Annotated in this window: 104 protein-coding genes, 5 tRNA genes, 1 pseudogene and 1 riboswitch (1 of these 111 running past the window's edge); of the genes and pseudogenes, 52 read left to right on the top strand and 58 right to left on the bottom strand. The window is 63.6% G+C overall.

Translation table 11 applies throughout. The features are described 5' to 3' along the window. The 15 genes in view from C0Z18_RS14925 to C0Z18_RS14855 are tightly spaced (at most 19 nt apart) and all read right to left on the bottom strand, a layout consistent with a single transcriptional unit that may run on beyond the window. A protein-coding gene (locus tag C0Z18_RS14925) for a beta-ketoacyl-ACP synthase (protein WP_102646190.1) crosses the window boundary here: on the bottom strand, positions 1-169 show its beginning. It extends 1058 nt beyond the left edge of the window; only the first 169 of its 1227 coding nucleotides appear in the window; it begins with the start codon at positions 167-169; its stop codon lies off the left edge, out of view. Further along, a complete protein-coding gene (locus tag C0Z18_RS14920; RefSeq protein ID WP_102646189.1) occupies positions 169-900 on the bottom strand; it encodes a 3-ketoacyl-ACP reductase FabG2 in 732 nt (243 codons plus the stop codon). The genes C0Z18_RS14925 and C0Z18_RS14920 overlap by 1 nt, the downstream gene beginning before the upstream one ends. Beyond that, positions 897-1412 carry a hotdog family protein gene (locus C0Z18_RS14915; protein WP_102646188.1) on the bottom strand — a complete coding sequence of 172 codons (516 nt, stop codon included), beginning with the start codon at positions 1410-1412 and terminating at the stop codon, positions 897-899. Before C0Z18_RS14915 ends, C0Z18_RS14920 begins: the two co-directional genes overlap by 4 nt. A gap of 19 nt (positions 1413-1431) precedes the next feature. Beyond that, positions 1432-2610, bottom strand: a complete 1179-nt coding sequence (locus C0Z18_RS14910; protein WP_102646187.1) for a beta-ketoacyl-[acyl-carrier-protein] synthase family protein — start codon at positions 2608-2610, stop codon at positions 1432-1434. Further along, positions 2607-5057 (bottom strand): MMPL family transporter, encoded by a 2451-nt coding sequence (locus C0Z18_RS14905; RefSeq protein ID WP_102646186.1) that lies wholly within the window; start codon positions 5055-5057, stop codon positions 2607-2609. Before C0Z18_RS14905 ends, C0Z18_RS14910 begins: the two co-directional genes overlap by 4 nt. Before the next feature lie 2 nt (positions 5058-5059). Continuing rightward, positions 5060-5770, bottom strand: a complete 711-nt coding sequence (locus C0Z18_RS14900; RefSeq protein ID WP_102646185.1) for an outer membrane lipoprotein carrier protein LolA — start codon at positions 5768-5770, stop codon at positions 5060-5062. Next, the gene (locus C0Z18_RS14895) at positions 5767-6189 is read right to left on the bottom strand and encodes an acyl-CoA thioesterase (protein WP_102646184.1); all 423 of its coding nucleotides are present in this window, start codon (positions 6187-6189) and stop codon (positions 5767-5769) included. Before C0Z18_RS14895 ends, C0Z18_RS14900 begins: the two co-directional genes overlap by 4 nt. Next, positions 6190-7800, bottom strand: coding sequence for an HAL/PAL/TAL family ammonia-lyase (locus tag C0Z18_RS14890; protein WP_102646183.1), 1611 nt, complete (start codon positions 7798-7800; stop codon positions 6190-6192). It lies immediately after the preceding gene. Then, positions 7787-9502, bottom strand: coding sequence for a glycosyltransferase family 2 protein (locus C0Z18_RS14885; RefSeq protein ID WP_102646182.1), 1716 nt, complete (start codon positions 9500-9502; stop codon positions 7787-7789). The genes C0Z18_RS14890 and C0Z18_RS14885 overlap by 14 nt, the downstream gene beginning before the upstream one ends. Beyond that, complete coding sequence (locus C0Z18_RS14880; protein ID WP_408647001.1) at positions 9499-11193, bottom strand: AMP-binding protein; 1695 nt, start codon at positions 11191-11193, stop codon at positions 9499-9501. Before C0Z18_RS14880 ends, C0Z18_RS14885 begins: the two co-directional genes overlap by 4 nt. Further along, positions 11190-11813, bottom strand: a complete 624-nt coding sequence (locus C0Z18_RS14875; RefSeq protein ID WP_102646181.1) for a COG4648 family protein — start codon at positions 11811-11813, stop codon at positions 11190-11192. The genes C0Z18_RS14880 and C0Z18_RS14875 overlap by 4 nt, the downstream gene beginning before the upstream one ends. Positions 11814-11817: 4 nt before the next feature. Further along, positions 11818-12063 carry an acyl carrier protein gene (locus C0Z18_RS14870; RefSeq protein ID WP_102646180.1) on the bottom strand — a complete coding sequence of 82 codons (246 nt, stop codon included), beginning with the start codon at positions 12061-12063 and terminating at the stop codon, positions 11818-11820. Between the two features lie 3 nt (positions 12064-12066). Then, positions 12067-12366 (bottom strand): phosphopantetheine-binding protein, encoded by a 300-nt coding sequence (locus C0Z18_RS14865; protein ID WP_102646263.1) that lies wholly within the window; start codon positions 12364-12366, stop codon positions 12067-12069. Beyond that, positions 12341-13147, bottom strand: coding sequence for a lysophospholipid acyltransferase family protein (locus C0Z18_RS14860; RefSeq protein ID WP_102646179.1), 807 nt, complete (start codon positions 13145-13147; stop codon positions 12341-12343). Before C0Z18_RS14860 ends, C0Z18_RS14865 begins: the two co-directional genes overlap by 26 nt. Further along, positions 13144-13836, bottom strand: coding sequence for a beta-ketoacyl synthase chain length factor (locus C0Z18_RS14855; RefSeq protein ID WP_102646178.1), 693 nt, complete (start codon positions 13834-13836; stop codon positions 13144-13146). Before C0Z18_RS14855 ends, C0Z18_RS14860 begins: the two co-directional genes overlap by 4 nt. 391 nt (positions 13837-14227) lie before the next feature. Then, positions 14228-14444: riboswitch (yybP-ykoY riboswitch) on the top strand. Between the two features lie 55 nt (positions 14445-14499). On the opposite strand from C0Z18_RS14855, the gene C0Z18_RS14850 reads away from it, so the two are divergent. Continuing rightward, entirely contained in the window at positions 14500-15072 is a 573-nt protein-coding gene (locus tag C0Z18_RS14850) for a TMEM165/GDT1 family protein (protein WP_199189455.1), read from the top strand. A gap of 80 nt (positions 15073-15152) precedes the next feature. On the opposite strand, the gene C0Z18_RS14845 is transcribed toward C0Z18_RS14850, so the two are convergent. Continuing rightward, complete coding sequence (locus C0Z18_RS14845; protein WP_102646176.1) at positions 15153-15845, bottom strand: DUF4136 domain-containing protein; 693 nt, start codon at positions 15843-15845, stop codon at positions 15153-15155. A gap of 196 nt (positions 15846-16041) precedes the next feature. Between C0Z18_RS14845 and pepN the strand changes: the two genes are divergently transcribed. From pepN to C0Z18_RS14830, 3 genes are all read left to right on the top strand, one after another. After that, complete coding sequence (gene pepN / locus C0Z18_RS14840) at positions 16042-18735, top strand: aminopeptidase N (RefSeq protein ID WP_102646262.1); 2694 nt, start codon at positions 16042-16044, stop codon at positions 18733-18735. A gap of 209 nt (positions 18736-18944) precedes the next feature. Beyond that, entirely contained in the window at positions 18945-19961 is a 1017-nt protein-coding gene (locus C0Z18_RS14835) for a class 1 fructose-bisphosphatase (protein ID WP_102646175.1), read from the top strand. Positions 19962-20021: 60 nt separating this feature from the next. Then, positions 20022-20097, top strand: a tRNA-Thr gene (locus C0Z18_RS14830). Between the two features lie 112 nt (positions 20098-20209). Here C0Z18_RS14830 and C0Z18_RS14825 read toward each other — a convergent pair. Continuing rightward, entirely contained in the window at positions 20210-21775 is a 1566-nt protein-coding gene (locus tag C0Z18_RS14825; RefSeq protein WP_102646174.1) for an integrase, read from the bottom strand. 372 nt (positions 21776-22147) lie between these two features. Further along, positions 22148-23068, bottom strand: coding sequence for a LysR family transcriptional regulator (locus C0Z18_RS14820; protein ID WP_102646173.1), 921 nt, complete (start codon positions 23066-23068; stop codon positions 22148-22150). A 128-nt stretch (positions 23069-23196) separates the two neighbouring features. Between C0Z18_RS14820 and C0Z18_RS14815 the strand changes: the two genes are divergently transcribed. Further along, positions 23197-24315, top strand: a complete 1119-nt coding sequence (locus tag C0Z18_RS14815; RefSeq protein WP_102646172.1) for an aldo/keto reductase — start codon at positions 23197-23199, stop codon at positions 24313-24315. A 29-nt stretch (positions 24316-24344) separates the two neighbouring features. Here C0Z18_RS14815 and metE read toward each other — a convergent pair whose 3' ends face one another. After that, positions 24345-26621 carry a 5-methyltetrahydropteroyltriglutamate--homocysteine S-methyltransferase gene (metE, locus tag C0Z18_RS14810; RefSeq protein ID WP_102646171.1) on the bottom strand — a complete coding sequence of 759 codons (2277 nt, stop codon included), beginning with the start codon at positions 26619-26621 and terminating at the stop codon, positions 24345-24347. Between the two features lie 117 nt (positions 26622-26738). On the opposite strand from metE, the gene C0Z18_RS14805 reads away from it, so the two are divergent. The 3 genes from C0Z18_RS14805 to C0Z18_RS14800 all read left to right on the top strand — a co-directional run bounded on the left by C0Z18_RS14805 (position 26739) and on the right by C0Z18_RS14800 (position 28711). Continuing rightward, positions 26739-27662 (top strand): LysR family transcriptional regulator, encoded by a 924-nt coding sequence (locus tag C0Z18_RS14805; protein ID WP_102646170.1) that lies wholly within the window; start codon positions 26739-26741, stop codon positions 27660-27662. A 274-nt stretch (positions 27663-27936) separates the two neighbouring features. After that, positions 27937-28086, top strand: a complete 150-nt coding sequence (locus C0Z18_RS33190) for a hypothetical protein (RefSeq protein ID WP_199189454.1) — start codon at positions 27937-27939, stop codon at positions 28084-28086. 28 nt (positions 28087-28114) lie between these two features. Continuing rightward, positions 28115-28711 (top strand): chorismate mutase, encoded by a 597-nt coding sequence (locus C0Z18_RS14800; RefSeq protein ID WP_102646169.1) that lies wholly within the window; start codon positions 28115-28117, stop codon positions 28709-28711. 14 nt (positions 28712-28725) lie between these two features. Here the strand turns inward: C0Z18_RS14800 and C0Z18_RS14795 are convergent, their stop codons facing one another. Both C0Z18_RS14795 and C0Z18_RS14790 read right to left on the bottom strand, forming a co-directional pair. After that, positions 28726-29892 carry an exonuclease domain-containing protein gene (locus C0Z18_RS14795; protein WP_102646168.1) on the bottom strand — a complete coding sequence of 389 codons (1167 nt, stop codon included), beginning with the start codon at positions 29890-29892 and terminating at the stop codon, positions 28726-28728. 124 nt (positions 29893-30016) lie between these two features. After that, positions 30017-30220: a cold-shock protein gene (locus C0Z18_RS14790; protein ID WP_102646167.1), complete on the bottom strand. Its 204-nt coding sequence runs from the start codon at positions 30218-30220 to the stop codon at positions 30017-30019. Between the two features lie 380 nt (positions 30221-30600). On the opposite strand from C0Z18_RS14790, the gene C0Z18_RS14785 reads away from it, so the two are divergent. Then, the gene (locus tag C0Z18_RS14785; protein WP_146014013.1) at positions 30601-30882 is read left to right on the top strand and encodes a hypothetical protein; all 282 of its coding nucleotides are present in this window, start codon (positions 30601-30603) and stop codon (positions 30880-30882) included. Positions 30883-31371: 489 nt separating this feature from the next. Continuing rightward, positions 31372-32517, top strand: coding sequence for a porin (locus tag C0Z18_RS14780; RefSeq protein ID WP_102646165.1), 1146 nt, complete (start codon positions 31372-31374; stop codon positions 32515-32517). A gap of 177 nt (positions 32518-32694) precedes the next feature. On the opposite strand, the gene greB is transcribed toward C0Z18_RS14780, so the two are convergent. Then, the gene (gene greB / locus C0Z18_RS14775) at positions 32695-33255 is read right to left on the bottom strand and encodes a transcription elongation factor GreB (protein WP_102646164.1); all 561 of its coding nucleotides are present in this window, start codon (positions 33253-33255) and stop codon (positions 32695-32697) included. Positions 33256-33380: 125 nt separating this feature from the next. On the opposite strand from greB, the gene C0Z18_RS14770 reads away from it, so the two are divergent. Both C0Z18_RS14770 and C0Z18_RS14765 read left to right on the top strand, forming a co-directional pair. After that, a tRNA-Arg gene (locus tag C0Z18_RS14770) sits at positions 33381-33457 on the top strand. A 69-nt stretch (positions 33458-33526) separates the two neighbouring features. Next, positions 33527-33603 (top strand) — tRNA-Arg (locus C0Z18_RS14765). A gap of 182 nt (positions 33604-33785) precedes the next feature. On the opposite strand, the gene C0Z18_RS14760 is transcribed toward C0Z18_RS14765, so the two are convergent. From C0Z18_RS14760 to C0Z18_RS14745, 4 genes are all read right to left on the bottom strand, one after another. Then, positions 33786-36185: a RelA/SpoT family protein gene (locus C0Z18_RS14760; protein ID WP_102646163.1), complete on the bottom strand. Its 2400-nt coding sequence runs from the start codon at positions 36183-36185 to the stop codon at positions 33786-33788. Positions 36186-36281: 96 nt separating this feature from the next. Next, positions 36282-36485, bottom strand: coding sequence for a DNA-directed RNA polymerase subunit omega (gene rpoZ / locus C0Z18_RS14755; RefSeq protein ID WP_006400783.1), 204 nt, complete (start codon positions 36483-36485; stop codon positions 36282-36284). Positions 36486-36545: 60 nt separating this feature from the next. Continuing rightward, the gene (gmk, locus tag C0Z18_RS14750) at positions 36546-37241 is read right to left on the bottom strand and encodes a guanylate kinase (RefSeq protein ID WP_102646162.1); all 696 of its coding nucleotides are present in this window, start codon (positions 37239-37241) and stop codon (positions 36546-36548) included. An 8-nt stretch (positions 37242-37249) separates the two neighbouring features. Then, on the bottom strand, positions 37250-38173 hold the full coding sequence (locus tag C0Z18_RS14745; RefSeq protein ID WP_102646161.1) for a YicC/YloC family endoribonuclease: 924 nt from the start codon (positions 38171-38173) through the stop codon (positions 37250-37252). A gap of 206 nt (positions 38174-38379) precedes the next feature. Here C0Z18_RS14745 and rph point away from each other — a divergent pair, with 206 nt between their 5' ends. The 4 genes from rph (at position 38380) to C0Z18_RS14725 (ending at position 41123) form a co-directional block, all read left to right on the top strand. After that, positions 38380-39144, top strand: coding sequence for a ribonuclease PH (gene rph, locus C0Z18_RS14740; RefSeq protein ID WP_102646261.1), 765 nt, complete (start codon positions 38380-38382; stop codon positions 39142-39144). Beyond that, positions 39137-39760 carry an RdgB/HAM1 family non-canonical purine NTP pyrophosphatase gene (gene rdgB / locus C0Z18_RS14735; RefSeq protein ID WP_102646160.1) on the top strand — a complete coding sequence of 208 codons (624 nt, stop codon included), beginning with the start codon at positions 39137-39139 and terminating at the stop codon, positions 39758-39760. The genes rph and rdgB overlap by 8 nt, the downstream gene beginning before the upstream one ends. Beyond that, a complete protein-coding gene (gene hemW, locus C0Z18_RS14730; protein WP_102646159.1) occupies positions 39757-40968 on the top strand; it encodes a radical SAM family heme chaperone HemW in 1212 nt (403 codons plus the stop codon). The genes rdgB and hemW overlap by 4 nt, the downstream gene beginning before the upstream one ends. 65 nt (positions 40969-41033) lie before the next feature. After that, positions 41034-41123, top strand: a tRNA-Ser gene (locus tag C0Z18_RS14725). Positions 41124-41293: 170 nt separating this feature from the next. On the opposite strand, the gene C0Z18_RS14720 is transcribed toward C0Z18_RS14725, so the two are convergent. Together C0Z18_RS14720 and C0Z18_RS14715 are read right to left on the bottom strand one after the other, a co-directional pair. Then, entirely contained in the window at positions 41294-41599 is a 306-nt protein-coding gene (locus C0Z18_RS14720; protein WP_102646158.1) for a helix-turn-helix domain-containing protein, read from the bottom strand. After that, a complete protein-coding gene (locus C0Z18_RS14715) occupies positions 41599-41895 on the bottom strand; it encodes a DNA-binding protein (RefSeq protein ID WP_102646157.1) in 297 nt (98 codons plus the stop codon). Before C0Z18_RS14715 ends, C0Z18_RS14720 begins: the two co-directional genes overlap by 1 nt. A 588-nt stretch (positions 41896-42483) precedes the next feature. Here C0Z18_RS14715 and C0Z18_RS14705 point away from each other — a divergent pair. Next, entirely contained in the window at positions 42484-42858 is a 375-nt protein-coding gene (locus tag C0Z18_RS14705) for a hypothetical protein (RefSeq protein ID WP_102646156.1), read from the top strand. Here C0Z18_RS14705 and C0Z18_RS14700 read toward each other — a convergent pair. Next, complete coding sequence (locus C0Z18_RS14700; protein ID WP_158244240.1) at positions 42855-43394, bottom strand: DUF4142 domain-containing protein; 540 nt, start codon at positions 43392-43394, stop codon at positions 42855-42857. The two genes, C0Z18_RS14705 and C0Z18_RS14700, sit on opposite strands and share 4 nt — an antisense overlap. Positions 43395-43566: 172 nt before the next feature. Here C0Z18_RS14700 and C0Z18_RS14695 point away from each other — a divergent pair, with 172 nt between their 5' ends. Beyond that, complete coding sequence (locus C0Z18_RS14695; protein WP_102646260.1) at positions 43567-44226, top strand: UdgX family uracil-DNA binding protein; 660 nt, start codon at positions 43567-43569, stop codon at positions 44224-44226. A 153-nt stretch (positions 44227-44379) separates the two neighbouring features. Next, entirely contained in the window at positions 44380-44766 is a 387-nt protein-coding gene (locus C0Z18_RS14690) for a hypothetical protein (RefSeq protein WP_102646154.1), read from the top strand. A 116-nt stretch (positions 44767-44882) separates the two neighbouring features. Here the strand turns inward: C0Z18_RS14690 and C0Z18_RS14685 are convergent, their stop codons facing one another. After that, a complete protein-coding gene (locus C0Z18_RS14685; protein ID WP_158244239.1) occupies positions 44883-45578 on the bottom strand; it encodes a helix-turn-helix transcriptional regulator in 696 nt (231 codons plus the stop codon). A gap of 247 nt (positions 45579-45825) precedes the next feature. Here C0Z18_RS14685 and C0Z18_RS14680 point away from each other — a divergent pair, with 247 nt between their 5' ends. From C0Z18_RS14680 to C0Z18_RS14665, 4 genes are all read left to right on the top strand, one after another. Next, the gene (locus tag C0Z18_RS14680) at positions 45826-46578 is read left to right on the top strand and encodes a hypothetical protein (protein ID WP_102646152.1); all 753 of its coding nucleotides are present in this window, start codon (positions 45826-45828) and stop codon (positions 46576-46578) included. A gap of 27 nt (positions 46579-46605) precedes the next feature. Beyond that, the gene (locus C0Z18_RS14675) at positions 46606-47193 is read left to right on the top strand and encodes a C39 family peptidase (RefSeq protein WP_158244238.1); all 588 of its coding nucleotides are present in this window, start codon (positions 46606-46608) and stop codon (positions 47191-47193) included. A gap of 212 nt (positions 47194-47405) precedes the next feature. After that, positions 47406-47903: an energy transducer TonB family protein gene (locus tag C0Z18_RS14670; RefSeq protein WP_102646150.1), complete on the top strand. Its 498-nt coding sequence runs from the start codon at positions 47406-47408 to the stop codon at positions 47901-47903. 323 nt (positions 47904-48226) lie between these two features. Next, on the top strand, positions 48227-49543 hold the full coding sequence (locus tag C0Z18_RS14665) for an MFS transporter (protein WP_102646149.1): 1317 nt from the start codon (positions 48227-48229) through the stop codon (positions 49541-49543). 4 nt (positions 49544-49547) lie between these two features. Here C0Z18_RS14665 and C0Z18_RS14660 read toward each other — a convergent pair whose 3' ends face one another. Then, a complete protein-coding gene (locus C0Z18_RS14660) occupies positions 49548-50687 on the bottom strand; it encodes an OpgC domain-containing protein (protein WP_102646148.1) in 1140 nt (379 codons plus the stop codon). Positions 50688-50922: 235 nt separating this feature from the next. On the opposite strand from C0Z18_RS14660, the gene C0Z18_RS14655 reads away from it, so the two are divergent. Then, the gene (locus C0Z18_RS14655; protein WP_102646147.1) at positions 50923-51102 is read left to right on the top strand and encodes a hypothetical protein; all 180 of its coding nucleotides are present in this window, start codon (positions 50923-50925) and stop codon (positions 51100-51102) included. A gap of 31 nt (positions 51103-51133) precedes the next feature. Here C0Z18_RS14655 and C0Z18_RS33775 read toward each other — a convergent pair whose 3' ends face one another. The 12 genes from C0Z18_RS33775 to C0Z18_RS14590 form a co-directional block, all read right to left on the bottom strand. After that, positions 51134-51268, bottom strand: a complete 135-nt coding sequence (locus tag C0Z18_RS33775) for a hypothetical protein (protein ID WP_269845313.1) — start codon at positions 51266-51268, stop codon at positions 51134-51136. 311 nt (positions 51269-51579) lie between these two features. Further along, positions 51580-51834, bottom strand: a complete 255-nt coding sequence (gene minE, locus C0Z18_RS14650; protein ID WP_102608594.1) for a cell division topological specificity factor MinE — start codon at positions 51832-51834, stop codon at positions 51580-51582. A 14-nt stretch (positions 51835-51848) separates the two neighbouring features. Continuing rightward, the gene (minD, locus tag C0Z18_RS14645; protein ID WP_102646146.1) at positions 51849-52664 is read right to left on the bottom strand and encodes a septum site-determining protein MinD; all 816 of its coding nucleotides are present in this window, start codon (positions 52662-52664) and stop codon (positions 51849-51851) included. Between the two features lie 73 nt (positions 52665-52737). After that, positions 52738-53484 (bottom strand): septum site-determining protein MinC, encoded by a 747-nt coding sequence (gene minC / locus C0Z18_RS14640; RefSeq protein WP_102646145.1) that lies wholly within the window; start codon positions 53482-53484, stop codon positions 52738-52740. A gap of 134 nt (positions 53485-53618) precedes the next feature. Next, complete coding sequence (locus C0Z18_RS14635) at positions 53619-54149, bottom strand: GNAT family N-acetyltransferase (protein ID WP_102646144.1); 531 nt, start codon at positions 54147-54149, stop codon at positions 53619-53621. Between the two features lie 185 nt (positions 54150-54334). Next, a complete protein-coding gene (locus C0Z18_RS14630) occupies positions 54335-54766 on the bottom strand; it encodes a GNAT family N-acetyltransferase (RefSeq protein WP_102646143.1) in 432 nt (143 codons plus the stop codon). 220 nt (positions 54767-54986) lie between these two features. After that, positions 54987-55958, bottom strand: coding sequence for a hypothetical protein (locus C0Z18_RS14620; protein WP_146014012.1), 972 nt, complete (start codon positions 55956-55958; stop codon positions 54987-54989). Between the two features lie 822 nt (positions 55959-56780). Then, a tRNA-Ser gene (locus tag C0Z18_RS14610) sits at positions 56781-56871 on the bottom strand. Positions 56872-57000: 129 nt separating this feature from the next. Continuing rightward, complete coding sequence (gene serS, locus C0Z18_RS14605) at positions 57001-58296, bottom strand: serine--tRNA ligase (protein WP_102646259.1); 1296 nt, start codon at positions 58294-58296, stop codon at positions 57001-57003. Positions 58297-58428: 132 nt separating this feature from the next. Further along, on the bottom strand, positions 58429-59730 hold the full coding sequence (locus tag C0Z18_RS14600) for a replication-associated recombination protein A (protein ID WP_102646140.1): 1302 nt from the start codon (positions 59728-59730) through the stop codon (positions 58429-58431). A gap of 54 nt (positions 59731-59784) precedes the next feature. Continuing rightward, positions 59785-60486, bottom strand: coding sequence for an outer membrane lipoprotein chaperone LolA (gene lolA / locus C0Z18_RS14595; RefSeq protein ID WP_233217315.1), 702 nt, complete (start codon positions 60484-60486; stop codon positions 59785-59787). A gap of 69 nt (positions 60487-60555) precedes the next feature. Next, entirely contained in the window at positions 60556-62865 is a 2310-nt protein-coding gene (locus tag C0Z18_RS14590; protein ID WP_102646138.1) for a DNA translocase FtsK, read from the bottom strand. A 319-nt stretch (positions 62866-63184) separates the two neighbouring features. Between C0Z18_RS14590 and trxB the strand changes: the two genes are divergently transcribed. The 3 genes from trxB (at position 63185) to C0Z18_RS14575 (ending at position 65681) form a co-directional block, all read left to right on the top strand. Then, a complete protein-coding gene (gene trxB / locus C0Z18_RS14585) occupies positions 63185-64180 on the top strand; it encodes a thioredoxin-disulfide reductase (RefSeq protein WP_102646137.1) in 996 nt (331 codons plus the stop codon). 165 nt (positions 64181-64345) lie between these two features. After that, complete coding sequence (locus C0Z18_RS14580; protein ID WP_102646136.1) at positions 64346-65071, top strand: Smr/MutS family protein; 726 nt, start codon at positions 64346-64348, stop codon at positions 65069-65071. Further along, positions 65061-65681, top strand: a complete 621-nt coding sequence (locus C0Z18_RS14575) for a trimeric intracellular cation channel family protein (RefSeq protein ID WP_102646135.1) — start codon at positions 65061-65063, stop codon at positions 65679-65681. The genes C0Z18_RS14580 and C0Z18_RS14575 overlap by 11 nt, the downstream gene beginning before the upstream one ends. 7 nt (positions 65682-65688) lie before the next feature. On the opposite strand, the gene C0Z18_RS14570 is transcribed toward C0Z18_RS14575, so the two are convergent. The 10 genes from C0Z18_RS14570 to C0Z18_RS14525 form a co-directional block, all read right to left on the bottom strand. Then, complete coding sequence (locus tag C0Z18_RS14570) at positions 65689-66576, bottom strand: transglutaminase family protein (protein ID WP_102646134.1); 888 nt, start codon at positions 66574-66576, stop codon at positions 65689-65691. Further along, positions 66573-69209, bottom strand: a complete 2637-nt coding sequence (locus C0Z18_RS14565) for a circularly permuted type 2 ATP-grasp protein (protein WP_102646133.1) — start codon at positions 69207-69209, stop codon at positions 66573-66575. The genes C0Z18_RS14570 and C0Z18_RS14565 overlap by 4 nt, the downstream gene beginning before the upstream one ends. A gap of 27 nt (positions 69210-69236) precedes the next feature. Further along, complete coding sequence (locus C0Z18_RS14560) at positions 69237-72692, bottom strand: transglutaminase family protein (protein ID WP_102646132.1); 3456 nt, start codon at positions 72690-72692, stop codon at positions 69237-69239. Between the two features lie 45 nt (positions 72693-72737). After that, positions 72738-73817, bottom strand: coding sequence for an alpha-E domain-containing protein (locus tag C0Z18_RS14555; protein WP_102646131.1), 1080 nt, complete (start codon positions 73815-73817; stop codon positions 72738-72740). A 64-nt stretch (positions 73818-73881) separates the two neighbouring features. After that, positions 73882-75354, bottom strand: coding sequence for a circularly permuted type 2 ATP-grasp protein (locus C0Z18_RS14550; protein ID WP_102646130.1), 1473 nt, complete (start codon positions 75352-75354; stop codon positions 73882-73884). A 340-nt stretch (positions 75355-75694) separates the two neighbouring features. Further along, a complete protein-coding gene (locus C0Z18_RS14545) occupies positions 75695-78325 on the bottom strand; it encodes a glycoside hydrolase family 15 protein (RefSeq protein ID WP_102646129.1) in 2631 nt (876 codons plus the stop codon). A gap of 351 nt (positions 78326-78676) precedes the next feature. Then, positions 78677-79795 (bottom strand): ABC transporter ATP-binding protein, encoded by a 1119-nt coding sequence (locus tag C0Z18_RS14540; protein ID WP_102646128.1) that lies wholly within the window; start codon positions 79793-79795, stop codon positions 78677-78679. Positions 79796-79896: 101 nt separating this feature from the next. Then, positions 79897-80754, bottom strand: coding sequence for a carbohydrate ABC transporter permease (locus tag C0Z18_RS14535; RefSeq protein WP_102646127.1), 858 nt, complete (start codon positions 80752-80754; stop codon positions 79897-79899). Next, positions 80744-81685 (bottom strand): carbohydrate ABC transporter permease, encoded by a 942-nt coding sequence (locus C0Z18_RS14530; RefSeq protein WP_102646126.1) that lies wholly within the window; start codon positions 81683-81685, stop codon positions 80744-80746. The genes C0Z18_RS14535 and C0Z18_RS14530 overlap by 11 nt, the downstream gene beginning before the upstream one ends. Positions 81686-81804: 119 nt before the next feature. Continuing rightward, entirely contained in the window at positions 81805-83058 is a 1254-nt protein-coding gene (locus C0Z18_RS14525) for an ABC transporter substrate-binding protein (RefSeq protein ID WP_102646125.1), read from the bottom strand. Positions 83059-83583: 525 nt separating this feature from the next. Here C0Z18_RS14525 and zwf point away from each other — a divergent pair. The 10 genes from zwf to C0Z18_RS14475 all read left to right on the top strand — a co-directional run bounded on the left by zwf (position 83584) and on the right by C0Z18_RS14475 (position 94102). Further along, a complete protein-coding gene (zwf, locus tag C0Z18_RS14520; RefSeq protein WP_102646124.1) occupies positions 83584-85044 on the top strand; it encodes a glucose-6-phosphate dehydrogenase in 1461 nt (486 codons plus the stop codon). An 82-nt stretch (positions 85045-85126) separates the two neighbouring features. Beyond that, entirely contained in the window at positions 85127-85819 is a 693-nt protein-coding gene (gene pgl / locus C0Z18_RS14515) for a 6-phosphogluconolactonase (RefSeq protein ID WP_102646123.1), read from the top strand. Next, on the top strand, positions 85797-87719 hold the full coding sequence (locus C0Z18_RS14510) for a bifunctional transcriptional regulator/glucokinase (protein WP_102646122.1): 1923 nt from the start codon (positions 85797-85799) through the stop codon (positions 87717-87719). The genes pgl and C0Z18_RS14510 overlap by 23 nt, the downstream gene beginning before the upstream one ends. A 546-nt stretch (positions 87720-88265) precedes the next feature. Then, complete coding sequence (locus C0Z18_RS14505) at positions 88266-89402, top strand: porin (RefSeq protein WP_102646258.1); 1137 nt, start codon at positions 88266-88268, stop codon at positions 89400-89402. Between the two features lie 256 nt (positions 89403-89658). Next, positions 89659-90942 (top strand): glutamate-1-semialdehyde 2,1-aminomutase, encoded by a 1284-nt coding sequence (gene hemL, locus C0Z18_RS14500; RefSeq protein ID WP_102646121.1) that lies wholly within the window; start codon positions 89659-89661, stop codon positions 90940-90942. 13 nt (positions 90943-90955) lie between these two features. Then, complete coding sequence (ribD, locus tag C0Z18_RS14495; RefSeq protein ID WP_102646120.1) at positions 90956-92077, top strand: bifunctional diaminohydroxyphosphoribosylaminopyrimidine deaminase/5-amino-6-(5-phosphoribosylamino)uracil reductase RibD; 1122 nt, start codon at positions 90956-90958, stop codon at positions 92075-92077. Positions 92078-92098: 21 nt separating this feature from the next. Further along, positions 92099-92728 carry a riboflavin synthase gene (locus tag C0Z18_RS14490; RefSeq protein WP_102646119.1) on the top strand — a complete coding sequence of 210 codons (630 nt, stop codon included), beginning with the start codon at positions 92099-92101 and terminating at the stop codon, positions 92726-92728. 187 nt (positions 92729-92915) lie between these two features. After that, on the top strand, positions 92916-93158 hold the full coding sequence (locus C0Z18_RS14485) for a type II toxin-antitoxin system CcdA family antitoxin (protein ID WP_102646118.1): 243 nt from the start codon (positions 92916-92918) through the stop codon (positions 93156-93158). A gap of 74 nt (positions 93159-93232) precedes the next feature. Then, entirely contained in the window at positions 93233-93580 is a 348-nt protein-coding gene (locus C0Z18_RS14480; RefSeq protein WP_102646117.1) for a hypothetical protein, read from the top strand. A 3-nt stretch (positions 93581-93583) separates the two neighbouring features. Beyond that, positions 93584-94102 carry a hypothetical protein gene (locus tag C0Z18_RS14475; protein ID WP_102646116.1) on the top strand — a complete coding sequence of 173 codons (519 nt, stop codon included), beginning with the start codon at positions 93584-93586 and terminating at the stop codon, positions 94100-94102. A gap of 209 nt (positions 94103-94311) precedes the next feature. Here the strand turns inward: C0Z18_RS14475 and C0Z18_RS14470 are convergent, their stop codons facing one another. Then, complete coding sequence (locus C0Z18_RS14470) at positions 94312-95052, bottom strand: GntR family transcriptional regulator (RefSeq protein ID WP_102646115.1); 741 nt, start codon at positions 95050-95052, stop codon at positions 94312-94314. Positions 95053-95420: 368 nt separating this feature from the next. Between C0Z18_RS14470 and C0Z18_RS14465 the strand changes: the two genes are divergently transcribed. The 8 genes from C0Z18_RS14465 to C0Z18_RS14430 all read left to right on the top strand — a co-directional run bounded on the left by C0Z18_RS14465 (position 95421) and on the right by C0Z18_RS14430 (position 103957). After that, positions 95421-96350: an ABC transporter substrate-binding protein gene (locus C0Z18_RS14465; protein WP_102646257.1), complete on the top strand. Its 930-nt coding sequence runs from the start codon at positions 95421-95423 to the stop codon at positions 96348-96350. 47 nt (positions 96351-96397) lie between these two features. Further along, on the top strand, positions 96398-97933 hold the full coding sequence (locus C0Z18_RS14460) for an ATP-binding cassette domain-containing protein (protein WP_102646114.1): 1536 nt from the start codon (positions 96398-96400) through the stop codon (positions 97931-97933). Continuing rightward, a complete protein-coding gene (locus C0Z18_RS14455) occupies positions 97930-98868 on the top strand; it encodes an ABC transporter permease (RefSeq protein ID WP_102646113.1) in 939 nt (312 codons plus the stop codon). Before C0Z18_RS14460 ends, C0Z18_RS14455 begins: the two co-directional genes overlap by 4 nt. A 71-nt stretch (positions 98869-98939) precedes the next feature. Then, on the top strand, positions 98940-99896 hold the full coding sequence (locus C0Z18_RS14450) for an ABC transporter permease (protein WP_102646256.1): 957 nt from the start codon (positions 98940-98942) through the stop codon (positions 99894-99896). A gap of 56 nt (positions 99897-99952) precedes the next feature. Next, a complete protein-coding gene (locus tag C0Z18_RS14445; RefSeq protein ID WP_102646112.1) occupies positions 99953-100873 on the top strand; it encodes an SMP-30/gluconolactonase/LRE family protein in 921 nt (306 codons plus the stop codon). Next, on the top strand, positions 100870-102426 hold the full coding sequence (locus C0Z18_RS14440; protein WP_102646111.1) for a UxaA family hydrolase: 1557 nt from the start codon (positions 100870-100872) through the stop codon (positions 102424-102426). Before C0Z18_RS14445 ends, C0Z18_RS14440 begins: the two co-directional genes overlap by 4 nt. Positions 102427-102580: 154 nt before the next feature. Then, entirely contained in the window at positions 102581-103747 is a 1167-nt protein-coding gene (locus C0Z18_RS14435) for a DUF4382 domain-containing protein (RefSeq protein WP_102646110.1), read from the top strand. Positions 103748-103801: 54 nt separating this feature from the next. Then, positions 103802-103957 carry a hypothetical protein gene (locus tag C0Z18_RS14430; RefSeq protein WP_102646109.1) on the top strand — a complete coding sequence of 52 codons (156 nt, stop codon included), beginning with the start codon at positions 103802-103804 and terminating at the stop codon, positions 103955-103957. 86 nt (positions 103958-104043) lie between these two features. Here the strand turns inward: C0Z18_RS14430 and C0Z18_RS14425 are convergent. From C0Z18_RS14425 to C0Z18_RS14415, 3 genes and pseudogenes are all read right to left on the bottom strand, one after another. Next, positions 104044-104238 (bottom strand): annotated as a pseudogene (locus C0Z18_RS14425) (VOC family protein); the annotation flags it as partial. A gap of 55 nt (positions 104239-104293) precedes the next feature. After that, positions 104294-105982 (bottom strand): purple acid phosphatase family protein, encoded by a 1689-nt coding sequence (locus C0Z18_RS14420; RefSeq protein ID WP_102646108.1) that lies wholly within the window; start codon positions 105980-105982, stop codon positions 104294-104296. Between the two features lie 575 nt (positions 105983-106557). Then, the gene (locus C0Z18_RS14415) at positions 106558-107460 is read right to left on the bottom strand and encodes a LysR family transcriptional regulator (RefSeq protein ID WP_102646107.1); all 903 of its coding nucleotides are present in this window, start codon (positions 107458-107460) and stop codon (positions 106558-106560) included. A gap of 94 nt (positions 107461-107554) precedes the next feature. Between C0Z18_RS14415 and C0Z18_RS14410 the strand changes: the two genes are divergently transcribed. Together C0Z18_RS14410 and C0Z18_RS14405 are read left to right on the top strand one after the other, a co-directional pair. Beyond that, positions 107555-108487 carry a DMT family transporter gene (locus C0Z18_RS14410; RefSeq protein WP_102646106.1) on the top strand — a complete coding sequence of 311 codons (933 nt, stop codon included), beginning with the start codon at positions 107555-107557 and terminating at the stop codon, positions 108485-108487. Between the two features lie 278 nt (positions 108488-108765). After that, entirely contained in the window at positions 108766-109968 is a 1203-nt protein-coding gene (locus C0Z18_RS14405; protein ID WP_102646105.1) for an ammonium transporter, read from the top strand. 101 nt (positions 109969-110069) lie between these two features. Here C0Z18_RS14405 and C0Z18_RS14400 read toward each other — a convergent pair whose 3' ends face one another. Next, positions 110070-110513 carry a winged helix-turn-helix transcriptional regulator gene (locus C0Z18_RS14400; RefSeq protein WP_102646104.1) on the bottom strand — a complete coding sequence of 148 codons (444 nt, stop codon included), beginning with the start codon at positions 110511-110513 and terminating at the stop codon, positions 110070-110072. A gap of 176 nt (positions 110514-110689) precedes the next feature. On the opposite strand from C0Z18_RS14400, the gene C0Z18_RS14395 reads away from it, so the two are divergent. The 5 genes from C0Z18_RS14395 to C0Z18_RS14375 all read left to right on the top strand — a co-directional run bounded on the left by C0Z18_RS14395 (position 110690) and on the right by C0Z18_RS14375 (position 115144). After that, positions 110690-111610, top strand: coding sequence for an alpha/beta fold hydrolase (locus C0Z18_RS14395; protein WP_102646103.1), 921 nt, complete (start codon positions 110690-110692; stop codon positions 111608-111610). Between the two features lie 129 nt (positions 111611-111739). Beyond that, complete coding sequence (ribBA, locus tag C0Z18_RS14390; protein WP_102646255.1) at positions 111740-112870, top strand: bifunctional 3,4-dihydroxy-2-butanone-4-phosphate synthase/GTP cyclohydrolase II; 1131 nt, start codon at positions 111740-111742, stop codon at positions 112868-112870. Between the two features lie 52 nt (positions 112871-112922). Then, a complete protein-coding gene (gene ribH, locus C0Z18_RS14385; protein ID WP_102646102.1) occupies positions 112923-113438 on the top strand; it encodes a 6,7-dimethyl-8-ribityllumazine synthase in 516 nt (171 codons plus the stop codon). Beyond that, on the top strand, positions 113435-113872 hold the full coding sequence (nusB, locus tag C0Z18_RS14380; RefSeq protein WP_102646101.1) for a transcription antitermination factor NusB: 438 nt from the start codon (positions 113435-113437) through the stop codon (positions 113870-113872). The genes ribH and nusB overlap by 4 nt, the downstream gene beginning before the upstream one ends. A gap of 78 nt (positions 113873-113950) precedes the next feature. Beyond that, positions 113951-115144, top strand: a complete 1194-nt coding sequence (locus tag C0Z18_RS14375) for a pyridoxal phosphate-dependent aminotransferase (protein WP_102646100.1) — start codon at positions 113951-113953, stop codon at positions 115142-115144. Positions 115145-115343: the final 199 nt, after the last annotated feature.

The raw sequence follows: 115343 nt of genomic DNA, 5'->3' as shown, positions 1-115343 counted from the left end.
GAAAGTTCGCCAACGGGCACGCAAGGCGCGTATGCAGCGACGAGAAGTAATCCCACTCGGGCATGGCGCGCACGGCATTGCGGCCGGCACGCAACGCCGTCTCGATCTCGTCCCAGCGCGAGCCGAAAGCCGTCACGCCGCCCATTCCGGTGATCACGACACGCTTCATCAGATCATCCCGCCGTTCACGCCGATCACTTGGCGCGTGATGTACGAAGCGCCGTCCGACATTAGGAAAGCCACCGTCGCCGACACTTCCTCGGGGCGGCCCACGCGGCCCATCGGCACCGTCTGCAAGGCATGGTCGATATGCTCGACGCTCGCCAGCATCTCCGTATCGACGAGCCCCGGCGCCACGCAGTTGACCGTGATCCGGCGCGAGGCGAGCTCCACGGCCAGCGCCTTCGTGGCACCGATGAGCCCCGCCTTCGCGGCGCTGTAATTGACCTGGCCGCGATTGCCCATCACGCCCGAGACGGACGCGATCGTCACGATGCGCCCGCCTTGCTTGGCACGGACCATCGGCATCGTCAGCGGATGAACGACGTTGTAGAACCCATCCAAGCCCGTTTCGATGACCGCGTCCCAATCCTCGTCGGTCAATGCCGGGAACGCCGCGTCGCGCGTGAGCCCCGCGCAGAGTACGATGCCGTAATAGGCGCCGTCGCGTGCGAGCTCGGCTTCGAGCGCCGCGCGGCAAGCGGCCCGCTCGCGCACGTCGAAGCGCACGAGGTTGGCCCGGCCGCCTTGCGCGACGATCGAGTCGACGACGGCTTGGGCTTCGTTCACTCCGCTCCTGCAATGCACCGTGACGGCGAAACCGTCCGCGGCGAGGCGATACGCAATGGCGCGGCCGATGCCGCGGCTTGCGCCGGTAACGAGAACGCGCCGGCTGGTCATGACCTGAAACTCCCTTCGATGAATGCTTGAAAATCGTTCGGCTGGAATACCTTGACGACGGCTTGCGCGAGGCATCGATCCGCGTCGGCGATCGTGCAGTCGTAGGCGCCGTGGCCTTGTTCGCTCTTGAGCAGCTCTTTCGCTTCGATACGCAGGCGCGCGCCGGCCGCGAAACTCGGGCTGTGCGCCTCGTAGCGGCTCGCGCCGAGCAGCACGCCCGGGCGCGCGCGGCCGCCCGCGCGCATCGCGTTCAGGCCGACATGCGCCGCGATCGCCTGCGCCATCAATTCGATGCCGAGCCACGCGGGCATCGCTCCGTGCGCGTCCGCGTACCAAGCCTCGGGCGCGACGCTCGCCAGCACCGTCACGGCGTCGTCGCTGCAAGCGACGATCTCGTCGACGAGGCGCATCGTGCCTCGGTGCGGCAACACGTCCTCGATTGGGGGAAATGCGCTATCGCCCGCCCCCACGCGGGCACCGATCGTGCAATCGGATAAGGTCGGCGTCGTCATCGGAAATATCGTCGATCGTTCATGGCGCGAGCACGAGACTCACGTTGCTGCCGCCGAAAGCAAACGAATTGCTCATGACGGCTTGTCCGGGGGTGAGACGGCGCTCGTTCTCGATCAGATCGAGCGCCGGCAGCGCGGGATCGGCCAGGCCGTCCCAAAGATGGCGCGGCAGTTTGGCGCCTTCGCGCACGAGCGAGAGCCAGGCGAAGCCAAGCTCGGTCGCGCCCGCGGCGCCGAGCGTGTGTCCCGTAAACGGCTTCGTGCCGCTGGCCGCGACGCCGTCCGGGAACACGCGCGCCATCAGCCGCGCCTCCATCTCGTCGTTCTTGCGCGTGGCCGTCGCGTGCAAATTCACGTAACCGATCGAGCGCGCCGTCATGCCGGCGTCGGCCAGCGCCGCGCGCAGCGCCTGCTCGCCGCCCGCGCCCGACGGATCGGGCGCCGAGATGTGGTGCGCGTCGCTCGTCTCGCCGATCCCGGCCAAGCGCGCGGGGCCCTCGTCGCGGCTCATGAGGAACACCGCCGCGCCTTCGCCGATATTGATGCCGGCGCGGTTCGCGCTCATCGGATTCGTCAGCGCGAGGCTCGTCGATTCGAGCGCCGCGAAGCCGCGCACCGTCAGCTCGCACAGCGAATCGACGCCACCCACGACGAGCGCATCGCAAAGGCCGAGTTGCAACAAGCGGCGCGCGGCGGCGAACGCTTTGGCACTCGAGGTGCAGGCCGTCGAAATCGTGAACGCCGGTCCTTGCAGACCCAGCGCTGCCGCCGCGAACGGCGCTGCGCTGCCGATCTCCATCTGCGCATAGCGGAAAGGCGCATCGCCGCTACCCGGCTCGCGCGGTACACCGAGCGCCGCCTCGCCCGCGCCGATGCCCGACGTGCTCGTGCCGAGGATGACGCCCACCCGCGCCGCGCCGTAGCGCGCACAGGCGGCTCGCACCTCGGGTTCGATCTGCGCGAGCGCCGCGAGCAGCAGCCGGTTGTTGCGGCAGTCGTAATGCGCGAGTGGCGCCGGCGGCGCGAGTTCGAGCGCAGCTTGCACACGGCCGGCATAGGCACCTCCCTCGCCGCCGAGCGTGACCGGACCCATCCCGGGCGAAACACCGGACGCGAGTGCCGCGACGATCGCATCGGTATCGGCACCGAGCGCGTTCACCATGCCGAGGCTATGCAGATAAACAGCAGGCATCTTCATCGACGCTCTCCTTTTTGCGGCATGCCGATCGGCGCGAGCAACACCGATACGGCGATGCCGAGCGCAAGCGTGGCGCCGAAACTTTTCAACACGGGCATCGCGCTCATCGCGAGCAGTCCGAACGAGAGCAGCGTCGTCGCGGCCGAAAGCGCGACGCCGGTCCACACGGCACCGAGATCGGCCCCCTCGCGCACGCAGCCCTCGCGCAAAAACACGGCGTAGTTGACGCCCACGCCGAGCACGAGCATCAACGCGAGCCAGTTGAAGAGCGTCAGCGGCACACCCGCATAACCGAACGCGGCCAACGCAACGGCGACTGCGAGCACCACGGGCAGAACGACACGGATGCCCCCGCGCACGCGATAACGCGCGATGAGCAGCGCGCCGACGAGCACCAATGCCGCCGCCAGCCACAGCGCGCTGTCGAAACGGTAAGCACCGAACAAGCGCGATACGCTCGCGGCCTTATCGACGAATACGACGCCCGGCACCGTGTGCGCGAGCGCGGCCAGCGCGGGCAATTGGTCCGCGCTCGCGCCGAGCGGCATCACGATGGCCGCGTATTCGGATGCTCCTTGCGCCGCCGCGTGAGAGGCGCTCCCCTCCTGCACGGAGCCCAACCAGAGATGGCGATAGGGCTGAGACCAGGGCACCGCGAGCCAAGCATCGAGCGTCAGCGGCGCCGCGTGGCCGTGCGTCCAGGCATCGACGTATCGGTCCGCCACGTCCTCGCGCAAGCCACCGGCCATCAGCGTCGCGCGCACCGCGTCCGGTGCGTGCAGCACCGTCGAGGCGAGTAATGTACGGTCGGCCTGTTGGCGCCGGGCCGAAGGCACGAATTGCGAGACCGACTGCCAGCCGGAGAGGCGCCGCCCGCCGATCGGTGCATCCAAGCGCTCGCCGAGCGCCTCGCAGCGCTCGAGCACCGCTTCGGGCGTCGCCCCTTTGACGACGAACATGCGCGCGCCGTCATCGACCCCGATCGCTTCGCGCACGGCACGCTCTTGCGCGACGAGCGCGGCATCGCGCTGAACGAGCAGGTGAATATCGTCGTCGCTCGTCGCCCGCATCCACCCCGGCAGCGCTACCGCCAGCACGAGTACGGCGACGAACCACGCGCGGCGGCCGTCGAGCCCCGCGCGCCAAACGGACAGCAAGCGTGCGGCGCCATGGAACAGATGGGTCGGCGCGCGGCGCGCCGAACGCGTGAGCAGCACAGGCAACAGCGAGGTGACCGCGAAAAACGCGGCCGCGATGCCCACCATCGCAAAGCAAGCGATTTGCTTGAGCGCCGGAAACGGGGCCCACGCGAGGATCGCGTAGCCGAGCAAGCTCGTGGCGAGCGCGACGAGCAGCGCGGGACGCACTTCGCGCAAGCCGCGCCGGGCATCCCACTCGCGACCCGCACTGAGATAGACGACGAAATACTGAATCGAATAATCGACCGCTTCGCCGATCAAGCTCGCACCGAACACGAGCGTCAGCAAATGCAGTTGGCCGAACACGGCCATCGTCACGGCCAGTGCACAGCCGATGCCGATCGCTGTCGACACGAACCCCAACCCGATCAGCCTCGGCGAACGGAAGATCCAAAACATCAGCAGCGCAATGCCGCATGTCGACCATAGGCCGATCCGGTGCACGTCGTCTTCGGACGCGCGGCGCGCCGCATCGGCATAAAACACGGCGCCCGTGCGCGCGATGCGCACGTCCGGAAAGGCTTGCCCCGAAGCGTGCAGCGCGCTGGCCGTTGCTTCTCTGACCGCGTGCTGAACCGAAGTCTCATAGGCCGAACCCGGGAGCGTGGCCGTCACGAGTACGCTCGTGGCCGTCCCGCGATGGGCGACGAGCATCCCGTCTTCGATGCTCAGGTTCGTGGCCGAGAGCGGCAGCGCGCCGAGCCACCGGCTCAGCCAACCGAAGGGGTCGTCGGCAAGCGGTGCGGCCAGCCCCGCGCGCAGCGGATCGAAGAGCCGCTCGGCCAGCAAAGCCGGGAGCGTGGCCGAGCCTGACGCGAGTGCGGCGCGGTCGGCCGGCGTGAGCAACGAGAATCGATAAGGCAGATAAAAGCGTGCAACCTGCGTCACGTCGAACGGCGGAATCTCGGCCAACACGTGGCGGAAAGCGCCGCTCGCCGCGAGCGCCTGCCCGAGCTGCCGCGCGGCCGCCTTCGCATGGGCGGCGTCGTCGCTCGTCACGAGGTAGACCGCGCGTTCGCCCATCGTGGCCGCGAGCGCATCCAGCGCGTGCTCGGCAACCGGATCGGCTTCCGTCTTCGGCAACAATGCGAGCAGATTCGTCTGCAACGGCGGCTTGGACGCGAGACTGCCCCAAGCGGGGCCCGCGAAACGCCAGGCGCAATAGCCGATCGCGATGCATGCGATCACGGCCCACAGGAGCAACACGCGAACGCGCTGATGGGTCTGCCCTCGTTGCACGACTTGCATCGTCAATGCGCTCCGAACAACGCCGACTCGGCGGGCGACAACTTATCGATTCCCTCGCTGCCGGAAAAGTCGAGGCGCGTGGTGTCGCCGTTGGCGGACGTGATCTCGAGCATGCTCAGGAACGCACCGCCCTCCATGCGCAGAAATTTGATCGCCTGCGCGAGCTGCGGCTGGTTCGGCGTCAGCGACAGGCGCCACTTCGCGGGCGAGCCGTCGGCGGCCACATCGAATTGCGAATACAGCGCCGACAAATCGCCTCCGAGCATGGCACGCATCATCTGCGACACCCGCGCGATGCCGCCGCGCGCGCGAGCCTGAGTCGTATGCACGCCGCTCGCATCGATCTTCTCGACCCCGGCGTCGCCGATGACGTAGGTCACGCGATACGGTGACTCGGTACGCCAGATCACGCCGCGATCGCGCACGAAAACGAGCGAGCCGGTACTGACGAGCGGAGCCGCCAACGCGGCCAGCGTTTGCGTTTGGCGAAATTGCGCACGCACGCCAGTCTTATGCGCCAACTGCGCGGCAATGCGGGCAACGAGTCCGGCCTGCGCGTTGGCCGCGCTGCTCGGGGCCGCGCGCTCCGCGACCTGAGGCGCATCCGCGGCCGTCGCCGTCGCGCTATGAAGCGCAGGCCACGCGAGCGCGCAAGTGGCGGCGAAGGCAGCGAGCGAGTGACGGCGTACGAAGCGTGTAAAACGACGATTCATCGCTGCCCCAGCTTTTCGAAAACGATCGGTGGCGAGACGAACTGCAATTCCTGCGTCGCGGCGCAAACGGCGACTTGAATCGTGTAACCCTTCGTGAGCCGCTCGCCCGAGGCGGCATCGACGATCGTATAGCCGATCTTCAGCCGGTTTTCGAACTCGAGCAACTCGGTCCGCACTTCGAGCGTCTGTCCATAAATGGCGGGCCGCACGTACTTCAAATGCGCCTCGACGATCGGCCACAAATAGCCCGATGCCTGCATCGCCGGATAGTCGTAGTCGAACACGCGCAACAGCGCGGCGCGGCCGATCTCGAAATACTTCAAATAGTGGCCGTGCCAGCACACGTTCATCGCATCGACGTCGTGAAACGGCACTTCCACGAGGGCGCAGGCCGTCGGCAGTAAGCGATTCCGGTCCATTCAGCGCCCCGCCTCGTCGTACGCGCGCGGCGCGCATGCCGCGACGAGCGCGCCGTCCGCGATGGTTTGGGTCAGTGCGCGCAATTCGCGTTCGAGCGGACGATCTTCTCCAACGAACGGCGACAGCGCGCCCACGCGCTCGACGAACGCCGCCAGCGGCCCGGTGAGCGACGTACCCGGCGTCACCGACAGTCGCAGCCGCGCCGCCTGCGCGGCCGCGAGCGTGTGCGCCGCCGCGACTTGCTCGGTCAACTCGAGCACGCGCAGGCAATCGCGCGCCGCGATCGTGCCCATGCTGACCTTGTCTTGATTGTGCGCTTCGGTCGAGCGCGAGAACACGCTCGCCGGCATCGTCAGCTTCAGCGCTTCCGCCGTCCACGCGGACGAGGATATCTGCACCGCCTTGAAACCATGGCAAATCGGCGCGCGCGCCAAACTGGCACCCGACAGATTGCGCGGCAAGCCGTTGTTGAACTTGTCGTCGACGATCAGCGCGAACTGGCGATCCATCAGATCGGCCAGATTGGCCACCGCGGTCTTGAGCGCATCCATCGCGAACGCGATGTGGCCGCCGTAGAAGTTGCCGCCGTGCAAGACGCGCTCGCCGTCGACGTCGATCAGCGGGTTGTCGTTCGCGCTGTTCAACTCGTTCTCCACATCGCGGCGCACCCAGGAGAGCGCGTCTTGCGCCACGCCGATGACATGCGGCGCGCAGCGTATCGAGTAGCGATCCTGCAAACGCTGCCCCGACGTATCCTCGCGCCCCGCGAGATCCTCGCGAATCCACGCGGCGGCCTGCGCCTGCCCCGCATGGGGCTTGACCTCGAAGATCGTCGCATCGAAGTGCGCGGCGCGGCCGTCGAGCGCTACCGTGCACAACGCCGTCAAACGCGAGGCCAGGCGGGTCAGCTGCGCCGCGCGCGTGAATGCGAGACAGGCGAGCCCCGTCATCACGGCCGTACCGTTCATCAGCGCGAGACCCTCTTTCGGCGCGAGGTGCAACGGCGATCGGCCCAACTCGGCCCACACCTCGCCGGCCTCGCGCACCTGCCCGCGATACGCGACGTCACGCTCGCCGACGAGCGCCGCGGCGACGTACGACAGCGGCGTCAGATCGCCGCTCGCGCCCACCGACCCCTCGGCCGGAATGCGCGGCAACACGTCGAAATTGATCAGATCGGCAAGCCGCTCGAGCAAGGTCACGCGAACGCCCGAGTACCCGTAGGCGAGCGAGTTCAAGCGCGCGGCCACGACGGCGCGCGTCTCGGCGGGCTCGAGCAAACGCCCCATGCCACATCCGTGATAGCGCGTGAGCTGCAACGGCAGCGCCTCGACCAGCTCGGGCGGCACACTCACGACGCAGGCGTCGCCATAGCCGGTATTGACGCCGTACACGGTCGCGCCCGCATCGAGCCGGGCGCGCAAAAATTCCGCCCCGCGCTCGATATGGGCACGCCACGCGGGATCGCCGTTCAATGCGACGCCGGCACGGCCATCGGCGATCGCCGCGACGTCTTCGATCGTCAGCTTGCGCCCGCCGATCCGCACGGCTTCGCGCGCCCCTCGTCCTTCGGTCGCGGTTCGACGCGCGGTCAAATCATCTTCGGCCATTGCCCTCTCCACTCTGGCGCGCCCAGAAATCGAAAAAATTGAACCATTGAAACGGTGCCTTACGGCAGTAGTATTCGAGCCGCTCGGCATAGCGGCGAGCATGCGCCGCGAGATGGGCCGCGCGCTCGCGCCGCGGCAACTCGATACGCTCGGCGAACGATTCGAAATAGAGCCGATAGCGGCCCGCTTCTTTCAAGCAAAAGAACAGATACACGGGACAGCCGAGCGCATGCGCCAGCACGTACGGCCCTTGGGCGAACGCCGCGGCGGCGCCGAGAAACGGCGCTTGCACGACACGGCCTGCTTCATGGGCCGGCACGCGATCGCCGACGATGACGAGCAGTTCGCCCGCGTCGATGCGCTCTTGCATCATCATCGCCGTCTCGGGACCGAAATCCGCCACCTCGACCATGCGCCTTGCGAAATCGCGATGGGCGCCGGCCAGCACGCTATTGAAGCGGCGCGCGTGCTCCGTGTAGACGACGGCCGTGACCTTGGCGTGCGAGCCGCGCACGGCCAGCGCGCGCGTCATTTCGAGATTGCCGAGATGCGCGCCGATGACGAGCGCGCCCTTGCCGCTCGCGACCAGTGCTTCGAACGCCGACGGATCGTCGAATTCGATACCCGCATGTTGCAGGCGCCCGGTCCAAGCGGCGAGCTTGTCGAGCCCCGCTTCGGCGAAGGCGAGCATGTGCCGATACGCCGAGCGCCAACCCGGCCGAGGCGTCTCGCGCCCGGGCGAGCTTTCGCGCAGACGCTCGAAATAACGCCGCGATTCGGCGCGCGCCGCATGACCCGTCAGCACGAAATACGCGACGATAGGATGCAACCAAAGGCGCGTGAAGCGCATGCCGAACAAGCGGCAACTGAGCGCGAGCAAGCGCATGCCGGTGCGGCTGCCGCGCTCGGCGATACGCCACCAGCCGGGCCGGTCGCCGCAGGCGGCGCGCTCGGCCGGGCGCGGCAACGCTTTGCGCGCCAGCAGCATCGGCAAGCGCGCGAGCATGCCGGCGACGAGGCGAACATGGCTACCACTGATGCGCACGTTATCGCGCACCACGTCGAAATGCGAAAGACCGCCGGCCGCGTAGGTGACGCGCGTCGGGATCGTCACGAAGCGCTGCGTGCGCCACGATAGGCGCACGAGGATTTCGATATCGAAGTCCATACGCGTCGGCAACGCCACCGTTTCGATCAGCGCGCAGGCGGCATCGAGCGGATACAAACGGAAGCCGCACATGGAATCGGGAATCGCGAACGAAAGCGTTTCGATCCAGACCCAGACATGCGTCAAGTAACGGCCGTACAAGCGCGCTTTGGGCACGCTCTCGTCGTAGACGGGCCGCCCCAATACGACCGCATCGGGCGCGGCCCGCGCGGCCTCGAGGAAGCGCGGGACGTCGGCGGCGTCGTGTTGGCCGTCGGCATCGATCTGCAGCGCATGGGTGAAGCCCGCCTTGCGAGCCGCGAGAAGCCCCGCCATCACGGCAGCGCCCTTGCCGCCGTTCACGGGCAAGCGCAATAGCGAGACTTGCGGCGCTAGGCGCTCGGCCAACTCGGCCAGCGCTGCTTGCGTGGCTTCATCGCTGCCGTCGTCGACGACGAAGATCGGCAACGCGTAAGGCACGAGCCGCGCCAGCGTAGCGCCGATCTCGTCTTTGTGGTTGTAAATCGGGATGACGATCGCTGCCCGCAGGGTCATGCCGCCCCCTGGTATGCGATCACGCCCGATGCGCTGTCGCGCTCGCCCAGACGGAACGCGAACCGCATTTTGCGGCGCGCCTCGTCGTGCGCGAGCGTCAAATGCAATATCGCGCCCGGCGGCACCGGCGCCATGAACTTGAGTCGCTCGACGGCAAGCACCGAACGCACCTCGGGCCAATGCTCGGCGCCCAATTGGACCGCCCAATCGATCTGCACGACGCCGGGCAAGATCGGCAAGCCCGGGAAATGGCCGGCGAAGTGCACGAGCGTCGGCGGCACGCGCAACTCGTAATGCAACGCCCCTTCGTGCGCGCATTGCGCGAGCACTTCCATACCCTGCGTACGCGCATCGAATGCGGCCGCCACGGCGGCAGCCGGCAACTTGCCGCGCGCATCGAACGGCAGCGCCGAGCAAAAACGCCAGCGCCGCGGCAGCACCACGGCGTCGACGTACTCGCCCAAGTGCGTGCGCAGCGTCTTGGCCAGGACCACGCGTCCGCTTTCGAGCAGCGCGGCCGAACCCTCGGCCGTCAGCGCGACCCATACGCCGAGCCGCTCTCGCGCCGCTCCGGGCAGCACGACCGCCGCGGCTTGCGTCACATAGGGATGGCGTGCGAGATGCGTCTCGATTTCCGGCAGCGATACGCGCTTGCCGTCCAGCTTGACGACGCGATCCAGGCGCCCCTTCAAACGAAAGCGACCGTCTTCGTCGAACGCAACGGCATCGTCCGTGCGATGCCAATCGTCATGGCCGAGATGCGGCGAGCGCACGACGAGCGCGCCATCCGCGTCGCATTTGAGTTCGGCACCGGGCACCGCCTGCCAAGCATCCGAGAGATCGCGCCGGCGCCACGCGATACCGCCCGTTTCCGTACTGCCGTAAATCTCGAGGGGTGCCGCACCGAACCTGCTCGCATACGCGTTCGCCGTTTCCTCGCCGAGCGCGCCGCCCGACGAAAAGTAAGCGCACGGCGCCGGCGCCAGCGTATCGAAGCCCGGCAACGCGAGCCAGCGATCCAGATGCGAAGGACTCGACACCACGGCCGCGCGCCCCACCCGCTCGAGGCGCGCCTGCAGTTGCAGCGGCTCCGCGCAGCTTGCACGGTCGAATGCGCGACCCGCCGCGAGCGGCCAGAACACGCGAAACAGCAAACCGTAGATATGCCGATGCGGAACGCTGGCCAGCATCGGCGCCTGCCCGAGCATGGCGCCCCACTGCGTCTCGAGCGTGCGAACCTCCGCATCGAACTGGGCGAGACGCTTGCGCACGGCCTTCGGCACACCGCTGCTGCCCGAGGTGTAAAGCGTGAGCGGCGCTTGCGGGTCGATATGGCGGCCGTGCATCGACGCCCCCATGCAGGCGTCGACCACCGGCAACTCGGCCGCGGTCAGCAAGACGTCGTAGCAGGAGCCGAGCATCGCCAGATACGCCGGCGTGGACGTCGATGGGATCACCGGCTCCTTGCCGCATGCGAGCGATGCGAACAAAGCGCAGGCGAACTCGAAAGGATCGTCGAGACAGAGCGCGGCACGCTGCCCCGTCTGCAGTTCCAGCCAGCTCACATAAGCGGCCACGCGCGCCTTGAACGCGCGAAAATCGAGCGTCGAGGCTTCATCCAGGCACACTACCGTGCCATCCTCGCGCGCTGCCCAGAGCAGCTCGTGCAGTGCCACGAACGATGCGTTCAACGCGTCTTCTCCCGCAACACGAACGCATGACGCCAAGCGATTTCCCCTGCGATCAACATGCCGATCAATAAATAAGTGACGAGACCGTTATAGAGCGCCCACTGCGCGCGCGATCCCCAGATGGCGCAAGCCGCCGACACCGCGCCGTTGATCACGAAGAACGCGCACCATACCTGCGTGACGCGGCGCGTGTAGCGCACGGCCCGCGCATCGAGTTCGGGCCGGCGCACACGCGCGAACTTCTCGATCATCGAGGGACCGCCGCCGACGAGCGTGGCGCCGAACGCCACGAACATGGAGGCGTTGACGACGATCGGGTAAGCCCGCAGCAACGCCTCGCTGCCGGTCACGGCGATCGCCGCCGACAAGCCGGTCATCGCGAGGGCCGCGGCCCATTCCAAGCGCGTGAACTTTGCCAGCAGCGCACCGAGGCTGCCCGCGCCGAGCACGCGTTGCAGCCATAGCAGCGCGAGCAAGGCGATGCCGATGAAACGCGGCGAGCCGATCCGTAGGCACGCGAGAATCACGACCGGATAAGCGATCCTCAGCGCGATGCTTGCCGCCACGCGTGCGCGCCGGCAAGACGGCGCGGGCGCCGCGCGGGTCGGAGCCGCCCGCATCGGATCAAGCCGCCAACAGCGATTCGACGGCGCCGATCACGTCGCCGACCGTGCGCACCGTTTTGAACTCTTCGGGTTTGATGCGGCGGCCCGTCATTTCCTGAAGCTTGATGGCGAGATCGACGGCATCGATGCTGTCGAGGTCGAGATCTTCGAACAGATGCGCATCGGGTGTGACGCGCTCCGGCTCGATGGCGAAATTTTCGCTGAAGATGGCGCGAATACGCTCGAGAATTTCGATATCGGTCACGGTTTACTCCCCTTGCGTTGCAGTGTCGCTACCGGCATGTGCCGTTACTCGCTGGCTTTGCACGAGCGCTGCGAGCGTACTGATGGAACGAAAATGTTCGCGCGTGCGTTCGTCGTTCGCGGCGATCGTCAATGCGTAGTGCTTACGCAGCACGATGCCGATCTCGAGCGCGTCGATCGAATCGAGGCCGACACCGTCGGCGTCGAACAGCGCCGCATCGTCGTCGATATCCTCGGGACGCAAATCCTCGAGATCCAGCGCCTCGATCAATAACTGCTTAATTTCTAATTTTAAAGAATCCATACTGAAACAAATGCTCGGTGATGTGTACTTGAACTGCTTGGGCGACGACGCGTGCGGCCGCGGCATGCGGCGTGTCGGGCGTGGCGAAACGATCGAGCGCGAGCGGCTCGAGCGCGGCGATGCGCATGTTGAACGGCCGAGAAGGCACGTGATACCAGCGCATGCGCTTCGTGAAAGCGGGCGGATCGCAGTCGATCAACACCGGCCGAATCGATACGCCCGAGCGCAGCGCCATATGCGCAAAGCCACGCGAGAACGGATGCAGACGGTCGCCGCCGGGGCTGCGCGTGCCCTCGGGAAAGATGATCATCGTGTAGCCGGCGGCGAGCTGACGCGCACCGGCCTCGACCAATTCCGTTGGATCGGCATTGCTGACGTATTGAGCCGCGCGCACGATGCCCCAGAAGCACGGGTTGCCCCAGTGCACGTTCTTGACGACGCAGCAGGCACGCGGAATCAGCGCGAGCAGGACCATCACGTCGAGGTAGGTCGGATGGTTCGCGACGATGATCGACGGACCGCGCGCATTGATAGCCGCCACCCCGCTCGCCTCGAGCGTCATGACGCCGAACGCTTGCAGTAACGCGACGAGTGCGCGAAAGAAGTAGTGAATGATCGAGGCGACGACGCGCTGACTCGACGCCCGATGCGGCCACAGCCAAGCGAACGGAAACACGAGTACGGAAAACAAGACGCCGCATATGCCGAACGCGGTAAACGCGGCGCCGGTGGCCATGAGGCGCCACGTCCTGCCGATCCGTGCCATGACCGCGGGACTCATCGCGCACCACTGGAACGAAACGACCACTGCCAGCGGCGGCCCAGCCCTTGCCAGCCTGCCGCGGCGCGCGCGCTCAGGCCTTGCATCAACGCTTCGCCCTGCGTCGCATACGCCGGCGCGCACGGCGCATCGAGCGCGGGACCGGACGCGCATTCGAGTTCATCCGGCGCATCGCGATCGAGCAAGATCGCGAGCGCGCCGGCCGGCATCTCATGATCGATCGCACCATAACGCTCGTCGGCGGGCTCATCGGCATAGACCATGAGCACCGGGGTGGCCGGATCGGCGCTGTATTGCGCATGCGCCTCGAGCAAAGCATAGCCGAGCGTTTCGGCGCCGGCCGAGATCGCGGTAGCGGGCGAGCGATCGTCTCGCGCAATGCCATAGACGCCCGTCATCGCATTGAGCACGGACAGGCTAAAGGCGGTGGGAGAAACGGGCTGATTCGCCACGATGTCGTCGAGCATGCTCGTCGTGCGGCGCAATTCGCCGTGACGCGAAGCAAACACGAGACGCACCGAGGGCGAGTCGGACGCGCAATCGTGCGCGACTTTCAGCGCCATCTTGGACAGCGTACTAAGCCGGCGCCGCACGAGCGGGTCGATGAATTTCACATCGGGAGCGGCTGTTGCTCCGGGTGGCAGGCAGGACCACCGGGCAACTGGAATGGTCCAGCGTAAATCGAGCATTTCGTTATTCGTCTTCGAATCAGAATCGCCGGTTGCCCGGCGCAAAGATGAGAACGACGAAAGCCCCGACAGCACCCCCGCGCACCACACCCCGAGTTGGTCAATGTTCTTTTTATTTGACGTTATCCGGGCATAACGATGCGACACTCCGCACCCTGGCAGAGAGCTTTCAGTTATTTTTCATTTCTATTTCAGACGTCCCGGAAACCGCCGTGCGTGATATTACTGAAAATTGCGTACCAAAAACAGCGCTAAACCTAGACGTCGCATTCTTGCGACGTTCAGCAGGCACTTAGGTCCGGCGCGGACCCGCGACGCGCTCCGCCTCGTCCAAGACCGAGCGCATCCTCGTATCGCCCCCGCTTCCATCTCGGCCGGGTTGTGCTAGAATCCGCCCCTCATTGGGGAGTAGCCGCCCCGCCGCATCGCCTGCCTGCGCGGCCATCGAGCATCGATCGCCGCACACGATCCCACCCTGGGATCCGTTTTGGCAGCGCGCATGATTCGCGGGGGCGTCCGTCAACATACTTGGTTCCATGCGGACCATGGCGGGCGCAGCCTTGGGGCCTGGCGAGACCGATGATCCTCGCGCTGCCGCTTTCAGGGCCCGGCCGCGCGATGGATCGTCGCTCGCTCACATCTCGGCCCGAGGAAGATCATCACGTGGAACAAGCCTTTCTAGTCTCGACGGGAGCCGTCGCGCTTGCCGAAATCGGCGATAAGACTCAACTGTTGTCGCTCGTGCTCGCCGCGCGCTATCGCAAGCCCGTGCCGATCATGCTCGGCGTGCTCGCGGCGACGCTCGTCAATCACGCCTGCGCGGGCGCCATCGGCGCTTGGCTCGGCGCACTCGTCACACCGGGCATCATGCGCTGGGCGCTGGGCGTTTCGTTCGTCGTCATGGGGTTGTGGGTGCTCGTGCCCGATAAGCTCGACCCGAAAGAAACCGAGGTGGGACGCAGTCACCTCGGCGTGTTCGGCACGACCATCGTCACGTTCTTCCTGGCGGAGATGGGCGATAAGACGCAAATCGCCACGGTCGCGCTGGCCGCTCGCTTTCATGACTTTTTCGGGGTCGTGGCCGGGACCACACTCGGCATGATGCTCGCGAACGTGCCGGCCATCTTGCTCGGCGAGCGCTTCGCGCACAAGCTGCCGACCAAAGCCGTCCATGCCGTCGCCGCCGTTTTGTTCGTCGTCCTCGGCGCGTTGGCGTTCCTGCGCGCCGGCGCTTAAGCAGAGCGGATCGGCGAGATTGCGGCATCGCGGCATCGACCTCCGTCGATGCCGCGCAATACCCGCATTAAATACCCGCCTTACTTGGGCGTCGCCAAAGCCCCCGCCGGCGCGCCGGCGGCGGGCTGCGCAACCGGCACTTCGTTCGTGAGCACGGCGGCATGCTTGTCGTAGCGCACGCGCACGGTGCGCACCGTGCCGTTCGCGAGCGGGAAGTCGGCAAGCGCGCTGCGTACGAGATACGGCATCGCGCGCACGAGCGACGATTCTTCGTCGGTATTGCGCGCCGTCACGTTGTACACCTCCTTGCCCGATGCCCGCTCGGTGATGCGAATCGCTAGCGCATGCGTGAATACCGGATAGGTTTGCGTCACGTAATCGGGCGGGAACGGTCCGAACGGACCCCACGGCCCCATAGGCCGCCAGAACGGACCGCCCCACGGATTTCCGTAAAACACCGGCTGAGTCACCGTGAGCGTATCGCCATGGATCGAATAAGTCAGACCGACGAGATAGTGGGCTTGCGCGCTCGGCACTTGCCGAAATGCATACGGCTCCAATTCGTTCGCGACGAGTTGTTCGTAGGTAGCCTGCTCGATACTGTTTTGCTGCTCGCTCGTCCGGGCGAACGCGTAGGTGCGCGTCGCATCGCTGCCGCTCCAATTGGAGAAGGCCGTGACTTGGCTCGACACATAGGTCGTACAGCCCGATAGCAATACGGTCGCCGCCGCGAGCGCCGGCACGGCGGCTCGCCAAATTCGCTGCCACTTCATATTCTTATCCTCGTATCTCGTCAACCCCCGCGCTCGATCGCGCGCATGGCCGATGATACCGCCGACCGAGCCGCGCCTCCAAAGCGCGCCATCGTTTCGGCATAGATCCGCGCGCCTTTGTACAATGGACGACTACCCTCGCGCGACGCCCTACCCGGGCACGCGAGCCGAAACCGGTTTCTCTCATCCATCCGCCATGTCCGATACCGTCAATCCCGCTGTGATCCGCCGGGCCGACTACGCAGCGCCCGCCTTCTTGATCGATTCCGTCTCGCTCGAATTCGACCTCGTGCCCGAACGCACGATCGTCACGAACACGATGCGCCTGCGCCGCAACCCCGACGCCGCGGCGGCGCGCCTCGAACTCATGGGCGAAGCGCTCGAATTCGTCAGCGCGGCGATCGACGGCAAGACATTGCCCGCAAGCGCCGTGCGCGCACACGAACATGGCTTGACGATCGAGGACGTACCCGATGCCTTCACCCTCACGATCGAGAGCGCGTGCAATCCGGGCGCCAACACGACGTTATCCGGTTTATACGTGTCGAGCGGCAACTTCTTCACACAGTGCGAAGCCGAAGGATTCCGCCGCATCACCTACTTCCTCGATCGCCCGGACGTGATGACCACCTTTACGGTGACGCTGCGCGCCGATAAGACGGCGTATCCGGTGTTGCTGTCCAACGGTAATCTCATCGAGCAAGGCGACCTCCCCGATGGACGCCACTTCGCGAAATGGGAAGACCCGTTCAAGAAGCCCAGCTACTTGTTCGCGCTCGTTGCGGGCAAGCTCGTCGCGCTCGAGGAACGCATCCGCACCGGCTCCGGCAAGGAAAAACTGCTGCAAGTGTGGGTCGAGCCGCACGACTTGGACAAGACGCGCCACGCGATGGATTCGCTCATCAACTCCATTCGCTGGGACGAGGAACGCTTTGGGCTCGAACTCGATCTGGACCGCTTCATGATCGTCGCCGTGAGCGACTTCAATATGGGCGCGATGGAAAACAAAGGCCTGAACATCTTCAACACGAAGTATGTCCTCGCCAATCAAGAGACGGCCACCGATACCGACTTCGGCAACATCGAGGCCGTGGTCGGCCACGAGTACTTCCATAACTGGACCGGCAATCGCGTCACCTGCCGCGATTGGTTCCAATTGAGCCTGAAGGAAGGGCTGACGGTATTTCGCGATCAAGAGTTTTCGGCCGATATGCAAGGCGGCGCGACGGACGAAGCGGCGCGCGCGGTCAAGCGCATCGACGACGTGCGCGTGTTGCGCCAGATGCAATTCGCCGAGGACGCCGGCCCGATGGCGCACCCCGTGCGCCCCGAAAGCTATGTCGAAATCAACAACTTCTACACGCTGACCGTCTACGAGAAAGGCGCGGAAGTCGTGCGGATGTATCAAACGCTGTTCGGCCGCGACGGTTTTCGGCGGGGCATGGACCTGTATTTCAAGCGTCACGACGGACAAGCGGTCACGTGCGACGATTTCCGCAACGCGATGGCCGATGCGAACGGACGCGACTTGGCGCAATTCGAGCGCTGGTACAGCCAAGCCGGCACGCCGCGCGTGTCGGTGCGCACCGCGTACGACGCCGCGAGCCAGCGCTATAGCGTGACGCTTTCCCAAGGCTATGGCGAGGCCGCGCCGGCCGCGCGAGAAACGCAAAAGGGGCCGCTCTTGATCCCGTTCGCGATTGGGCTCATCGACCGCGCCGGCCGCGATATCCCGCTGCGCCTCGAAGGCGAGGCGGCCGCGAACGGCACGACGCGCGTGATCGAGTTGACCGAGCAGGAACAGACCTTTACGTTTGTCGACGTCAAAGAGCCGCCGCTGCCCTCGCTGCTGCGCAACTTCTCGGCGCCCGTCATCGTCGAGTACGACTATACGAACGACGAGCTGGCGTTCCTGCTGGCGCACGATAGCGATCCGTTCAACCGCTGGGAAGCGGGACAGCGGCTCGCCACACGCGAGTTGCTCGCGTTGGCCGCGCGGGCGCAAGCCGGCGAGCCGCTTACGTTCGACGACTCGACTGTCGCCGCCTTCAGCCGCGTACTGACCGACGAAACGCTCTCGCCGGCATTCCGCGAACTGGCGTTGGTGCTCCCGTCGGAAGCGTATTTGGCGGAACAAATGGCCGAAGCCGATCCGGCGGCCGTCCACGCCGCCCGCCAGTTCGCGCGCAAACGACTGGCGAGAGCGCTCAAGAACGAATGGCTCGCGATCTATGAGCGCCATGCGACGCCCGGCGCATACGAGCCGACGCCGCAGGCCGCCGGACATCGCGCGCTGAAGAACCTCGCGCTCGCTTACCTGGCCGAACTCGACGATCCGGCCGACGCGGTCCGCCTGGCGAACGCGCAATACGAGCACGCCAACAACATGACCGATCGCGCGGCCGCGCTGGCCGTGCTGTTGGCGGCGTCCGCCGCGGCCGGCGCCGGTGTGGCGCAGGGTGCGCTCGACGATTTCTATCGCCGTTTCGAGCAGGAGCCCCTTGTCATCGACAAGTGGTTCGCGCTGCAAGCCACGCAGCGCGGCAGCGCCGGACGCCCCGTGATCGAGATCGTGCGTACGCTGATGGCGCACCCGGCGTTTTCGCTGCGCAACCCGAACCGGGCGCGTTCGCTGATCTTCAGCTTCTGCGCGGCGAACCCCGCGCAGTTCCACGCGGCCGACGGTTCGGGCTACGCGTTCTGGGCCGAGCAAGTCGTGGCGCTCGATGCGCTGAACCCGCAAGTGGCCGCTCGGCTTACACGCTCGCTCGAGATGTGGCGCCGCTACACGCCCGCGCTGCGCGAACGCATGCGTGAAGCGCTCGAGCGGGTGGCAACGCAGGTCAAATCGCGCGACGTGCGCGAGATCGTCGAAAAAGCGTTGGCCTAGCCGATCTGATCTATCGACGACACACGGCCCCGCGCTCTAGCGAACGCGGGGCCGCGGCGAACCCACACAACGGCGCTCAGGCGCCGTTGTGCGTTTGTGCACGGAGGCGGCTAAGGGGCCCCGATCGTACGGACGCTTACAAAAACGCGAAGCTTCGCCACGGCCGGCGGGTAAAATCGTCGGATTCCCATGGCTTTCGGAGCACCGCAATGTCCTTGCAACGTCGCACTACCCTGACCAAATTCTTGATCGAGCAGCAGCGAGAGACGAACGATCTGCCGGCCGATTTGCGCCTGCTGATCGAAGTCGTCGCGCGCGCGTGCAAGCTCATCAGCTACCACGTGAGCAAGGGCGCGCTCGGCGAGGCGCTCGGCACGGCGGGCACCGAGAACGTCCAGGGCGAAGTGCAAAAGAAGCTCGACGTTCTCTCGAACGAAATCTTGCTCGACGCCAACGAGTGGGGCGGCAATCTCGCGGCGATGGCATCGGAGGAAATGGAGACGCTGTTTCCGATTCCGTCGAACTATCCGCGCGGCGAATACCTGCTCGTGTTCGATCCGCTCGACGGCTCCTCGAACATCGACGTGAACGTATCGATCGGCACGATCTTTTCGGTGCTGCGCTGCCCGGACGGACAGGAAGCCACCGAGGAGTCGTTCCTGCAGCCGGGGCGGCAGCAAGTGGCGGCCGGCTATGCCGTGTACGGTCCGCAGACGGTGCTCGTGTTGACGACGGGTAATGGCGTGAACTGCTTCACGCTCGATCGCGAACTCGGTTCGTGGGTGCTCACGCATAACAACCTTCAGATTCCCGCGGACACGCGCGAATACGCGATCAACGGGTCGAACGCGCGTCACTGGTACGAGCCTGTGCAGCGTTACGTGGGCGAGTTGCTCGCGGGGAAGACAGGCGAGCGCGGGGTCGACTTCAACACGCGCTGGATCGCGTCGATGGTCGCGGACGTGCATCGCATCTTGAATCGTGGCGGCATCTTCATGTATCCGGCCGACAAGCGCACGCCCGACAAGCCGGGCAAGCTGCGTCTGATGTACGAAGCGAACCCTATGGCGTTCATCGTCGAGCAGGCGGGCGGCGCGGCCACGAACGGTGTCGAGCGGATTCTCGATATCCAGCCGAAGAGCTTGCACGAGCGCGTGGCGGTGTTCCTCGGTTCGAAGAACGAGGTCGATCGTGTGACGCGCTATCACCACGAAGAAAAAAAATGAGTCGAGGGGCTTGCGCACCTCGAAAAAGTGCCGCTATAATCGCGTTTCTCTGATGTTGATGCCGGAATAGCTCAGACGGTAGAGCAGCGCATTCGTAATGCGAAGGTCGGGGGTTCGATTCCTCTTTCCGGCACCACAAAGATTCAAGCGAAAAGCCCAGTCCTCGTGACTGGGCTTTTTGTTTTTCTCCCCAATCGGCCGACAGTGCGACGGCGGCAGTCACGCAGTGCCCGAGCGCAAGAAGAGACTCACGCGACCTCGAGCAAATCGACGCACTCAAGGGGCGAGGCTCTATCAATTACCGCAAGAGCCAGGTTCGCCTTTGCCACCAGTTCCAGCGGTCTCAGCCCCTGCTCATAGTGGCCGTGAGTAATCCGGTCCATACCTGCTCCAGCGAGCTTGGCTACCGTGCGCAGGCTTGCGTGCAACGCAACGCTATCCAACCGACCGCCATGAAGGATGAGGTTGCGCTGCCTGTACAGACGGTGAAACGATTCTGCCACCAGGTCTTTGATCGTCTGCAACTCCGGATGTGGGTTCAGCAGCAACTTTCTCATCCGCGCCACAGCTGCTTGATCCGCTACGGAGGGCATTGCAGGCACGCGATTTTCAAGGATCATCCTGGCCAATACTCGCGACCGTTCGCGGTTTGTCTCGACGCCAAGAAGTTCTGCGCACTGCGAGGGGAAGATGCGCTCCGCACGCCGAGACAGTGCGGTGAGTTCGGCGCGCGGGAACGAGCAAGTGACCAGGGTGGCCAAATTATCCGCCGCCGAAGCTCGGTCGCTAGGATCCGCAAGCAAGCCCTCGATCGCCCCCCAACCTCCCGCAATCGCCGCAGGTGGAGAACTGTCTTCTAGGTGCGCCAGTAGCTCTAGAGCGGCATCAACGTTCTGGCTGACGCCGCTGGCGAAGATACGATCGCCCCGGAATAGCTCGCTCACTGCGACGCCGCGCGAATTGGTTTTCGCGGGGAATTCCCTCGAGCTTCCGCGCACCCAGACGCTGGGAAGGAGGTCCAGCGGCTTGCCAGTGGCAAGAAGCGCTCGGGCCGAATATCGATCGGACTCGTTGCGCGCGGCGCTTGCCGCGCCGACATCATCCCTAGCGGTGACAGTGACGATCATCGCCGCCGCCGCGCGGACACCAGCAGTATCGAAACGATTCTGTCTCAACCATTCAGTAACCGCCGCCGCCTTTAACCATGGCGTGCGGGAAGCGCCGTTCAATCGAGGCATGCTTTTGACAGCGATCAGCACGTCGAACGGGCGCGGCGGGTTCGACTGAACCACGCCCTGGAGTTCTTCACAGAGTTCCGCCAACGTGATCGTCTCAGGCGCGTCACGTCGACTCGCGATCCAGTCGTGCAAGAATTGGGGGGAGAATCCAGCGTCCAACAAATGAGCGCCGACGTGACGGGCAAAATGCTCGGGCCGAAAGTTTCCGCCCGCGACGGCGGCCGCCCACCGGCTCAAGTAATCCGAAGACACGCGCTGGCATAGCTCGCGGATAATGAAATGGGCCACCCCTTCGGCTCGTGGAACCTGCCGCACCTGCTCCGCGAGTAAATGCTTTTCGGCAATTGCAAAGGCTGGATGCGAGCCAACCCGTTTAAGCAATGAAGACGCGATGCGTTTGACAGATCCCTCGCTGAGATGCCCTTGCTTCATGACCGTGCATGCTTCGACCAGTTCGTCCATGGCCAGCACCGTACCGATCCCCCAAAGCGACCGGTACCAGTGTTTTTGCTCCGAGAAGAACTCGTACAAGCGCGCAAATGAGAGCTGCTGCGTTGAATTGACAAGATTGAGCATGCGATTTACGATGCCGGTTCGATCAGCAGAAGTGTTGGTCTACAGTCTAGTGGGGCGCGACCCAGCTGGAGGCGACAATCGCAGATTGTTTATTCCAAACGGCTCAAGCCCCCAGTTGTTGAAAGCCCCACCACGGTGGGGCTTTTTTATTCGCCTATCTCGAAGGTCGGCACAGTGGAATTTGAGATAAAGCGCGCAATAGCGCTATTGGCCATTCGCCGTCATCGCGCCAACATACGGCGCCACGGTAACCCATACGACAAATCGACGAACACGTGGCGTGCGGAGCCCGTGGAGCTTGGGGCCGAGGGGGCCTGCTCTGCACCGCCATATTGAGACAAGCCATCGGCCGACCGTCCGCCGCCGACCACTTCACCGCCCCGCTCCACACTTCTCCTTCAGAAAATCGACGAACACGCGCAACTTCAAAGGCATCTGCGTACGGCTCGGCATATAGAGCGAGAACCCATCGAACGTCAGCGCCCAATCGTCGAGCACACGCACGAGCCGCCCATCGGCCAATTGCGGACGAACGAAATCCTCGATGACGTGCAGCAGCCCAACGCCCTGCTCCGCCGCATGAACCATCGTGCGCAAATCGTTCGTCACGAAAGACCCGCTCGTTTGCACGTCGAACGTACGCCGCGACCGCCCGGTGCCGGGCTCGGCGAATTCCCAACGATAAATTCCGCGACTCGTCGAAAAACGATAGCGCAGACAATCGTGCTTGTTGAGATCGTCGGGCGTCACAGGCTTCGGATAGCGCTCGAAGTACGCGGGCGAGCCCGCCACGGCGATACGCAACGGTCCCGATAGCGGCACGGCCACCATATCGCGCGCGAGCCGCTCGCCCAGCCGAATGCCGGCGTCGAAGCCCTCGCCCACCAGATCGGTCAGCCCTTCGTCCAAAGCCAATTCCACCGCCACGCGCGGAAAGCGCCGAGCGAATTCCGCGAGATGCGGCATCACGAGCAAGTCGCTCGCGACACGAGGAAGGTTGATGCGCAACATGCCCGTCGGCTCGCCGCGCGTTTCGTCGAGCGCCTCGTACGCTGCCTCGAGCATCGAGAGCGCGGGCCGAACGCGCTCGAGAAACTGCGCGCCCGCCTCGGTCAACGCAACGCGGCGTGTCGTGCGATTGAAAAGGCGCACATTCAATTGCGCTTCGAGCGCGCGAATCGATTGCGACAACGCCGAAGCCGACACGCCCGCCTCCGCCGCCGCGCGAGAGAAACTCCCATGGCGAGCGACGTTCGCAAAGGCGACGAGCGCCGGAAGTTGCGCCGAGTCCATACACCGTCTCCCGCATGAAATTATTTAGCCGCACTTCACAATGCATGCAGCGAACCGCTATTTTTCCACAAGATAAATAAGCGCACGATACGTCCATCGACACTTCTCACGACGCAAGGAGTACTGACATGACGATGAATCGCTACACGCTGCTGGGCCGTTCGGGATTGCGCGTTTCGCCGATATCCCTAGGTACGATGACGTTCGGCGACGAATGGGGCTGGGGTGCCGACGAAGCAACGGCACAACGCTTGTTCGATTTGTACGTGGACGAAGGCGGCAATTTCATCGATACGGCCGACCTTTACACGGAAGGCACGAGCGAACGCTACGTCGGTAAGTTCGTTGCCGCGCGCGGCTTGCGCGACCGCCTCGTCATCGCGACCAAGTACAGCTACAACGCTCAAGCCGGCAACCCGAATGCAGGCGGCAACCACCGCAAGAATCTGCTGCGCGCGCTCGAGGGCTCGCTCAAGCGGTTGAACACCGACTATATCGACCTGTACTACCTGCACACGTGGGATCGCATGACGCCGGTGGACGAGGTCATGCGCGCGATGGACGACGCCGTGCGCGCCGGCAAGATCCGCTACGTCGGGCTATCCGATACGCCCGCCTGGTTCGCGGCGCGTGCGCAGACGCTGGCGCAGTGGCGTGGCTTCGAGCCGGTCGCCGCGATGCAGCTCGAATATTCGATGATCGAACGCAACGCCGAACTGGAGTTTGCCGACCTGGCGACCGAACTCGGCATGGGGCTGGTGCCCTGGAGTCCGCTCGGGATGGGCGTGCTTTCGGGCAAATACAAACCCTCGCAGGGAGGCTCCGCGGGCGGCGGCCGGCTCGACACCGTGCTCGCTCAAAACCCCGGCGCGAAGCCGCCGCCCGGGTTCGACAAGCTGACGGAGCGCAATTTCCGGATCGTCGCCGAACTCGAAGCCGTCGCGCGCGAGGCGGACCGGCCGATGGCCCAGGTTGCGCTCAATTGGCTGCATCACAAGCGGGGCGTGTCGAGCATCATCGTCGGCGCCACCAAGCCCGAGCAGCTGCGCGACTCGCTGGCCTCACTCACGTTCGAGCTCGACCCGGCGCTGACCGCTCGCCTCGATCGCGTTTCCGAACCGGCGCGTCCGTTCCCATACTACATGTTCGAAGACGGCCATCAAGCGCGCATCCACGGACACGTCGACGTTCGCAGCAAGAACGCCGAATACGACCGCCCGGTCCACGTCCCCGCCCCCAAGGCCTAACGCGCCGTGCACCGTGCGCCGTGCCCGCTTCAAGCAGGCACGGCCACGCGCGAGCGCAATCGCTTCGCCGCGCGCACCATGTTCGACAGCGCGGCCTCGGTTTCCGGCCAATCGCGCGTCTTCAGCCCGCAATCGGGGTTGACCCACAACCGTTCCAGCGGAATCACCTCGCAAGCACGCTCCAAGAGCCGTTCGATCGCGTCCACGCTCGGCACGCGCGGCGAATGGATGTCGTACACGCCCGGCCCGATCTCGTTCGGATACGCGAACGCGCCGAAGCCGTCGAGCAACTCCATCGCCGAACGCGAAGTCTCGATGGTGATGACGTCGGCATCCATCGCGGCGATTGCCGGCAAGATATCGTTGAACTCCGAATAGCACATATGCGTATGGATCTGCGTCTCGTCGGACACCGCGGCCGACGAGATTCGAAACGCGCGAGCCGCCCATTCAAGGTAAGCCGGCCAGTCGCTTTCTCGAAGCGGCAGGCCTTCCCGGAAGGCCGGCTCGTCGATCTGCACGATACGAATACCGGCCTTCTCGAGATCGACGACTTCGTCGCGGACCGCGAGCGCCAACTGCAACGCCGTCGCGGCACGCGGCTGGTCGTCGCGCACGAACGACCACTGCAGCATCGTCACGGGGCCGGTCAACATGCCTTTGACGGGGCGCCGCGTCAGCGATTGCGCGTACTTGGCGGTCTCGACGGTCATCGGTTCGGGACGATAGACGTCGCCATAAATGATCGGGGGCTTCACGCAACGCGACCCGTAGCTTTGCACCCAACCGTTTTCCGTGAATGCGTAACCCCATAGCTGTTCGCCGAAGTACTCGACCATATCGTTGCGCTCCGCTTCTCCATGCACGAGCACGTCGAGGTCGAGCGCCTCCTGCCGGCGTATCGCCAATTCGATCTCCGCGCGCATCCGTTCGAGATAATCGAGCGCTTTCAGTTCGCCCCGTTTATAGGCGGCGCGCGCATGCCGGATGGCCGGGGTTTGGGGGAATGAACCGATCGTCGTGGTCGGCAACACCGGCAACTTCAACGCTTCGCGCTGCAAGCGGCTACGCTGCTCGAAGGGCCGCTTGCGACTGGCCATCGCGTCGGTCACCGCCGCTACGCGCTTTTGCACGAGCGCATTGACGACGGCGCCCGAAGTGCGGCGCGACGCAAGCGCGGCATCGGCTTCGGCCAACGCGGGCTCCGCCGCTCGCGGATCGTCGAGCGCCAATGCGATCGTCCCGATCTCTTCGAGTTTTTCCGTGGCGAAGGCGAGCCACGACTTCAACTCCCCGTCGAGCTTGCGCTCGCCCGAGAGCGACACCGGCACATGTTGCAGCGAGCACGACGGCGCGATCCATAGCCGCTCGCCCAGGGCGGCGCTCACCGGCTGCAACGACCGCACGATCGCGCGCAGATCGGCACGCCACACGTTACGGCCATCGACGACGCCCGCCGAGAGGACCATCGTTTCGGGCAGAGCCTCGCACCATGCGGCGAGTTGCGCCGGCGCCCGAGCGAGATCGATATGGACGCCCCGAATCGGCAACGCCGCCACACGGGCCGCATGCTCGGCAGAGGTCTCGAAGTAGGTGGCGAGCAGCACGTTCACGCCGCATGCGCCGAGCGCTTCGTACGCGGCGGTCAAAGCATCGAGCCATTCCCGCTCCAGCTCTAGACACAGCACGGGTTCGTCCAACTGAACCCATTGAACGCCGCGCGCCTTCAACGCATCGAGAATGCGCGCATACCGCTCCACGAGCTTGGGGAGCAACGCCAGGCGATCAAAACCCGCGGCATATGATTTGGCCAACCGCAAATAGGTGACCGGGCCGATTAGCACGGGTTTGACGTTCAAGCCGAGCGCGAGCGCCTCGTCCACCTCGTCGAAGAACCAATCGACCCCGCCGTCGAAGGTCGTGTCGGGCGCCAGTTCCGGCACCAGGTAGTGGTAGTTCGTATCGAACCACTTCGTCATTTCCATGGCCGGCTGGGCGGCGTTGCCGCGGGCAAGCTCGTAGTACTCGCCTAGCGCGAGCTTCGACGGATCGAAGCCGAAACGCCGCGGCAACGCGCCCAGCAATGCGCTCATGCCGAGCATCTGATCGTAATAGGCGAAATCGCCGACCGCGACGAACGCCACCCCCGCCTGTCGCTGCAGTTGCCAGTGGCACGCGCGCAGCGTCGCCGCGACACCGCGCAGGTACGCTTCGTCGGCTTCGCCGCGCCAGAACGCTTCCTGGGCGAACTTCAACTCGCGCTGCGCGCCGATGCGCGGAAAGCCGAGGATATGTGTGGACGTCATAGCCATCTCCTGGTTCGAATGGCTGCCAGTCTCGGAGACGCGCTATCATTCATCAAGCGACAAGTTTTCATCAACACATGAATTTCATTCATACCTCCTCACCGCGCGCCGGCTTCCATGCTTGAGATTCGCCACTTACGTTCCCTGATCGCCATCGCCGAATCCGGCAAGCTCGTGGCCGCCGCCGAGCGCGTGCATTTGAGCCAATCGGCGCTCTCCCATCAGATTCGCGATATCGAGGCGCACTACGACCTTTCCTTGTTCGAACGCACGAAACAGGGGCTGCGCTTTACGTCGGCGGGCGAGCGTCTGCTCACGCTCGCTCGCGAAACGCTGTCGGCGCTCGCGGCGGCCGAGCGCGATTTACTTCGTCTGAAGGGCGATATGACGGGCGAGCTTCGAATCGTGCTCGAATGTCATACATGCTTCGATTGGCTCATGCCGGTGATGGACGAATTCCGTCGCCGGTGGCCCGAAGTCGAAGTCGATCTCGTCGCCGGCTTCCATGCGGACCCACTCCGCCTGCTCGACGACGGCAAGGCCGATATCGTGATCGGGTCCAAGCCGGCGGCTAGGCGCGCGCTGCGGATCGCTCCGCTCTTTCGCTTCGAGATCCTCATCGTGATGGCCAACGAGCACCGGCTGCGCAACAAACGCCGCGTCGGTGCGGAGGATCTTGCAGGAGAAACCCTGATCACCTATCCGGTTCCGGAGGCCCGCATCGATCTGATCCGCGAGGTGCTGGAGCCCGCCGGCGTCAAGCTCGAACGCCGCACGGCGGAACTGACCATCGCCATCATGCAGCTCGTAGCGAGCCGGCGCGGAGTCGCCGCGCTGCCGAACTGGGGCGTGAAAAGCTATATCGAGCACGATTACGTGTTGGGCAAGCGAGTCGGCGCGCAGGGCTTATGGAGCGAGCTCTATGCGCTCGCGACGCAAGCGTTCGCGACCCGGCCGTATTTCGACGACTTCGTCTCGATCGTGCGCGATACGTGCGCGGCTCGACTCGACGGTATTGAGTTGCTGTCCGATTCCGATTGAACGATTGCGGGGAAACCCGCGGCGCGCGATGCAATAAACACCGTGAATCTCGTGCGCCTGAACACGGACGCTCGGCGAAAAGCGCCACAAGCTTTCACGAGACGCGAGTTGATACGGTATGGCCGCGCCGATTGATCTTTATCAAAGAATCGAGCGCCTCTCTTCAAAGAGCGCGGGGCTGTGCCGTTAATGCAACAAAGCGTTAAAAAAAGATTCGGCGCTGGCACTTCCCAGGAAGCGCGTCGGATAATCGTCACGTGCCAGGAGATCAATCATGCAATCCAAGCCCACCAAAATCCCGCCCCCAGACAAAGTGGCCACTCCGGATCAAGAGCCGGTCGGTGTCGAGTTTCTTGCAGCCGAACTGCCTGAGCACGTGCGAGCCTTCTTCGACGAACAGCGTAAGTCGTGCGAGCAGAAATGACGATGGCGGGCTTCGGAGCCCGCACCGAATGACGGCTCGCTCGCGCCGAAAGGCGCTGTCGGCGGCTGCCCTTTCGCTTGCCCTATCGCTGGCGTGTGCCGGCGCGCGCGCGGACGGCGACGAGACGGCGATGACGAACCTCGTCGCGCTCGTCTCCGAACGTCTCGCGCTCGCGGTGCCGGTCGCACAATGGAAATGGGCGAACCATCGCCCGATCACGGACACCCCGCGCGAAGCGGCTTTGCTCGCTGACGTGGAGCGGCGCGCCCAGGCGGCCAACGTAGCCCCCGCTTTCGCTCGCACATTCTTCCAAGACCAGATCGACGCAAGCAAGCAGGTGCAAACGGCGCTGTTCGCGCGTTGGCGGGCGTCGGCACCGCCCTCCGGCGCCGTTCCCGACCTAGCCGCAAGCACCCGGCCGCAATTGGATCGCCTCACGCAGGCGCTGATCCCTGCCCTGGCGCGCATTCAACCGTGGCGCGAGACTGAGGATTGCCCCGCTCGCCTCGCGCGCAGCGTGCGCAATTGGAAGACGTTGACGCGCTACGGCGCGATCGACGCCGGCGCGTTGAGCACCGCTTTGTCGCACGTGTGCGCGACAGGCGGCGTAGCCGGCGAAGGTTAAGTCCTTTTCGAGCCCTAGGCGCTCGGGCTCACCACTCCCGCTTCGGCATCCACCGTTACCGGCGCCAACGGCAAGACACGCAGTCCGCGCGCAAGGTGCGTCTGCAAGATTCGAAAAGTCGACGACTCGAACACGGGTTCACCGTGGGCGGCCGCGAGTGCGCGAGCGGCATCGAGCGTCGAGGCCGCACCGAGATAGCACCACCGGTCAACGACATGAAAGGCGCGCTCGCCAGCGCAGTCCTGTTCGCACTCCTCGAATACGATCGCCGCTTCGAACGGCCAAGGTGCCCCCAGCGCCTCGCCCCGGCCCACCCGCGGCTGACGATTGTGGACGGGGCGCAGCGTGGCGATCCATTTGGCTTCCGTGAGCAATGCACCCAATTCGCCGCCGGTAGCGCGCCATTGCACCCGACGCACCTGCTCGGCAATCCGCTGCTCGCGCGCCGAACGCCGCTCTCCCGTCAAATGCGAGCGCACGCGCTGGCGCACGCGCACGCTGCGCCCCACATAGAGCGGCGCATCCGCCGCATCGAAGAAGACGTAGACCCCATGGCCGGCGGGCGCCGAGTCGATCACATCCTCGGTGATGTCGCCCGCGATGCGATAACGGCGCACCGTGCGGTCGATCTGCGCACGCAAAACATCGGGGGCCCAGGCGTCACGCAACCGCTGCCAGAATTGCCACAACAGATCCGCGTCGGCTAAGGCACGATGGCGCGCGAGCGGCTCGAGCGCGTGGCGCTCGATCAGCGCATCCAGCCCATGGCGCTTCTCGTGCGGCCACAAGGCGCGCGATAGCTTGACGGTGCAGAGCACATCGGGATTGAACGTCAAACCGACCCGCTGAAACTCCCCGCGCAGAAAGCCGCGGTCGAAGCTGGCGTTGTGCGCGATGAACAAGCTGCCGTCGAGCCGCTCGAAGAGTTCGGCGGAAAGCGAGGCGAACGTTGGCGCATCGCGCACCATATCGTCGGTGATGCCCGTCAATGACTGAATAAACGCGGGAATCGGTTGTCCGGGATTGACCAGCGTGCTCCAGCGGGAAACGCCGGCCGGGCCTACCTGTACGACGCCGATTTCGGTAATGCGATGCTCCGCCACCGAACCGCCCGTGGTTTCGAGATCGACGAAAGCGATGGGGGTGTCGATCAACGGGATCGGCAAGAATGAATCTGACATGAATAAGGGCGCTCGGGTGCTTCGATTGACGAAGTATGCACCACCCGAGCGCCCTTGTAAGAAAGCATGCCGCGCCAGGAGCCGCCGCGGAGGCGGCTGGGCGCGGCTTGCCGGGACAAACGAATTACAGCGGGCGAATGTTCGCCGCTTGCTTGCCCTTCGGGCCGGTCTTCACATCAAACTGAACGCGTTGATTTTCTTTTAGCGACTTGAAGCCTTCAGCTTGAATCTCGGAGAAATGCGCGAACACGTCCTCGTTGCCCTTGTCCGTGGTGATGAAGCCAAAGCCTTTAGCATCGTTGAACCATTTTACGACACCGGTTTCCATAGTACTGATTCCCTCGAAATTTTAATAGACGGGCAGCGCCCTCCGCCTGAAAGCCCCAGCCTCGGAAGAACGACACCTCGGTCTCTCTCCCGTGGCGCCGTTCACTGGGTCATTCCGGCGCTGCTTTTATAAATGTTCCGTCGATCCGCCGTCAAGAAATTTTTCATTAAATGCTGAGGGCGACTCAGTGGTATGCGCAATGTAGTAGAAAATCTCGCCAACCAAGTCACTATTACTTGTAGCGGGCACATAAAGATTCATCCAACAGGAAAAATCTTCGCTAGGTGCAACAAGATATTTCGGCGGTAAGTATTTTTCCGGGTTGCCGGCTTCGCGCCGTCGCCGGATGATGAAAATGACGTTTTTGGTTGGAGACGGCCATGCATGCACATCCCTTCAAGCGCTTCGTCTCCTGGCTGTTCCGAATGCCCCGCTCCGGTGTGGCTTCGACTGGTCGGACGAATGGCGCGGCACCCTCGGTACTCGAGTTCGATCCGTTCTGGCACGGGGACCACTGGCAGAACCTGTTGGCATCGCCCATGGACGCGCGCCACTACGTCATGGAAGATTGGGCGCTACCGCGCGAGGACGATGCGACTGAAGCGAACAGTTACGGAGGCGCCGAAGACAAGCAACGCGGGCGCCGCCGCCTGCGCGGCTGAGGGAAAAAAAGACGCGGCTCGAAAGCCGCGCTGACAAAGGTTTGGAGACGTCTTTTCCTGATGAAAAGTCTGCTTGGGCAAGCAGAACCGGCAGTATAGCCGCGCGGCCCGTGCCGTTCACCCACGCGCCACGCAAACCTCTTTTTCCAAACTGACAATAATCCATTTCGGCGAAGACGCTTTTCCAATTCGCAATGGAAAACAGCGTCTCGTAAACACAACGTCAGCCGCTGTCAATATTCGCTTCGAACCCTTTTTAAATCGCCGCAAGCCTTATCCGACAAGGCTTTGAGCGGCATCCCTTTCGCATTTCTAAATCGTCAAAACTTTATTTCGATTTTCGGAATACGAGCGGAAAGAACGCGGTATTTACACTCAACCCAGTTCGGAAAAACGGACGTGCTGCCCTGGTTCCACGCATCGCCTTGCGCACGGGTTGCCGGCGCCTCGAGCGAGCACCCAGCCACCATCCTGATACTGGAGTGAAAGATGAAAAAGACGCTTCTAGTGGGCGCCCTGACGGGCGCGTTCGCCACGATGGCGCACGCTCAAAGCAGCGTGACGCTGTACGGCCTCATCGACGCCGGCATTACGTATACGAATAATCAGGGCGGCGGGCACGCCTGGCAGCAAAGCACGGGGGCGGTCAACGGCAGCCGCTGGGGCTTGCGCGGCGCCGAAGACCTGGGTGGCGGGCTGAAGGCAATCTTTACCTTGGAAAACGGCTTCGGCATCAACAACGGCACGCTCAAACAAAACGGCCGCGAGTTCGGCCGTCAAGCGTTCGTCGGTTTGAGCAGCCAGCAGTTCGGTACGGTGACCCTCGGCCGCCAGTATGACGACGTGGTTCAATACCTCGGGCCGCTGGCGCTCACCGGTACGCAATATGGCGGGACCTACTTCGCGCACCCGTTCGACAACGACAACCTCGACAATTCGTTCCGCATCAATAATTCCGTACACTTCCAGAGCGCCAATTACGGCGGCTTCAAGATCGGAGCGTTGTACGGCTTCTCGAATACGGCGGGTCAAGCATCGAATAACCGCACGGTCAGTGTCGGTGCGTCTTATTCGTGGATGGGCCTGAACGTCGCAGCGGCCTACTTGCAGATCGACAACGATCTGAACGCGCTGAATCAAGCGGCCACGGCCCCCGGCTCCGTGGCTGGCGACGCCACTTTCGCCGCAAGCCGTCAGCGCACCTGGGGCGCCGGCTTCAACTACACGTTCGGCCCGGCAACGGCGGGCTTCGTCTTTACGCAAACGCATCTGAACGATGCGATCGGCATCAACGCGTCCAACGCCGGCACGGCCGCCGCCCTTGCCCTACCCGGCGGCACGGCTCGCTTCAACAACTTCGAAGTCAACGCGCGCTATGCGCTGACACCGGCGGTCAGCCTGGCCGGCGCGTATACGTACACCGACGGCTCGCTTGGCGGTGTGAGTCCAAAATGGAATCAGTTCAATCTTCAAGCGGATTACGCGTTGTCCAAACGCACGGATGTCTACCTCGAGGGCATCTATCAGCTTGCGATCAACAAGGGCTTGCCGTTCACCGCGGACATCAACGGCCTGAATGCGTCGTCGAGCAACAAGCAAATCGCCGCAACGGTCGGTCTGCGTCATCGCTTCTGAGCCAAGCAACCGGCGCGGCCTGCGGTTCGCCGCGCCGCGCTTGACGAAGGCGCCGCGATCCGGCGCCTTTTTTATTGCCCATTGCCCATTGCCCATTGCCCATTGCCCATTGCCCATTGCCCATTGCCTATTGCCCATTGCCTATTGCCATATGCGACGGGCCGAGCGACCGGCGTCTTAAGCGCCCGCCGGATATTTCACGTCGAGGATGTCGATCTGCTCCGGCCCGGCAGGCGTATGCAGCGTGACCGTGTCGCCGATGCGCGCTTTCAGCAACGCGCGGGCGATCGGCGAGATCCAACTGACGTGGCCACAATCGAGATCGACCTCGTCGACACCAACGATCGTCACCGTATGCGTTTCGCCATCCTCGGTCGCATACTCGACCGTCGCGCCGAAGAATACCTGATCGACGTTCTCCTGCTTGCTGGCATCGACCACCTCGGCCAAGTCGAGCCGCTTCGTCAGAAAGCGAATCCGGCGGTCGATCTCGCGCAACCGGCGCTTCCCGTAAATGTAATCCCCGTTCTCGGAACGATCGCCGTTCGACGCCGCCCATGAAACGAGCTTGACGACGTCCGGCCGCTCTACGTCGATCAGACGAAGCAACTCGTCGCGCATGCGCTTGTGTCCCGCCGGGGTCATGTAGTTCTTGGTGCCGGCCGGGATCTCCGGCTGGGCGATGTCGAGATCGTCGTCGTCGGCGTCGCTCGACTCTTTGACAAAGGCCTTGTTCATATCTGGATCGCTGCTGCTATCAAGCTTCAAGCGTACACGATCGAGCCGGTCGCAAGAAAGTTTGAAGAAACGTCTCCCGATGTCTTCCCTTTTCTCCGAACTTTGCTATAATTTCGCTTCTGCGTGCGGCTGTAGCTCAGTTGGATAGAGTACTTGGCTACGAACCAAGGGGTCGTGGGTTCGAATCCTGCCAGCCGCGCCACTCTTTTCAAGAGCCTTCTTCACCGAAGGCTCTTTTGTTTCACCGAAGTACGGTTTTACGTTTTAGCGTGCGGCTGTAGCTCAGTTGGATAGAGTACTTGGCTACGAACCAAGGGGTCGTGGGTTCGAATCCTGCCAGCCGCGCCATCTATAGAGGGCCTTCCATTCGGAAGGCCCTTTGTTTTTGTGCCCGGCTTCTCGGCCTTATTGGCGAAGAACCGAATAACCGCCCCGCTCCCACCACGCGGCAATCATCGCGCCGCTCATGGGGTTCACCGCGCAGATCGCGCCCGCCACGGTCGGCGGCGGGCTTCTCTGCGATTGCTCAGTCAGTAGTCGCCCCGTTCGCGCTCGATCCGCATACCGCCGTCGTGACGGTGATGGCCGTCCTCGCTCGGCCGCTCGCGCACGATGCGCATGACGTCCGGATTCGTTCTCACGCGCCGCATGACGTTCGCCAAGTGCACGCGATCGCTGACCTGGATCACGAATCGCAATACGGTCGATTCCTGTGACAAGTCCTCGTCCATGGCGATGTGGACGATATTCGCATCGGCCGACGTGATATCGGCTGCGACGCGCGCGAAGACACCCTTCACGTTGCACACGAGCACCTTCACCGCGACGTCGAACAAGCGACCGGGCTGCGGCGCCCAGGCAACGTCGATCCAACGGCCCGGGTCGCGCCGGTGGATGCGTTGTGCAACGCGGCAATCGGTCGTATGAATCGCCATGCCGAGCCCGATGCCGATGTAGCCCATGATGTCGTCGCCCGGGATGGGGCGGCAGCACGCGGACAATTGCACCGACATGCCTTCCGTCCCGGTGATGACGACCGGCGGCGCATGCGGCGCCGGGTGACCACCCGCGCCGGCCTGCTCGCCACGGCCGTGTTCGTCGTCTGCATCGCGGCCGTTGACGAGCACTTCGATACGTTTGGCCATGACGGCCGCGACACGCCGGCCGAGGCCAATGTCGGCAAAGATTTCTTGGCGATTCTTATTGCCGGTCCATTGCACGAGCTTGTCCCACACTTCGGGCTCGATCTCGGCGAGCGAGAGCCCGTAGCCCTTCAAGCTCTGATCGACGAGGCGTTCGCCCAATTGGACGGACTCGTTCAAGCGCATCGTCTTCAAGTAGTGCCGAATCGCAGAGCGCGCCTTGCCCGTGCGGACGAAGCCGAGCCAGGCCGGGTTGGGCTTCGAATACGGCGCGGTGATGACTTCGACGATGTCGCCGCTCTTGAGCTCGGTTCGCAACGGCAACAACTCGTTGTTGATCTTGACGGCGACGCACTGATTGCCGAGGTCGCTGTGGATCGAATAAGCGAAGTCGAGCGCCGTCGAGCCGCGCGGAAGCGCCATGATCTTCGACTTCGGCGTGAAGACGTAGACCGCATCGGGGAACAGGTCGATCTTCACATGCTCGAGGAATTCGCTCGAATCGCCGGCCTCGCTCTGAATGTCGAGCAGCGATTTGAGCCACTGGTGCGCGCGCTTTTGAACGTCGTTCAGATCAGCGCCGCCGTTTTTATAGAGCCAGTGCGCCGCGACGCCCGCCTCGGCGATCTCGTGCATCTTGCGTGTGCGCACCTGAAATTCGATCGGCGCGCCGAACGGGCCGACGAGCGTCGTGTGCAGCGATTGGTAGCCGTTGACCTTCGGAATCGCAATGTAATCCTTGAACTTGCCCGGGACGGGTTTGTACAAGGCATGCAAGACGCCGATGCACGTATAACACTCGAGCGCGCTACCGACGACGACGCGAAAACCGTAGACATCGAGCACCTGAGAGAACGACAACTGCTTGTCGCGCATCTTTTTGTAGATGCTGAAGATCGTTTTCTCGCGGCCCGTCACCTCCGCCTCGATCGCCGCATCGGCGATCGCGCGCTGCACCGATTCCAGAATTTTGCCGACGACTTCACGCCGGTTGCCGCGCGCCGCCTTCACGGCTTTTTCGAGCGTGGCGTACCGGTGCGGGTTGAAATTGGCGAAACTGAGGTCTTGCAGCTCGCGATAGGTATTGTTCAGACCCAGGCGGTGCGCGATCGGGGCGTAAATGTCGAGCGTTTCACGCGCTACGCGCCGGCGCTTCTCCGGCGGCACGGCGCCGAGCGTGCGCATGTTGTGCAGACGGTCGGCGAGCTTGACGAGGATGACGCGAACGTCGCGCGCCATCGCGAGCAGCATCTTGCGGAAATTCTCCGCCTGCGCTTCCTCGCGATTGCGAAACTCCATTTTGTCGAGCTTGGACAGACCATCGACGAGTTCCGCCACCTTCGGGCCGAAACGTTCCGCAAGCTCGGTTTTCGTGACGCCCTGGTCTTCCATGACGTCGTGCAACAGCGCGGCCATGATCGACTGCGCGTCGAGCTTCCAGCCGGCGCACGTTTCCGCGACGGCTACGGGATGGGTGATATAGGGTTCGCCGCTTTGGCGGTATTGCCCGAGGTGCGCTTCGTCGCTGAAGTGAAACGCCGCCTTGACCTCTTTGATCTCTTCGGCGCTGAGGTAGCCGGCCAGCATCGAGGTGAGTTTCGCGATCGAAACGACGTCGTGCTTGCGGGGCTGCTCCGGCGTGGCCGTGGGCCCGAACAGGTGGCGAAACGATTGTTCTAGAACCGCGTCGATGTACTTGCGCGCGGGGCCCGGCGCTTCGACGTCATGCTCGTGCTCGAGATGCACGGCATCGTTGGAAGCGGAGGCGGACGATGGGGTAGCGCTCATTTTCGCCTCCGGTATCGATTGCTATGCGGGCTATGCGGTGACTTGCATGGCTCGAGACAGCGCTGGGCGCGAGGTGCGCCCAGCGCGTCCGACGCTTTAGACGGGGACCTTCTTCAGCATCTCGAGACCGACTTGGCCCGCCGCGATCTCTCGCAGCGCAACCACGGTGGGCTTGTCGCGGCTTTCGATCTTCGGCGTGTGGCCTTGCGCGAGTTGACGCGCGCGATACGTCGCGGCGAGCGCCAGCTCGAAACGATTCGGGATTTGCTTCAGGCAGTCTTCGACGGTAATGCGGGCCATGTTTCGAAATTCCTTCTCAATATGTTGCTCATTCTACCTTATGTGCGCAAGCATCCGCCTTTACTCGGCGTGCGGCAGATGGATGCCGAGCTCGACGAAAAGCTGGGTGTGGCGCGCGTATTGCGAGGCAAAGCGCAAACGCGTCGCATCGACGACGCATTGCAGCTCCGCTAGTGCACGCTCGAAGTGCTCGTTGATGATGACGTACTCGGATTCCGCCGCGTGCGCGATCTCGCTGCCGGCCGCGAGCAACCGGCGCGTGATGACGTTCGGCTCGTCTTGTCCGCGCTTTTTCAAGCGCTCTTCGAGCGCCGCGAGCGAGGGCGGCAAGATGAAAATCTCGACCGCATTGCGAAAGCGCTTCTTCACCTGCTGCGCGCCTTGCCAATCGATTTCGAGCAGCACGTCATGGCCGCTTTTCATCTGCTGCTCGATCCACAAGCGCGAGGTGGCGTAGTAGTTGCCGTGCACTTCCGCGCTTTCGAGAAACTCACCGCGCCCATGGCGCTCGAGGAAATCCTCGACGGTGGTGAAGTGATAGTGCTGTCCGTCTTGTTCGCCCGGACGCGGCTTGCGGGTCGTGTACGAAATCGACAGACGGATCGCCGGATCGCGAGCGAGCAATGCGTTCACGAGCGTGGACTTGCCCGCGCCCGAAGGCGCGACGACCATGAACAGATTGCCGGGGTAAGCGCCGGCGTAAGGATTGTGCGGTGCCGAATGCGCCGCGTTCGATTCGTGTGTGGGCTCTGTCATGGTGACCGTTACTCCAAATTCTGCACTTGCTCGCGCATTTGCTCGATGAGCAGCTTCAGCGTCATCGATGAGTCGGCCAGTTCCTTCGCGGCCGCTTTCGAGCCTAGCGTGTTCGCCTCGCGATTGAGCTCCTGCATCATGAAGTCCAGGCGCTTGCCGACCTTGCCGCCCTTCTCGATCACATGACGCGTTTCGTTCAAGTGAGCGGTGAGCCGCGAGAGCTCTTCGGCGATGTCGATCCGAATGCCGTACATCGTCACTTCCTGGCGGATGCGCTCGGCGATCTCCTCGCGCGAGACGATCGTGGCCGCCGCATCGGGTGCCGCGAGGCCGAGCGCTTCTTGCAGACGCTCGACGATCTTTTGCTGATGTTTCGTGATGAGCTCGGGCACGAGCGGCGTGATGCGCGCAACGATCGCTTCCATCTCCGTCACGTTGCCGAGCAGCATCGCCGCGAGTTGCGCGCCCTCGCGCGCACGCACGTCGACGAGCTCGCCGATCGCTTGCTTGCCGCACGCGAGCACCGCGTCGCGCAGCGTATCGGCCGACACGTTCGATTCGGCGAGCACGCCGGGCCAGCGCAGGATTTCGCCCGTGCGCATGCGCTCGCTGCCGGGGAATGCGTCGAGGACCGCGCGCTCGAGCACGGCCAACTGTGCCAGCGCATCGCGGTTCAGCGAGCCGGCCGTGGCCGTTTGCTCGCTGCGTTGGAAGTTCACGCGGATGTCGACCTTGCCGCGCGAGAGCTTCGTCATCAGCATTTCGCGCAGGGTCGGCTCGCATGTACGCGCCTCTTCGGGCATACGAAAGTTCAGGTCGAGGAAACGCGAATTCACGGTACGCAGTTCGACCGACACGCTCATGGCTCCGGTACCGCCCGCGGCCGCGAGTTCGCGCGTTGCGCTCGCGTAGCCTGTCATGCTGTAAATCATCGTCCGTCTCGCGATTGAGGCCGTCGCCGGCCGGTTATTCGAGCCGCTTCGCGCGTCGACCCGGCGCGAAAGCGTTGAACGCGCATTATCCCATTTTTGCGGAGGATGCCCGGCGCAACGGGGCAGCCGACATGCAACGCGTGCGGGGCGGTAAAATTGCGGTTTCCCTTCCTCTCACGCGGCCGATGCCGCTTCCGATGCCCACCATGCCCGATATCGTTCAACGCCCTAGCGGCCGCGCCGCCGACGCACTGCGCGACGTACGCATCACGCGCCACTACACGAAGCATGCCGAAGGTGCGGTGCTCGTCGAGTTCGGCGACACCAAAGTGATCTGTACCGCGAGCGTGGCCGAGCGCGTTCCCGAATTTTTGCGCGAACGCAACCAAGGCTGGCTGACGGCCGAATACGGCATGCTGCCGCGCGCGACGCACACGCGCAGCGATCGCGAAGCGGCGCGCGGCAAGCAAACCGGCCGCACGCAGGAGATTCAGCGTCTCATCGGGCGGGCGCTACGCGCCGTGTTCGACCTCGAACGGCTCGGGCCGCGCACGCTGCACATCGACTGCGACGTGATCCAAGCCGACGGCGGCACGCGCACGGCCAGCATCACGGGCGCCTTCGTGGCTGCGCACGATGCCGTCTCGAAGCTGCTGGCCTCGGGCCGCATTACGCAATCGCCGATCACCGACTACGTCGCCGCGATCTCCGTCGGCATCTACGAAGGCATGCCCGTGCTCGATCTGGACTACGACGAAGACTCGCGCTGCGACACCGATATGAACGTCGTCATGACCGGTGCCGGCGGTTTCGTCGAAGTGCAAGGCACGGCCGAAGGCGCCCCTTTCTCGCGCGAAGAAATGAACGCCTTGCTCGATCTCGCGCAGCAAGGCATCGGCACGCTCGTTGCCAAACAGAAGGCGGCATTGCACGAAACCGCGGGCACCGCCTTGGGAGTACGCGATGAGTGAAGTCGCCGGCACGCCGCTCGCGCGCGTGGTGCTCGCGTCGAACAACGCGGGCAAGCTGCGCGAGTTCGATGCCCTGCTCGGCGCGGCCGGTATCGCCCTGATTGCGCAGGGCGAGCTCGGCGTGCCGGAAGCCGACGAGCCGCATGCTACGTTCGTCGAGAACGCACTCGCGAAAGCACGCCATGCGGCGCGCCTGACCGGGTTACCCGCATTGGCCGACGATTCGGGCCTATGCGTGCGCGCGCTAGGCGGCGAGCCGGGGGTGTATTCGGCACGTTACGCGCAACGCGCCGGCGGAGAAAAGAGCGATGCCGCCAACAACGCGTATCTCGTCGAACGGTTGCGCGGGCAGCATGATCGGCGCGGTTACTACTTCTGCGTGCTCGTGCTCGTGCGCCATGCCGACGATCCGGAACCGCTGATCGCCGAAGGACGCTGGCACGGCGAGCTCTTGGATGCACCGCGCGGCGAAAACGGCTTCGGCTACGATCCGTACTTCTATCTGCCCGATTTGAACGCGACGGCCGCGCAGCTCGAGCCCGCCGTCAAAAACGCCCGCAGCCACCGCGCGATCGCGCTTGCCGCCTTGTTGGCGCGGCTCAAGGAGGAACGATGATCGGCACGCGTGCCGGTGTCGTGCAGGCGTTCACCGCCCCTGGCGCGATCCGGCTCACCTCGCTCCCGCCGCTAGCGCTCTACGTGCACTTTCCCTGGTGCGTGCGCAAGTGTCCGTATTGCGATTTCAACTCGCACGAATGGAAAGGCGAGCGTTTCCCCGAAGACGACTACCTCGATGCGCTGCGCGCCGATCTCGAACAGGCGCTGCCGCTCGTTTGGGGCCGGCAGGTGCATACGGTCTTCATCGGCGGCGGCACGCCGAGCTTGTTGTCGGCGCGGGGGCTGGACCGTTTGCTGTCGGACGTGCGCGCGCTGCTGCCGCTCGATGCCGATGCCGAGATTACGATGGAGGCCAACCCCGGCACGTTCGAGGCCGAGAAGTTCGCGCAGTTTCGCGCGAGCGGCGTGAATCGTCTCTCGGTCGGCATCCAGAGTTTCAACGAGGCGCATCTGAAGGCACTGGGGCGCATCCACGACATGAACGACGCACGCCGCGCCGTGGAAATCGCCGCACGCCACTTCGAGAACTTCAACCTCGATCTGATGTTCGCGCTGCCTCGGCAAACGTTGGAGGAATGCAGGGCCGATATCGAAACGGCGCTTTCTTTCGCGCCGCCGCATTTGTCGCTCTACCACCTCACGCTCGAGCCCAATACGCTGTTCGCGAAGTTCCCGCCGGCGCTGCCCGACGACGATGCGTCCGCCGACATGCATGAGTGGATTCACGAGCGCACGGCGGCCGCGGGCTACGGGCGCTATGAGGTATCGGCTTACGCGAAGCCGAATCACCAGTGCAAGCACAATCTGAACTATTGGCGCTTCGGCGATTACCTCGGTATCGGCGCCGGCGCGCACACGAAACTTTCGTTCGCGCATCGGATCGTGCGGCAGGCTCGCTACAAGCACCCGGCGACGTTCATCGAGCAAGCACGGGCGGGCACGCCGGTTCAAGAAGAGCACGAGGTGTCGGCGCAAGAGCTTCCGTTCGAATTCATGCTGAACGCCCTGCGACTCGTGGAGGGCTTCCCGGTGCATCGATTCATCGAACGCACGGGACTTCAGATCACGTCGATCGAGCCGGCCTTGCAAGAGGCCGAGCGGCGAGGTTTGATCGAGCGGACGTATGAAAAAATCGCGCCGACGGCGCTCGGGCAGCGCTTTTTGAACGACCTGCAGGCGCTGTTTTTGAACGACGGAGACGACTGATCGACGAAGCGATGCGCGCTCGAATGCGGGCGCCGCATTGTTTTCGGGTTACAATCGCGCCTCTCGGAGGGCTGGCAGAGCGGTTGAATGCACCGGTCTTGAAAACCGGCAAGGCTTTACGGCCTTCGTGGGTTCGAATCCCACGCCCTCCGCCAGAAGCGGCCTGCTTTGGATCGTCCAAAATCATTCGGCTCGCTTTGCGCAAACCTCCCTTTGGCAAAGTTTTCCGCCGGTAATACCCCCGTTTTCCGCGGCAGGCGGAAGGTTCCTTTGCTAGAGGAACGTCGCTGATCGGTCAAACGCGTTGCTTCTTATGAAGTCGCTCTCACGCGGCAAGCTCGACCGTCAGTTCTGGATGTTTGAGGATCAAACGCAGGAGACACAACACCGCGCCCGACGGCGCGAAGCGTCCCTGCTCCCAGTCGCGCAGAGTGGCAACCGGCGTGCTGATCCGCTCGGCAAACGCGGGCTGAGTCATACCGGCAGCTTCACGCGCCTGGCGCACGAGCATCTGTTCGGGAGTCGTTACGCGGCCGACGCGCGCTTTAGCCTCTTCAAGTGCCTGGCGAAGATCCGGCAGCGATTCACCGGCATCGGCCTCAATGGCCTTTGCAATTTTCTCGATGTTCATCACACCACCTTTCGGATGTCTTTAGGAAGCATATTCTCGCGCTCGGCCTTCGCGTAGACCGCAACGAGCAACACGATTTCTTCATCGGTCAGATTGAAGTAAATCACGCGTGCGCCGCCCGACTTGCCCGTGCCGGCACGCTTCCAGCGAACCTTGCGAGCACCATCGGCGCCCGGAATCACGTCCCCGCCGTCAGGATTGGCAGCGATCCAGCTTATGAATTCGAGACGCTCGACCTCGGACCAGATACGCTCGGCTTGTTTCTGGAAGGTTGGGGTTTCGATCACGGTACGCATGCGTGCATTATACGGGATTCCCGTATGACTTCAAGCCTTGTATCTGGCAACGGCCCGCGCGAACCCAGCGCGCGAGTGCGCCACGATGTTTGGTGGGTACAACCGTCTCAATTAGCTGAACCCGGGGCCACGTCGGAGGTCAAGCGTCTGACGCTAGGCTAAGCCAAATCGAGTCACACACCACGGTCACCTCCACACCGCACGAAGGCTCAAGAACGAACAAAGCCTTCCGTCCCGCGGTGAAATCGGCGATGTGCTGATCGACTTGCGTTTGATCGACAGTCGCTTGGAAATCGTCTTTGCTGTCTACCCACCGCAACCATCGCCCGACCTCGGCGGGACGGAAACCGTGTCGCCGTCACGTACCGTTCCTCGAAATTCTCGCCGGCCGCCGCCAGCTCGAAAGCGACGGCAAAGCGCCGGCCCATATCCCGAGCGCTACCCGCGCTCGCAGTCAGCTTCCTCATTTCCACTCCATTTCACGCATTGAGTATCTCCCCCGGCACAATCGTTGCGCCACTTCACCGAATCCGATCACGCGCCTTTCACGATCTCGCGCGCGATCGCATCACCTTCGGAGAAACGAACATGGCGCCCGAGTCCAACGCTGCCCTCCCCCAATTCGACCGGCCATTCCGCTTGTTCGCAGCCGACGATCGCGTACTCGCGCAAAACGCCGCGGGCAAGGTCATCGACATCGGCGAAATCAGTTGTCACCCCGACGGCGCCTGCCGCATCGCGCTCGATGTCGATGCGCTCGATTCCGGTCCGCAACGCGACGCTCGCGCAGCCCTCCAAGCGCTCGTGCCGCTCTTGACCTATGACTACCTCGACGGACTCTTCACGAGCGAAGCCGACGCCAGATTCGAGGGTCTCTTGGAGACGCTTCCCCATCTCGAGTTCACGCTGGCTGAAACGGTGCCGCGCGAACTCGTCGATCGCCGGCCTCCGGAGCTCTTTTAGCGCCCCACGCGCGCCTGCGCGCCGAGCAGCGACTGCGCCAGCCTCAACTGCTCGACGCCCGCCGGACTGTTGTTGGCGGCGAACGCCTTTACGTCCGCGTCTTCGCCCGCCTGCGCTTCGCTTTCGTATAGGCCGTTGCCCATCCGGTGCATGTTCATTTGCGCCAGCAAGTACTCGCGGTCGAATAGCTTGCCGTTCAAATGCGTCAGTTCCTCGTAGAGCGTGCGGTTGGCCGGGTCCATCGCCTTGATGAGTTCGACGTGCTTGCGTGCAGCCAATTGCGTCAACTCGTCGTTGATTCGCGTGTGTTCCTGCGCGAGCCGCCGGCCATAGGCTTTCACGGCCGGATCGCCCGCCTGGTGTTCCGCGAGCTCCGCCATATCGACTTCGGCCGTCCCCACGCTCGCGGCCGTCAACATGAATTGCTGATCCACCGGGGTCACTTCGGCGCTCGATTGAAGCAGGGAGCAACCCGCCGCGATCAACGCGGCCAAGCCGGCCGCAACGACCGCATGGCGGTATTTGGAATTGAGCATCGCCCACCTCCTGGGTTGAGATGGCCGCCCCGCGCGCTTCGTCGGCGGCTGCCTACGTGCCTGCATACGCGATGCCCGGAAGGACCGATGAAGCGAGCCATCCGGACGGCTCGACAGACGGCCGCGGCGACGGCATGGCCATTGCTCGTGGTTCGGAGAACCGCTTCCCGCTATGACCACGGAACATCGCCCCGGGCGCCGATCGAGCCCCTCCATCGAAACAGATCCGGATCAACAGCCAAAGACGCTCGACGCGTGTCGGCGCTGCCTGCTATGGCACGACGCAACTCAAGGCGTCCCAGGCGCCGGCCCAGCGCATGCGCCCATCATGATGGTGGGCGAGCAGCCTGGCGACAGCGAGGACCGCGCCGGTGAACCGTTCGTCGGCCCCGCCGGACGGCTGCTCGACGACGCGTTGCGCGAAGCCGGCGTCACGCGTCGCGCGGTGTTCGTCACGAACGCAGTCAAACACTTCAAGTGGGAGCCGCGCGGTAAGCGACGCATGCACAAGACACCGGCGCAACGCGAAGTCGATGCCTGCCGCTATTGGCTCGAGCGCGAACTCGCGCAGGTCTCGCCCAGCGTCGTCGTCGCACTGGGGGCGACCGCGCTCAAGGCGCTGCTCGAAGACGCCCACGCCCGCCTACAAGCGCACTTCGATAAGACGACGCACCACAACGGACTCACGATCCTGGCGACTTGGCATCCGTCGTACGCCTTACGCGCGCCGGATCCCGAAACGCGCCAACGCGTCTACGGCGATATCGTCAGAACCCTCGCTCACGCCAAGCGCATCGCGCACGTAAGGCAATCCGGAAACGATGGCGACTGAGTCCTAAATCTTCGCGACCGCGCCAGTGCGGCGCGCGATCGGGGCGACCATGCCGTACCGCGTCGTTTCCATCGTTTCCACGGCCGGCGCGCCGACATCCGATAGCAAACGACGTCGCGCGCACGCGGCGGTCGTTCACCCGAGGACAATGTCATGACAGATCCCGTCGTACGCGTAACGAACCACGGCAGCATTCCCGTATGCATCGCCCACGATCCGAACTGGGACGATCAGGTGCTTTTCATCAACGGCCGCGCCGCGCAGCAAACGCGCTGTCTCACGACCGGCACGAACGCCCATCTCGGCATCCGGCTCGATGGCGATCAAGCGCCCGAGGAGAATTTGATGGGCGTCATCTTCGCCGACGCCAAGGACTTCGACGGCGGCAAAGCGGGCTTCTATCAATCGACGATCGGCCATGACCGCGAAACGGGCCTGCTATCCGTCACCGACGAATTCAAGTTCGGCACGCCTTCTTTGAAGTATTCGATTACGGATCAAACGAACGCGTCGCTCGACCTGACGTTCGTGGACGAGTAGCCCACGGTAGCCCAACGAGCCACGCCGCCGAGCATCCCCATCGCGCACTCGCTCCCCTCGGCGGCGATCTCCACGCCGTGCGCTCGATCCGCGGCAACCCGGCGAGCGATAGGCCGCTATTTGAGCAACCCCAATTCGATCGCTTTCACGCCCGCGGCACGGCTCGTATTCACCCCTAATTTCGTTCGAATATTCGCCAAATGAAAATTGATTGCCGATTGCGAGCAATCGAGAATAAGCGATATTTCAGACGCTGTTTTCCCAAAAACCCACCATTTCATGATTTCCGATTCTCTCGGCGTGAATTTCGGCAGAATCGATGCAAAATACCGTTCGACGTGCGGCAGTGCCGTTTCGATCGCCGCATCGCGCACCCAGCCGAGCAGCGCGAGTTGCGCCATCGCCTCGCGCCGCGCGATCTCGGTATCGGCGCCGCTGGAAAAACTCAACATCCCCGATTTGCACCGCGGCCCGTGCACGGGCAACAACACGCCCCAACGCAGCCCCGCATCGCGCACTTGCCGGTATAGGTCGCGCTCGCCGGGCGCGACGTACCACTCCTCGCTCCAGAGCACGGCGCTCGTGTGCGCACAGGCATAGCCAAGCAGCGGACACGTCCTCGCCGTTTTTCCGTTTCGATAGAGGCGCACCATGCCCGGCGCGCAGTTGCTGCGGACGAACGCGTCGTCGCAGTGCAGGCCACCGCCGGGCAGTAGCACGAACGTGGTGTAATCGAAACCCACGCTACGGCCCGCGCTCGCGAGCGCGTCGAACCAGTCGGTCAGCGCAGCGGCATCGCGCAACCGTGCCATCGCTTCATCGATCGAATCGAAAGGCGCATACGCCGCGTGAGGGCGTCGTATGGAATCATGCAGCGCTGGCATCATTTATCGACAGCCCTCGATTAACGAATGAATGACGAATTCAAGAAAAGGTTACCGAATAACTAACGGCTTTACAAAAGAGTTGATAAGTGTTTTTCTCCGTATATGAGACGACCGCATTCGACCTGTTCGGTTCGTTCGAAGTCGCGGCGCACGCCTCATGAGGAGTGTTTTTGTGAAAAATCGTCAATGGGCGGCGGCGTGGTTTAGTTTGCCCGCAGCCGTCGTGTGTGTCGTCTCGTTTTCTCCTACCTGCTCGAATGCGGCGTCCGCATCGGCTGCCGATGCCGGCCTTCTAGCCCTACAAAGCGGATCCCCTCAACGGCGCGCGGCCGTCGCCGGTTTGGCAACGCTCGTTGCGCGCTTGCCGGACTCGGCATCCGGGGCCGGGGGCATTCGCCGTCTTTTTGGAATCGCCGACGATCGCACGCTGCGTCAGGCCAAAATCGGCGAAGGCTTCCAAACCTATCTCGTCGATCCGAAACCGTTGCTCTCCGGCAAACCCGTCGGCGAGAGCGTGTATGGCAGCGGTGTGTGGCGCTTCGTCGTCATGGCAAACGGCCAAGGCATCGGGCTCATTACCGTCGCACCGGTGAATGGTGCTTGGACAATGGTCGAAGCCGGGGCGAGCGAGCTTGCCCGCGATATCGCGTCAGTCGCCGCGCGCTACGAGCAGCAAGCACCCACGGCGCGTCTGCGCTTCGTCAGAAGCCGGCAAGCCGTCGCGGACTTCATCGAAGTACGTCCGGCCGCCAGTCCCGATGCGAAGGGCAAGCTCGGCGAACCCCTCTACGTGCCGCTAATGAGCGCACGCACCCTCGCCGCCGCTGCCGCTGCGCCCGGCGCCGCCCTCACGGACGCTCAGCTCGACGATGCGCTGCGACACAGCGTGCGGCGCGCGATGCACGATCCGCGAGTCGGACATTGACGCGCAAGCCCGATCAGGAGATTTGTCGTGAACACCGTCATCGCCGCCTGCCTTACGGGCGGTCTAGTCATCGGCGCAGCCGAGCCGCTCGTGCCCGCAATCGCTCAGCAAATCGACGTCCCGCACGTCACTCAGCAGCATAGCGAATGGTGTTGGGCCGCCGACGCCAGCGCGGTCCTCTCGTATCGCGGCGCATCGAGCACCCAGTGCGGGATCGCCAATTGGGTGAACTCGATCGGATATGCCTGCACGAGCGCGCCGTTCGATTGGAACGACAGCGCCAACTCGCCGGATACGCTCACCGGCACGACCGGCATCAGCGGAATCCTCTGGTCGCTCGGCCGGCGCGATTCGCGCTACTACGACGGAGCGATCTCGTTTGGCTTGGCTATGCGCAGCATCGACCAGCGCGAGCCTATCGTCGTCCTTTGGACCTGGCCGAACGGCGGCGGCCATTTCATCGTCGTGGACGGTTATGACAAGCGCAACCAAGCGCTCTACTTCATGAATCCGTGGCCCGGCGAAGGTGCGGGGTACGGCGACTACACATGGATGCTCGGCGGCACCGGGAACATGGGCACACACACCTGGGCCGAATCGCTCATCGTGTATTGACGGCCTCGCCTGCCGCAGCCACGCGATTCGCGCGTATTTCTGCAACCGATGCAGACATGGGTACGCGCCCGTGCTCGCAAGGCTGCCTGCTGTGGGCGCGCGCACGATCGTCATGAAAATCGGGATGCGAGGAGGCGGCGCATTGCCTACGCTGAAGAGACACCGCCTCGCGCTCGATCCCATCCAGCGCGCAAGTTATCTCGCGAGCCGCCATGACAATCGATTTCGTGCGCTATCCCCGCGCTCTGACGTGCTTGGCCGCATGCGCCGCATTGCTCGTCGCTTCGGCTTGCACGTTCACCCCACCGACGCGTCCCGCTGCGGCCACGCTGCCGCCGCCCGCGGCTGTCAATAGCGTGACGCTGGACCAATACCGCGACGCGGTTGCCAAGCGGATCGCCGAGCGCAGTCCGTCGTATCTCGAGCGGCGGGCGCCGCAAGCGATGCTGCGTTCGCTCGTCGTCGTGGCCTTTACGGTCGACCGCGACGGCAGGCTCGTGCGCTCCTCGGTCTATCGCACGAACGGCGACGACGAAGCCGAAGCGACCGCGCTCGCCACGTTGCGCCGGGCCTCTCCGCTTCCGGCCCCGCCCGCTAAACTGCTGAACGGTCTCGGCCAAGTCGAGATGATGGAAGACTGGCTCTTCAACGACGACGGCAAATTCCAATTGCGCGAGCTCGCATCGCCGCAAGCGCTGACGTTCGATTGAAGGCAAGTACGTTACGGGCGTGCGTTGGCGCCTATTGCGCACGCTCGTTATAATTTCCCGCACCGCGCAGCCGGACCCTCCGGCCATGTTTGCAGCGCGCCGCCTACCCGGTGGCACGCCGATGAACCCGACGCCGCCTCGCCCGCGCCATTCGCGCGCCCTCGCTTGTCGAATCGCATTTCCGTTTTTTCCCGCCGTTTGCGCCGATCGCTCGTGCTTTGATAGACGATCGCGCATTCGTGCCGCTACACCCGGCCCCACCCTGGGAAGCCGTCTGCGTGATCGCGCGGCGGTGCGCCCACTACAACTATCGGAGACCCGCTATGTCCGCTTCGACGTCATCGCCCGCCGTGACTTCCGAGTCCGGCGCGGCGAACGCATCGAGCCGCACGCGCATTTTGTTCGCCAGCTTCATCGGAACGGCGATCGAGTTTTACGATTTCTACGTCTATGCCACCGCCGCGGCGCTCGTCATTGGCCCTGTATTTTTTCCGCACGGCTCGGCGACGGCGCAGGCACTGTCCGCGTTCGTCACATTCGGCATCGCCTTCATCGCGCGCCCCATCGGCTCGTTTTTGTTCGGGCACTTCGGCGATCGCATCGGCCGCAAATCGACACTCGTCGCCTCGCTGCTCGTCATGGGCTTGTCCACGACGCTGATCGGCTTCTTGCCCGGCTACGACAGCCTCGGCTCGCTGGCGCCCGTGCTGCTGTGCATTCTGCGCTTCGGGCAAGGCATCGGGCTCGGGGGCGAATGGGGGGGCGCCGCGCTGCTCGCCACCGAGAACGCGCCCGCGGGCCGTCGCGGCTGGTTCGGCATGTTTCCGCAACTGGGGCCGTCGGTCGGATTTCTCGCGTCGAACGGCTTGTTCTTCGCGCTCGCGCTCGGGTTATCGGACGCGCAGTTCCGTTCCTGGGGCTGGCGCGTGCCTTTCATTTCGAGCGCGGTTTTGGTGGCGCTCGGACTGTATGTGCGTCTGAAGATCGCCGAAACACCCGCGTTCCGCGCCGCGATCGAGCGCGCCGAGCGTGTGCGCGTGCCGCTGGTTTCGCTGCTCGCGCATCACAGCCGCGCGACGCTCGCGGGCTCGTTCGCCATGGTCGTCTGCTATACGCTGTTCTACATCTCGACGGTGTTTACGCTCTCGTACGGCGTATCGACGCTGCATATCTCGCGGCAAAGCTTTCTCGGCATGCTCTGCTTCGCGGTCTTGTTCATGGCCCTCGCCACCCCGCTTGCCGCGTGGGCCAGCGATCGCTTCGGGCGGCGTCCGGTCCTGATCGCGGGCACGATCGCGGCGATCGCATCGGGCTTTGCGATGGCGCCGCTCGTCGGCAGCGGCTCGCCCGTGCTGATCACGCTGTTCTTGACGCTGGAGCTGTTCTTGATGGGCGTCACGTTCGCGCCGATGGGCGCGCTGCTGCCGGAGTTGTTTCCCACCGCCGTGCGCTATACCGGTGCGGGCGTTTCGTACAACTTGGGCGGCATCCTCGGCGCCTCGGTCGCGCCCTACATCGCGCAAATGCTCGCCGCGCGCGGGGGCTTGGCGTGGGTAGGCGGCTATGTGTCGGTGGCGGCGACGGTCAGCCTCATCGCGGTCCTCGCGATGCGCGAAACGCGCGACACCACGCTGACCTGACGCCTCACGGTTCGCGCCCGCCCCGCACCGCCCGTGCATCGGATTGCACGCGCACGAGCCGGGCCGCCGGCGCGACGCTCGGCACACTATCTCGCCGCATCGTCGCGATCCGAGCCAACATCCATAGCGCCGCGATGGCGGCGAAATCGCCGACCAATCGAGCCAACACGTTCGTGTCGGCCCGCGCGAGATGCAGGGTGCTGTCGACGACGATCGATACGACGGTGCCGCCGACGAAGCAGACGAGCCCCTGTTTTCCGATCGTGACGAGCGCGGGCAGGCGCTCCGCCAAGTTCCGCAGCCACCCCGCTCGAGCCGCTTGCGCGCACAGCCAAGCGAGCGCGAGAAAACTGACGACACGCACGCTCGCCAAATTCTGCTTCATATAGCCGGGCGACGGATGGCTATCGATACACACCTTCACGAACGTGAACGCAAGCGCCAAAGCCAAGGCCGCGCCCGTGAGCGCGCGCCCGACGTTGGAAGTCTGCATTTGCGTGGGAACGGGATGCAGCCGGCACAGCAACCCCAGCATGAACAACAATTGCCACGCGAACGGATTGAACGGCCAATCGGCCACGCCGGGCAGCCTTGCGGCGAGCCATGGGGCACCGAGCCACACGGTGAGACTGACGGCAAAAAGCGCGACCGGCATGCGCCTCGCGAATGGCACGACAACCGAAACGCTCAGCGCATAGAGCGAATACATCGGTAAGACCGCGGACAGAAACGGTTGCCGGCGCAGCAGCGTGATTTCGGCGAGGCCTTGCAACGGCCGATGCGCGAAATCGGGCCAGCCCGTTTCCGCCACGAGTTGTCGAGCGATCGGCAACCGAGCCAAGACGGCGCCGCAGCCCAGCATCAACGCGGCTGTCAGCAGGTACGCGCGGTAGATCTCCCAGGCGCGCTTGACGAAGCGGCGCCGCGCAGCCCCTTCGCCGCGGCGCGCCGAGATATTCGCGTAGCCCGACGCCGAGGCATAGCCGCCGAGAAAGACGAAGACCTCGGCAGCGTCGCAATACGCATAGTTGTGCAGCGTCACGTGCGACAGCATGCTCGCGGAAATATGATCGATGGCGATCGCGATCAACGCCATACCGCGTAGCAAATCGACTTCGATCGACCGTCCAGCGGACGAACTCATTGATAGGCACCCCTTTCTCGCCGGCCGCTCTCTTCGGCCCATCGACCTTGGTGCTACCCGAGCGAGAAAAATTCCTCGACCGAACGGGTTTATTACATATTGGGGTTCACCCTTTTATACGAGCGATGCGAGCATCGGGATTTTTCCGGGCTTGCCCGGGCAAACCGCCTGTCTATACTGGGCTCGACGCACTATTTCGCGTCATGTTTCGCACCGTTCGCACAGGGGAACGACGATGAACATTCGCATCGATAACGCCGATATCGTGGCCATCCTCGCGCTCGCCTTGCTGCTGGCATTACTGCTCGCGATACGTTTCCGGCCGAAGACATGGCTCGCCATCGTCATGGAAGCGTTGCTCGCGAACGCCGCGGCATTCGCCACCGTCATTGCCCTCGAAACGCTGCTGGCCTGACGGCTGCCCCCGCGCGGCGCTGCGCATCCGCTCAGCGCTCGTAATACCAACCGTGGTGGTACCCGCCGTAATAGCCATAGTACCCAGGCGCGGGGGCGATCACGCATCCGCTCAGCAGCAACGCAACGAGCGCGCCAGCGATCCAGAGTCCTTTCGAGCGTTTCATGTCCTTCTCCTTTCGTCGCTATTCGTGGATTCGACGGCTATGTCGAATGAATGCGATTGAACAGCAGGACAGAGCCGCCTCGCGTTGCAATTTGTAAGCACGGCGCGGTCATTATTACAACGAATGCGATGTGCGATGGCGTCGTTATTGCCGGGCGGCGCGGGGATGGTTTCGGCGGCAACACGCCGCCACAGATTTAACAGACCGGTAAACGAGTGAAGCGCGGGCAGGCGGACAAAAACAAAGGCGCGGCGCCTTCCAGCACGCCGCGCCTCGATTCGTGCGCTGGCCGCGTGGCCAGCGATGCCTTGTTAGGCTTGGGGGATTTCGATCTTGACCTCGAGCACCTCGAGATCGTCTTGGCGCTCGAGGCTAACGCGGATATCGTCGTCGGAAATCTTCACATACTTCGAAATCACGGCGACGAGTTCCCGCTGCAACGCGGGCAAGTAATCGGCGGGCGGATGGCCACCGGCGCGCTCGTGCGCGATGATGAGCTGCAGGCGTTCTTTCGCGACCGCCGCGGACTTCTTCTTCTCGCCGAGCAAGAACGACAGAATCGACATAACGGGCGCCCTCCTTAGCGAGTGCCGAAGAGGCGTTGCAGCAAGCCCGGCTTCTGGTAATCGGTAAAGCGCAATTCCTTGTCCTCGCCGAGAAAGCGCGCGACGACGTCCTTGTAGGCCTCGGCCACGTCGGTGCCATCCATGTGGACGGCGGGCAGGCCTTGGTTCGACGCGTGCAGCACCGCTTCCGATTCGGGCACGACGCCGATCAAGTCGATCCGCAGGATTTCTTGAATGTCCGACAGCGACAGCATTTCGCCTTCGCTGACGCGCTTCGGGTTGTAACGCGTAATGAGCAGGTGCTCCTTCACGGGATCCTTGCCCTCGATCGCGCGTTTCGTCTTCGACGACAGGATGCCGAGGATGCGATCGGAATCGCGCACGGACGACACTTCGGGATTCGTCACGACGAGTGCTTCGTCGGCGAAGTGCATCGCGAGCAGCGCGCCCGACTCGATGCCGGCCGGCGAATCGCAGACGATATAGTCGAAGCCCATGCCGGCCAAATCGTTCACGACCTTCTCGACGCCCTCGAGCGTGAGCGCGTCTTTATCGCGCGTTTGCGACGCCGGCAGGATGAACAGGTTTTCGCACTTCTTGTCCTTGATCAGCGCCTGATTCAAGTTCGCTTCGCCTTGAATCACGTTGATGAAATCGTAGACGACACGGCGCTCGCAACCCATGATCAGGTCGAGATTACGCAGGCCGACGTCGAAGTCGATCACGGCCGTTTTATTGCCACGCAACGCGAGGCCCGACGCGAAGCTCGCGCTCGTGGTGGTTTTGCCCACGCCGCCCTTGCCCGAAGTCACTACAACGATTTTCGCCATTTCCCCTTACCCTGTATTCGTCAAATTCGTCCATTGAATCGACACGCTTTGGCGCGTCGTCGCGCGGCTCGGCTCACGTCAGCCGCAGCGGTTCGATCATCAGTTTCTCGTCGGACAGCCGGATCTGCACCGACTTGCCCACGACATCGGCCGGCAACGGATTCTCCGTGGTGCGATAGATGCCGGCGATCGAAATCAGTTCCGGCTCGAGGCACGTGCAAAAGATTCGCGCATCGTGATTGCCGTGCACACCCGCCAACGCGCGGCCGCGCAGCGGGGCATAAATATGGATATTGCCTTCGGCGATGACTTCCGCGCCGTAACTGACGAGCCCCAGCACGACGAGGTCGCCCTTCGCATAGACCTGCTGCCCCGAGCGCAGTGGCTTGTCGACGATGAGCGTCTGCGGCGCGGCGGCCGGTGTCTGTGCCGATGCCACGGGTTGGGCGGCCGCCGCCTCCCCCGTACTCGGCGAGTGCTCTGCTTTTCCCGCCGAGGCTCGCCGGTCGCGCGCCTCCACGAGCGGCAAACCGCCCGCGCTGGCCCATTCACGCTGCGCCTCGGCCGCGACGACGCCGATCGGCCGCATGCGGACGCTGTCGAGCAGCCCGGCGATATCGGCAATCGATGCGCGCTCGCTTTCGCCGAGGCGGCGTACGTCGATCGTGACCACCTCGCCCGAGAAGAACTCGGGGGTCGCCTCGAAACGGCGCGTCAGCTCATTTTTGAGCGCGTCGAGGTCGGTGGTCTTCACGACGAACTGAAGCGCGTCGACGGTGCCGCTGCGAAGTTCGAAGAAAGGCGTTTTGTTCAGCGACATGGGGCGTTACGGCAAAAAATTTTGCGTATTTTACAGGGGTCCACGCCACGGGCCAGAAATTTCGCGTTGGCATGGCTATGCGCGATGCATGCGTCGCATGGACGCATGCATCGTCGATCGAATGCGATGAGGATTTATCGGGGGCCGATTTGCTCGGGCTTGACGCTGCGCACGAGCAACGTCTGCCATTCCTTAGGCGCACGCGCGACGGGTTGATGTTCGCCCGTGGGTCCGTAGCCGAGCGCTTCGTAAAAGCGCATCGCGGTGCGATTGGCATCGGCCACCCAGGCGTAGATTTCGGTCGCGCCGCGCTGTGCCAGCCAGGCGGTGGCGGTGTTCACGAGCAATTCGCCGCCGCGCAGGTGCCGTACCGCCGGCGCGACCCACAGCGCGCAGACGAAGGCCTTGCGTTCGGCGGTCTCGTCGAAGTAAGCGCCGATGAGGCCCGCGGGATGGCCCTCGGTATAGAGGATGAACGTGGCCGAGCTTTCGGAGCTGGCGTAGCGCGCCGCCGCCGCGTCGAATGTCTCGGCCTGCTCCGCGAGCGCTTCTTCGAGCGTTTCGGCAAAGGCATCGGGCGCATCGCGCAAAGAAGCGACACGCAACTCGCGAAACATTGCGCCCTGATCAGCGGCTATACGGCGAACAGTCAGCGATGAACTCATGAGGCTCCGATTGTCGCGGATGGGTGGCTAACGCGTAGCTTCGTCCGAACCGGCGGGCGAGTCAAACCTTGTATTTAAACGGGAGATGAATCGCCCGTCCACCGTCGGATATTGTGCGGAGCACAAAAATCGCCCGCCGCCCGGAGGATACTTTGGGGTCCTCAGCATCCGGGGGCGGCTTCACGTTAAGCGGCGTAGATGCCGGGCCGCGCGATCTCCATGAACTTTTCCGGGCTACCGATCGATTGAAAACCGACCGGGCGATACAGTTCGTGGGCATCGCTCGTGACCAGCAAGATTCGACGCAGGCCTTTGAGTAAGTCGGATTCGAAGATGTGGCTTACCAACGCACGCCCGTATCCATGGCCGCGGTATTCAGGCAGCACGAAGACGTCACACAGGTAGGCGAAGGTGGCCATGTCGGTCACTAGCCTAGCGAAAGCCACTTGCCGATTCTCGACATAGCCGCCGAAGCAAACCGATCCTTCGATCGCGCGCTCGAGCGTTTCTCGGGGGATGCCCTTCGACCAATAGGCTTGATCGCGCAGGAACGCGTGGATCATGTCGATGTCGAGCGCGCGCTTGTCGCTCGAGATGTGCAAGCGGTCGTTGGCCATAGCGTCTCGGGGTGAGGGCCGCTCGAGAACGGAGGCTGGTTTCGGCGGCGCGGAGGCGATTATCGCAAATCGGTGAGAGACCAAAGAAATTTGCAAACCTCCTTCGCAACGCCGGCGACAGGCACGCCCATCGCCTTGATCTCGTCTCACACCGTGATAACTTCGCCGCCATGCGTGGTCTTGTCGTGAAGGCCGATCGCCCCTCGGCCGTTTTCCTCTGTCATGACGATTGCATTTCTTGGGATGTTTCAGCGATCGGCCTGCGCACAGCATCGTAGAACGCGCGGAACGACATCCGGTAAGCCACGACAATTCCGACGAGGACGACAACCGTCAGTATTGCGGACGCCAAACTAGCCCTGCGAAGCAGGATGCCCGCCAGTACCTCCAAGGACACAAAAGTCAGTAGCGAAACAAACACCACTGCCACAAGCGACGCCCCCAGTAAACGCCAGCCGTGCAGTCGACTGACATCACGAGGCAGGCCAAGCACTGTTCCCGCGAAGACTAAGGCGGTCGGAATGGCAACCGCGCCAATGTAGCTCATCATGACGAGCTTGAGATCGTCGTCGAAGAACGCCAGCAAAATGTGCATGGTTTGCGTCATGAGGAACAGTAGTACGCTAGCAAACAGCCAAGCCGCGAGACCCGCAATGCGCCGCCGTGCGTTATGGTGCACCGCCAGAGGTAAGGCGTCTTCGCGCAGCATGCGTGTAATGAACGACCACGCCAGCCAAGCGACAAGCGAATATAGGACTGTATCCAGCGGGGCCATGATCGTCACGATGAGGTTCAGACTCTCCCCACCATCGTTCAACGTTCGCATCAGCGCTTGAAACAGGAATATCCGCGCGATCTGCCAAGCCAGCAAGCATGACGCATAGATCGCCAGTAGCAACCCGGGGCGGCGAAACGCAAGCTGACCTCGCTGCTCTCCATGCCATTGAACAATCAGGAAAACCAGACCGGTTCGAAATACCAGGCCACCGATAAGATTGCCCATATCCACCGCCAGTACCTCCCGGGACAGCGAAGATTCTTTCACCAGGAAATAGAGGCCAGGTAGAAATGATGCAATGGCGACAACCGCTGCGATAACGGCTGCTGTCGCAGGTAAAGAGAGGGGGCGCGCTTGTGTATTCAAGTTGAATCCGGTGATAAATGATGTTTGACTACGTCCGTCGCTTCTCATGACACGTCTCGTCGAACGGCAAAAGCCGCGGCTGGATTAACGAGACACGCGTCAGCCTGCTTACGACGGTCCGGCTCGCAGGGCCAATCCGGACCTGTGCTTGATCGTCATTCGGATAGTCACCGCATGGCTAGGCCAGTGCACGATGCCGGCAGTCGGAAATCGCGCGAAAGGATTCGTCGCCTTCGAGGCGATTCACCAACAGGATCTCGTACGGGGCATTGCCCCCTGGAAATGACCACGTCAACAACCGATTGTGCTGCGTCCCCGTGGCGATCTTTCGAATATCATGGACAGACAAGTTCGTATTCATTGGCAAGCCTGACAAAGCAGCCGGCATACAGAGTCGCGCGATTCTACATAGATTTTCTTCAAATCCAAGTGCCGCAGAGCATTGTTAGGACTGGTCGAAAACTTGGCAAGCAAACATTGCCGACACATTTAAAATGCAAGGCAATTATTTCCAATCAATGGCACCAGTTCCTCAAAATAATGCCGTTGCACCCCTAACCGCCATAAGACGGTGCCGCTATGATTACTGGGACTGATGATCAATCGACTGCGGCGCTCTCGCCAGGAGTGTCATGACCGACCGGTGTTTTAAGCCCGTGATACCGTCGATGTGCTGCGCTGGCGAAGGCGAAAGTGGACTGCATTCATCCCAGAATGCTCGCTACTCGCACCGAGTTCTAGACGAGGTCGGCCGGCTCGAGACGTCGTGATGGTGAGCGCTTAAGTAAGGGACAATCTGATAGACGCAGCCATGGACTGAAATAGGAAAAGCCCCGCCAGTCATTGACTGTGCGGGGCTTTTCAAAATTCTGGCGGAAAGGGTGGGATTCGAACCCACGGTACGGTATAACCGTACACCGGATTTCGAGTCCGGCGCATTCGACCACTCTGCCACCTTTCCGACTTCTCGAACTAGGTTTCCCTGTTCGCTCCACCAAACCGGTCGTTGTTTGGCGAAGCGAAGATTATAGAACAGCTATCGCGACATTCCAAGCCCTTTTTCGCAAAAAGTTGGATGTCGCGCGGGCGATCAGTTCGCCGCCGGTTCGAGCCGCTCCACACCGCCCAGGTACGGACGCAGCGCCGCCGGCACCGTCACCGAACCATCGGCGTTTTGGAAGTTCTCGAGCACGGCCACGAGCGTGCGGCCCACCGCGAGACCGGAACCGTTCAGCGTATGCACGAGTTCGGGCTTGCCCTGCGCGTTGCGATATCGCGCTTGCATGCGGCGCGCCTGGAACGACTCGGTATTCGAGCAGCTCGAAATCTCGCGATACGTGTTCTGCGCCGGTAGCCACACTTCGAGGTCGTATGTCTTCGCGGCAGTGAATCCCATATCGCCCGTGCACAGGGCCACGACTCGGTACGGCAATTCCAGCTTTTGCAGGATCGTCTCGGCATGCCCGACCATCTGCTCGAGCGCTTCGTACGACGTCTCAGGTGCCACGATTTGCACCATCTCGACCTTGTCGAACTGATGCTGGCGGATCATCCCGCGCGTATCGCGGCCGTACGCTCCCGCCTCGGAACGGAAGCACGGCGAATGCGCCGTCAACATGATCGGCAACGCGGCGCCCTCGAGGATGCTGTCGCGCACCGTGTTCGTCAACGTGATCTCGGACGTCGAGATCAGATACTGCGTGACGACGTTCTCGCCGCCGCCCTTCTCCACACGGAACATATCGTCGGCGAACTTGGGCAACTGGCCCGTGCCGTACAAGACTTCCGGATTGACGATGTACGGCGAATACACTTCCGTATAGCCGTGTTGCTGCGTATGCGTGTCGAGCATGAATTGCGCGAGCGCGCGATGCAGCCGCGCCATCCCACCGCGCAGCATCGTGAAGCGCGCCCCCGAGAGTTTCGCGCCCGTTTCGAAGTCGAGCCCGAGGGCCGCACCGACGTCGACGTGATCCTTCACCTCGAAATCGAACTGGCGCGGCGTGCCCCAGCGACGCACTTCGACGTTGTCCTTTTCGTCGGCGCCCGCCGGCACGCTTTCATGCGGCAGGTTCGGCATGTCGAGCATCAGATTCGAGATGCGCGCCTGTACGTCTTCGAGCTGTGCGGCCGACGCCTTCATCTCGTCGCCGATACCGCCCACTTCCGCCATCAACGCCGTGGTGTCCTCGCCCTTGCCCTTCATCGCGCCGATCTGCTTCGACAAGCTGTTGCGCCGCGACTGCAATTCCTCGGTGCGGGTTTGGATGGCGCGGCGTTCGGCTTCGAGCGCCGAAAACGCGGCCACATCGAGCGTGTAGCCGCGAGCGGCGAGGCGCTTGGCAACGCCGTCGGGATCTTTGCGCAGCAACTGGATGTCGAGCATGGAAGCGAACTTTCGTGGAATGAAAACGCCGATTTTAGCGCACGCAAGCGCGTCGCCGCGTTCGGCGTTCAACAAAGAGACAGCACCAATCGATGCGCGCCGTTCACGTAACGCGATGCCGTCTGAAGCCGCCTATTCGTCCGCTTGCTCGTCCAGCTTCCGCAAAAACGCCAGCTTTTCGGCGATTTTGATTTCGAGCCCGCGCGGCACCGGCTGATACCAGTTCGGCTCACGCATGCCGTCGGGCAGGTAAGTTTCTCCCGCGGCGTATGCGTGCGGTTCGTCGTGCGCGTATCGGTATTCATGCCCGTAGCCCAATTCCTTCATGAGCTTGGTCGGCGCGTTTCGCAGATGAACCGGCACCTCGCGCGACTTGTCCTGCCTAACGAATGCCGTTGCCTGATTGTAGGCGTTGTAACCAGCGTTGCTCTTAGGCGCGATCGCCAAATAGATCACCGCCTGCCCCAGCGCCAATTCGCCCTCGGGCGAACCCAAGCGCTCATAGGTGGCGGCTGCGTCGTTCGCCAGTTGCATCGCTCGAGGATCGGCGAGCCCGATGTCTTCCCACGCCATTCGCACGATACGGCGCGCGAGGTAACGCGCATCGGCGCCGCCGTCGAGCATCCGCGTGAGCCAGTAGAGCGCCGCGTCAGGGTGCGACCCGCGCACCGATTTGTGCAGGGCCGAAATCTGATCGTAGAAGTTGTCGCCGCCTTTATCGAACCGGCGCGCGTTCAACGTCAGCGCTTCGCGGATGAACTCCGCGGTGACGTGGTCGGTACCAGACGCGCGAGCGGCCGCGCTCGTCTGCTCGAGCAAGTTGAGCATGCGGCGCGCATCGCCGTCGGCATAACCGACCAACGTGTCGGTGGCGGCCTCATCGATCCGCAAATGCGACAACACCTTCTCGCGGGCCCTCGCGACGAGTAGCTTCAGTTCGTCCTCGGTCAGCGATTTGAGCACGTAGACCTGAGCACGGGATAGCAACGCCGAGTTGACCTCGAACGACGGGTTTTCCGTCGTCGCTCCGATAAAGGTGACGAGGCCCGACTCGGCGTACGGCAGCAACGCGTCTTGCTGCGCCTTGTTGAATCGATGAATTTCATCGACGAACAAGATCGTATGCTTGCCCATCGCCAGGCTCTGCTCGGCCTGCTCCATCGCGGCCCGGATGTCCTTGACGCCCGAAAACACCGCCGACAACGCGATAAATTCGCACTTGAACGCCGTCGCCGTCAGCCGGGCAAGCGTCGTCTTGCCGACGCCGGGCGGCCCCCACAGGATCATCGAATGCGGCTTGCCCGACTCGAAGGCCAAACGCAGCGGCTTGCGCGGGCCCAGCAGGTGCGACTGACCGATGACCTCGTCCAACGTCTTGGGCCGCAGCGCTTCGGCCAGCGGCGCGCTAGGCTCTACCGAAAACAGATCTGACATGTTTCATACCGCGTTGAGCAAAGCCGATATCGAATCCCGCGCCACACGCGACGCTCAACCGTTGATCACATCGGCGCCCTTGGGCACCGTGAACTTGAATGAGCCCGGCTTCAAAGGGGGATTCTTTTGAATGTTCGAGAACGTGAGCAGCGTCACGTTGCCGAACACGTCGTGCAGCTCCATCGCTTCGAGGTTGCCGTCGCGAAAACCGATGCCCACGCTTTGAAACTGCGTGTCGCGTGCCTTCGGCGTCAATTCGAGCCAATCGATGCCACCCTTCACGCCCGCGTCGCGCAGCGTGAAGTTCTTATCGACATCGTTGCTGCCGAACAAAATCGCGGCCGGGCTCGCGCCGAGCGCACCGCCAAGCTTACGAATCGTGACTTGGTTCAGGTCCTTGTCGTAGACGTAAAGGTTATCGCCGTCGGCCTGCAACACTTGCGTGTACGGCTTGTCGTACGTCCAGATGAACTTGCCCGGGCGCGCGAACACGAACGTGCCGCTCGACGTGCCGCTAATGGTCGGCACCACCGAACCGCTCGCCGGCACGTTCTTCGGCGGCGCCTTCACTTCGCGTTGAACGAAATCGCCGCGTGCCGATTTCACCTGGGCGACGAACGCCTTCAACTGCTCGGTGCCGCTCGCGAATGCGGCACTCGCCGGCAGCAGCAATGCCGCGCCGAGCGCCGTCGCGCCCAGAGCGCGAACGAGCGAGGAACGAACGCGAGATTGGATCGTGTACTGCTTCGAATTCAAGATGACTCTCCGTAACTAATCGGAAACTGTGCGCGTCGAAGGCGGTTCCTGCGGCTCGGCCGCGTGCGGTCAATCGCTCTCGCGCGACGGAACGAGAATCTCGCGATTGCCGTTCGACGACATCGCCGAGACGAGCCCCGATTGCTCCATTTGCTCGAGCAGCCGCGCGGCCCGGTTGTAGCCGATGCGCAGATGGCGCTGAACAAGCGAGATCGAAGCGCGCCGGTTCTTGACGACGACTTCGACGGCCTGGTCGTAAAGCGGATCGGCTTCGCCCGCCGCTTGCCCCCCGGCCGCCGCCGAACCTTCGTCGCCCTCGCCCGCGAGGCCGCCTTCCAACAAGCCTTCGACGTAATTCGGCTCGCCCTGCTCCTTGAGCTTTTCGACGACGCGATGCACTTCTTCGTCCGAGACGAACGCACCGTGCACGCGCACGGGAAGCCCCGAGCCCGGCGGCAGATAAAGCATATCGCCCATGCCGAGCAGCGACTCGGCGCCTTGTTGGTCGAGGATCGTGCGCGAATCGATCCGCGAGGACACCTGGAACGCCATACGCGTCGGCACGTTCGCCTTGATGAGCCCCGTGATGACGTCCACCGACGGTCGCTGCGTGGCCAAGATCAAATGAATCCCGGCCGCACGCGCCTTCTGTGCGATCCGCGCGATCAGCTCTTCCACCTTCTTGCCGACGACCATCATCAGGTCGGCCAGTTCGTCGATGACGACGACGACGTGCGGCAACCGCGTCAACGGCTCGGGCGCCTCGGGCGTCAGGCTGAACGGATTGGGCAGTTTCTCCTCGCGCTTGGCCGCATCGTCGATCTTGTTGTTGTAGCCGGCCAGGTTGCGCACGCCGAGCTTGCTCATGAGCTTGTAGCGGCGCTCCATTTCGGCCACGGCCCAATTGAGCGCGTGCCCGGCCTGCCGCATATCGGTCACGACCGGACACAGCAGATGCGGAATCCCCTCGTACACGCTCATTTCGAGCATCTTCGGATCGATCAGGATCATGCGCACGTCTTCGGCGCTTGCCTTGTACAGCAGCGAGAGGATCATCGCGTTGATCCCCACCGACTTGCCCGAACCCGTGGTACCGGCCACGAGCAAGTGAGGCATCTTCGCCAGATCGGCGCAAACGGGATTGCCGCCGATGTCTTTACCGAGACCCATCGTCAGCTTCGAGGAGGCGGCGGCGTACACCTCGGAGCCGAGGATTTCCGATAGACGCACCGTCTGGCGCCGCTGATTCGGCAGCTCGAGCGCCATGTAGTTCTTGCCCGGAATCGTCTCCACGACCCGAATCGACACGAGCGACAGCGACCGCGCGAGGTCTTTGGCCAGATTGACGATTTGACTGCCCTTCACGCCCGTGGCCGGTTCGATCTCGTAGCGCGTGACGACCGGGCCCGGATACGCGGCGACCACGCTGACGTCGACGCCGAAATCCTTGAGCTTCTTCTCGATCAGCCGTGAAGTGAATTCGAGCGTATCGGCCGAGATCGTTTCTTGCGCGGCCGGCGCGGGATCGAGCAACGCGATGGGCGGCAACGTGGAATCGCCGGGCAGGTCGGCGAACAGCGGGACTTGCTTTTCCTTTTCGACGCGCTCGGACTTCGGCGGGGTGGCGAGCGGCGGCACGATCGTAACCGGCTCGTGCTCCTCCAGCCGCACGCGGCTTTGCTCGACCTTGCCCTCGCGCTTGACGGCGGCCGCCTCGCCCAGCTTGCGGTCGCGCCCGGCCTCGCGGCGCAATTTCGCGAACGTTACGGCCGAAATGATCGAATCGCCCACCCGTTCGGCCACCGACAGCCACGAGAAGCGGAAATAGAGCGACAGACCGATTCCAAGCGCGATCAGCAGTGCGAGCGTACCGCCCGTGAACCCGAGCGCATGGGAGACGCCGCGCGCGACGGCATCGCCGACGATACCGCCCGGCGCGCGCGGCAGCGGCAAACGCAGCGACCACATACGCAGCGCTTCGATGCCGTCGCTCGCAAGCAGCACGAGCACGAACGCGAAGGCGTCGGCAATCCAGGCGCCGTCGCGCGGCGCATCGTCCTCGGCCTCGCCGTGACGGCTCAAGCGCCGATAGTTCCCGCTGATACGGCGCACGAGCAGGACGACCCACCAGTAGGTGGACAGCCCGAACAGCAGCAAGAGGATGTCGGATGTCCAGGCGCCGACGCGCCCGGCCCAGTTCGAGATGCGATCGACTTGGGCCGCGTGCGTCCAGCTTGGATCGTGGCGGCTGTAACTGACGAGCGCCATCACGAGGAACACGCAAAGCGCGACCTGCAAGATCCAACGGATTTCGGTGAAAAGGCGCGACATGCGATGCGGTAACGCTTGCGCAGGCGCCGTATAAGGAGCTTTGGCCATGAATCCGTAGCAGCATGGCGGGTGCGCCCGCCAGGAGTTCGATCCGGGCTATTGTAAACGTTGCGTCGGGGCACAGGCTGTAAATGACCGTAACGGCATCCGAACGGTCCGGGCGGCGGCCCTCGAGCGTGGCGCCCCGCCCACGGCAAACGCTATCGCGGCGATTGAGCGCGCGATCAGCGAGGCATCGAGCGCCCCTTTATAATTACGCCCGTATGCCCAACTTAGTGGCAGGACGACGCACTCGCGGGCGGGCCCCGCGCGCGCCGCTTTCGCCGGGCAGCTTCCCCGCGGCATCTTTTTTACGGAACGAACAATCATGTCCACGCGCAAACACGCCAAAGTGCTCATTCTCGGTTCCGGCCCCGCCGGCTACACGGCCGCCGTCTACGCTGCGCGCGCGAATCTCGCCCCCGTGCTCGTCACCGGCTTGGCCCAAGGCGGCCAACTGATGACGACGACCGACGTGGAAAATTGGCCGGCCGACGCGAACGGCGTGCAAGGCCCCGAACTCATGCAGCGCTTTCTCGAACACGCCGAGCGTTTCAACACCGAAATCGTGTTCGACCATATTCATACGGCCAAACTGAACGAGAAACCGATCCGCCTGATCGGCGATTCGGGCGAGTACACCTGCGATTCGCTGATCATCGCGACGGGCGCTTCGGCTCAATATCTGGGGCTACCGTCGGAAGAAGCGTTCTCGGGCCGCGGCGTATCGGCCTGCGCGACCTGCGACGGCTTCTTCTACAAGAAGCAGCACGTGGCCGTCGTAGGCGGCGGCAATACCGCCGTGGAAGAAGCGCTGTATCTGGCCGGCATTGCGAGCAAGGTCACGGTCATCCACCGTCGCGACAAGTTCCGCGCCGAGCCGATCCTCATCGACCGCCTGCTCGAAAAAGAGAAGGAAGGCATCGTCGAGATCAAATGGAATCACGTTCTCGATGAAGTCACGGGCGACGATTCGGGCGTGACGGGCGTGCGCATCAAGCATACGCAAACGGGCGCAGCGACCGATGTCGCGCTGCAAGGCGTCTTCATCGCGATCGGCCACAAGCCGAACACCGACATCTTCGAGGGTCAGCTCGAGATGAAAAACGGCTACATCATCACGAACGGCGGCTTGAACGGCAACGCCACGGGCACGAGCGTGCCGGGCGTGTTCGCGGCCGGCGACGTGCAAGACCACGTTTACCGTCAAGCGATCACCAGCGCGGGCACGGGCTGCATGGCCGCGCTCGATGCGCAGCGTTACCTCGAAAGCGTGCACGAGCTGCATCAAGACCATGTGATGAGCGCCGAAGCCGACCGGTAAAATAACGGTCGCCGGCACCGCGCGGCGTCGATGCCGAGCGGCGCCGCGCTCGGATAGGGCCGCGGCCGCAAGCCAGCGGCCCTTTTTGCGCGGTGCGGTGTCCGGTTCGCGCGCGCCGCCGCGCAGTGTGTTCGGATTCGATTTCAGCAGCCGTCCGTACTCGTCATGTCAAAGAATCGTCCCCGCTCCAGCGAAACCAAGCCCACCAAGGCCGGCACCGGTCTCGCCGATCTTGCCTCGCTACGCGACGCGCTCAAGCAAAGCGCGGCCGAGCGCGAACGCGAGCGTATCGCCGCGGCCAAGGCAGCCCGCGAAGCGGCAGCCGATGCGGAGATCTTTCGCCGAGAGATAGGCCACGTCGCACCGATTGCCGCCGCGGCGCGGGCGGTTCACGGCCGCACGCCGCCGGCGGCGCTGCCGCTGCAAACCCAGCGCGACGAGCAAGCGGTACTGAACGAAGCGATCTCGGACGAATTCGACCCCGAGGTGCTGCTCGACTCCGACGAGTCGCTCTACTATTGCCGCCCCGGCGTGAGCCAGGAGGTCGTGCGCAAACTGCGGCGCGGCGATTGGATCGTGCAGGCGCAGCTCGATTTGCACGGTATGCGGCGTGACGAAGCACGCGAAGCGCTGGCCGAATTCATCCGTGACGCGGTCAAGCGCGGGCTGCGCTGCGTGCGCGTCATTCACGGCAAGGGATTGGGCTCGGTCGGCAAAGAGCCCGTCTTGAAGGGAAAGGTTCGCGCTTGGCTCGTGCAGAAGGCCGAAGTCATCGCGTTTTGCCAGGCACGGCCGCACGACGGCGGCGCGGGCGCGGTGCTAGTGCTGCTGCAACCGGGCTTGACCCGGCCCGGCGCCGCGCGGCAAGACCGGGGCGACAGTGCATCCTAGGCTCACGTTCGCGCTGGCGATCATCGAGGGTCTCGCGATCCTCGCCTATGCGTTCTCAGGCTTCATCGAGGCGCGCAAGCGGCGGCTCGATGCCGTGGGCACCTTCCTCGTCGCGTTGGCGACGGCGTTCGGCGGCGGCACGGTGCGCGACGTCCTGCTCGAGCGTCGCCCGTTTTACTGGGTTCAGCACGAAGCGTACGTCGTCGTCATCTTCGCGCTCTCGCTCGTTGCGCCGTACGTGCTGCGCATGGCCTCGCGCGTATTCAACGAACGCGCGTTGCTCGTCGCCGACGCCATCGGCTTGGGGCTGTTCAGCATCTCGGGCACGTCGATCGCGCTCGATGCGCAGATGCCCGCCTTCATCGCCGTGATGATGGGTGTCGTAACGGGCGTTTTCGGGGGCATCATTCGCGACGTCGTCTGCAACGAGGTGCCGCTTTTGCTGCGCGATTCCCGGCCCTACGCCACTTGCGCTTTCGCCGGTTGCTGGCTCTACCTGCTGCTCGACCATTTGCAATTCGATTCGGTCTACAGCGTCATCTTCGCCACCGGTTTCATCCTCATCGCACGGCTCGTCACATTCAAGCTCGACGTGCGCTTGCCGCATTGACGAAGCGCTATCGAGCCGTCACGTCGACCGCCACCTCGACGACGTGGTCCCCGCCACCGAGGATGATGCCGCGCAGCAGCGAGACGTCGCTGTAGTCGCGCCCGAACGCGAGCGTCACGTGATCGAGATCGGCGAGCACGTCGTTCGTCGGGTCGAGGTCGATCCAACCCGTGCCCGGGCAGAACACCGATAACCAAGCATGCGAGGCATCGGCGCCGACGAGGCGCGGTGCGCCCTCGGGCGGCACGGTCCGCAAATACCCGCTGACGTAACGCGCCGCCAATCCCAGCGAGCGCAGGCAACCGATCATGATCTGCGCGAAGTCCTGGCATACGCCCTGACGCAATCGGAAGGCCCGCAACGCCGGGGTATCGAATGCCGTCGCTTGCGGCTCATAGGCGAAATCGGCATGGATGCGATGCATGAGATCGATCGCGCCCGCGGCGAGCGGCGTGCCGGCCGCGAAACTACGCAGCGCGTAGTCTCGCAACTCGGGCGCGAGCGCGACGTTCGGCGATGCGAAGACGAACTCGCTCTCGGGCATGTAGGCGCCGCCAGCACGATAGCGAAGCGCGTCGGCCACCTGCTCCCAGGCCGGCGTCGCGCTCGCGTCGAGCGCGGCCCACCGGCGTTCGAGCGCCACCGTCGTTTCGCTTTTCACCGTCAGATGCTCGTGCGGCGCATCGAAAGAGAAGTAGCGTACCTCGTTGCCGAATGCATCGACATGCGAGGCTTCGTACGACGGGGCGGGATCGATGTGCAAACGATGCGCTAGGACGCGTTGCCAAGCGCAGTCGAGCGGACGAATCGTCGCCAGATGCTGGGCGCGCTCCACCGGCGTCGAGTAGCGGTACGTCGTGTCGTGCACGACCGATAGCGTCATTGCGGCGCTCATGACGACACCCTCGATCCGCGTGCGCGATCGGCATGGATGAAATAGCGCGCACTGACCTCGTCCGATGCGACGGCAACGTACGCGGCAAGCTCGTCGCACAACGCGACGAGCGTGACGTAGCGGCCTGCGGCGTCGGTCGCGCACAGCCGCTCGAGAGACGGCAGCGACGATACGGCAGGCATCGGCTCGCGCGCCGGTCCACCTGCCGCACGCGCGATTTCGTCGAGCTTGGCCGTCAACCGGTCATAGACGCCGTACAACCCGCGCGGGTTGGTCGGATCGACAACCACGAGATCGATCAGCGCGGGCACTTCGAGCCGCCCCGGATAGAGCGATCGATACGTGAGCGTACTGTCGAACAGTTGCAACAGCAGGTCGAACCCGGCCGGGGTCGCCAACACGCCGGCATCGGCCACGACGCGCAGGAACGTCGTCATGCCGATCACGCGCTCGATGTGGCGCCCCGCGAACAGCAGCCGCCACGCTTCGTCCCGCACCATGCGGTCGCCCTGCGCGCCGCTGACGGCCGACAACTGCATGGCCAGCGTCTCCAGCGCGCGCATCAGCGCGACGCGATCATACGACTCATGGCGCTCGCCGCGCGGCGCGTCGTCGCGGCCAGGCGGCGCCGCCCCCATCGATGGCGCGAGCGATTGCCGCTGCAATGCATCGCGAAAATCGTTGCGCGCCGCGAGGATAGTGCGCCAGTGATCGTTGGACAGGCGCGCTCGAATCTCGCCGCACGCGCGCGCTTGGCTCGCGATGATGCGCCCCACGCTCGCGGTACCGGAATGCTCGTGCAAGGACGCCGCCAAGACTCGCTCGAACACATGGCGCGAGCCGCGCGCGGCGGCAGCGTCGGCCGGAATCAACTCGAAACGCGCGGCCAGTTCGGCAAGCGTCGCCAGCATGATCTCGGAATCGTGATCGTCGAGCGAACCGAGTATCAAGCGAGCGAGCCGCACGCTGTTTTCCGCGCGCTCGCAATAGCGGCCCGCCCAAAAAAGATTCTCCGCGGCTCGGCTCGAAACCGTGCGCCGCCGATGCGCGAAATCGCCGGGTTTCATCGGCGAAGGCAACAGCGAAAACGTCGTGGCGGGCCGGCTCGACAGTATCCAAGTATCGACGCTGCTGCCGCCCGCTTGCATCGACACGCTCGAGTGGTCCTCGCCGGCCGTGCGCGTGAACGCACCCGGCAAAACGTGCCAGCCGCCGGACACGGTGGCAATCGCGTAGACACGCAAGACGCACGGCCGGTGAGTGAGCGCGCCGTCCTCGTAACGCGGCATGCACGAGTGGGGCAATGGGGCTTGGATCGTAAATGCGTCGGGCGCCGCTTGCACGCGCGCGCGCCAGTCGGCAAGCCGCTGCGGGCCGGCCGCGAGTCCGGGCGGCATCTCGTACGACGCCGCATAAGGCAGTCCCGTCCAGGTCGGAACCAGCCAACCTTCTTCGAGCCCGGCGAACGCCTCCTCGCACACGGCCGCTTCGCCGCACCACCAACTGGACACGCTCGGCAATGCGAGTCGTTCGCCGAAGAGCGCCGCCGCAATGCCGGGCAAGAACCCGTGCAGTGCGGGCGATTCGGCAATGCTCGCGCCCGGCGCGTTCGAGACCGCCACGTTACCCGCGCGCAGGACCTGCAGCAGACCCGGCACCCCGATGGTGGAATCCGCGCGCAGCTCGACCGGATCGCAGAAGCTATCGTCGAGGCGGCGCAGCAGCCCATGGACGCGCTCCAGCCCCACCAACGTCTTCAAATAAAGCTTGTCGCCGCGCACCGTGAGATCGGTGCCCTCGACGAGGGTGAGGCCCAGATACCGTGCGAGGAACGCATGCTCGAAATACGTTTCGCTGAAGGGGCCGGGACTGAGCAATGCGATGTGAGGCGATCCCGCCCGCGCGCGGCGCTCCTCCTCGGTCATCGTTTCGCGCGCGGCCTGCGCCAGCGTGGCGATGAGCTGCGAATACGACGGCGCCAAGCGCTGCACGCCGAGCGAGCGGAACGGCTCGGCGAAGAGATTGGCGACGATGAGCCGATTCTCGAGCGCATAGCCGAGCCCCGACGGCGCCTGGGTCCGATGCCCCACGACGGTCCACGCGCCTTGCGGTCCACGCGCGAGATCGACGGCGACGATTTGCAGGTAGCGCCCGCCCGGCGGCACACACCCTTTCATCGCACGCAGATAGCCGGGGTGCCCGAAGACGAGCGCGGGCGGCAGCAGACCTTGCGCGAGCAGGCTCTGCCCGCCGTAGACATCGGCGACCAGCGCTTCGAGGAGCCGCGCGCGTTGGGCGACGCCATGCTCGATCGCACTCCATTCGTTCTCATCGAGGATGAACGGCAGCGGATCGAGCGCCCACGGCCTCGCCTCGCCGTTGTCGGCGTAGACGTTGTACGTGATGTCGTTGTCGCGGATTTGCCGCGCCACCGTGGCCGCGGCATGCTCGAGGCCCGCGACGCCGTCTTCGCCGAGCTGCGCGAAAAAGCGGCGCCACGGCGCGCGCAGCGCACCCGCGGCGTCGCGCAGCTCATTCCAATGGCCCGCGCGGGGCGGAACGTCGTATAGGCGTGCGCCAATATCGGCGACGTCGGCCGCCGCATCGAACGGCAGGGTCGATTGAAAAGGCAAATTACTCTCTGGCTTGGATCAGTCGCCCTACTCCGCCCGCCGCAGATCGAGGGTAAAAGGCATCTCGAGGCTGCGCTCGCACGTCTTCACGGACATCGGCCCGGGCGTATGGCCGATCGTGAAGAAGCGCGCACGCCGCCGGCTCTGCGCTTCGTAGGCGTTGACGGGAAACGTCCGATAATTGCGTCCACCCGGATGGGCGACATGATACTGGCATCCGCCCAATGAGCGCCCGGCCCAGGTATCCACGAGATCGAACGTGAGCGGCGCATGCACACCGATCGTCGGATGCAGGGACGCCGACGGCTGCCACGCGCGAAAGCGCACCCCCGCCACATACTCGCCCGCGCGCCCCGTGGGATGCAGCGGCAACGGCACGCCGCCCACGGTGACCTGGTGACGGCTTTCGTTGAGCCCGAACGCCACCACCTCGATGCGCTCGAGCGACGAATCGACGAAGCGCACCGTGCCGCCGGGCGCCCCCTCCTCGCCCATCACGTGCCAAGGCTCGAGGGCGTGACGCAGCGTCAGCCGGATACCGCTCACGTCCCACTCGCCGACGAGCGGGAAGCGGAATTCGAAGTGCGGCGCGAACCAGGCACGATCGAATGCATAACCGGCCGCGCGCAAATCGGAGAGGACATCGTCGAAGTCCATGCGCACGAACGTGCCGAGCATGAAGCGATCGTGCAACTCGGTGCCCCAGCGAGTGAGCCGCGTCGTGTACGGCGTACGCCAGAAACGTGCCACGAGTGCGCGCAGCAGCAGTTGCTGAGCGAGACTCATCCGCGCATGCGGCGGCATCTCGAAGCCGCGTAGCTCGAGCAGGCCAAGGCGGCCCGTGGGGCCGTCGGGCGAATAGAGTTTGTCGATGCAAAACTCGGCGCGGTGGGTGTTGCCCGTGACGTCGATCAAGATGTTGCGCAGCGTCCGATCGATGAGCCAAGGCGGCATCGCAGCCGCGCCTTCGTCGAGCTTGGCGAGCCGATCCACCTGCCGCTGCAATTCGCGAAAAGCGATCTCGAGCTCGTAGAGCTGATCGTTGCGCGCTTCGTCGAGCCGCGGCGCTTGGCTCGTAGGACCGATGAAAAGCCCCGAAAACAAATACGATAACGACGGATGGTTGTGCCAATAGCCGATCAAGCTCGCGAGCAAGTCCGGGCGGCGCAGGAACGGACTATCGGCGGGCGTGGCGCCGCCGAGGACCATGTGGTTGCCGCCGCCGGTGCCGGTATGGCGCCCGTCGAGCATGAATTTTTCGGGTCCCAGATACGATTCGCGCGCGGCAGCGTAGAGGAACTCCGTGTTCTCGACGAGTTCGCCCCAGCTCGAAGCCGGGTGAATATTGACTTCGACGACGCCGGGATCGGGCGTGACCTGTAGCAGCTTCAATCGCGCATCGCGCGGCGGCGGATAACCTTCGACGACGACTTTGACGCCGAGGTCCGTGGCCGTGGCCTCGACGGCGGCGAGCAGATCCAGATAGTCGTCGAGCGCGGCAAGCGGCGGCATGAACACGTACAGCGCACCACCCGTGCTGCCGCTCGCGGCCGCATCGGCCTCGGCTCGCGGGCCGGCGGCGCGCGCCGGATCGCGAGCCTCCACGCAAAGCGCCGTGCGCCGCACCGACGCGGCCGATTCGCCGCGAGCGGGCGCGGGCGTAGGCGTGGGCGCATCCGATACGGCGGCATGCAGGCTCGTCGATCGATCGTCCTCCTCGGACACGACGCTCGTCTCGTCGTCCGATGCATACTGCGCCCGCAATTGCGCGGCGGCGCGCAACGTCGGCGGCGGCCCGAACGGATCGTGCTCGTGCAACCATGGGTAATCGGCCGCGCTCACCCAGGGCAACGAATCGAGCGGCAAGCGATAGCCCATCGGCGAATCGCCGGGAATCAGATACATGCGCTCGTCGCGCAAGAACCATGGGCCCGTGACCCAACGCGCTCCCGCGAGCGTGGCCGCCGTATCGCGTTCGCGCGCCAACGGCAACGCGTAGCCCGTCACCGCCGACAGCCCCGCATCGAACACACGCCGAAGCCGCAACCGTTCGAGTTCGTCGTCCAATCGCGAATCGAACGGATCGACGTTGACCGGTAAGCGCCGCTCGCGCCACAGGTAATACCAAACGTCTTCGTAACCGGCTTGCAGGTGGCTCGCGTCCACCGCGAGCTTGTCCGCGAGCCTGCGAATGAAGCGCTCGGCATCCGCGGCGGTGTAATTCATCGGCTCGCGTTCATCGGCGAAGCGTGTCGGGTCCTGCCAGCACGGCTCGCCGTCCGCGCGCCAATAGAGCGAAAGCGCCCAGCGCGGCAATTGCTCGCCCGGATACCACTTACCTTGACCCACATGCAAAAAGCCATGCGCGCCATAGCGGGCGCGCAGCTTGTCCATCAACGAGACGGCGTACCCGCGTTTCGTCGGCCCTAACGCATCGGTGTTCCACTCCGCGGCGTCGCGATCGCGCACCGATACGAACGTGGGTTCGCCTCCCATCGTGAGCCGAACGTCCATCTGCTCGAGATTGGCATCCACCTGCGCGCCGGCGCGCTCGATGTCGCGCCACACGTCTTCGTCGTACGGGCGGGTCACGCGAGGCGTCTCGTGCACCCGCGCGATCGACATTTGGTGCGAGAACTCGACTTCGCACTCGTCGAGTGCCCCCGATACGGGCGCGGCGCTCCCCGGCTGCGGCGTGCAGGCGACGGGAATGTGTCCCTCGCCGGCCATCAAACCCGACGTGGGATCGAGCCCGATCCAACCGCCGCCCGGCAGATAGAGCTCGCACCAGGCGTGCAGATCCGTGAAGTCGACCTCGGTTCCGCTCGGCCCATCGAGCGCCTTTTCGTCGGGCGCCAATTGCAGCAGATAGCCCGATACGAAGCGTGCGGCGAAGCCGAGCTGACGCAGCGTTTGAACGAGGAGCCAGCCCGTGTCGCGACAGGAGCCCGAGCCCTTTTCGAGCGTTTCCTCGGGGGACTGCACGCCGGGCTCCATCCGAATCAGATAGGCGATCTCGCTCGCAAGGCGTCGATTGAGCGCGACGAGAAAATCGACGGTCCCACACGGCGTGCGATCGATACTCTCGATGAATGCCGCGAACCGCGGCGTCGGCTCGGCGCTACGCGCAAGATAGGGCGCGAGTTCGACGGCAAGCGCCGGCGCGTACTCGAACGGAAAGGTCTCGGCCTGCGGTTCGAGAAAGAAATCGAACGGGTTATAGACGGACAGCTCCGCGACGAAATCCACCGTGACGCGGAACTCGGTCGTGGCCTCGGGGAACACGAGGCGTGCCTGGTAATTCGCGAACGCGTCTTGCTGCCAGTTGATGAAGTGGTTTGCCGGCTCGATTCGCATCGAATAGCCGACGATCGGCGTGCGGCAATGCGGCGCCGGCCGCAGGCGAACCGTCTGCGGCCCGAGCTCGACGAGACGATCATAGCGGTACTGCGTGACATGGGTTAGCGCGACGCGGATCGACACGGGAGAACCTCGATGCGATGAACGAAATGATTGCCGCCGCGACGCTCAAGCCGCGTGCGGTTGGGTCGATACTTGCACCTGCGATTGCGATAGGGCCGCGCTCTCGGAGGCCACCGGTTCGGGCGCGAGTGGCACCAGGAAGTCTCGGCTGACGCAGCTACCGAGTTCGTTGACGCGCGCGAGAAAATCGTTGAGCCACGCATGCAGCGAACCGCGTAACAGGTCGCCGATCGGCGCGGCGCATACCTCGCTATGCAACTGCACCGCCATCGCTTCGGCGTGCGCCGAGCGCGCGTTGCGCACGCGCGCGATGATCTGCTGGACTTCGTCGAGGCTAGCCGCAAGCGAACGAGGCCAGTCGGCGCATAAGATGAGCAACTCGGCGACGCGCTCGGGCATGATGACGTCGCGATAGACCTTGCGATAGACCTCGAATCCGGAAACCGAGCGCAGCACGGCGGCCCAATGGTAGTAATCGAGCGACTGCATAAGAGGCTGAACACCAGGCTGAGCGACCGGCTGAACGACAGGCTCGACGAGCGGCTGGGCCGGTGCCGCGCCGCGCTGCTCGAGCATCTCGTACTTCACGTCGAGAATGCGCGCCGTATTGTCGGCGCGCTCGAGAAACGTGCCGAGCCGCATGAAATAAAACGCTTCGTCGCGAACCATCGTGCCGAGCTGCACGCCGCGCGACAAATGCGAACGAAATTTGACCCACTCGAAAAACTCGCACGGATCGCGCTCGAGCACACCGTCGGCCAACATGCGCTGCGCGTCGAGCCAGGTCGTATTGAGCGTTTCCCAAAGCTCGGTCGTAATCGAGCCGCGCACGGCGCGAGCGTTCTCGCGCGCAGCCCGCAAACAACTGACGATCGACGAAAGATTGTCGCGGTCGCTCGACATGAACGCGATCACGTCGCGGCTCGTCGTGCTCGGGTGGGCGGCCGCATAAATACCGGCGAGTTCCGAAATCGAGAGCATCGCGCGCCAGCCGAGCGCGACGTACTCGTCCGATTGCGGCACGAGTGCAAGCTGATAATTCGCATCGAGCATGCGCGCCGTATTTTCGGCGCGCTCGGTGTAACGTGCCATCCAGAACAGATGGTCGGCGGTGCGGCTCAGCATGATGTCTCCGAAACGGCGTTTATCGAAGCAATGTCGTTTTGCGTAGCGATGCCACGCACGGGTGCTACTGCTCGAGCACCCACGTATCCTTGGTGCCGCCGCCCTGGGACGAGTTGACGACGAGCGAACCCTCGCGCAACGCCACCCGCGTCAAACCGCCGGGCACCATGCGCACCTCGTTGCCGGAAAGCACGAACGGGCGCAAATCGATGTGCCGCGGTGCGATCCCGCTGTCGACATAGGTCGGGCAGATCGAAAGGGCCAGCGTGGGTTGGGCGATGTACTTCTCGGGATGCGCGATCAGCGCGGCGCGAAATGCCTCGATCTCCGCGCTCGTCGACGCGGGCCCCACGAGCATCCCGTAGCCACCCGCACCGTGCGTCTCCTTGACGACCAATTCCGGCAAGTGCTCGAGCACATAGCGAAGATCGTCCGGCTTGCGGCACATCCACGTCGGCACGTTGCCGAGGATGGGTTCCTCGCCGAGGTAGAAGCGAATCATGTCCGGCACGTAGGGATAGATCGATTTGTCGTCGGCGATACCCGTGCCGACCGCGTTGGCGAGCGTGACGTTGCCCGCGCGATAGGCCGACAGCAAACCTGCCGCGCCCAGTGTCGAATCGGCGCGAAACACGTGCGGATCGAGAAAATCGTCGTCGACGCGCCGGTAGATCACGTCGACGCGCTGCGGACCGCGCGTCGTGCGCATATAGACGAAGCCGCCATCGACGAATAAATCTTTTCCTTCGACGAGTTCCACGCCCATTTGCTGCGCTAAAAACGCGTGCTCGAAATAGGCCGAGTTGTACATGCCCGGCGTGAGCACGACGATCGTCGGATCGTGCGCATCGTGAGGCGCCGCCGCGCGCAAGGTATCGAGCAACAAATCCGGGTAGTGCGCGACGGGAGCGACGCGGTTGCGCGCGAATAGATCCGGAAAGAGCCGCATCATCATCTTGCGGTTCTCCAGCATATAAGACACGCCGGAGGGCACGCGCAGATTGTCCTCGAGCACGTAGAATTCGCCGGCTCCGGCGCGCACGATGTCGATGCCCGCGATATGCGCGTAGATATCGCGCGCCACATCGACGCCTTGCATCTGCGGACGATATTGACCGTTACCGAAAATCTGCTCCGCCGGAACGATGCCGGCGCGCACGATGGCTTGGTCGTGATAGACGTCGTGAATGAACCGGTTCAGCGCCCCGACACGCTGGCGCAAACCGCGTTCGAGCGCGGCCCATTCGTGCACCGGAAAAATGCGAGGGATGACGTCGAACGGGATCGTCCGCTCGGTGCCGACGCCGGTTGCATCCTTCGCGCCATACACGGCAAACGTGATGCCGACGCGGCGAAAGTTCAGATCGGCTTCCGCTCGTTTGTTGCTGATTTGCTGTTCGCTTTGCGCGCACATCCACTCGAAGAACTCATGGTAGTGCACGCGCGCCTGGCCGCATCCATGAAACTCCGCAGCCGGCACACCCGCGATAGCGGGTCCGTTGCGCTCGAACATCTCGCTGAAGAAGGCTTGGTTCATGGCCGATTTCCCGTTCGTTGTGCAGGGCCGCCGTCGTGGCCCCGGTCGAGCCCGGCTACCGCCCTAGCGGGGCGCAGCCGTTCGGTATCAAGCATTCTTCGATGAAGGCGGCCGCACGCGGTCGCCTCCCGCCGTCCGGTCGAATAGCTGGACCGGTCGCCCCCTCAGGGTACGAACCGATTTAGGCAAGTTACATGCCGATGGCCGCGGCACGGGCCTTTGCGGCCACAGCGGGAACGAATGCGAAGAGAGGAGCGCACATTCGTGCGATCTCGGCGCACCGCGTTGGGACGCGGCGCACCAGGGCGGGGCGACGACAGGTAGGCCCTGCCCCGCTTTGTTACCAAGACACCGTATCGTTCAGCGCGACGCTGCCCGACGCCGGGGTACTCACCGAACGATTGCCGCCGCCCGGGTAGTTCTCCCAGGTCACCGTGCCGTCGGCATTCTTGCGGTAGTACTTGTATTGCACCGTCGTGCTCGCCGGCAAATCGACCGAGTTCTTCCACACCGGATAGTTCGACGGATCGACAGGCAGGCCGAGATTCGTATTCCAGTTGCCGAGCGCGGCGGTATTGCCGGTCACATACAGGTATTGGCCCAATTGCGTATTGGCCGTCACATTCACCGAGACGCCGACTTGCCCGCTCGCCGGCGGCACGACGCAGTTGCTATAGCGTGCGCAGACGATCGACGGAATATCGACGATCTTGCCCGCTTGGATCGACGCCAGCAGGCTGATGTACTCGCCCATCGCCCAATTGAGCGGCGCCATCGACTTCGTGGGCGAACCCACTTGATAGCCCGATGGCGTCGTCACCTGCCAACCGCCGGGCAGCGTCGTCGTGTTCGGCCAGATCTGCTCGGGGATGAAGCCCTCGGGCGTCGTGTACGTCTTCAGGGCGTTCAGATACGACGTGCCGTTGCTGCCCACGCCCGTGCTCGCGATCGTGTACATCCCCCGCTCGGCCGTGAAGATCGGCCACAACCGGCCGACACCCGTGCCGTCGAAAGGACTGCCGTCGTTGTGCTCGCCGTAGCCGTCGAAGTTGTAGCGGAACCAGGCGGGGTTCTGACCGCTCACGCTCTGTTTGACGACCGCGTCGTAGGCCGACAACGTGTTCGCGATCGTCGGATCGTTCGCTCGCTTGACGCCCATGCGCACGAGTTCGAGAAAACCGCCGTCCACCACCGCGCGCTCGTCTTGCGTGCCGCCGCCGTTCTTGACGGTGAACGTCTGTCCCGAATCGGGCCCCGAAGACGCGTTGTAGACCTGCGGCCCCGCACCCGTGCCGCTCATGGTCGACGGATTGATGCGGATGTAGTAGTGGCCGTTACCGTAGGGGCCGGTATTCGTATAGGTCCACGCCGCGACGTTTTGCTGCCAATAATCGGCGGCGGCCAGGTAGTTGCCCGCGCGCGTCGTATCGCCGTTCGCCTGGGCGATTTGCGAGGCCGCGACGAGGCCGGCGATCTCAGCGGCAATCGTCGATGGCGAATAGCCCGAGTTCTCTTCCCACCGCTCCTGATAGGTCCAAGGCCCAGTGGCGACGATGTAGTCGGCCGTCGAGCGAATGTTCGCCCACTGCGCGTTGTACACGCTCGGGCCGAGCCGCCATGCGAGCAATATCGGCATCGCTTGTTCGTCCATCTGCGTGCCCTGCCAGTACTGCACGCCGCTCACCCAGGCGTTTTGCGGAAAGCGCCCCACCCGGCTGTAGCCTTGCGGACATCCCGATGCGTTGTACTCGGCGGTGCCGCAATTGCTCTTTTGCTGCAGCGTGTTGAACAGGTAGTTCACCACCGTCGTGGCCGTCGAGGTGTCACCGGCCGTGATCAGCGCGTTCGCGAACTTGAACAGATCGCGCGGCCATACGAGGTGATAACCGCCGCTGTTGCTGTCGGTTTGCGATTCGCCCCATGGGGTGCCGATGCCCGCGATCATCGCGCCGTTGCTCTTGTCCTGCATCGTCTTGAGCGTCATCGCGGCGAGGTAGTACTCGTTGTCGGCCGTGCCGTTCTGGGTCGAAAGACCGCCCGCATAGTTGTGCCACGCCGCGTCGTATTGCGTGCGCAAGCTGTCGAGGTTATCGCCCAGCGTGGCGTTGGCCGTATTCATCGCGTTGGCGGCCGAGGCGCTATCGAACGACAGCACGACATTGAACGAAACGCTCGTCGCACTGCTGCCGCCGAAATCGAGCCAGCCCATCTGCGCGATATTACCGTTCGTCGCCGACGAATACGTCCAGTCCATCGTCTTGTCGGCGGAAGCGCCGCCGAGCAAATCGGTCCAACCGTCGCTTTGGCCCACGAAGCCGTTCGACACCATCGTCGCGCCGTTCTGCACTTTCCACGGCAGCGACGCGGCAAGCGCCGAATAGCGCGAATTGTGATTTCCGACCAGCATCACACGACCGTTCGACGCCGTTTGCGTGAGCGCCGTGTTGTTCGAGCCGGCATTGTCGAGATGGGGTTTGAACAGAAGGTACAAGTTGTAATTACCCACCGTCGTGCCGTTCAACGCTTGGAACGTCACGCGCTCGATAAGCGAATTGCGTGTTGGATCGGCATAGACCACCTTCGTGATCTGCCAGTTGTGCGCACTGTTGCTCGTGGTCACCTGCCAGCTCATCGTGCGCGAATCGGTCTGCGCAGCCGTATAGGGCTGCACTTTTTCTTCGTCGACGAACGTCTTAGCGGTATCGCCGACGAGGAATTGAAGGTCCACCGATTCGGTCGTGTCGAGCACCGGGTAGTACACCTCGGAGACGACCCCTCGATAACCGGTGAAATAAAGCGACGACCCGCTACTGCCCACGGCGGTGCCGAGAAACGACTTTTGCGCGGGCCCGTGGACCGCGGTGGCGCCGGGGCTGCCGAACGCTTCTCCGGACGTGCTGGCATGAGCGATGCCGATCAATAGGGCAGCGCTCGATGCAGCGGCTAGATGCAAAACGGTTCTTGGTTTCACGGCCCTCTTCTCTCTCGTAAGGAGTTGTCGTAAGACGCGCCTAAAAAGCGCTCCGAATACCGAGGGAGAATGGCGTGGCGCGTCGTCGTCCCCGGGCGTCGCGTACGCGCTCGGGTCTTGCCGAACTACTCGAAAGCAGATAAAGCAACTGACGAACAACTACGGTAATTAGTAGTCCTAATTACCTGAAACCCAAGCCGACCGATCTGAATAGATCGGTCAAAAGATAGGACGGTTAAGCGATGAAATGATGAACCCGGGGCACTGCGAGAACCATGCGGCCGTTGCGCGCAACTCCGGTCGCGGGGCGCGTTACGCGCCCCGCTCGACCTCGCAAGTATCGCTAGTGCATCAGGCGATGCGTGCTTCCGTCGAAGGATCGAACAATACGGCTTTGGACACATCGGCGAGCAGCGTCATGTTTTGCTGCGCTTGCGGATTGGATGCCGGGTGCACGCGGCTCACGGTGCGCTTGCCGTTGATCTGCGCGAACACGAGCGTGTCCGGTCCCGTCGGTTCGATGACATCGACCTTCACCGTCAGCGGCTGCAGATCGGCGCTATTGGCATCGTGCGCGCCGCGCGCATCGGTCAGGCGCTCCGGGCGCAAACCGAGAATGACCTTTTGCCCGACGTTCGACTTGACGCGATTCGCTTCGAACGGCAACTTCAGCACGCTGCGCTCGACACCCGTATCGATTTCCAAGCCGATGCCCGCGCCTTGCTCGACGAGCTTGCCTTCGATGAAGTTCATCGGCGGCGCACCGATGAAGCCCGCCACGAACAGGTTCGACGGCGAATCGTAGATCTCTTGCGGCGCGCCGAACTGTTGAACGACACCGTCCTTCATCACGGCGATGCGATCGCCGAGCGTCATCGCTTCGATCTGATCGTGCGTCACGTAGACGATCGTCGTGCCGAGGCGTTGGTGCAGCAGTTTGATCTCCGAGCGCATTTCGATACGCAGCTTCGCATCGAGGTTCGAGAGCGGCTCGTCGAACAGGAACATCACCGGATCGCGCGCGAGCGCGCGGCCCATCGCCACGCGTTGCCGCTGGCCGCCGGAGAGCTGCCCCGGCTTGCGATCGAGCAAGTGATCGATCTGCAACATCTGCGAGACGCGATCGACGATCTGCGCCTGCTCCTTCTTCGGCACTTTACGGATGTTCAGGCCGAACGAGATGTTGTCGCGCACGGTCATCGACGGGTACAGCGCGTACGACTGGAACACCATCGCGATATCGCGATCTTTCGGCGACAGGTTGTTGACGACCTTGCCGTCGATGCAAATCTCGCCCTTGGTGACCGTCTCGAGACCGGCAATCATGTTGAGCAGCGTCGACTTCCCGCACCCCGAGCCGCCGACGAGAATCAAGAACTGGCCGTCCTCGATTTCGATGTCGACACCCTTCAGGACGGGCACGCCGTTCGGATAGGTCTTGTATACGTCGCGGATGGAAAGGCTTGCCATGCTGAAAATCCTTTAATCTGCTCTGCTTTCGATATATGCGATGCGCTTTTATGCGCTGCGCGACGCGCTGTGCGCCGCGCTCAGCGCAACGAAACGTCCAATCAGCCCTTCACCGCGCCCGCCGTCAGGCCGCGCACGAAGTAGCGGCCGGCGATCACGTACACGAGGAGCGTCGGCAAAGCCGCGATGATGGCCGCGGCCATGTCGACGTTGTATTCCTTTACGCCCGTCGACGTATTCACGAGGTTGTTCAGCGCCACCGTGATCGGCATGGAATCGACACCCGAGAACACGATCCCGAACAAGAAGTCGTTCCAAATCTGCGTGAATTGCCAAATGACGCAGACCATGAAGATCGGCAGCGACACGGGCAGCAAGATCCGCGTGAAGATCATGAAGAAGCCGGCGCCGTCGATACGGGCGGCCTTTACGAGTTCCGCGGGAATGCTCACGTAGAAGTTACGGAAGAACATCGTCGTGAATGCGATCCCGTAGACGACGTGTACCACCACGAGCCCCGTGATCGTGTTCGAGATCCCGATCGCCCCGAGCATGCGCGCCATCGGCAGCAAGATCGTTTGGAACGGGATGAAGCAACCGACCAGCAACATCGTGAACACGGCGTCGGCACCGCGAAAACGCCAGTGGGTCAGCACATAGCCGTTGAACGCGCCCACGATCGACGAAATCAAGACGGCCGGGATGACCATGCGCACCGAGTTCATGAAGAACGGACGCATACCGTCGCAACGCACGCCCGTGCAGGCCTCGCTCCACGCCTTCACCCACGGCGCGAACGTCCAGTGCGACGGAGGCGTGAGCAGGTTGCCCGTGCGCAGTTGATCGAGATCCTTGAACGACGTGGACATCATCACGTAGAGCGGAAACAGGAAATACAGCGCGAACAGCGCAAGCGCAGCGTAAATGAACGCTCGACTAATCGTCATCTTAGGCTGCATTGCGGGTGCTCCTCGATTCCAAATACATGAGCGGGACGAGTACGGCAACGACGGTGGCCAGCATCATCATCGACGATGCGGCGCCCACGCCGAGCTGGCCGCGGTTGAACGAGAACGTGTACATGAACATCGCGGGCAACGACGACGACGTACCGGGGCCGCCGGCCGTCAGCGCGACGACGAGATCGAACGTCTTGATCGTGATGTGGCACAGGATCAAGAGCACCGAGAAAAACACCGGACGCATGCTCGGGATCACGATCTTGCGGTAGATCGTGGGCAGCGTCGCGCCGTCCACTTGGGCCGCCTTGAAAATTTCCGCATCGACGCCGCGCAAGCCGGCGAGAAACAGCGCCATGACGAAGCCCGTCGATTGCCACACGGCGGCGATGACGATACAAAAAATGGCCTTGTCCGGATCATCGAGCCACGTGAACGAGAAGCTCGTCCAGCCCCAGTCGTGCAGCACTTTTTCAAGGCCGAGCGCCGGGTTCAAAATCCACTGCCAAGCCGTGCCCGTCACGATGAACGACAGCGCCATCGGATACAGGAACACGGCGCGCAACGCGCCTTCGCTACGGATCTTCTGGTCGAGCAAGATAGCCAGGAACAGGCCGAGCCCGATACAAACCGCAATGAACGGAATACCGAACCAGCCGAGGTTCTTCGCCGACGTCCACCAGACGTCGTTTTGAAACAGCTCGTCGTAGCGCGTGAAGCCCGCGAACGTGTAGTTGGGCATCAGCCGCGACTTGGACAGCGACAGATAGCCGGTAATCAGGATGAAGCCGTAGACAAAGACAAGGCTGATCACCACGCTGGGCGAAAGCACGAGCTTCGGGATCCAGCGGTCGGCGAGCGCCGAAATAGACGATGTGCGGTGGGGTACGTGCGTCACGTTGTTCCCTTTGCCGCTGAGAGAGGCAGCCACTACTCGACTCCTGAGTGCTTGCACGCCGGCCGCGCACGATCCAAACGCGATGAAAGCGCGTGGCCGGCTTGAGTGACGCGGGCGGCCTCGCGCAGCGCTGGCCACCCCCGGAACTACGCTTACTTCGTCATTGCCGCCTTGGCGAGCGCGGCGACTGCGTCTTGCGACGATTCCTTCGAGTTCATGAACTTCGTCACGACGTCGCTCATCGCGCCGGCCGTGGCATCGCCTTGAGCCATGCCGTGCGCCAGCGACGGCACGTAACCGCCGGCCTTGATCGCGGTTTGCTCATCCGCGTACGACTTCTTCGCGCAATCGTCGAAGCTGCTCATATCGACGCCCAGACGAACCGGGATCGAGCCCTTGTAGAGGCTGAATTGCTTTTGGAAGTCGGGACTCATGATCGTCTTGGCGAGCGCGATCTGGCCCGGCGTTGCCGCCTTCTGGCCCTTCTGCTGGAAGAACACGAACGAATCGACGTTGAACGTATAGGCCTTGTCCGTACCCGGCACCGGCGCGCAGACGTAATCCGTGCCGGCCTTCTTGTTCGCGTTCGCGAACTCGCCCTTCGCCCAGTCGCCCATGAACTGCATACCGGCCTTGCCGTTGATGACCATGGCCGTTGCCAGGTTCCAATCGCGGCCCGTACGTGCGCTATCGAAGTACGTCGTGAGCTTGCGGACCGTGTCGAACACTTGGACCATCTGCGGCGAGGTCAGCGTCTTTTGGTCGAGATCGACGATCGCCTTCTTATAGAAAGCGGGACCTTGCGAGAGCACCACGTCTTCCCACACCGTGAAGTCTTGCCACGGCTGGCCGCCCATCGCGATCGGCATGATGCCGTCCGCCTTCATCTTGTCGGCCAGTTTGAAAAACTCGTCCCAGTTCGTCGGCACCTTGCCGCCGGCCTTATCGAGCGCGGCCTTGTTGATGTACAGCCAGTTCACGCGGTGCACCGAGAACGGCGCCGCGACGTAGTGGCCGTCGGCTTGCATGATCTTGTCGATCTGCGGCGGCAGGTTCTTCTTCCAGTCTTGTTCCTTCGCGACGGAATCGATATTCACGAGAACGTCTTGGTCCGCCCATTCCTTGATCAGCGGGCCCTTGATCTGCGCGGCGCTCGGCGCATTGCCCGAGATCACCTGCGTCTTCAATGCAGTCATGGCCGCCGCACCCGCACCGCCCGCAACCGCGAAGTCCTTCCACGTATAGCCTTGCTTCGTCATGTCGTCCTTCAGGACGCCGATGGCCTTCGATTCACCGCCCGAGGTCCACCAGTGCAGCACTTCGACGGATTCACCCGCCTGAGCCGCCGACACGCCCAGCATCAGCCCCGTGGCGCACAGCGCAGCCATGATCGCGCGAACTTTCATTCTTTATCTCCTCCAGACTACTGACCAAGTAACGAGTGCTCCCCTCTTCTTATGGCCGGGGAACGGTGGTTGGGTGCAACACAACAACACTGGATGTGACCGCGCCGCGACTCGGGCACGTACGTGCCGGCAGCGCCGAGCGGCCGCGAAGGATCGTCAGGAAATGCGTGCTTCCAAGCTTGGACTGTCTCCTCTTTTGATTCGGCTCGCCCGCGTCGCGCGGATCGAACTCGGGGAGGCAGCGCCATGCAAACCGCGCTGCTAACATGCACGCGCGATACAAACGAATGGGGACACGCGGCGCGCTGCCGTCGATCGCCGCCTGCAACCTTCCCGCCGAACCCGTTCGGCGCAAGGTTTTTGCATTCGATCAACGTTACCTCTTGATTTGGATTGTAGTTAAACTACAATTCAGTGTCAAAATTATTTTTATCGCGCTACAAGACGTCGCAACTTCGAGCAGCCAACCAGCCCAGCCGTTCCTCGAATCGCGCCCCGCAACCCTTAGACTTCGGTTCAAGACTCATGCAAATCGACTCAGGCTTCACTTTCGTTCTCTTCGGCGGGACTGGCGATCTGTCGATGCGAAAGATCCTTCCGGCGCTGTACGAGGCCCACCGCGCGGGCATGCTGTCCGAGCACGGCAAGATCGTTGCCGTCGCCCGCCACGCGGCGGATCGTGACGGCTACATCGAATGGGTCAATAGCAACGTCAAGACCTACGTCTCGAAGGGCGGCCTCGACGAAAGCGTCTGGCAGCGCTTTTTGGAGCGGATCGCCTACGTCAAGCTCGATCTGGGCAAGCCCGAGGATTTCGCGCTGCTGCGCGACGCGCTCGACGGCCACGCCGGCACGCGCGTGTTCTATCTGGCCACGGGGCCGTCTCTCTTCGTGCCGATTTGCCGCGCACTGGCCTCGGTGGGACTGAACGAGAACGCGCGGATCGTGCTCGAGAAGCCGCTCGGCTACGATCTGCGTTCCTCGAACGCGATCAACGACGCGGTGGGCGAGATCTTCGCCGAAGAGCAGATCTACCGGATCGACCACTACCTCGGTAAAGAGCCGGTGCAGAATCTGCTCGCGCTTCGTTTCGGCAATGCGCTGTTCGAACCGCTGTGGCGCCGCGAATGGGTCGAGAGCATTCAAATTACGATCGCCGAGGAACTCGGCGTCGAGGCACGCGGCGACTTCTACGACAACACGGGCGCGCTGCGCGACATGGTGCAAAATCACCTGTTGCAGTTGTTGTCGATCGTCGCGATGGAGCCGCCCCATTCGATGGATTCCGATTCGGTCCGCGACGAAAAGCTGCGCGTGCTGCGCGCGCTCAAGCCGATCGATACGCGCGACATCTCGAAGATCGCCGTGCGCGGCCAATATCATTCGGGCGTCATCAAGGGCACCTCGGTGCCGGCCTACGCGACCGAACACGGCGTAAAGCCGCAAAGCGCCACCGAAACGTTCGTCGCATTGAAGGTCGAGATCGAGAACTGGCGTTGGGCCGGCGTTCCCTTCTTCCTGCGCACCGGTAAGCGTCTAGCCGAGCGCGTCGCCGAAATCGTCGTCAATTTCCGGCCGGTGCCGCATTCGGCGCTCGGCGCGCCTGCGCTGCGGCCGGGCGCGAACCGGCTCGTGATCCGCTTGCAGCCGAACGAATCGATTCGCTTGTACTGCCTCGCCAAGCAACCGGGCGAAGGGATGAATCTGTCGAGCGTGCACCTGGATCTCGCGTTCGATCAGTTCTTCAAGGAAGGTCAGATGGAGGCGTATCAGCGCCTGCTGCTCGACGTGATCAACGGACGCCTCGCTCTCTTCGTGCGGCGCGACGAGCAAGAGGCCGCTTGGCGCTGGGTCGAACCGATCCTCAACGAATGGGCCGCATCGAACAAGCCGCCGAAGCCCTATGCGGCAGGCACTTGGGGCCCCGCGGCCGCCAGCGCCATGCTCGCGCAACACGGCACCTGCTGGCTCGAGGAAGAGAACTAAACGGTTGGTTCAAACAATCGGCGAGGCAACGCCACGGCGCTGCCGGCGATGGTGAACATACAAAAAGTAGTCTGGAGGAGAAGTGATCGAGCTTCACGCTTTTGACGACCCGCGCGCTCAAGCCGGCGCGCTGGCCAAGGCGGTGAGCGGCGCGCTCGGCGCATCGCTTGCCACGGCCCTCGGGGCGCGCGCCACGCTCGCCGTTTCCGGCGGCACGAGTCCGCGCCCGTTTTTCGAGGCGCTCGCGCTCGAGCCGCTCGAGTGGGCGCGTGTCGACGTGACGCTCGTCGACGACCGCTGGGTGCCCGAAACCGACAACGCGAGCAACGCGCGCCTCGTACGCGAAACGTTGCTCACGCACGGCGCGGCGGCCGCGCGCTTCGCGCCGCTCGTCGACGTGTCGGTGTCGCTCGAAACACGCATCGCCGCGCTCAACGCCGATCCATCCTACGCACTCCCCGACGTCGCCGTGCTGGGCATGGGCGAAGACGGCCATACGGCGTCGCTCTTCGCCGATGCCCCGGCCGGCGAGTGGGCACACGCGCTCGGAACGGCCGATCGTTACGTCGGCGTCCATCCCGGCGCGGCCCCACACGCACGTGTCAGCCTATCGATGTCCGCGCTGAAGGGTATCGATCGGCTGTTCCTTTTGATCTCGGGCGAACGCAAGCTCGACATTCTTAAAGCGGCCGCCTCGGCGCCGCAAGAAAACGCCATCTCGAAGCTGGCAAACGACAAGGGAGTCAGACTCGATGTCTACTGGTCTGCAAAATAAAGCTCATTCGGTACCCGGCGCACGCCAGCACGCCGACGGTCCGCGGCTGCTCGCCGACATCGGCGGCACCAATGCGCGCTTCGCGCTCGAGACCGAACCCGGGGAAATCACTCAGATCCGCGTCTACCCGTGCGCCGACTATCCGACGATCGAAGACGTGCTCAAGAAGTACCTGAAAGACACGAAGATCGGACACGTCAATCACGCGGCGATCGCAATCGCGAACCCGGTCGACGGCGACCAGGTCAGCATGACCAACTTCAAGTGGGCGTTCTCGATCGAGGCGACCCGGCGCGCGCTCGGCTTCGACACCCTACTCGTCGTCAACGATTTCACGGCGCTCGCGATGGCGCTGCCCGGGCTCACCGACGCTCAACGGATGCAAGTCGGCGGCGGCGCCCGCCGGCAAAACAGCGTGATCGGGCTGCTCGGCCCCGGCACCGGCCTCGGCGTCTCGGGCCTGATCCCGGCCGACGATCGTTGGATCGCGCTGGGCAGCGAGGGTGGTCACGCCACGTTCTCGCCGATGGACGAGCGCGAGGACCTCGTCTTGCAATACGCGCGCAAGAAGTGGCCGCACGTCTCGTTCGAGCGTGTCGCGGCGGGCCCCGGCATCGAGCTCATCTATCGCGCGCTGGCCGCTCGCGACAAGAAGCGTTTGGCGGCGACGGTCGATCCGGCCTATGTCGTCGAACGGGCGCATGCGGGCGATGCCCTTGCGCTCGAAGCCGTCGATTGCTTCTGTGGGATTTTGGGTACGTTCGCCGGTAACCTCGCGGTCACGCTCGGTGCGCTGGGCGGCATCTACATCGGCGGCGGCGTGGTGCTCAAGCTCGGCGAGCTCTTCACGCGCTCCTCGTTCCGCCAGCGTTTCGAAGCGAAGGGCCGCTTCGAGACGTATCTGGCCAATGTGCCGACCTATGTCATTACAGCCGAATACCCGGCGTTTCTCGGCGTGTCGGCGATCTTGGCCGAACAGCTATCGAATCGTGCCGGCGGCGGCTCGTCGGCCGTGTTCGAGCGAATTCGGCAGATGCGCGACGCGCTGACCCCGGCCGAGCGCCGCGTGGCCGATCTCGCGCTCAATCATCCGCGCTCGATCATCAGCGATCCGATCGTCGATATCGCGCGCAAGGCCGACGTCAGCCAGCCCACGGTCATCCGCTTTTGCCGCTCCCTCGGCTGCCAAGGCCTCTCCGACTTCAAGCTGAAACTCGCGACGGGTCTGACGGGCACGATCCCGGTTAGCCATAGCCAAGTGCATTTGGGCGACACGGCCACCGATTTCGGCGCGAAGGTGCTCGACAATACGGTCTCGGCGATTTTGCAGCTGCGCGAGCATCTGAACTTCGAGCATGTCGAGCGCGCGATCGAGTTGCTCAACGGCGCGCGCCGGATCGAGTTCTACGGACTCGGCAATTCGAACATCGTCGCGCAAGACGCGCACTACAAGTTCTTCCGCTTCGGGATCCCGACGATCGCTTATGGCGATCTCTATATGCAAGCCGCGTCGGCCGCGCTGCTCGGCAAGGGCGACGTGATCGTCGCGGTATCGAAGTCGGGCCGCGCCCCCGAGTTGCTGCGCGTGCTCGACGTCGCAATGCAAGCCGGCGCGCAGGTGATCGCCATCACGTCGAGCAATACCCCGCTTGCCAAGCGCGCCACGGTCGCGCTCGAAACCGACCACATCGAGATCCGCGAATCGCAGCTTTCGATGATTTCGCGCATCTTGCACCTCGTGATGATCGACATTTTGGCCGTCGGGGTGGCGATCCGCCGCGCCGAGCCGACGGGCGAGATGACGCAGGCGGTGGCGACGGCACGCAGCGTCGGCACGGACGACGCCTCGGCCGTGCTCGATTGGCTCAGTCACGGAGCCGCCTCTTCCGCGGCCGATTGACGCCGGCGAGTACGCCGGCATCGCTCGGCGCGACTGTTAGCAGTCCAAACGAACCCGCGGCCGCCCCAAGCGCCGCGGGTTTTTTCATGCTCGGAGCATGGAAAACCCAAGCACGGATCAATGTTCATACGAATAGGTTGAGGCGGACCATCGCTTCGGCCCGGGCCCACTGCAACGAGACAGCCGGCCCAGGCCCCGACAAAACGTCGATTTTTCTTCAACGTATTCGCAACAATCGGGATCTGACGGGTGTCGCATGCGCGCAACACCTTGCACACACTATTAAGCAACCACTTTCACTCCTTCCCTTGTCTGTCAAGGGACAGCAGGCGCCAGCCCTCGAATTACTGCGTTCCAAAATTCGCAATAATCGGCGGCAACTAGTGTTTCTACTAATAAGGGTACGGGGGTTAGATGCCTAGTATCGCCTCGACTGCCTGGACCCCGCTGCGGCGCGAACTGCCCAAGAGGCGGCAAAGTCCGCGGCAACGAATTACCTAATCCGGGTTGCTCACACTGCAACTCAACGTCTCGGAGACCTATTTGATGAAAAAATCGCTTCTCGCACTGGCTGTGTTGGGCGCCTTCACGGCACCGGCGTTTGCACAAAGCAGCGTCACGCTGTACGGCGTGATCGACGTGGGTATCAACTACGTGAACAACGCCGGCGGCGCCAGCAAGTGGGCCATGGCCAGCGGCATCGTGCAAGGCAGCCGTTGGGGCCTGAAGGGTTCTGAAGATCTGGGCGGCGGCACGAAGGCGATCTTCCAATTGGAAAACGGCTTCAACGTCGCAAACGGCAACCTCGGCCAAGGCGGTCGTGAATTCGGCCGTCAAGCTTACGTCGGTCTGACGAACAACCAATTCGGTACGCTGACCCTCGGCCGTCAATACGACCCGGTGGTCGACAATGCGCAACCGACGACGTTCAACGGCCAATGGGGCGCTCTGTTCTCGCACCCGGGCGACATCGACAATACGGATAACGGCTTCCGCGTGAACAATGCGGTCAAGTACGTTTCGCCGCGCTTCGGTGGCGTTCAAGGCGAGTTGTTCTACGGCTTCGGCGGCGTGGCTGGTTCGTTCGGCGCGCAAAGCACGATCGGCGCTGGCTTGAACTACTCGGGCGGTCCGCTGTACATCGGTGCTGGCTACTTCCTGGCGAAGAACCCGGGCGTTTCGTCGGGTACGGTCGGCAACGACGCAAACTTCGGCTCCGGCGGGATCTGGAACTTCGTCGGTACGCCGCGCAACATGCAGTCGATCAGCGGTGGTGCAACGTACCAATTCGGCCCGGCTCAGTTCGGTCTCAACGTCTCGGACGTTCGTTTCAACGACGCACTCGCCGCAGGTCAAACGACCCGCTTCGATAGCTTCGAAGCATGGGGTAATTACAGCCTGACGCCGGCTACGACGTTGGGCGCCGGCTACACGTTCACCACGGGCAAGGTCGATGCCATTACGACTAATGCCGCCGGGGATAAACTGAAGCCGAAGTACGGCCAATTCAACCTGATCGCCGACTACCGTCTGTCGAAGCGCACCGACGTCTATGCAATGGGCGTGTGGAGCCACTCGATGAAGGCCGGTGTGGGCGCCGACATCTACGCTGGCGTCCTCGGCGGTGCCAGCACGACGTCGAACCAAGTGCTCGGCCGCGTCGGCATCCGTCACAAGTTCTAAGCACAACAACCTCTCGTCCGGCTGGGCTTCGGCCCGCCGGACCAAGGTTGCGCAGCATACTCAAAGCGCCCCTCGTGGGCGCTTTTTTTATTGGCGTGGCGCCGGCGCTCGCCTACTCCGTTCGTACTAGGACACCCCGGCGTGCGCGCCTCGCTTGCGCTAGTTCGGTACAATTGGCGCGATCCCACCGGCCGCATCCGCCGCCTCTACGCGCTTGCCCAGCATGGCCGGTCCTTCTTCGAAGCGAATTTCACCCATGTCCAGTAATCAAGCTCTGTTCGAACGCGCTCAGCGCACCATCCCCGGCGGCGTCAATTCGCCCGTGCGTGCCTTCCGCTCGGTCGGCGGTACGCCGCGCTTCGTCAAGCGCGCGAACGGCCCGTACTTCTGGGATGCCGAAGACAAGCGCTACATCGATTACATCGGCTCGTGGGGGCCGATGATCGTCGGCCACGTGCATCCGCAAGTGCTCGAAGCCGTCCAACGCGTACTGGCCGACGGCTTTTCCTTCGGCGCACCGACCGAGGCCGAAATCGAGATCGCCGAGGAGATCTGCAAGCTCATGCCGTCGATCGAAAAAGTGCGGCTCGTGTCGAGCGGCACCGAAGCGACGATGAGCGCATTGCGGCTTGCGCGCGGTTTCACGCAGCGCAATCGCATCGTGAAGTTCGAGGGCTGCTACCACGGCCATGCCGATAGCCTGCTCGTAAAGGCCGGCTCGGGCCTCTTGACGTTCGGCAATCCGACGTCGGCCGGCGTGCCGGCCGACATCACGAAGCACACCACCGTGCTCGAATACAACAACACCCAGGCGCTGGAAGAGGCGTTTGCCGCTTTCGGCGACGAGATCGCGGCGGTCATCGTCGAACCCGTCGCCGGCAACATGAACCTCGTGCGCGGCAACCCCGAGTTCCTGCAAGCATTGCGGCGCTTGTGCACGCATCATGGCGCCGTGCTGATTTTCGACGAAGTCATGTGCGGATTCCGCGTGGCACTCGGCGGCGCACAGACGCTGTACGGCATCACCCCCGACCTCACGTGTCTCGGCAAGGTCATCGGCGGCGGAATGCCCGCGGCGGCGTTCGGCGGCCGACGCGACATCATGTCGCTGCTCGCGCCCGAAGGGGCCGTCTATCAGGCGGGCACGCTTTCCGGCAACCCCGTGGCCGTGGCGGCCGGGTTGAAGACGCTCGAACTCATTCAAGCACCCGGTTTCTACGAGCGGCTATCGGCTCAAACGGCCCGGCTCGCGAACGGCTTGGCCGCGGCGGCCCGCGACGCGGGTGTCGCGTTTAGCGCGGACGCCGTCGGCGGCATGTTCGGTCTTTATTTCACCGAGCAAGTCCCCGCGAGCTTCGCCGATGTCTCGCGCAGCGATATCGCACGTTTCAACACGTTTTTCCATCAGATGCTCGACGCGGGGGTGTACTTCGCGCCCTCGGCCTACGAGGCCGGCTTCGTATCGAGTGCGCACGACGATGCCGTGATCGACGAAACGATCGCGGCCGCGCGCGGCGCGTTCGCCGCACAACCGGCATAGCCAGGCCCCGCTCATGTTCTCGGAAGCCGATTTCATCCACATGCAGCGCGCGCTGACGCTCGCGAGCCGCGGCATGTACACGACCACGCCCAACCCGCGCGTGGGCTGCGTGCTCGTGAAGGACGGCTTGCCCATCGGCGAAGGCTTCACTCAGCCGGCCGGCCAAGACCACGCCGAGGTGCAGGCGCTCAAGGATGCCCGGCGGCGCGGCCACGATCCGCAAGGCGCCACGGCCTATGTTTCGCTCGAGCCCTGCAGCCACTTCGGGCGCACCCCGCCCTGCGCCCATGCGCTGATCGATGCCCGCGTCAAACGCGTGATCGCGGCGATGGAAGACCCGAACCCGCAAGTGTCGGGCCGCGGTTTGGCCATGCTGCGCGACGCCGGCATCGACGTGCGCTGCGGCTTGTTGGCCAATGAAGCGCGCGAGTTGAACATCGGGTTCGTATCGCGCATGACGCGCGCGCGCCCGTGGGTCAGGATGAAAGTCGCGGCCTCGCTCGACGGCCGCACGGCGTTGCCGACGGGCGAAAGCCAGTGGATCACCGGGGAAGCCGCGCGGGCCGACGGCCACGCTTGGCGTGCGCGGGCGTGCGCGATTCTGACGGGCATCGGCACCGTGCGCGAGGACGATCCTCAGCTGACCGTGCGCGGGATCGACACGCCCCGTCAGCCGTTGCGTGTTCTGATCGACAGCCGCCTCGACGTGCCGCTCTCGGCGCGGCTGCTAGAGGGCCCGCCCCCGCTCGTGTTTTGCGGCGCCATCGACGAGCGCAATGCGGCCCACGCCGAGGCATTGACGGCGCGAGGCGTGGAAGTGGTGCCGTTGGCCAACGAACATGGCAAGGTGGACTTGCCCGCGATGTTGAAACGGCTTGGGGAGCGCGGCATCAACGAATTGCACGTTGAAGCGGGCCATAAGCTCAACGGCTCGTTACTGCGCGAAGGGTGCGTGGACGAATTGCTCGTCTATTTGGCGCCTAGCCTGCTTGGTGCGGGTTCGGCCGGTATGTTCGATGTCGCGGCGCCTGCCACGCTCGATGCGCGGACCCGGCTCGCATTTCATTCGGTGGACCGCGTAGGGGACGATTTAAGAATTTTGGCGCGATTGCAAACACCGTCGGCGCCGCACTGAACTGACAAGGAACGCATCAAGATGTTTACCGGAATCGTGGCGGCCGTGGGCCGCATCGAAGCAGTTTCGCCCTTGGGAACCGATGCAGCGGCCGGCGTGCGGCTGACGGTCGAAGCGGGGACGCTCGATCTGAGCGACGTCGCACTCGGCGACAGCATCGCGATTCAAGGTGCGTGCATGACGGTCGTGGAAAAAACCACCCGCAGCTTCGACGTCGATGTTTCGCGAGAAAGTCTCAATTGCACGGTCGGCTTGGCTGCGCCCGGCGAAGTCAACCTTGAAAAAGCATTGACCGCCCATGAGCGGCTCGGTGGCCACATCGTCTCAGGACACGTCGACGGGCTGGGCACCGTCACGCGCTTCGCGCCGGTGGGCGAATCGCACGAACTGCGCGTGCTCGCGCCACGCGATATCGGACGCTACCTCGCGTATAAAGGCTCGATCACCGTGAACGGCGTGAGCTTGACCGTCAATAGCGTCGACGATCGCGAGGACGGTACGGAATTTTCGATCAATCTGATCCCGCATACGGTGGAAGTCACCACGCTCAAGAACGTAAAAACCGGTGACCAGGTCAATCTCGAAGTGGACTTGATTGCGCGGTATGTCGAAAGGATGTTGTCGGTTGCCGCGCCCACGGGACGATCATAATTCGTCGAGCCGGACCGTGTGGAGGAGCTAGGCATTTGCTCCGTAGCCCAAGCAGGCAACAGCAAATTGGAGAATGCCTCGTTAGGCGACCTACGCGGTGGTGCGGGATCGATCCATCAATCTTTGAGCGACGCCGTTTCGAGACGGCTATGATCGAATCCATCAGGCAGCCACCGCGACCTACATCATGCCGAGGAGTCCATCCGTTCCGGACTGCACTACCGACCTGAGCCTGCCGGACGAAGGCGACAAGGACGCGAAGGAATTCGGCATCAACGTTTCGCAGACATGCGAACGGGCGATCCAACGAGCGGTACAGGCACAAACTGACCACCAGTGGGTATCTAGATACGCGGACTTTGTGCGGGCATACAACGAGATGCTCGAGTGCGACGGACTGCCGCTTGCTCAGTACCGGACGCTCGGATAGTTGCAGCACATAAACCCGTGCAACACATATTTATGTGCTAAACTCATCGACCTAATCTTTAGAGGACTCCGATCATGGCCGACACCGTGAATTTCACAGGCTCAGTCGATCGCGACCTGCTCAAGCGCGCGAAAATTCTCGCGGCGAAGTCAGACACGTCCATTAACGCACTGTTCAACGCCGAACTGCGCTATCTCGTGGAAACATTCGAAGCAGCGGAGGCTGGTGGCAACCAGAACTTTCGCACCCTCCTCGACTTTTCGCTTGGCCGCATTGATGACCGCCTAGCGATGAAAACGTTGAATATCGACAGCGACGAGGACCTGTTCCTACTGATGGCGCAGGCCCACTTGCCCATGCCGCGCTTGCCGGAGTCGAGCACGCGTCACATGGTAGATGACCTCAACGCGCTGCGCGGTTAGTACATGGCGAGTAACAAAGCCGTTACTCTGCTTCCTGACGCGGGGCCATTGATCACGCTTGCCTACGCCGATGCACTCGATTTGCTGCTGAAACCGGGATGGACCGTTGCACTCGTCGACATGGGACTGCATGAGGTCACGCGCAATGAGACCCCTACGAGCGCTCGCATCGCCGCATGGACACGCGCCAACAGCATCCCAATTCTCGAAACGACCGTCTATCGACGATACAAGCAAGCGGACGCAGCCTCGCCCGTCCGAAAAGCTAATCTCGGCGAACTGTCGATACAAGAAGCGATGAGCGAGTTCGGCCTTGCCTCCGATCAAACCGGTGTCTTCTTGTTCGAGGATCACAAGATCGCCCGCGCCAGTTTTCTGCTGCCGGATAGCTGTCGCAAGGTTTCTACCCGCGCCTTCCTTATGTTTCTCGAGCAACAGGGATTGATTGACTCGGCTTCTGACGTCGAGCGGCGCGCGATCCTGGCAGGGAGGAGATTCTCCCAGATTCGTTTTCCGCCGTAACGACGCCATAGCGGTTCCGATTCATTGTGCATCGTCTATTGATGTCTCGGTACGGTCACCGCTTATTGACCGTATCTCCGACAGTATACAAACGCGTCACTGGCAAGCCCGAATCCACATGGGATTAAGGGTTGTAACGCCCACGCGTCGATTCTTTCCGCCACAGGGCGAATCGATCTTGCCGAGATCCCGAGCGACGCTAGCGCGCCTCACCGCCCCGCTTCCCCCTCGAACAATCCGACATGCGCGTCAAATACGCGCTGTTGCCGCAGCAGCGCATCATCGAGGTGCGCGAGCAGCGCTCGTTCCGCCGCATCGGGATCGTGCGCGGCCAAGGCGTCGAGTACACGCTGGTGTTGGGCAAGTGTCATCGCCCCTTCTTCCGGCTCGCGCGCCGTCACATAACGCACCCGATCGATAGGCGCCCTGACCAAGTCGATCAATTGCAATACCTTGGGCAAACGAGCCGCCGCCCCCACCGCCGCATGAAACCGGTTGTCCTGCCGTATCGCTTCCACGGGGTCGTCCCGTTCGATCGCTCGCCGATGAGCTTCCTGAATGTCGTGCAAGACATCGAGCTCGCGCGCCGTGATCATTTCCGCCGCGCGCCGAATACTCGCACTTTCCAGCACGCGCCGAATCAACGCGCCCTCCGTGAACTGCTCGCGCCGCACCGGCGCGACGAAGGTGCCCGACTGCGCCGCGATGGTCACGAGCTCTTCGCGGGCGAGCCGCTGCAGCGCCTCGCGCACCGGCGTACGCGAGATGCCCAGCGTTTCGCTCAACGCGCGCTCGAAGATCACGTCCGAGGGCAACACAGCCATCGTGATGATCGCTTCGCGCAGCAGATCGTAAATCTGGGTGGAGAGCGGCTGCGCGCGGTCGAGAGAGGTAGCGCGAGGCAGCACGCGCGCGATGAACTGCTCGGGATCGTTACGGTCGGTTTTCATTAGCCTGGGGCACGGCACCCTGATCGAGGAAAGCATTCTACGGGCTGACGGGCGTTCGACGCGTACATGACCGGTTCCTAACCCGCCGGGCAGCGCTCGCACAGAGCGGCATGCAGAAAACTCCACCCAAATCTCCGTTCAACTAGTATATTAGTTAATCGAGGCCAGCCGTCAACCAGGCTCGACCTTTTTGTCCCCAATGCGCCACCTTGAGTTTTGCGGCATCACTGCGTTGCGCGTGGACAGTCCAATCAGATCAAAGGAGACAGCAAGTGCGTTCGTACCTCGCTTCTGCAGTTCTCGGGTTTTGTCTCATCGCCAACGGCGCAGCGCAGGCGCAAACCGCGGCCGCCGGCAGCACGGCGGCGATGAAGGTGGCGCTTTCCAATAACTACGCCGGCAACAGTTGGCGTCAGGCCATGCTCAAGAGCTGGGCCGAGGTGGCCGATCCGGCCGTCAAAGCAGGCGTCGTCGCGGCCGCGCCCACCTTCACGACGGCGGAGAATCAGGCCACCGAGCAGGCGCAGCAAATCCAAAATCTGATCCTGCAGGGCTATAAAGCCATCGCCATCGACGCCGCCTCGCCCACCGCGCTCAACGGCGTGATCAAGCAAGCCTGCGCCGCGGGCGTCACCGTCGTCACGTTCGACGGCATTGCGACGGAACCGTGCGCATACCGCATCGCCGTGGATTTCCATCAACTCGGTTCGATGCAGATCGACTACATGGCGAAGCGCCTGAACGGTAAAGGGAATTTGCTCGAGATCCGAGGGTTGGCCGGCGTATCTGTCGATGACGAGATCCATCGCGGCATCGTCGACGAAATCAAGAAGTATCCGGGGCTGAAGATCGTCGGTTCGGTACATGGAGACTGGACGCAGACGGTCGCGCAGAAACAGGTGGCCGGCATCTTGCCGACGCTGCCGAAGATCGACGGCGTCGTCGACCAAGGCGGCGACGGCTACGGCGCGGCCAACGCGATCAAGGAAGCGGGGCGCCCCACGCCGATCATCATCCTCGGCAATCGCCAGGAGGAGCTCGCGTGGTGGGCGCAGCAGCACAAAAGCGGCGGCTACGAGACGCTCTCCGTGACAATCCCGCCCGGCTGCTCGACCTTCGCATTCTGGGTGACGCAGCAATTGCTGGCCGGCAAGAAGCTCCCTCACGATATCCGCATGCCGCTGATGGCCGTCACGTCCGATGACCTCGACGCCGTCCTGGCGAAGACGCCGTCGGGCGGCATCGCAAACAAGCTCTATACGCGCGACGAAGTGACGAAGATCGTCGACGCGAAATAGCCCGTTGCCGCCATAGACGCCGGACGAACGACACGCAGGAGGATGAATTGGTCGACGCTCATGCCTTCGGAGAGCCGCATCCGAGCGGCGCGCCGCCGGCGCTCATATCGCTCGCGGGAATCGGCAAGACATTCGGCCGCGTGAAAGCGCTGGCCGACGTGCACTTCGACATTCGACCCGGCGAATGCGTCGGCATCGCTGGCCACAACGGCGCGGGCAAATCGACGCTGATGGCGGTGCTCACGGGCGTGTTTCAGCCCGACGAAGGGAGCATCACGATCGCAGGACGCCCGGTGTCGGCCTACGATCCGAACGCCGCCCGCGACGCGGGGGTGCGCTGCGTATTTCAGGAGTTGTCGTTGTGCGCGAACCTGAGCGTGGCCGAGAACATGTCGATCCTGCACCCCGAACTGCGCGGCCACGACTGGCGCCGCCGCGCGACGCGTCTGATGCTCGAGCAGCTCGACGCGATCTTTCCCGGGCATGGCTTGAAGGGGCACGAGCTCATCGCCGATCTCACGCTGACGAAGCGTCAGATGGTGGAGATCGCGCGCGCGTTCACGGTCGTCAGCGATCCTGTGAAGCTCGTGATCCTCGATGAGCCCACCTCTAGCCTCGACGCGCATACGGCCGCGCAGTTGCTCGCTTTCGTCGGCAAGGCCGGCGCAAGCGGCATCGCGACGATCCTGATCAGCCACATGCTCGGCGAAATCGTGCGTGTGGCCCACCGCGTGCTCGTGATGCGCGATGGGCGCGTGGCGGCGGTGCTGCCGCGCGAGGCCATCGCGCATGACGCCATCGTCGCAGCCATGGGCCAGGAGCTCGATGCCGGTGTCGTTCAAGCGACGCGGCGCGAAAGCGGCCGTGGCGAGGCCCTCGCGACGGATGCCTACCACTGGACGCTAGGCCCCGGGGGGCGGACGCGGATCGATGCGCCGCGCGGCGAAATCATCGGCTTCGCGGGGCTGGCCGGCCAAGGACAGAGCGAAGCCTTGCTCGCGATCTACGAGGCGGCCACGAACGCACGGGAACGGGTAGCGTTCGTGGCGGGCGATCGTCCGCGCGATGGCATCTTTCCGCTATGGTCGATCGCGCAAAACCTGGACATCCGATGGTTGCTCGGCGGGGCTCGTAAGCGCAACACGTCTGCGCGACCGTTTGGCCTGATTCCCCGCGTCATCGATCGCCGCGCGGCGGGCGCGCTCACCACCACTTGGACGGAGCGCATCGGCATCCGCGGCGCCTCTTCGGGTGCTGGAATTCTTTCGCTGTCGGGTGGCAATCAGCAGAAGGTGCTGTTTGCGCGCGCGCTCGCATCGGATGCGCAATTGATCCTCATGGACGATCCCACGCGCGGGGTCGATATCGGCACGAAGCGCGAGCTGTATCGGCTTATCCGCGAGGAAGCGGCGCATGGCCGCACCTTCATCTGGTACACCACCGAGAACGACGAGTTCGCCCATTGCGATCGCACCTATGTGTTCCGGGCGGCCCGCGTCACGCGGCTGCTGCACGCCCATGAATGCAACGAGCAGTCGTTGCTGGCGGCGAGCTTCGCCGATGTCGAGGAGATCGCCGCATGAACCGGACGCTCGATCGCTCTACCCTGCGCGCGCTGCTGCCCGCGTTTTCGCTCGTCGCGGTACTGGTGCCGATCTTCTTTCTGCAGCCCACCACCTTCAGCTACTTCGGCATCGGGCTGCTGCTCAATCTCGCCGTGCCGCTCGTCCTCGCAACGCTCGCACAACTGGCGATCATCACCGCCAACGATCTCGATTTGTCGATTGGGCCCTTCGTCAGCTTGGTCGCTTGCATCGGGGCCACGCTGCTGGCGGATCGGCCGCTCGTCGGCCTTGCGGCGCTCGCCGGTTGTGTGCTGCTGTATGCGGCTGTGGGCGCCCTCGTCGAGTTCAGGCAGATTCCGTCCATCGTCGTCACGCTCGGCCTCTCGTTCGTCTGGAACGGGCTCGCCGTCCTGCTGTTGCCGACGCCCGGCGGCGCGAGCCCGGCCTGGCTCACTTCGGTGATGGGATATCAAACGCCTTTCGTCGCCGCGCCGATCCTCTGGTCGACCGTCATCGCCGTTCTCGCGCATCTACTGCTGATGCGCTCTTCGTTCGGCGTGCGGCTGCGCGGCACAGGCGGCAACCCGCGTGCGATGCGGCGTTTCGGCTGGTCGCTCGTGCGCGGTAAGGCGTTGCTGTACGGCATCGCGGGCATCTTCGGGGTGCTCGCGGGGCTCTGCCTGCTTGGGCTGACCACCTCCGCGGATGCGAATCTCGCTCTGCGCTACACGCTGCTTTCGATCGCCGCCGTGATCCTCGGCGGCGGCGAGTTTATCGGCGGGCGTGTGTCGGTGATAGGGGCGGTACTGGGCGCGACGACGCTCACCCTGGCTGCCTCGTTTCTCGCGTTTCTAAACGTGTCGCCTGACTGGCAAGTCGGCATGCAAGGGGCGATTTTGATCGTCGTGCTCTCGCTGCGCGTGCTGCTGCAACGGCGCGGAGGTCAACGATGAGCGCGAACGATTCAAGTACCCGGGCGGCGGCAACCGCGGAAACGTCCGGCGGCGCTCCGGTCGAGCCGCCTATGGGCATTGTTGGGCTCGTGGCCCGCCTGCGCTCGCGGGACACGCCCTGGCTCTGGTCGCTCGCAGGCGCGCTGCTCGTCTGGCTCGTCGTCGCCTGCGTGTTCGGCGTCTCGGTCGCCGGCAACGTCGTCGCGACCGCGCTCGTGTTCGCCGTGTTCATGGTGCTGGTCGGCCTCGGCCAAATGATCGTCATTACGGCCGGCCCCGGCAACATCGATTTGTCGATGCCTTCCGCGATCGCGCTCAGCGGCGTGCTCGGCGTGCAGTTGATGAAAGGCCGCGACGATCTCATCTTGCTCGGCATTGCCGTTGCACTCGCGGTGGGCGTTTTCGTGGGCCTGGCGAACTATCTGCTGATTCGCGTGCTGCGCATCCCGCCGATCATCGCCACGCTCTCGTCGAGCTTCATCGTGCAATCGATTGCGATTACGCAAAGTCGCGGCATGCCCGCCCCGCCCCACGCGCTGCAAGCGTTCGCGAATGCACGGCTCTTCGGCGTACCGGATATCGCATGGCTCGCGCTGGTGCTCTCGGCCGCGCTGGCGTTCGTGCTGCATCGGACGGTGTTCGGCCGCGCGCTTTCGGCGCTGGGCCAAAACGCGCGAGCCGCGTGGCTCGCCGGCGTGCAAGTGGAGCGTGTGCGCTGCGTGACGTATGTGCTCGCCGCAATCATCGCCGCGTTGACGGGACTCCTGCTGGCGGCGGTATCGGGCGGTGCGGCGCTCGACATGGGCGTGGAATACATGCTGATCTCCGTGGCCGTGGTGGTGATCGGCGGCACCGAGGTCGCGGGAGGCAAAGGCACCGTAGCGGGCGTCTGGGGCGCCTCGCTATTCCTTTATCTCACCAATGCAATGCTCAATGCGTTAGGCGCCGGCGCGGGCGTCCGTTCGATCGTCTATGGCGTGCTCATCATCGCCGTGGTCGTCGCGAGCGGACACAAGGTGCGCCAATGAGCGGCGCCCCGGCCCATTTTTTGTTGGCTGCAACGAGAATGACTTAGGAAAACAAGATGAATCCCAACGAATACGAGGTCCACGACGCGCGCTTTCGCGCGCTGCTTCAACCGAACGCGCCGTTCGAAAAGCTCGCCGGCGGATGCATGTGGACCGAGGGGCCGGTGTGGTTGCCGGCGGCTGACATGCTCGTGTGGAGCGACATCCCCAATAACCGCATGATGCGCTGGGTACCGGGCATCGGCGCGGGGGTATTTCGTGCGAACGCGAACTTCAGCAACGGCAATACCTTGGACCGGGAATGCCGGCTCGTGAGCTGCGAGCACGGCACTCGCCGCGTCACGCGCACCGAACACGATGGGCGCATCACCGTCATCGCGGATCGCCACGACGGCCGCCGGTTCAATTCGCCGAACGACGTCATCGTGCAATCGGACGGTGCCGTCTGGTTCACGGATCCCGACTACGGCATCCTGAGCGATTACGAAGGCTATCGTGCGCCGAGCGAGATCGGCGCCTGTCATGTATACCGCGTCGCGCCGGACACCGGGGCGGTGGAGCGCGTGGCCGACGACTTCGCAAAGCCGAACGGGCTCGCATTCTCGCCGGACGAAGCGCGGCTCTACGTGGCCGATTCCGGCGCATCGCATATCGAGAACGGCCCGCACCATATCAGGGTGTTCGATGTAGATGCGCGCGGCCGCTTGCATAACGGGCGCGTGTTCGCGGAAGTCACGCCGGGCGTGCCGGATGGCATGCGCGTGGACGAGCACGGCAACGTCTGGACGAGCGCGGGCGACGGCATTCACTGCTATGCCCCCGACGGCACGCTGCTCGGCAAGATCCTCGTGCCCGAAACCGTGGCGAATCTCGTCTTCGGCGGGCCGCTGCGCAATCGTCTTTTCATCGCGGCGTCCACCTCTATCTATTCCATCTATGTCGGCGTGCGCGGTGCGTACGCGGGAGCCCTGCGATGACTTCGAGTAGCCAACGGCCTGCGCCGCAGCTTTCTAGCGCATTGATTCTGCTTGATCCGCGCGACGACGTGGCGCTCGCGCGCGAACAACTCGTGCCCGGCGCGCCGCTCGACGCCGAGCATCGCGTGGCAGGTCTCATTCCGCCCGGGCACAAGATCGCCGTGCGCGACGTCGCAGCCGGCGCGCCGGTACGCCGCTATGGGCAAATCATCGGCTTCGCCAGCCGCCCGATTCGATGCGGGGAGCACGTCCACACCCATAACCTTTCGATGGGGGAGTTCGAGCGCGATTATGCGTTCGGCGTGGACGTGCATGAGACGCCGCGCGCCGCGCGGCGTGCGACGTTCGCCGGCATTCGACGTGCGGACGGCCGCATCGCTACGCGCAACTATGTCGGCATTCTGACGACGGTCAATTGTTCGGCCACGGTCGCGCGTGCGATCGCCGATCAGTTTCGCCGCGACATCCACCCGGAGGCGCTCGCAGCCTTTCCGAACGTGGATGGCGTGGTAGCGCTGACGCATGGCCAGGGCTGCGCGATGGCCTCCGAAGGCGAGCCGATCGACGTGCTTCGGCGTACGCTCGCCGGGTATGCAAGGCATCCGAATTTCTATGCCGTGCTCATCGTCGGGCTCGGTTGTGAGACTAATCAAATCGACGCTCTGGTCGAGACGGAGCATCTCGAACGAAGTACGCAGCTCACGACGATGACGATCCAACAAACGGGCGGAACGGCTCGCACGGTGGCCGCCGGCATCGAACGCGTGCGCGAACTGCTCGCGCAGGCGAACCGCGTGACGCGCGAGCCGGTGGACGCGAGCCATCTGACGGTGGGCCTGCAATGTGGCGGCTCCGATAGTTATTCGGGCATCTCCGCCAACCCCGCGCTCGGCTCGGCCGTAGATCGTCTCGTGGCGCACGGCGGTACGGCGATCCTTTCCGAAACGCCCGAAATCTACGGCGCGGAGCACCTGCTGACACGCCGCGCGGCCTCGCGCGAAGTCGGCGAAAAACTCGTTGCACGGCTGCGCTGGTGGGAAGACTATTGCGCGCGGATGAACGCCAACATGAACAACAACCCGTCGGCCGGCAACAAGGCGGGCGGCTTGACGACGATCCTAGAGAAATCGCTCGGAGCGGTGGCGAAAGGCGGCACGACCCCGCTCGTCGAAACGTACGAATATGCGGAGCCGGTGCGCGCGCACGGGCTCGTGTTCATGGATACGCCCGGATACGATCCGGTTTCCGCAACGGGCCAGGTGGCCGGCGGCGCGAACCTCATTTGCTTTACGACCGGGCGTGGCTCCGCCTACGGCTGCGCGCCGGCGCCGTCGCTGAAATTCGGCACGAACAGCGCCCTATGGCAGCGCCAGCAAGAGGACATCGACCTGAACTGCGGGACCATCTTGGACGGCGAGCAAAGCGTCGAAGAAGTCGGTGCAGCGATCTTCGAACTCATGCTCGCCACGGCGTCGGGACAACAGACGAAAAGCGAAACGCACGGCTACGGGCAGAACGAGTTCGTGCCGTGGCAGTTGGGGGCGGTTATGTGAGGCAGAGGCGCCGCTCTGACCAACCCGGTTAACTCCCGTCGCCGCGCGCGTTACAAATACCGCGCAAAATTACCGAATTGTTGCAAACCGAACGGCCAACGCCGCTGCCGGAAATGTATTCTCGCCACTACCAGAAATAATAGGGGCGAGCATCATGAAGATCCTAAATAAAGCAGCGGCCTCGGTCCTGATTGCGCCGATGGTACTGGCAGCCTGCGGCGGCGGCGGCGGGGGAAGCGCCAGTACGCCGACCGGCACGGTGAACGCGCAAATTACCGATGCGCCCGCATGTGGATTCGATCACGTCTACGTCACCGTGTCGCAAGTGCGGATCAACGCGAGTTCGTCCGCAGGCGACAACGACAGCGGGTGGGCCACGATCGCGCTGGCCACGCCGCAAAAGATCGATCTGCTCGCGCTGACGAACGGTGCAATGGCAACCCTCGGCCAAACCACGCTCCCCGCGGGCCAATATCAGCAAATCAGGCTCGTCCTCGCACAAAACCAGGGTAACTCGATGGCCAACTCGGTCGTCGTGTCCGGAACGTCCGCCGAACAAGCCCTAGCGACGCCGAGCGCCACGCAAAGCGGTTTGAAGATCATCCGCCCGTTCGATGTCGCGGCCAATTCGACTGTCGATCTGGTGCTCGATTTCAACGCCTGTAAATCGGTCGTTCAACAAGGCAACGGCGGCTATGCGCTGAAACCCGTCGTCACGGCGACGCCCACGACCGTCGTCGGCACGATCGACGGTTATGTCGCACCCGCCGAAGCCGGTGCAACGGTCTACGCGGAACAAAACGGCAAGGTGGTCAGCGGCACGATCGCGGATAGCACGGGGCACTTCGTGTTTTCGACGCTGGTCCAAAGCACCACCAACGGCAACTACGACATCGTCATTGCGCAGCCGAACGAGACGACGGGAATCATCGCCTCGGTGCCGGTGGTCGTCGGCGCCACGACGCACGTATCGACCGCAGCGCAACCAATCACATTGCCCGCATCGACCATGAATACCGTCAGTGGCACCGTCACCGCGTCGGCCGATGCGTCGATTCGAGCGCTTCAAAACGCGTCGACGGGGACCTACGAAATCGGGTCCGCAAACGCGAACCTCGATACCGGCGCCTATACGATGACGCTTCCCACCGCGGCGCCGCTGGTCGGCAGCTATAGCAACGCACTGCCGATCGCTTTGACGGCCGCGACATTGTCCGCGGGACAATATACGGTAGAGGCCGACGCGGCTTCCGGCGCAACGCAATCCGCCGCCACCAACATCTCGGTCACCAGTCAGACCAACGTCAATTTCGCTTTCTAACATCACCATCATGAGCAAGGGGGCGGACACCGCCCTCTCGCGTCGGGGATCATCGTGAAGAAACTCATTATCGCTTTAGCCCTCGCATCCAACGCGCTGGCCGCATGTGCCGTGTATTTGCCGGACGAACCGGGCGTAGTCGTTCGTCCGCAAGGCGGCCCCGGAAACGGCTTCTGCCCGCCCGGACAAGCGAAGAAGGGCAACTGCTGACGTGTGAGGCGAGGGATGGCTCTCCGGCATGCCTCGCCTCACCCGGCCGCGCGTGTAAGACAGGCGCCGCTTGTTCGACGTCGAAGTTACTCGTTGAACAGCGCTGTGTAGCGGCGCTGCATCTCCTCGGGCGTGAGTCTTTCGATTTGAGCGCCCAGCATCCACTGGTGACCAAACGGATCGCGGACGGTCGCGCTGCGTTCGCCGTAAAAGTGATCGGTCAGCGGCCGAACCATGGAAGCGCCCGCGCCGACGGCACGATCGAACAGCGCATCGACGTCCGCGCGATCCCGTCAATTCCGAAAACGCGGAGGGAAACGCCCGCCCTGCCGCCGCTCAACGGCGGCGCTTCGTCAGCGTGACCGTCTCGAAGAGTTCGTAGTTGCCGGTCGGCGTATGGTCGGCACCGGGCGCGTGATAGTAGTTCATCGTGATCGTGGTCCTGCCGCCGTGCTCGCCCGGATCGACGTCGAACACCGCGATGCCGTAGCCCGTTCCGGTATCGCGCTGCGCCGACCAGACGGCATCTTCCACCGCATCGGCCGGGGCACGCACGAAGGTTCCTTCCGTCGCGCCCGGCGTCGGGCGGTTCGGCTTCGTGAATACCTTCGCTTGCGGATTGCCGGTGCCGCTATCGATGCCGTACACGTCGAGCGGTGCGCTCGTGCCGCCACCACCCAGAATCAGGTGAATCGTGCCGCGAGTCATATCGAATGTGTTCGCCCCCACCTGCGCGTGGCGCACCGGCCTCGGCGTGAGCGTATCGACGCGCTCGCCGGTCTTCACGTCCGTACCCATGTGACGGAAGCAGCCGCAGACCGGGTAGCTGCGCTCGTAGTCGTGATCGTGTCCGCACAGCACGAGATCGACGCCATAGCGCTCGAACAGCGGCAGCCATGCCTCGCGTAACGCTTTGTCCGAGCCGTTGCCGGTTTTCGAGGAGGTCAGCGCGTCTTGGTGCATCTGCACGACGATCCAGTCGATGTCATGGCTGTCGGCCGCCCGGCGCAACGTTTTCTCGAGCCAGCGAGTCTGCTCGCCGTCGCTATAGCCGCGCACGTACAACGAAGTGCCCGGCTCGATCGGCGCATTGCCGGTGCTCGGGGCGGGCACGAGCGGCGCGGGACCCGCGACGAAGGCGGCGGCATCCTGATAAACGATATCGTCGGCATCGAGCGAAATGAACAGCACCGAACTCACCTGGAACGCGTACCACCGGCCCGGAAAACGCGTGCCGTTCTCGGGCAGCGTATAGCGCGTCCGGTATGAATCGAGGCCCTGTTCGCCGTTGTAGAACTCGAGTTCGTGATTGCCCGGACACGGCATCCAAGGACGGTTCGCAGAAGAAGTCTGCACGTTGTTCGCGAAGTCGCGCCACACCTCGGTTTGGTGCATCGGGTTAAGGTTCGCGTAGCACAGGTCGCCGTTAAGCAAATGAAAGAGCGGCTGAAAACGCTCGACGGCTTCCACCGCGAACCGGCTTTGCGGGGAGGACAGCACCCAATTCGTATTGGGCGTGGCTAGGTCGCCGTAGCTCGTGAAGCGGAACGGCTTGCGCCCCCGCGGCGCGGTCTTGAAGCTGGCGCTGAACGGGTTGCCCAAGGCACTGCTGTTGTCCGCCGTCACTTCATAGCGGTAAGTGGCGTCCGGCTTCAGGTCATGCACGCGCGCATGGTAGGAGAACACCACGACGCCGCTGAGCCCGTCCGTGTACGTGCGCTGTACCGCATGCACCGTCTTGCTGTGACCATGATCGGAGGTCACCGTGACGCGCGGCTGTATCGCCGCGGCCTGCGACGCCCAGGAGATCACGACCTCCGACGTAGGATCCTCGCCCCACGTCAAATGAATTTGCTCGGGCGTACCGTCCGCGACGGCATTCGGGTCGGCCGCTTTCGCGGCACCGGCCAGCGCGCCCGCCGCACCGGCAATGCCCGACACACCCGCGAGCTTGAGAAAACCGCGGCGCGAGACCCCTGCGCTCGTTGCGTTCAAAGATGAATCGGGGGAGATCTTCTTCGTCATATCGTCTGGGCCTCTTGAATGGTTGCACCGCCGCCCGTGGATGCTAGCGGCCGCCTATGAACGCTACATGTCAATCGCCCCACCGAGAGATCGGCCCGGAGGGCGCGGCTCGGTCTTCGTTGTCGGAAGCAATTACCTCACAAAGCAACTGGTAACTTTCACAGGTCAGCATTATTTGTCGATGGAAAATCCCGGGCCTTGTTATAATCGCGACCAATGCGCGGCCGTTTTTATCTTGCATTGAACCTGAGAGCAAGCATTCCTTTTGCACGGATGCGTTAAGGGGATGTCCCACCAGCGTCGAGGCCGACGAAACTGGCAAATAAAGGCGATCGACCTTCTTTACCGAGTTACGATCCCCAGACCCAAAAGAAGAAATCAACGATCAGGCGACCGTGCTCAACACGTTTGGGCACGGCTCCCTGCCGCAAAGTCGCAGAGGATACGGCATCGAGCGCCTCCCTCTTATTCCAAATAAGGATCGATCCGCAATATCCGGCAAATGTCGACGGCGCAAACGTTTGTCGTCGATGGATTACTGAAGAATACCGCGTACCGGTTCTTCCAATTGCAATTCAACCATGCATCAACGAGTCCAAGGTCGAGACATGCGACTCCGGCCTACTTAAGTCCTGCTGCATCTGAGCCGCGAGAAAATCGCAAGTTGGCCGATTGGATTTTGCGCTTCGCGCTACCACGATATCGAGCGGCTCGATTTCCGGCAGTGCGTACCGCCCGGCGGGCACGCTCAATCGATCGGGAATACTGCAACTCGCCAATGCCGCGACGGCCAAGCCGGCATCCACCACGGCGAGCAGTCCGAGCATGCTAGCGCTGCTGTACGCGGCCCGGTACGGCAAGCCCGCGCGATCGAGCGCCGCGACCGTATGGGCCCGCGCCGCGCACCCCGCCTCGTACAGCGCGACCGGCAGCGGGCGCGAGAGCCACAGCCGCGACTCGTCCGGCTTGCCGACCCACCGAACGGGCTCTCGGCGAATGAACTCGCCATTGAGCCTCAAGCTCGGATCGCGGGTGACGAAGGCGAGGTCGATCTTGTTGTCCGCGAGCATCGGGGCGAGCGCAGTGCTCTGCGCGCAAATCACCGTGATTTCGACGGCCGGATACATCGCCGAGAACCGATGCAGCACCGGCGGCAGCAACGAGGAGATGTAGTCGTCCGGGCTGCCGAGCACCACGTGCCCGGCGATATCGGGCCGCGCCACGGCGGCCCACGCTTCGTCCTGCAACGAACGAATGCGGCGAGCGTACTCGAGCAGCGTTTCCCCCGCGCGCGTCAGCGACAAGTTTCGGGTGTCGCGAACGAACAAGGCCGTGCCCATGGCGCTTTCCAAGCGCTTGATCTGCATACTCACCGCGGCTTGCGAGCGGTACACGGCTTGAGCGGCCTTGGTGAAGCTGCCCAATTCCGCAGCGGCGATAAAAGTCCTCAGCAGATCGGCATCGAAGTCGGGAGCCATGATTCATTAACGGTTTTGATAAGTTCGCTCAGTTTTATTCGTTTGAGTCGGCGAATCAAGCCCTCGATACTACGGCGGTCATCCAGGAGCCGCTATGCCGACCGCCACTTCCGCTGCACGAGCCTCAGCACGCCAAGGCTTGATCGGGTTTTCCGCCGCCGCCGCGCTGATGGGCACGATGGGTGTCTTCGTCGATAAGGCCGGGCTCGATCCCGTGACGACGGTCTTCTATCGATGCGTATTCGGCCTCGCCACGTTGGCCGTCTACTGCGCTTGGAAAGGCTATTTCCGAAGCCAACGCTACAGCCGCCGCTTGGTGGGGTTGGCGCTGCTGTCGGGCCTGCTGATGGTGGCGCAATGGGTGTTTTTCTTCGCGGCGCTCCAGCGCGTCGGGATCGGGGTGGCCACGGTGGTCTTCCATGTGCAGCCGTTTTGGGTCGTCCTGCTCGGCGCCGTGATCTTCCGCGAAGAGATCGGCGCGACGCGCTTCGCATGGATCGTCGCGGCGTTCGCCGGTCTGGCCATGGCTGCGGGAATCGGGTGGAGCACGCTGTCGGCGAACCGGGCGTATCTCACCGGCATCGGTTTTACGCTGATCGCCTCGGTCCTTTATGCCGGCGTGACGCTGATCGCCAAAGCGCTCGGTGGCTTGCGCCCGCACCTGTTGACGATGATCCAATGCGCGGTAGGCGTGGCGACGCTGCCCTGGCTAACGCCCGCCGCCGCACTCGGACAGGTGAGCCTGTCGCAATACGGGTGGCTCGCGGGCTTAGGCATCCTGCACACGGGGCTGTCCTACGCGCTGATCTATGGCGCCGTTCCTAAGCTGCGGCTTCCCGTAATCGCCGTGCTGCAGTTCATCTACCCGCTGACCGCGGTCCTCGTCGATTGGCTGGTGTATGGCCGGACGCTCGCGCCGCTGCAGATGTTCGGCGTCGCACTGATCGTGGTGGCAAGTCTCGGGGTAACGCTGGGGTGGCGCGTGGATGGCGGCATGCTACGTCGAATCGCCCGCAAATTCGCATAACCCGTCAACATCGCAAAGGTCGCATGGCCGGGCGGTCGATCGCCCGGCCTGCCCCGCAATCGCCCGCGAATGCTCGCTCCAGGTGCGCACGCTCAAGAAACGTGCATTCGCCGCACCTCTTATGTGCGGATGCGCGATCGTTGCGGCCGACACACCCGAACCGCCTTGGTGCGCGAATCACCGCCGTGGCGGCCTTTTGCACAAATGAGGAACATCGATTCACCGCCTTGGTACGCGACTTGCTTCTTGCGCCTATTTTTTGCGCGCCAAGTGATCTTATGAATGAGTTGAAATCGGGCAGCGACACACTGTTCCTCCTGCTAGGCGCCGGAATGGTGCTTGCCATGCACGCGGGCTTCGCGTTCCTCGAACTCGGCACCGTGCGCAAGAAGAACCAGGTCAACGCGCTCGTCAAAATCCTCGTCGATTTCGCGGTTTCCACGATCGCGTACTTCTTCATCGGCTATACGATCGCGTACGGCGTTCAGTTCTTCGGCAATGCATCGACGCTCGCCGAGCACAACGGATACGCACTGGTCCGGTTCTTCTTCTTGCTGACCTTCGCCGCGGCCATCCCGGCGATCGTCTCCGGCGGTATCGCGGAGCGCGCCAAGTTCAACCCGCAACTGTGCGCCACGTTCATTCTGGTCGGCTTCGTCTATCCGTTTTTCGAGGGCATCGCTTGGAACGACCGGTTCGGCCTGCAAACGTGGATGATTTCCGCATTCGGCGCGCAGTTTCACGATTTCGCGGGCTCGGTGGTCGTTCATGCGTTCGGCGGCTGGGTCGCCTTGCCCGCGGTCCTGCTGCTCGGCGCCCGCCGTGGCCGTTATCAGCGCGATGGACGCATCGCGGCGCACCCGCCCTCGAATATCCCGTTTCTCGCACTCGGGGCATGGGTGCTCGCGGTCGGCTGGTTCGGCTTCAATGTGATGAGCGCGCAGACGATCGATAAGATCAGCGGCCTCGTCGCGGTGAATTCGTTGATGGCGATGGTCGGCGGCACGCTGGCGGCATGGCTCGCCGGGCGCAACGACCCGGGCTTCGCCTACAACGGTCCGCTCGCGGGACTCGTTGCGGTGTGCGCCGGCTCCGACATCATGCATCCGATCGGCGCACTCGTGACCGGCGTCATCGCCGGCGTCCTGTTCGTCCATATGTTCACCATCGTGCAAAACCGCTGGCGCATCGACGACGTGTTGGGCGTATGGCCGTTGCACGGCCTGTGCGGCGCATGGGGCGGTATCGCCGCCGGCATCTTCGGTATGCAAGCGCTGGGGGGCGCAGGCGGCGTGTCGCTCGCCGCGCAAGCGATCGGCACATTGGCGGCGATCGTGATCGCAACAGCCGGCGGCGCGATCGTCTATGGCGTGCTGCGCGCAACGGTAGGCATTCGCCTCGACGACGAAAGCGAGTTCGACGGCGCGGACCTCTCGGTGCACAAGATCAGCGCGACGCCGGAGCGCGAAACGGTAGTCTGAATTCGCCACGCGGCTCACGCGGCGACCGATCGACGATAGTCGGGGGCGGCTTCACGGGCACGAGCCCGCCCCATCGCCCAGGCCGTTCGAACGCCCTCGCTTCACGGCAACTGCACGAGGGTGTCTTCGGCGGCCAGTAACCGGCCGTCTTGAGCCCGAACCTCAAGCGTTTGGGGCGGCTGCTTCGTCTTTTTGTCGAGCAAGCGGGCGCGCGCCTCATCGGCCTCGAAGCAAAATGCGTCGCCCCATTGCCGCAGCGCGACGAGCACCGGAAACAACCCCCGCCCCTTCTCGGTCAGCACGTACTCCTGATGGGCAGCGCCGTCCGCCGCGGGCACGGCCTCGAAAATGCCGTGTTCGATCAACATCCGCAGACGCGCCGCCAAGATGTTCTTCGCGAGCCCGAGGCTCGACTGGAACTCCCCGAATCGGCGCACGCCCGCGAACGCATCCCGCACGATCAGCAACGACCATCCATCGCCGATGACGTCCAAGGGCCGCGCCACGCCGCAAGGCGTAGCTTGGTGAGAGATTCGCTTGACCATGAAGAAGTCCTCGATGCCGGCGTCGAATAGATGGTTGCAATTTAAAACCTCATCTGCTACAAAAGCAACGGTTTCAAATTGAAACCGTCCAGATGCCGCGCATGCCGTCGCCCGCTTCACGCCGGCTAATCGCGCCCATCTCCCCACCTTTTCGTGGTCACTAACCGGGAGCTACGATGATTCGAGCTGACGAGACGTTCGACGGCACCTTCCCCTACATGCCGCACTTTTCTCATGCGTCGGGATTCCCGATGCACTATGTCGACGAAGGTCCGCGCGACGGCAAAACCATTCTGTGTTTGCACGGCGAACCGACTTGGGGTTACCTGTTCCGCCATTTGATCAGGGCGTTGCGCGACAGGTATCGGGTCATCGTGCCCGATCACATGGGCTTCGGCAAAAGCGCGACGCCGCCTACGCGCAGCTACTGGCTGCAAGATCACATCGAGAACCTCGAGCGTTTCGTGCTCGCCCAAGATCTGCGCGACATCACGCTCGTCATGCACGACTTCGGCGGTCCGGTCGGGATGGGCTTGGCCGCGCGTCACCCGGACCGGATTCGCGCGATCGTGTCCGTCAACGGACCTACACCGTTCGGGCAACCGGACCTTGGCGAGCGTCTAACCGCCAACGCGCGAATCTCGCCCTGGTTTCAATGGATCGTGAAAGCACATGCGCAGGGCCGCCTTGAAGCCGTGCTCGGCGAACTCGAGTTCAACATCTTGAGCACGCTCAAACTGAACGGCTTCGAGAACCACGACCTGATCGGCGACGTTTGGCTCCAGGCGTACGGCTCGCGCTTTTCGAGCGCGGCGCAGTGCCTAGGCGCGATCGGCTGGGCCAAGGGTTTCGCGCTCGGAGAACACCGGTTCGAGGTCCCCGGCGACGCGGCTCGCCGGGCCATCGCCGTCAAGCCCGCACTCGCGATCTGGGGCATGCGGGATCGAACGCTCAACGCGGAACACTTTCTCCCGTTGTTTGAAGCGGCTTTCCCGGGCGCCGCCGTGCGTCGGCTCGACACGGCCGGCCACTACAGCTTGGAAGACGAGCCCGATTCCATCAGCACGCATATCGGATCGTTTCTCGAGCAAAGCTAAGTACTCGAGCGGCCTCGGTGCTCACGAACGAGGGGCCGAGGCATGCTCGTGCGCGCGTGCGTGCGATTGCACGGCCCGTGCCGCGCGCCGTGGCGTAAAATACGCGCTTTCTCGAACATTCCCAACGACATGTCTCTCGCCTCCACTCCCGAGATCATCGCCGAGCTCAAAGCCGGCCGGATGGTGATCCTCGTCGACGAAGAAGATCGCGAAAACGAAGGCGACCTGGTGCTCGCGGCCGATTTCGTCACGCCGGAAGCGATCAATTTCATGGCTCGCTACGGTCGCGGCCTCATTTGTCTGACGCTGACCCAAGAGCGTTGCAAGCAGTTGAATTTGCCGCTCATGACCTACCGCAACGGCACGCAGTACGGTACCGCGTTCACCGTCAGCATCGAAGCGGCCGAAGGCGTTACCACAGGCATTTCCGCAGCCGATCGCGCGCGCACGATTGCCACGGCAGTTGCGCGCGACGCCCGCGCCGAGCACATCGTGCAGCCGGGCCACGTGTTTCCGATCATGGCGCAGCCCGGCGGCGTGCTCGTGCGCGCGGGCCATACCGAGGCCGGTTGCGATTTGACGGCGCTCGCCGGCCTCACGCCCGCGGCCGTGATCTGCGAAGTGATCAAGGACGACGGCACGATGGCGCGCCTGCCCGATTTGATGGAATTCGCAGCGCAGCACGATTTGAAGCTCGGTACGATTGCCGATCTGATCCACTACCGCAGCCGCACCGAATCCATCGTCACGCGCGTGGCCGAGCGTACGATGCAAACCGCGCATGGCGTGTTTCGCGCGATCTTGTATCAGGACCAGCCGAGCGGCTCGCCCCATCTCGCCCTCGTGCGCGGCACACCCGCGCCCGAGCTGGAGACGCCCGTGCGCGTGCACGAACCGCTCTCGGTGCTCGACTTGCTCGAAGTGGGCACCTCGACGCACTCGTGGACACTCGACGCCGCCATGAAAGAGATCGCCGAACGCGATCTCGGCGTCGTCGTCATGCTCAATTGCAGCGACAGCAAGGATCATCTAGTCGACGTCTTCAGGGCGTTCGACGAGCAAGACAAGGCCGCGGAACTCAAGCGCCGGCCCGTCGATTTCAAGACCTACGGCGTCGGCGCACAAATTCTGCGCGATTTGAACGTCGGCAAAATGCAGGTGTTGTCGAACCCGCGGCGGCTCGGCAGTATGTCGGGCTATGGTCTCGAAGTGACGGGTTTCGTGCCGATGCCGGGCGCACCCGTGCGCCCTGGCGCATAATCGCCGGCACCAGTTCGCCTAGCGCCCTTTACCTACTTTCTACGGACCTCTTATGGAAATCGGACAATACCAACCGAATATCGACGGTGACGGCCTGCGCGTCGGCATCGTGCAATCGCGTTTCAACGAGCCGGTTTGCAACGGCCTGGCCGACGCCTGCATCGAAGAGCTCGAGCGCCTCGGCGTCGCGGGCGAAGACGTGCTGCTCGTGACGGTGCCCGGCGCACTCGAAATCCCCCTCGCGCTGCAAAAGCTCGCCGAAAGCGGCCAGTTCGACGCGTTGATCGCGCTCGGCGCCGTCATCCGCGGCGAAACGTACCATTTCGAACTCGTCTCGAACGAGAGCGGCTCGGGCGTCTCGCGCATCGCGCTGGACTTCGGCATTCCCGTCGCGAACGGCGTGCTGACGACGGAAACCGACGATCAAGCCGTGGCCCGCATGACCGAAAAAGGTCGCGACGCCGCGCGCGTGGCCGTCGAGATGGCGAACCTCTCGGTCGCGCTCGAACAACTGGGCGGCGATGACGACGAGGACGAGGACGAAGAAGAGCAAGAGGACGAGGCATGAAGAGCGCCCGCCGACGTTCCCGCGAACTGGCCACGCAGGGGCTGTACCAGTGGCTGCTGTCGGGTGCGCCCGCCGGTGAGATCGACGCCCAGTTGCGTGGGGCGCAAGGGTTCGACAAAGCCGATCAGGAGCACCTCGACGCTTTGCTGCACGGGGTGATCCGCGAAAACGCCGAACTCTCGGCCGAACTCGCGCCTTGCCTCGATCGGCCGATCGAGCAGCTCTCGCCCGTCGAGCGGGCCGTGCTGCTCGTCGCCGCGTTCGAATTCAAGCATCACGTGGAAATTCCGTACCGGGTCGTCATCAACGAAGCGGTCGAACTCGCCAAGACGTTCGGCGGCTCGGACGGCTACAAGTACGTCAACGGCGTGCTCGACAAGCTCGCGTTGAAGCTGCGCACCACGGAATCGCAGGCGGGGCGCACCAACCGGTGAACCCACGGCTGCCGTTTCGCTCGCGTGGATGCGCTACCCGCCGCCACGCCGATCGGCTCCGGAAGAACAGGTCTTAGCATGAACATCGCCGCAGAACCGCTCACGAAGCTCGCGTCGCGTGTAGACGCCATCGCTCCGTTCTACGTCATGGAGTTGGCCAAGGAAGCACGGCAACTCGAATTGGCGGGGCGCCACATCATTCACATGGGAATCGGCGAGCCCGATTTCACGGCGCCGGAGCCCGTCGTCGAAGCCGCCGCCCAAGCGCTGCGGCGCGGCGTCACGCAATATACGGGCGCGCTCGGTATTGCGCCGCTGCGCGAGGCGATCGCCGCGTATTACCAAAGCACGTATGGGCTCGTCGTCGATCCCGCACGCATCGTGATCACGGCCGGGGCATCGGCCGCGTTGCTGCTTGCTTGCGCGGCCCTCGTCGATCGCGACGACGAAGTGCTGATGCCCGATCCGTCCTACCCGTGCAATCGCCACTTCGTCGCGGCCACGGAAGGCAAACCCGTGCTCGTGCCGAGCGGGCCGCAGGCGCGATTTCAGCTGACGGCCGCCGACATCGAGCGCTTCTGGGGCGACAAAACACGCGGTGTGCTGCTCGCATCGCCGTCGAACCCCACCGGCACGTCGATCGAGCCGGCGGAGCTCGAACGCATCGTCAAGGCGGTGCGCGCGCGCGGCGGCTTCACGATCGTGGACGAGATCTATCAGGGGTTATCGTACGATGCGCGGCCGGTCTCGGCGCTCTCGTTCGGCGACGATGTCGTGACCGTCAACAGCTTCTCGAAGTACTTCAACATGACGGGCTGGCGCCTCGGCTGGCTCGTCGTGCCGACGTCGATGATCGGCGCATTCGAGAAGCTCGCGCAGAACTTGTTCATCTGCGCGTCCGCGCTCGCGCAACACGCCGCCCTCGCCTGCTTCGAGCCCGAGACGATCGGCATCTACGAAGGCCGGCGCCTCGAATTCAAGCGCCGGCGCGATTTCATCGTGCCCGCGCTCGAGCGGCTCGGGTTCAAGGTGCCGGTTCACCCCGACGGTGCGTTCTACGTCTATGCCGATTGCCGCGACGTCGCGCACCCGGCAGCAGGCGACAGCGCCGCACTCACGAAGGCCATGCTGCACGATGCGGGGGTGGTGTTGGTACCGGGGCTCGACTTCGGCAAGCACGCGCCGCGCGATTACATTCGCTTGTCCTACGCGACCGCTTACGAGTCGCTCGAGGAAGCGGTGGAACGCCTGGCACGCTTGTTCGGGCGATAACCGCCGCGCTCGTCGCGCTGTCGTTCCCTACGACCTTTCGACGCGCAACAAAAAAGGCACCCGGGCGGGTGCCTCAGACTGCTGACAAAGCCCTGGCTTCGGCCAGGGCTTTGTTCTTTAATAGGGTTCATGCTCAAGAAGCCGACACCCGCCCAGCAAGAACTCGAGATGGTGACGCTCGAGATGCTTGTTCCAAAGG

This window comes from Trinickia dabaoshanensis (assembly GCF_002879885.1).
Classification (GTDB): domain Bacteria; phylum Pseudomonadota; class Gammaproteobacteria; order Burkholderiales; family Burkholderiaceae; genus Trinickia; species Trinickia dabaoshanensis.
Note: the sequence above shows the minus strand (reverse complement) of the source record. Positions and strands in the feature narration are given on the sequence as shown.

Excerpts from the sequence above, each read along its gene's own strand:
- C0Z18_RS14720 (WP_102646158.1), bottom strand. The coding sequence starts at position 41,599 with ATGAACATCGAGAAAATTGCAAAGGCCATTGAGGCCGATGCCGGTGAA.
- rdgB (WP_102646160.1), top strand. The coding sequence starts at position 39,137 with ATGAGTGAAGTCGCCGGCACGCCGCTCGCGCGCGTGGTGCTCGCGTCG.
- C0Z18_RS14435 (WP_102646110.1), top strand. The coding sequence starts at position 102,581 with ATGAAGATCCTAAATAAAGCAGCGGCCTCGGTCCTGATTGCGCCGATG.
- greB (WP_102646164.1), bottom strand. The coding sequence starts at position 33,255 with ATGAACAAGGCCTTTGTCAAAGAGTCGAGCGACGCCGACGACGACGAT.
- C0Z18_RS14445 (WP_102646112.1), top strand. The coding sequence starts at position 99,953 with ATGAATCCCAACGAATACGAGGTCCACGACGCGCGCTTTCGCGCGCTG.
- trxB (WP_102646137.1), top strand. The coding sequence starts at position 63,185 with ATGTCCACGCGCAAACACGCCAAAGTGCTCATTCTCGGTTCCGGCCCC.
- C0Z18_RS14630 (WP_102646143.1), bottom strand. The coding sequence starts at position 54,766 with ATGGCCAACGACCGCTTGCACATCTCGAGCGACAAGCGCGCGCTCGAC.
- C0Z18_RS14570 (WP_102646134.1), bottom strand. The coding sequence starts at position 66,576 with ATGAGCGCCGCAATGACGCTATCGGTCGTGCACGACACGACGTACCGC.
- minD (WP_102646146.1), bottom strand. The coding sequence starts at position 52,664 with ATGGCGAAAATCGTTGTAGTGACTTCGGGCAAGGGCGGCGTGGGCAAA.
- C0Z18_RS14690 (WP_102646154.1), top strand. The coding sequence starts at position 44,380 with ATGACAGATCCCGTCGTACGCGTAACGAACCACGGCAGCATTCCCGTA.
- C0Z18_RS14805 (WP_102646170.1), top strand. The coding sequence starts at position 26,739 with ATGCTTGAGATTCGCCACTTACGTTCCCTGATCGCCATCGCCGAATCC.
- minC (WP_102646145.1), bottom strand. The coding sequence starts at position 53,484 with ATGTCGCTGAACAAAACGCCTTTCTTCGAACTTCGCAGCGGCACCGTC.
- C0Z18_RS14470 (WP_102646115.1), bottom strand. The coding sequence starts at position 95,052 with ATGAAAACCGACCGTAACGATCCCGAGCAGTTCATCGCGCGCGTGCTG.
- C0Z18_RS14540 (WP_102646128.1), bottom strand. The coding sequence starts at position 79,795 with ATGGCAAGCCTTTCCATCCGCGACGTATACAAGACCTATCCGAACGGC.
- C0Z18_RS14525 (WP_102646125.1), bottom strand. The coding sequence starts at position 83,058 with ATGAAAGTTCGCGCGATCATGGCTGCGCTGTGCGCCACGGGGCTGATG.
- C0Z18_RS14825 (WP_102646174.1), bottom strand. The coding sequence starts at position 21,775 with ATGCTCAATCTTGTCAATTCAACGCAGCAGCTCTCATTTGCGCGCTTG.
- serS (WP_102646259.1), bottom strand. The coding sequence starts at position 58,296 with ATGCTCGACATCCAGTTGCTGCGCAAAGATCCCGACGGCGTTGCCAAG.
- C0Z18_RS14790 (WP_102646167.1), bottom strand. The coding sequence starts at position 30,220 with ATGGAAACCGGTGTCGTAAAATGGTTCAACGATGCTAAAGGCTTTGGC.
- minE (WP_102608594.1), bottom strand. The coding sequence starts at position 51,834 with ATGTCGATTCTGTCGTTCTTGCTCGGCGAGAAGAAGAAGTCCGCGGCG.
- C0Z18_RS14705 (WP_102646156.1), top strand. The coding sequence starts at position 42,484 with ATGGCGCCCGAGTCCAACGCTGCCCTCCCCCAATTCGACCGGCCATTC.
- C0Z18_RS14550 (WP_102646130.1), bottom strand. The coding sequence starts at position 75,354 with ATGAACCAAGCCTTCTTCAGCGAGATGTTCGAGCGCAACGGACCCGCT.
- C0Z18_RS14555 (WP_102646131.1), bottom strand. The coding sequence starts at position 73,817 with ATGCTGAGCCGCACCGCCGACCATCTGTTCTGGATGGCACGTTACACC.
- ribBA (WP_102646255.1), top strand. The coding sequence starts at position 111,740 with ATGTCTCTCGCCTCCACTCCCGAGATCATCGCCGAGCTCAAAGCCGGC.
- gmk (WP_102646162.1), bottom strand. The coding sequence starts at position 37,241 with ATGACAGAGCCCACACACGAATCGAACGCGGCGCATTCGGCACCGCAC.
- C0Z18_RS14375 (WP_102646100.1), top strand. The coding sequence starts at position 113,951 with ATGAACATCGCCGCAGAACCGCTCACGAAGCTCGCGTCGCGTGTAGAC.
- C0Z18_RS14395 (WP_102646103.1), top strand. The coding sequence starts at position 110,690 with ATGATTCGAGCTGACGAGACGTTCGACGGCACCTTCCCCTACATGCCG.
- C0Z18_RS14685 (WP_158244239.1), bottom strand. The coding sequence starts at position 45,578 with ATGGCACGGTTGCGCGATGCCGCTGCGCTGACCGACTGGTTCGACGCG.
- C0Z18_RS14760 (WP_102646163.1), bottom strand. The coding sequence starts at position 36,185 with ATGAGCGCTACCCCATCGTCCGCCTCCGCTTCCAACGATGCCGTGCAT.
- C0Z18_RS14410 (WP_102646106.1), top strand. The coding sequence starts at position 107,555 with ATGCCGACCGCCACTTCCGCTGCACGAGCCTCAGCACGCCAAGGCTTG.
- C0Z18_RS14510 (WP_102646122.1), top strand. The coding sequence starts at position 85,797 with ATGTCTACTGGTCTGCAAAATAAAGCTCATTCGGTACCCGGCGCACGC.
- C0Z18_RS14405 (WP_102646105.1), top strand. The coding sequence starts at position 108,766 with ATGAATGAGTTGAAATCGGGCAGCGACACACTGTTCCTCCTGCTAGGC.
- C0Z18_RS33775 (WP_269845313.1), bottom strand. The coding sequence starts at position 51,268 with ATGAAACGCTCGAAAGGACTCTGGATCGCTGGCGCGCTCGTTGCGTTG.
- C0Z18_RS14450 (WP_102646256.1), top strand. The coding sequence starts at position 98,940 with ATGGGCATTGTTGGGCTCGTGGCCCGCCTGCGCTCGCGGGACACGCCC.
- C0Z18_RS14915 (WP_102646188.1), bottom strand. The coding sequence starts at position 1,412 with ATGACGACGCCGACCTTATCCGATTGCACGATCGGTGCCCGCGTGGGG.
- metE (WP_102646171.1), bottom strand. The coding sequence starts at position 26,621 with ATGACGTCCACACATATCCTCGGCTTTCCGCGCATCGGCGCGCAGCGC.
- C0Z18_RS14580 (WP_102646136.1), top strand. The coding sequence starts at position 64,346 with ATGTCAAAGAATCGTCCCCGCTCCAGCGAAACCAAGCCCACCAAGGCC.
- C0Z18_RS14590 (WP_102646138.1), bottom strand. The coding sequence starts at position 62,865 with ATGGCCAAAGCTCCTTATACGGCGCCTGCGCAAGCGTTACCGCATCGC.
- C0Z18_RS14660 (WP_102646148.1), bottom strand. The coding sequence starts at position 50,687 with ATGAGTTCGTCCGCTGGACGGTCGATCGAAGTCGATTTGCTACGCGGT.
- C0Z18_RS14695 (WP_102646260.1), top strand. The coding sequence starts at position 43,567 with ATGACCACGGAACATCGCCCCGGGCGCCGATCGAGCCCCTCCATCGAA.
- C0Z18_RS14905 (WP_102646186.1), bottom strand. The coding sequence starts at position 5,057 with ATGCAAGTCGTGCAACGAGGGCAGACCCATCAGCGCGTTCGCGTGTTG.
- C0Z18_RS14505 (WP_102646258.1), top strand. The coding sequence starts at position 88,266 with ATGAAAAAATCGCTTCTCGCACTGGCTGTGTTGGGCGCCTTCACGGCA.
- C0Z18_RS14480 (WP_102646117.1), top strand. The coding sequence starts at position 93,233 with ATGGCCGACACCGTGAATTTCACAGGCTCAGTCGATCGCGACCTGCTC.
- C0Z18_RS14875 (WP_102646181.1), bottom strand. The coding sequence starts at position 11,813 with ATGCGGGCGGCTCCGACCCGCGCGGCGCCCGCGCCGTCTTGCCGGCGC.
- pepN (WP_102646262.1), top strand. The coding sequence starts at position 16,042 with ATGTCCGATACCGTCAATCCCGCTGTGATCCGCCGGGCCGACTACGCA.
- C0Z18_RS14920 (WP_102646189.1), bottom strand. The coding sequence starts at position 900 with ATGACCAGCCGGCGCGTTCTCGTTACCGGCGCAAGCCGCGGCATCGGC.
- C0Z18_RS14890 (WP_102646183.1), bottom strand. The coding sequence starts at position 7,800 with ATGGCCGAAGATGATTTGACCGCGCGTCGAACCGCGACCGAAGGACGA.
- C0Z18_RS14800 (WP_102646169.1), top strand. The coding sequence starts at position 28,115 with ATGACGGCTCGCTCGCGCCGAAAGGCGCTGTCGGCGGCTGCCCTTTCG.
- zwf (WP_102646124.1), top strand. The coding sequence starts at position 83,584 with ATGCAAATCGACTCAGGCTTCACTTTCGTTCTCTTCGGCGGGACTGGC.
- C0Z18_RS14885 (WP_102646182.1), bottom strand. The coding sequence starts at position 9,502 with ATGACCCTGCGGGCAGCGATCGTCATCCCGATTTACAACCACAAAGAC.
- C0Z18_RS33190 (WP_199189454.1), top strand. The coding sequence starts at position 27,937 with ATGCAATCCAAGCCCACCAAAATCCCGCCCCCAGACAAAGTGGCCACT.
- C0Z18_RS14440 (WP_102646111.1), top strand. The coding sequence starts at position 100,870 with ATGACTTCGAGTAGCCAACGGCCTGCGCCGCAGCTTTCTAGCGCATTG.
- C0Z18_RS14715 (WP_102646157.1), bottom strand. The coding sequence starts at position 41,895 with ATGCGTACCGTGATCGAAACCCCAACCTTCCAGAAACAAGCCGAGCGT.
- rph (WP_102646261.1), top strand. The coding sequence starts at position 38,380 with ATGCCCGATATCGTTCAACGCCCTAGCGGCCGCGCCGCCGACGCACTG.
- C0Z18_RS14835 (WP_102646175.1), top strand. The coding sequence starts at position 18,945 with ATGTCCTTGCAACGTCGCACTACCCTGACCAAATTCTTGATCGAGCAG.
- C0Z18_RS14400 (WP_102646104.1), bottom strand. The coding sequence starts at position 110,513 with ATGGTCAAGCGAATCTCTCACCAAGCTACGCCTTGCGGCGTGGCGCGG.
- ribD (WP_102646120.1), top strand. The coding sequence starts at position 90,956 with ATGTTCTCGGAAGCCGATTTCATCCACATGCAGCGCGCGCTGACGCTC.
- nusB (WP_102646101.1), top strand. The coding sequence starts at position 113,435 with ATGAAGAGCGCCCGCCGACGTTCCCGCGAACTGGCCACGCAGGGGCTG.
- C0Z18_RS14535 (WP_102646127.1), bottom strand. The coding sequence starts at position 80,754 with ATGCAGCCTAAGATGACGATTAGTCGAGCGTTCATTTACGCTGCGCTT.
- C0Z18_RS14780 (WP_102646165.1), top strand. The coding sequence starts at position 31,372 with ATGAAAAAGACGCTTCTAGTGGGCGCCCTGACGGGCGCGTTCGCCACG.
- C0Z18_RS14785 (WP_146014013.1), top strand. The coding sequence starts at position 30,601 with ATGCATGCACATCCCTTCAAGCGCTTCGTCTCCTGGCTGTTCCGAATG.
- C0Z18_RS14795 (WP_102646168.1), bottom strand. The coding sequence starts at position 29,892 with ATGTCAGATTCATTCTTGCCGATCCCGTTGATCGACACCCCCATCGCT.
- C0Z18_RS14485 (WP_102646118.1), top strand. The coding sequence starts at position 92,916 with ATGCCGAGGAGTCCATCCGTTCCGGACTGCACTACCGACCTGAGCCTG.
- C0Z18_RS14635 (WP_102646144.1), bottom strand. The coding sequence starts at position 54,149 with ATGAGTTCATCGCTGACTGTTCGCCGTATAGCCGCTGATCAGGGCGCA.
- C0Z18_RS14855 (WP_102646178.1), bottom strand. The coding sequence starts at position 13,836 with ATGCTCGATTTACGCTGGACCATTCCAGTTGCCCGGTGGTCCTGCCTG.
- C0Z18_RS14420 (WP_102646108.1), bottom strand. The coding sequence starts at position 105,982 with ATGACGAAGAAGATCTCCCCCGATTCATCTTTGAACGCAACGAGCGCA.
- C0Z18_RS14600 (WP_102646140.1), bottom strand. The coding sequence starts at position 59,730 with ATGTCAGATCTGTTTTCGGTAGAGCCTAGCGCGCCGCTGGCCGAAGCG.
- ribH (WP_102646102.1), top strand. The coding sequence starts at position 112,923 with ATGGAAATCGGACAATACCAACCGAATATCGACGGTGACGGCCTGCGC.
- C0Z18_RS14455 (WP_102646113.1), top strand. The coding sequence starts at position 97,930 with ATGAACCGGACGCTCGATCGCTCTACCCTGCGCGCGCTGCTGCCCGCG.
- C0Z18_RS14865 (WP_102646263.1), bottom strand. The coding sequence starts at position 12,366 with ATGGATTCTTTAAAATTAGAAATTAAGCAGTTATTGATCGAGGCGCTG.
- C0Z18_RS14670 (WP_102646150.1), top strand. The coding sequence starts at position 47,406 with ATGACAATCGATTTCGTGCGCTATCCCCGCGCTCTGACGTGCTTGGCC.
- C0Z18_RS14655 (WP_102646147.1), top strand. The coding sequence starts at position 50,923 with ATGAACATTCGCATCGATAACGCCGATATCGTGGCCATCCTCGCGCTC.
- C0Z18_RS14820 (WP_102646173.1), bottom strand. The coding sequence starts at position 23,068 with ATGGACTCGGCGCAACTTCCGGCGCTCGTCGCCTTTGCGAACGTCGCT.
- C0Z18_RS14465 (WP_102646257.1), top strand. The coding sequence starts at position 95,421 with ATGAAGGTGGCGCTTTCCAATAACTACGCCGGCAACAGTTGGCGTCAG.
- C0Z18_RS14900 (WP_102646185.1), bottom strand. The coding sequence starts at position 5,770 with ATGAATCGTCGTTTTACACGCTTCGTACGCCGTCACTCGCTCGCTGCC.
- rpoZ (WP_006400783.1), bottom strand. The coding sequence starts at position 36,485 with ATGGCCCGCATTACCGTCGAAGACTGCCTGAAGCAAATCCCGAATCGT.
- C0Z18_RS14700 (WP_158244240.1), bottom strand. The coding sequence starts at position 43,394 with ATGCTCAATTCCAAATACCGCCATGCGGTCGTTGCGGCCGGCTTGGCC.
- C0Z18_RS14815 (WP_102646172.1), top strand. The coding sequence starts at position 23,197 with ATGACGATGAATCGCTACACGCTGCTGGGCCGTTCGGGATTGCGCGTT.
- C0Z18_RS14745 (WP_102646161.1), bottom strand. The coding sequence starts at position 38,173 with ATGATTTACAGCATGACAGGCTACGCGAGCGCAACGCGCGAACTCGCG.
- C0Z18_RS14910 (WP_102646187.1), bottom strand. The coding sequence starts at position 2,610 with ATGAAGATGCCTGCTGTTTATCTGCATAGCCTCGGCATGGTGAACGCG.
- hemL (WP_102646121.1), top strand. The coding sequence starts at position 89,659 with ATGTCCAGTAATCAAGCTCTGTTCGAACGCGCTCAGCGCACCATCCCC.
- C0Z18_RS14895 (WP_102646184.1), bottom strand. The coding sequence starts at position 6,189 with ATGGACCGGAATCGCTTACTGCCGACGGCCTGCGCCCTCGTGGAAGTG.
- C0Z18_RS14845 (WP_102646176.1), bottom strand. The coding sequence starts at position 15,845 with ATGAAGTGGCAGCGAATTTGGCGAGCCGCCGTGCCGGCGCTCGCGGCG.
- C0Z18_RS14665 (WP_102646149.1), top strand. The coding sequence starts at position 48,227 with ATGTCCGCTTCGACGTCATCGCCCGCCGTGACTTCCGAGTCCGGCGCG.
- hemW (WP_102646159.1), top strand. The coding sequence starts at position 39,757 with ATGATCGGCACGCGTGCCGGTGTCGTGCAGGCGTTCACCGCCCCTGGC.
- C0Z18_RS14415 (WP_102646107.1), bottom strand. The coding sequence starts at position 107,460 with ATGGCTCCCGACTTCGATGCCGATCTGCTGAGGACTTTTATCGCCGCT.
- C0Z18_RS14860 (WP_102646179.1), bottom strand. The coding sequence starts at position 13,147 with ATGAGTCCCGCGGTCATGGCACGGATCGGCAGGACGTGGCGCCTCATG.
- C0Z18_RS14490 (WP_102646119.1), top strand. The coding sequence starts at position 92,099 with ATGTTTACCGGAATCGTGGCGGCCGTGGGCCGCATCGAAGCAGTTTCG.
- C0Z18_RS14475 (WP_102646116.1), top strand. The coding sequence starts at position 93,584 with ATGGCGAGTAACAAAGCCGTTACTCTGCTTCCTGACGCGGGGCCATTG.
- C0Z18_RS14620 (WP_146014012.1), bottom strand. The coding sequence starts at position 55,958 with ATGAGAAGCGACGGACGTAGTCAAACATCATTTATCACCGGATTCAAC.